The 115,343-nt window shown below is 46.2% G+C and carries 107 protein-coding genes and 4 tRNA genes; 51 read left to right on the top strand and 60 right to left on the bottom strand.

What is annotated here, in order from left to right; all coding sequences use genetic code 11:
• Positions 1-35 precede the first annotated feature (35 nt).
• Together NH568_RS05150 and NH568_RS05145 are read left to right on the top strand one after the other, a co-directional pair.
• A complete protein-coding gene (locus NH568_RS05150; RefSeq protein WP_253045123.1) occupies positions 36-347 on the top strand; it encodes a hypothetical protein in 312 nt (103 codons plus the stop codon).
• The gene (locus NH568_RS05145) at positions 308-1,957 is read left to right on the top strand and encodes a PepSY-associated TM helix domain-containing protein (protein ID WP_253045120.1); all 1,650 of its coding nucleotides are present in this window, start codon (positions 308-310) and stop codon (positions 1,955-1,957) included. Before NH568_RS05150 ends, NH568_RS05145 begins: the two co-directional genes overlap by 40 nt.
• Positions 1,958-2,044: 87 nt before the next feature.
• On the opposite strand, the gene NH568_RS05140 is transcribed toward NH568_RS05145, so the two are convergent.
• Positions 2,045-2,566, bottom strand: coding sequence for a TetR/AcrR family transcriptional regulator (locus NH568_RS05140; protein WP_253045117.1), 522 nt, complete (start codon positions 2,564-2,566; stop codon positions 2,045-2,047).
• A 195-nt stretch (positions 2,567-2,761) separates the two neighbouring features.
• Here NH568_RS05140 and NH568_RS05135 point away from each other — a divergent pair, with 195 nt between their 5' ends.
• From NH568_RS05135 to NH568_RS05115, 5 genes are all read left to right on the top strand, one after another.
• Positions 2,762-2,971, top strand: coding sequence for a hypothetical protein (locus NH568_RS05135; protein WP_253045112.1), 210 nt, complete (start codon positions 2,762-2,764; stop codon positions 2,969-2,971).
• Between the two features lie 122 nt (positions 2,972-3,093).
• Positions 3,094-3,576: a 5-(carboxyamino)imidazole ribonucleotide mutase gene (gene purE, locus NH568_RS05130; protein WP_138545515.1), complete on the top strand. Its 483-nt coding sequence runs from the start codon at positions 3,094-3,096 to the stop codon at positions 3,574-3,576.
• 2 nt (positions 3,577-3,578) lie between these two features.
• Positions 3,579-4,727, top strand: a complete 1,149-nt coding sequence (locus NH568_RS05125; RefSeq protein ID WP_253045110.1) for a 5-(carboxyamino)imidazole ribonucleotide synthase — start codon at positions 3,579-3,581, stop codon at positions 4,725-4,727.
• A gap of 63 nt (positions 4,728-4,790) precedes the next feature.
• On the top strand, positions 4,791-5,732 hold the full coding sequence (locus NH568_RS05120; RefSeq protein WP_253045106.1) for a putative sulfate exporter family transporter: 942 nt from the start codon (positions 4,791-4,793) through the stop codon (positions 5,730-5,732).
• Positions 5,733-6,037: 305 nt separating this feature from the next.
• Positions 6,038-8,512: a prolyl oligopeptidase family serine peptidase gene (locus tag NH568_RS05115; RefSeq protein ID WP_253045103.1), complete on the top strand. Its 2,475-nt coding sequence runs from the start codon at positions 6,038-6,040 to the stop codon at positions 8,510-8,512.
• A gap of 42 nt (positions 8,513-8,554) precedes the next feature.
• Here the strand turns inward: NH568_RS05115 and rrtA are convergent, their stop codons facing one another.
• Positions 8,555-9,127, bottom strand: a complete 573-nt coding sequence (gene rrtA, locus NH568_RS05110) for a rhombosortase (protein WP_253045100.1) — start codon at positions 9,125-9,127, stop codon at positions 8,555-8,557.
• A gap of 82 nt (positions 9,128-9,209) precedes the next feature.
• Between rrtA and ggt the strand changes: the two genes are divergently transcribed.
• The 7 genes from ggt (at position 9,210) to NH568_RS05075 (ending at position 16,536) form a co-directional block, all read left to right on the top strand.
• Positions 9,210-10,973 carry a gamma-glutamyltransferase gene (gene ggt, locus NH568_RS05105; protein WP_253045098.1) on the top strand — a complete coding sequence of 588 codons (1,764 nt, stop codon included), beginning with the start codon at positions 9,210-9,212 and terminating at the stop codon, positions 10,971-10,973.
• A 173-nt stretch (positions 10,974-11,146) separates the two neighbouring features.
• The gene (locus NH568_RS05100) at positions 11,147-12,841 is read left to right on the top strand and encodes an NAD-dependent malic enzyme (RefSeq protein WP_253045095.1); all 1,695 of its coding nucleotides are present in this window, start codon (positions 11,147-11,149) and stop codon (positions 12,839-12,841) included.
• 317 nt (positions 12,842-13,158) lie between these two features.
• Positions 13,159-13,974, top strand: a complete 816-nt coding sequence (locus NH568_RS05095; RefSeq protein WP_253045093.1) for an ABC transporter substrate-binding protein — start codon at positions 13,159-13,161, stop codon at positions 13,972-13,974.
• A 91-nt stretch (positions 13,975-14,065) separates the two neighbouring features.
• Positions 14,066-14,764, top strand: a complete 699-nt coding sequence (locus NH568_RS05090) for an SIMPL domain-containing protein (protein WP_253045092.1) — start codon at positions 14,066-14,068, stop codon at positions 14,762-14,764.
• A 48-nt stretch (positions 14,765-14,812) separates the two neighbouring features.
• The gene (locus tag NH568_RS05085; RefSeq protein WP_253045091.1) at positions 14,813-15,187 is read left to right on the top strand and encodes an MAPEG family protein; all 375 of its coding nucleotides are present in this window, start codon (positions 14,813-14,815) and stop codon (positions 15,185-15,187) included.
• Positions 15,187-15,825 (top strand): sulfotransferase, encoded by a 639-nt coding sequence (locus tag NH568_RS05080; RefSeq protein ID WP_253045090.1) that lies wholly within the window; start codon positions 15,187-15,189, stop codon positions 15,823-15,825. Before NH568_RS05085 ends, NH568_RS05080 begins: the two co-directional genes overlap by 1 nt.
• A 138-nt stretch (positions 15,826-15,963) precedes the next feature.
• On the top strand, positions 15,964-16,536 hold the full coding sequence (locus NH568_RS05075) for a tRNA-(ms[2]io[6]A)-hydroxylase (protein WP_253045089.1): 573 nt from the start codon (positions 15,964-15,966) through the stop codon (positions 16,534-16,536).
• Between the two features lie 116 nt (positions 16,537-16,652).
• Here NH568_RS05075 and NH568_RS05070 read toward each other — a convergent pair whose 3' ends face one another.
• Both NH568_RS05070 and NH568_RS05065 read right to left on the bottom strand, forming a co-directional pair.
• Positions 16,653-17,435, bottom strand: a complete 783-nt coding sequence (locus NH568_RS05070; protein WP_253045088.1) for a PhzF family phenazine biosynthesis protein — start codon at positions 17,433-17,435, stop codon at positions 16,653-16,655.
• 106 nt (positions 17,436-17,541) lie between these two features.
• Entirely contained in the window at positions 17,542-18,447 is a 906-nt protein-coding gene (locus tag NH568_RS05065; RefSeq protein ID WP_253045087.1) for a transporter substrate-binding domain-containing protein, read from the bottom strand.
• 604 nt (positions 18,448-19,051) lie between these two features.
• Between NH568_RS05065 and NH568_RS05060 the strand changes: the two genes are divergently transcribed.
• From NH568_RS05060 to NH568_RS05040, 5 genes are read left to right on the top strand one after another with little or no spacing between them, the layout of a single operon-like run.
• Complete coding sequence (locus NH568_RS05060; RefSeq protein ID WP_046004429.1) at positions 19,052-19,435, top strand: response regulator; 384 nt, start codon at positions 19,052-19,054, stop codon at positions 19,433-19,435.
• Positions 19,432-20,343, top strand: a complete 912-nt coding sequence (locus NH568_RS05055; protein WP_253045086.1) for an AAA family ATPase — start codon at positions 19,432-19,434, stop codon at positions 20,341-20,343. The genes NH568_RS05060 and NH568_RS05055 overlap by 4 nt, the downstream gene beginning before the upstream one ends.
• Positions 20,344-20,381: 38 nt before the next feature.
• Positions 20,382-21,296: a DUF58 domain-containing protein gene (locus NH568_RS05050; RefSeq protein WP_253045085.1), complete on the top strand. Its 915-nt coding sequence runs from the start codon at positions 20,382-20,384 to the stop codon at positions 21,294-21,296.
• Positions 21,286-23,232, top strand: a complete 1,947-nt coding sequence (locus NH568_RS05045) for a transglutaminaseTgpA domain-containing protein (protein ID WP_253045084.1) — start codon at positions 21,286-21,288, stop codon at positions 23,230-23,232. The genes NH568_RS05050 and NH568_RS05045 overlap by 11 nt, the downstream gene beginning before the upstream one ends.
• Positions 23,233-23,236: 4 nt before the next feature.
• Entirely contained in the window at positions 23,237-24,574 is a 1,338-nt protein-coding gene (locus NH568_RS05040; RefSeq protein WP_253045083.1) for a Na+/H+ antiporter family protein, read from the top strand.
• Between the two features lie 393 nt (positions 24,575-24,967).
• On the opposite strand, the gene NH568_RS05035 is transcribed toward NH568_RS05040, so the two are convergent.
• From NH568_RS05035 to NH568_RS05015, 5 genes are all read right to left on the bottom strand, one after another.
• The gene (locus NH568_RS05035; RefSeq protein WP_253045082.1) at positions 24,968-25,879 is read right to left on the bottom strand and encodes a hypothetical protein; all 912 of its coding nucleotides are present in this window, start codon (positions 25,877-25,879) and stop codon (positions 24,968-24,970) included.
• Between the two features lie 8 nt (positions 25,880-25,887).
• Positions 25,888-26,400, bottom strand: a complete 513-nt coding sequence (locus NH568_RS05030; protein WP_253045081.1) for a GNAT family protein — start codon at positions 26,398-26,400, stop codon at positions 25,888-25,890.
• Positions 26,401-26,650: 250 nt separating this feature from the next.
• Positions 26,651-27,082 (bottom strand): acyl-CoA thioesterase, encoded by a 432-nt coding sequence (locus NH568_RS05025; RefSeq protein ID WP_049864149.1) that lies wholly within the window; start codon positions 27,080-27,082, stop codon positions 26,651-26,653.
• The gene (locus tag NH568_RS05020) at positions 27,079-27,888 is read right to left on the bottom strand and encodes a M23 family metallopeptidase (protein WP_253045756.1); all 810 of its coding nucleotides are present in this window, start codon (positions 27,886-27,888) and stop codon (positions 27,079-27,081) included. The genes NH568_RS05025 and NH568_RS05020 overlap by 4 nt, the downstream gene beginning before the upstream one ends.
• Before the next feature lie 31 nt (positions 27,889-27,919).
• Positions 27,920-28,774 (bottom strand): 6-carboxytetrahydropterin synthase, encoded by an 855-nt coding sequence (locus tag NH568_RS05015; protein WP_253045080.1) that lies wholly within the window; start codon positions 28,772-28,774, stop codon positions 27,920-27,922.
• Between the two features lie 340 nt (positions 28,775-29,114).
• Between NH568_RS05015 and fabA the strand changes: the two genes are divergently transcribed.
• Positions 29,115-29,630: a bifunctional 3-hydroxydecanoyl-ACP dehydratase/trans-2-decenoyl-ACP isomerase gene (gene fabA / locus NH568_RS05010; protein WP_010384707.1), complete on the top strand. Its 516-nt coding sequence runs from the start codon at positions 29,115-29,117 to the stop codon at positions 29,628-29,630.
• Positions 29,631-29,708: 78 nt separating this feature from the next.
• Here the strand turns inward: fabA and rmf are convergent, their stop codons facing one another.
• From rmf to lrp, 7 genes are all read right to left on the bottom strand, one after another.
• Positions 29,709-29,879: a ribosome modulation factor gene (gene rmf, locus NH568_RS05005; protein ID WP_010384607.1), complete on the bottom strand. Its 171-nt coding sequence runs from the start codon at positions 29,877-29,879 to the stop codon at positions 29,709-29,711.
• A 516-nt stretch (positions 29,880-30,395) separates the two neighbouring features.
• Positions 30,396-31,685, bottom strand: a complete 1,290-nt coding sequence (gene serS / locus NH568_RS05000; protein WP_253045079.1) for a serine--tRNA ligase — start codon at positions 31,683-31,685, stop codon at positions 30,396-30,398.
• A gap of 11 nt (positions 31,686-31,696) precedes the next feature.
• The gene (gene crcB, locus NH568_RS04995) at positions 31,697-32,083 is read right to left on the bottom strand and encodes a fluoride efflux transporter CrcB (RefSeq protein ID WP_253045076.1); all 387 of its coding nucleotides are present in this window, start codon (positions 32,081-32,083) and stop codon (positions 31,697-31,699) included.
• Positions 32,083-33,435 carry a replication-associated recombination protein A gene (locus NH568_RS04990; protein WP_253045073.1) on the bottom strand — a complete coding sequence of 451 codons (1,353 nt, stop codon included), beginning with the start codon at positions 33,433-33,435 and terminating at the stop codon, positions 32,083-32,085. Before NH568_RS04990 ends, crcB begins: the two co-directional genes overlap by 1 nt.
• Positions 33,428-34,081 (bottom strand): outer membrane lipoprotein chaperone LolA, encoded by a 654-nt coding sequence (gene lolA, locus NH568_RS04985; RefSeq protein WP_253045070.1) that lies wholly within the window; start codon positions 34,079-34,081, stop codon positions 33,428-33,430. Before lolA ends, NH568_RS04990 begins: the two co-directional genes overlap by 8 nt.
• On the bottom strand, positions 34,081-36,717 hold the full coding sequence (locus NH568_RS04980; protein WP_253045068.1) for a DNA translocase FtsK: 2,637 nt from the start codon (positions 36,715-36,717) through the stop codon (positions 34,081-34,083). Before NH568_RS04980 ends, lolA begins: the two co-directional genes overlap by 1 nt.
• 68 nt (positions 36,718-36,785) lie before the next feature.
• Positions 36,786-37,265 carry a leucine-responsive transcriptional regulator Lrp gene (gene lrp, locus NH568_RS04975; RefSeq protein WP_046004417.1) on the bottom strand — a complete coding sequence of 160 codons (480 nt, stop codon included), beginning with the start codon at positions 37,263-37,265 and terminating at the stop codon, positions 36,786-36,788.
• 139 nt (positions 37,266-37,404) lie between these two features.
• Here lrp and ald point away from each other — a divergent pair, with 139 nt between their 5' ends.
• From ald to NH568_RS04930, 9 genes are all read left to right on the top strand, one after another.
• A complete protein-coding gene (gene ald / locus NH568_RS04970; RefSeq protein ID WP_253045067.1) occupies positions 37,405-38,526 on the top strand; it encodes an alanine dehydrogenase in 1,122 nt (373 codons plus the stop codon).
• 136 nt (positions 38,527-38,662) lie between these two features.
• Positions 38,663-39,490, top strand: coding sequence for an HDOD domain-containing protein (locus NH568_RS04965; RefSeq protein WP_253045066.1), 828 nt, complete (start codon positions 38,663-38,665; stop codon positions 39,488-39,490).
• An 82-nt stretch (positions 39,491-39,572) separates the two neighbouring features.
• On the top strand, positions 39,573-41,447 hold the full coding sequence (locus NH568_RS04960) for a methyl-accepting chemotaxis protein (protein WP_253045065.1): 1,875 nt from the start codon (positions 39,573-39,575) through the stop codon (positions 41,445-41,447).
• Between the two features lie 84 nt (positions 41,448-41,531).
• Complete coding sequence (locus NH568_RS04955; RefSeq protein WP_253045064.1) at positions 41,532-42,125, top strand: PilZ domain-containing protein; 594 nt, start codon at positions 41,532-41,534, stop codon at positions 42,123-42,125.
• Positions 42,126-42,179: 54 nt separating this feature from the next.
• Positions 42,180-43,223 carry an agmatine deiminase family protein gene (locus tag NH568_RS04950; protein WP_253045063.1) on the top strand — a complete coding sequence of 348 codons (1,044 nt, stop codon included), beginning with the start codon at positions 42,180-42,182 and terminating at the stop codon, positions 43,221-43,223.
• Between the two features lie 6 nt (positions 43,224-43,229).
• Positions 43,230-44,120: a carbon-nitrogen hydrolase gene (locus NH568_RS04945; protein WP_253045062.1), complete on the top strand. Its 891-nt coding sequence runs from the start codon at positions 43,230-43,232 to the stop codon at positions 44,118-44,120.
• 129 nt (positions 44,121-44,249) lie between these two features.
• A complete protein-coding gene (gene mfd, locus NH568_RS04940; RefSeq protein WP_253045061.1) occupies positions 44,250-47,723 on the top strand; it encodes a transcription-repair coupling factor in 3,474 nt (1,157 codons plus the stop codon).
• Positions 47,720-48,565, top strand: a complete 846-nt coding sequence (locus NH568_RS04935) for a CsiV family protein (RefSeq protein WP_253045060.1) — start codon at positions 47,720-47,722, stop codon at positions 48,563-48,565. Before mfd ends, NH568_RS04935 begins: the two co-directional genes overlap by 4 nt.
• An 11-nt stretch (positions 48,566-48,576) precedes the next feature.
• Complete coding sequence (locus NH568_RS04930; RefSeq protein ID WP_253045059.1) at positions 48,577-48,825, top strand: DUF3862 domain-containing protein; 249 nt, start codon at positions 48,577-48,579, stop codon at positions 48,823-48,825.
• A gap of 63 nt (positions 48,826-48,888) precedes the next feature.
• Here NH568_RS04930 and NH568_RS04925 read toward each other — a convergent pair whose 3' ends face one another.
• Complete coding sequence (locus tag NH568_RS04925; protein WP_253045058.1) at positions 48,889-49,392, bottom strand: GNAT family N-acetyltransferase; 504 nt, start codon at positions 49,390-49,392, stop codon at positions 48,889-48,891.
• Positions 49,393-49,492: 100 nt separating this feature from the next.
• On the opposite strand from NH568_RS04925, the gene NH568_RS04920 reads away from it, so the two are divergent.
• Positions 49,493-49,696 (top strand): hypothetical protein, encoded by a 204-nt coding sequence (locus NH568_RS04920; RefSeq protein WP_046004397.1) that lies wholly within the window; start codon positions 49,493-49,495, stop codon positions 49,694-49,696.
• A gap of 56 nt (positions 49,697-49,752) precedes the next feature.
• On the opposite strand, the gene NH568_RS04915 is transcribed toward NH568_RS04920, so the two are convergent.
• From NH568_RS04915 to bioB, 11 genes are all read right to left on the bottom strand, one after another.
• Positions 49,753-50,154, bottom strand: a complete 402-nt coding sequence (locus tag NH568_RS04915; protein ID WP_253045057.1) for a DUF3574 domain-containing protein — start codon at positions 50,152-50,154, stop codon at positions 49,753-49,755.
• A gap of 80 nt (positions 50,155-50,234) precedes the next feature.
• The gene (locus tag NH568_RS04910) at positions 50,235-51,569 is read right to left on the bottom strand and encodes a hypothetical protein (protein ID WP_253045056.1); all 1,335 of its coding nucleotides are present in this window, start codon (positions 51,567-51,569) and stop codon (positions 50,235-50,237) included.
• Between the two features lie 121 nt (positions 51,570-51,690).
• Positions 51,691-52,038 carry a 2OG-Fe(II) oxygenase gene (locus NH568_RS04905; protein ID WP_253045055.1) on the bottom strand — a complete coding sequence of 116 codons (348 nt, stop codon included), beginning with the start codon at positions 52,036-52,038 and terminating at the stop codon, positions 51,691-51,693.
• Between the two features lie 52 nt (positions 52,039-52,090).
• Positions 52,091-54,079, bottom strand: coding sequence for a methyl-accepting chemotaxis protein (locus NH568_RS04900; protein ID WP_253045054.1), 1,989 nt, complete (start codon positions 54,077-54,079; stop codon positions 52,091-52,093).
• Positions 54,080-54,253: 174 nt separating this feature from the next.
• Positions 54,254-54,472 carry a hypothetical protein gene (locus NH568_RS04895; protein ID WP_253045053.1) on the bottom strand — a complete coding sequence of 73 codons (219 nt, stop codon included), beginning with the start codon at positions 54,470-54,472 and terminating at the stop codon, positions 54,254-54,256.
• A gap of 70 nt (positions 54,473-54,542) precedes the next feature.
• The gene (locus NH568_RS04890) at positions 54,543-54,788 is read right to left on the bottom strand and encodes a Rho-binding antiterminator (protein ID WP_253045052.1); all 246 of its coding nucleotides are present in this window, start codon (positions 54,786-54,788) and stop codon (positions 54,543-54,545) included.
• On the bottom strand, positions 54,772-55,218 hold the full coding sequence (locus tag NH568_RS04885) for a hypothetical protein (RefSeq protein ID WP_253045051.1): 447 nt from the start codon (positions 55,216-55,218) through the stop codon (positions 54,772-54,774). The genes NH568_RS04890 and NH568_RS04885 overlap by 17 nt, the downstream gene beginning before the upstream one ends.
• 5 nt (positions 55,219-55,223) lie before the next feature.
• Positions 55,224-55,919 (bottom strand): dethiobiotin synthase, encoded by a 696-nt coding sequence (gene bioD, locus NH568_RS04880; RefSeq protein ID WP_253045050.1) that lies wholly within the window; start codon positions 55,917-55,919, stop codon positions 55,224-55,226.
• Positions 55,916-56,671, bottom strand: coding sequence for a methyltransferase domain-containing protein (locus NH568_RS04875; RefSeq protein WP_253045049.1), 756 nt, complete (start codon positions 56,669-56,671; stop codon positions 55,916-55,918). Before NH568_RS04875 ends, bioD begins: the two co-directional genes overlap by 4 nt.
• Positions 56,668-57,801 (bottom strand): 8-amino-7-oxononanoate synthase, encoded by a 1,134-nt coding sequence (locus NH568_RS04870; RefSeq protein ID WP_253045048.1) that lies wholly within the window; start codon positions 57,799-57,801, stop codon positions 56,668-56,670. Before NH568_RS04870 ends, NH568_RS04875 begins: the two co-directional genes overlap by 4 nt.
• On the bottom strand, positions 57,802-58,845 hold the full coding sequence (bioB, locus tag NH568_RS04865; RefSeq protein WP_046004389.1) for a biotin synthase BioB: 1,044 nt from the start codon (positions 58,843-58,845) through the stop codon (positions 57,802-57,804). It abuts the gene before it with no gap.
• A gap of 114 nt (positions 58,846-58,959) precedes the next feature.
• Here bioB and bioA point away from each other — a divergent pair, with 114 nt between their 5' ends.
• Together bioA and NH568_RS04855 are read left to right on the top strand one after the other, a co-directional pair.
• Positions 58,960-60,249 (top strand): adenosylmethionine--8-amino-7-oxononanoate transaminase, encoded by a 1,290-nt coding sequence (gene bioA / locus NH568_RS04860; RefSeq protein ID WP_253045047.1) that lies wholly within the window; start codon positions 58,960-58,962, stop codon positions 60,247-60,249.
• Between the two features lie 174 nt (positions 60,250-60,423).
• Positions 60,424-61,761 (top strand): lysine 2,3-aminomutase, encoded by a 1,338-nt coding sequence (locus NH568_RS04855; RefSeq protein WP_054015033.1) that lies wholly within the window; start codon positions 60,424-60,426, stop codon positions 61,759-61,761.
• Positions 61,762-61,991: 230 nt separating this feature from the next.
• On the opposite strand, the gene NH568_RS04850 is transcribed toward NH568_RS04855, so the two are convergent.
• Positions 61,992-62,426 carry an AAA family ATPase gene (locus NH568_RS04850; RefSeq protein ID WP_046004386.1) on the bottom strand — a complete coding sequence of 145 codons (435 nt, stop codon included), beginning with the start codon at positions 62,424-62,426 and terminating at the stop codon, positions 61,992-61,994.
• 363 nt (positions 62,427-62,789) lie between these two features.
• Between NH568_RS04850 and asnS the strand changes: the two genes are divergently transcribed.
• Positions 62,790-64,187 (top strand): asparagine--tRNA ligase, encoded by a 1,398-nt coding sequence (gene asnS, locus NH568_RS04845; RefSeq protein WP_253045044.1) that lies wholly within the window; start codon positions 62,790-62,792, stop codon positions 64,185-64,187.
• A gap of 56 nt (positions 64,188-64,243) precedes the next feature.
• On the opposite strand, the gene NH568_RS04840 is transcribed toward asnS, so the two are convergent.
• The 4 genes from NH568_RS04840 to NH568_RS04825 form a co-directional block, all read right to left on the bottom strand.
• Positions 64,244-65,461 (bottom strand): glycoside hydrolase family 18 protein, encoded by a 1,218-nt coding sequence (locus NH568_RS04840; RefSeq protein ID WP_253045040.1) that lies wholly within the window; start codon positions 65,459-65,461, stop codon positions 64,244-64,246.
• 140 nt (positions 65,462-65,601) lie between these two features.
• Positions 65,602-66,183, bottom strand: coding sequence for a cytochrome P460 family protein (locus NH568_RS04835; protein WP_253045036.1), 582 nt, complete (start codon positions 66,181-66,183; stop codon positions 65,602-65,604).
• Between the two features lie 10 nt (positions 66,184-66,193).
• Complete coding sequence (locus NH568_RS04830; RefSeq protein WP_253045032.1) at positions 66,194-66,799, bottom strand: hypothetical protein; 606 nt, start codon at positions 66,797-66,799, stop codon at positions 66,194-66,196.
• A 13-nt stretch (positions 66,800-66,812) separates the two neighbouring features.
• Positions 66,813-67,805, bottom strand: coding sequence for a cytochrome c peroxidase (locus NH568_RS04825; protein WP_253045029.1), 993 nt, complete (start codon positions 67,803-67,805; stop codon positions 66,813-66,815).
• Between the two features lie 169 nt (positions 67,806-67,974).
• Here NH568_RS04825 and NH568_RS04820 point away from each other — a divergent pair, with 169 nt between their 5' ends.
• Complete coding sequence (locus NH568_RS04820) at positions 67,975-70,395, top strand: methyl-accepting chemotaxis protein (RefSeq protein ID WP_253045027.1); 2,421 nt, start codon at positions 67,975-67,977, stop codon at positions 70,393-70,395.
• 116 nt (positions 70,396-70,511) lie between these two features.
• Here the strand turns inward: NH568_RS04820 and NH568_RS04815 are convergent, their stop codons facing one another.
• The 16 genes from NH568_RS04815 to gyrA form a co-directional block, all read right to left on the bottom strand.
• Positions 70,512-70,820 (bottom strand): hypothetical protein, encoded by a 309-nt coding sequence (locus NH568_RS04815; protein ID WP_253045025.1) that lies wholly within the window; start codon positions 70,818-70,820, stop codon positions 70,512-70,514.
• Positions 70,821-70,877: 57 nt separating this feature from the next.
• Entirely contained in the window at positions 70,878-71,495 is a 618-nt protein-coding gene (locus NH568_RS04810; protein ID WP_054015030.1) for an FKBP-type peptidyl-prolyl cis-trans isomerase, read from the bottom strand.
• A 156-nt stretch (positions 71,496-71,651) separates the two neighbouring features.
• A complete protein-coding gene (locus NH568_RS04805; protein WP_253045022.1) occupies positions 71,652-72,017 on the bottom strand; it encodes a hypothetical protein in 366 nt (121 codons plus the stop codon).
• Positions 72,018-72,068: 51 nt separating this feature from the next.
• Positions 72,069-72,159: transfer RNA gene (locus NH568_RS04800), tRNA-Ser, on the bottom strand.
• A gap of 121 nt (positions 72,160-72,280) precedes the next feature.
• A complete protein-coding gene (locus NH568_RS04795) occupies positions 72,281-72,652 on the bottom strand; it encodes a hypothetical protein (protein ID WP_253045019.1) in 372 nt (123 codons plus the stop codon).
• 176 nt (positions 72,653-72,828) lie between these two features.
• On the bottom strand, positions 72,829-73,266 hold the full coding sequence (locus NH568_RS04790; RefSeq protein ID WP_253045017.1) for a nucleoside deaminase: 438 nt from the start codon (positions 73,264-73,266) through the stop codon (positions 72,829-72,831).
• Positions 73,267-73,404: 138 nt separating this feature from the next.
• Positions 73,405-73,818, bottom strand: coding sequence for a hypothetical protein (locus tag NH568_RS04785; protein ID WP_253045015.1), 414 nt, complete (start codon positions 73,816-73,818; stop codon positions 73,405-73,407).
• A gap of 350 nt (positions 73,819-74,168) precedes the next feature.
• Positions 74,169-74,879, bottom strand: a complete 711-nt coding sequence (gene pyrF / locus NH568_RS04780; RefSeq protein ID WP_253045014.1) for an orotidine-5'-phosphate decarboxylase — start codon at positions 74,877-74,879, stop codon at positions 74,169-74,171.
• Positions 74,880-74,913: 34 nt separating this feature from the next.
• Positions 74,914-76,065 (bottom strand): lipopolysaccharide assembly protein LapB, encoded by a 1,152-nt coding sequence (lapB, locus tag NH568_RS04775; protein ID WP_253045013.1) that lies wholly within the window; start codon positions 76,063-76,065, stop codon positions 74,914-74,916.
• Positions 76,062-76,325 (bottom strand): lipopolysaccharide assembly protein LapA domain-containing protein, encoded by a 264-nt coding sequence (locus NH568_RS04770; RefSeq protein WP_253045012.1) that lies wholly within the window; start codon positions 76,323-76,325, stop codon positions 76,062-76,064. The genes lapB and NH568_RS04770 overlap by 4 nt, the downstream gene beginning before the upstream one ends.
• Positions 76,326-76,340: 15 nt before the next feature.
• Positions 76,341-76,631 (bottom strand): integration host factor subunit beta, encoded by a 291-nt coding sequence (ihfB, locus tag NH568_RS04765; RefSeq protein WP_046004371.1) that lies wholly within the window; start codon positions 76,629-76,631, stop codon positions 76,341-76,343.
• A gap of 58 nt (positions 76,632-76,689) precedes the next feature.
• Positions 76,690-78,357 carry a 30S ribosomal protein S1 gene (rpsA, locus tag NH568_RS04760; protein ID WP_010384522.1) on the bottom strand — a complete coding sequence of 556 codons (1,668 nt, stop codon included), beginning with the start codon at positions 78,355-78,357 and terminating at the stop codon, positions 76,690-76,692.
• Between the two features lie 96 nt (positions 78,358-78,453).
• Entirely contained in the window at positions 78,454-79,161 is a 708-nt protein-coding gene (gene cmk, locus NH568_RS04755; RefSeq protein ID WP_253045011.1) for a (d)CMP kinase, read from the bottom strand.
• A gap of 219 nt (positions 79,162-79,380) precedes the next feature.
• Positions 79,381-80,658 (bottom strand): 3-phosphoshikimate 1-carboxyvinyltransferase, encoded by a 1,278-nt coding sequence (gene aroA, locus NH568_RS04750; RefSeq protein WP_253045010.1) that lies wholly within the window; start codon positions 80,656-80,658, stop codon positions 79,381-79,383.
• Positions 80,658-81,740, bottom strand: coding sequence for a 3-phosphoserine/phosphohydroxythreonine transaminase (gene serC, locus NH568_RS04745; protein ID WP_253045009.1), 1,083 nt, complete (start codon positions 81,738-81,740; stop codon positions 80,658-80,660). The genes aroA and serC overlap by 1 nt, the downstream gene beginning before the upstream one ends.
• A gap of 146 nt (positions 81,741-81,886) precedes the next feature.
• Complete coding sequence (gene gyrA / locus NH568_RS04740) at positions 81,887-84,550, bottom strand: DNA topoisomerase (ATP-hydrolyzing) subunit A (RefSeq protein ID WP_253045008.1); 2,664 nt, start codon at positions 84,548-84,550, stop codon at positions 81,887-81,889.
• A 182-nt stretch (positions 84,551-84,732) separates the two neighbouring features.
• On the opposite strand from gyrA, the gene ubiG reads away from it, so the two are divergent.
• The 5 genes from ubiG (at position 84,733) to yfaE (ending at position 90,193) form a co-directional block, all read left to right on the top strand.
• A complete protein-coding gene (gene ubiG / locus NH568_RS04735) occupies positions 84,733-85,443 on the top strand; it encodes a bifunctional 2-polyprenyl-6-hydroxyphenol methylase/3-demethylubiquinol 3-O-methyltransferase UbiG (RefSeq protein WP_054015018.1) in 711 nt (236 codons plus the stop codon).
• The gene (locus NH568_RS04730) at positions 85,440-86,087 is read left to right on the top strand and encodes an HAD-IA family hydrolase (RefSeq protein WP_253045004.1); all 648 of its coding nucleotides are present in this window, start codon (positions 85,440-85,442) and stop codon (positions 86,085-86,087) included. Before ubiG ends, NH568_RS04730 begins: the two co-directional genes overlap by 4 nt.
• A 366-nt stretch (positions 86,088-86,453) precedes the next feature.
• Positions 86,454-88,739: a class 1a ribonucleoside-diphosphate reductase subunit alpha gene (nrdA, locus tag NH568_RS04725; RefSeq protein WP_253045000.1), complete on the top strand. Its 2,286-nt coding sequence runs from the start codon at positions 86,454-86,456 to the stop codon at positions 88,737-88,739.
• Positions 88,740-88,790: 51 nt separating this feature from the next.
• Positions 88,791-89,921, top strand: coding sequence for a class Ia ribonucleoside-diphosphate reductase subunit beta (gene nrdB / locus NH568_RS04720; RefSeq protein WP_125717593.1), 1,131 nt, complete (start codon positions 88,791-88,793; stop codon positions 89,919-89,921).
• The gene (gene yfaE, locus NH568_RS04715) at positions 89,921-90,193 is read left to right on the top strand and encodes a class I ribonucleotide reductase maintenance protein YfaE (protein WP_138552579.1); all 273 of its coding nucleotides are present in this window, start codon (positions 89,921-89,923) and stop codon (positions 90,191-90,193) included. The genes nrdB and yfaE overlap by 1 nt, the downstream gene beginning before the upstream one ends.
• On the opposite strand, the gene NH568_RS04710 is transcribed toward yfaE, so the two are convergent.
• Positions 90,185-90,709, bottom strand: coding sequence for a YaeQ family protein (locus NH568_RS04710; RefSeq protein ID WP_253044998.1), 525 nt, complete (start codon positions 90,707-90,709; stop codon positions 90,185-90,187). The genes yfaE and NH568_RS04710 overlap by 9 nt on opposite strands.
• A 141-nt stretch (positions 90,710-90,850) precedes the next feature.
• Between NH568_RS04710 and NH568_RS04705 the strand changes: the two genes are divergently transcribed.
• Positions 90,851-93,382, top strand: coding sequence for a TonB-dependent receptor (locus tag NH568_RS04705; protein WP_253044996.1), 2,532 nt, complete (start codon positions 90,851-90,853; stop codon positions 93,380-93,382).
• A 240-nt stretch (positions 93,383-93,622) separates the two neighbouring features.
• Here NH568_RS04705 and NH568_RS04700 read toward each other — a convergent pair whose 3' ends face one another.
• The 3 genes from NH568_RS04700 to NH568_RS04690 all read right to left on the bottom strand — a co-directional run bounded on the left by NH568_RS04700 (position 93,623) and on the right by NH568_RS04690 (position 97,057).
• Complete coding sequence (locus tag NH568_RS04700; RefSeq protein ID WP_253044992.1) at positions 93,623-94,171, bottom strand: NAD(P)H nitroreductase; 549 nt, start codon at positions 94,169-94,171, stop codon at positions 93,623-93,625.
• An 82-nt stretch (positions 94,172-94,253) separates the two neighbouring features.
• Positions 94,254-94,955 (bottom strand): DoxX family protein, encoded by a 702-nt coding sequence (locus NH568_RS04695; RefSeq protein ID WP_253044988.1) that lies wholly within the window; start codon positions 94,953-94,955, stop codon positions 94,254-94,256.
• A gap of 140 nt (positions 94,956-95,095) precedes the next feature.
• The gene (locus NH568_RS04690; RefSeq protein WP_253044984.1) at positions 95,096-97,057 is read right to left on the bottom strand and encodes an NADPH-dependent 2,4-dienoyl-CoA reductase; all 1,962 of its coding nucleotides are present in this window, start codon (positions 97,055-97,057) and stop codon (positions 95,096-95,098) included.
• A 241-nt stretch (positions 97,058-97,298) separates the two neighbouring features.
• On the opposite strand from NH568_RS04690, the gene sppA reads away from it, so the two are divergent.
• Entirely contained in the window at positions 97,299-99,170 is a 1,872-nt protein-coding gene (sppA, locus tag NH568_RS04685) for a signal peptide peptidase SppA (protein WP_253045754.1), read from the top strand.
• A gap of 89 nt (positions 99,171-99,259) precedes the next feature.
• On the top strand, positions 99,260-100,270 hold the full coding sequence (ansA, locus tag NH568_RS04680) for an asparaginase (protein WP_253044982.1): 1,011 nt from the start codon (positions 99,260-99,262) through the stop codon (positions 100,268-100,270).
• 70 nt (positions 100,271-100,340) lie between these two features.
• Here the strand turns inward: ansA and gndA are convergent, their stop codons facing one another.
• A complete protein-coding gene (gene gndA / locus NH568_RS04675) occupies positions 100,341-101,714 on the bottom strand; it encodes an NADP-dependent phosphogluconate dehydrogenase (RefSeq protein ID WP_253044980.1) in 1,374 nt (457 codons plus the stop codon).
• A 321-nt stretch (positions 101,715-102,035) separates the two neighbouring features.
• Between gndA and pyk the strand changes: the two genes are divergently transcribed.
• On the top strand, positions 102,036-103,469 hold the full coding sequence (pyk, locus tag NH568_RS04670; RefSeq protein WP_253044976.1) for a pyruvate kinase: 1,434 nt from the start codon (positions 102,036-102,038) through the stop codon (positions 103,467-103,469).
• A 76-nt stretch (positions 103,470-103,545) separates the two neighbouring features.
• Here the strand turns inward: pyk and NH568_RS04665 are convergent, their stop codons facing one another.
• From NH568_RS04665 to NH568_RS04650, 4 genes are all read right to left on the bottom strand, one after another.
• Complete coding sequence (locus tag NH568_RS04665) at positions 103,546-104,370, bottom strand: LytTR family DNA-binding domain-containing protein (protein ID WP_253044974.1); 825 nt, start codon at positions 104,368-104,370, stop codon at positions 103,546-103,548.
• 4 nt (positions 104,371-104,374) lie between these two features.
• On the bottom strand, positions 104,375-105,445 hold the full coding sequence (locus NH568_RS04660) for a histidine kinase (protein WP_253044971.1): 1,071 nt from the start codon (positions 105,443-105,445) through the stop codon (positions 104,375-104,377).
• A 162-nt stretch (positions 105,446-105,607) separates the two neighbouring features.
• The gene (locus NH568_RS04655; RefSeq protein WP_253044967.1) at positions 105,608-106,849 is read right to left on the bottom strand and encodes an amidohydrolase family protein; all 1,242 of its coding nucleotides are present in this window, start codon (positions 106,847-106,849) and stop codon (positions 105,608-105,610) included.
• Positions 106,850-106,859: 10 nt separating this feature from the next.
• Positions 106,860-108,242 carry an amidohydrolase gene (locus NH568_RS04650; protein WP_253045752.1) on the bottom strand — a complete coding sequence of 461 codons (1,383 nt, stop codon included), beginning with the start codon at positions 108,240-108,242 and terminating at the stop codon, positions 106,860-106,862.
• A 641-nt stretch (positions 108,243-108,883) separates the two neighbouring features.
• Between NH568_RS04650 and NH568_RS04645 the strand changes: the two genes are divergently transcribed.
• Entirely contained in the window at positions 108,884-109,243 is a 360-nt protein-coding gene (locus tag NH568_RS04645) for a DUF3718 domain-containing protein (RefSeq protein WP_253044964.1), read from the top strand.
• Between the two features lie 104 nt (positions 109,244-109,347).
• Here NH568_RS04645 and NH568_RS04640 read toward each other — a convergent pair whose 3' ends face one another.
• Complete coding sequence (locus NH568_RS04640) at positions 109,348-110,040, bottom strand: DUF445 domain-containing protein (protein WP_253044961.1); 693 nt, start codon at positions 110,038-110,040, stop codon at positions 109,348-109,350.
• Positions 110,041-110,174: 134 nt separating this feature from the next.
• Here NH568_RS04640 and NH568_RS04635 point away from each other — a divergent pair, with 134 nt between their 5' ends.
• Together NH568_RS04635 and NH568_RS04630 are read left to right on the top strand one after the other, a co-directional pair.
• The gene (locus tag NH568_RS04635) at positions 110,175-111,029 is read left to right on the top strand and encodes a fructosamine kinase family protein (RefSeq protein WP_253044958.1); all 855 of its coding nucleotides are present in this window, start codon (positions 110,175-110,177) and stop codon (positions 111,027-111,029) included.
• A 79-nt stretch (positions 111,030-111,108) separates the two neighbouring features.
• Positions 111,109-111,312: a CPXCG motif-containing cysteine-rich protein gene (locus NH568_RS04630; RefSeq protein ID WP_046004345.1), complete on the top strand. Its 204-nt coding sequence runs from the start codon at positions 111,109-111,111 to the stop codon at positions 111,310-111,312.
• A 199-nt stretch (positions 111,313-111,511) separates the two neighbouring features.
• Here NH568_RS04630 and NH568_RS04625 read toward each other — a convergent pair whose 3' ends face one another.
• Positions 111,512-112,153, bottom strand: a complete 642-nt coding sequence (locus NH568_RS04625; RefSeq protein WP_253045750.1) for a riboflavin synthase subunit alpha — start codon at positions 112,151-112,153, stop codon at positions 111,512-111,514.
• Positions 112,154-112,291: 138 nt separating this feature from the next.
• Between NH568_RS04625 and NH568_RS04620 the strand changes: the two genes are divergently transcribed.
• The 5 genes from NH568_RS04620 (at position 112,292) to NH568_RS04600 (ending at position 115,028) form a co-directional block, all read left to right on the top strand.
• Entirely contained in the window at positions 112,292-113,647 is a 1,356-nt protein-coding gene (locus NH568_RS04620) for an MATE family efflux transporter (RefSeq protein WP_253044956.1), read from the top strand.
• Complete coding sequence (locus tag NH568_RS04615; protein ID WP_253044954.1) at positions 113,622-114,605, top strand: DUF3080 family protein; 984 nt, start codon at positions 113,622-113,624, stop codon at positions 114,603-114,605. Before NH568_RS04620 ends, NH568_RS04615 begins: the two co-directional genes overlap by 26 nt.
• Before the next feature lie 126 nt (positions 114,606-114,731).
• Positions 114,732-114,808, top strand: a tRNA-Val gene (locus tag NH568_RS04610).
• A gap of 33 nt (positions 114,809-114,841) precedes the next feature.
• Positions 114,842-114,918, top strand: a tRNA-Val gene (locus tag NH568_RS04605).
• Positions 114,919-114,951: 33 nt separating this feature from the next.
• Positions 114,952-115,028, top strand: a tRNA-Val gene (locus NH568_RS04600).
• Positions 115,029-115,343 lie beyond the last annotated feature (315 nt).

Genomic DNA, 115,343 nt, shown 5'->3' with positions numbered 1-115,343 from the left:
GTTGCACTATTCACGAGTCACAACAAGGGAAAGCTATGAAGAGTAGCACACACATTCAGCCACATTGGGTGAGCAAGTCTCTGGCTGGCGTTATAGCCGGGGGACTGCTGAGTTTTGCGTTTGTTGGCCTGATAGTATGGTTTGGTCCGGATGGCCTCAAGGGGACGCTCACAAGCTCTGAGCTATTATGGAAAACTCAGTTCAACATGTGGATCATTGCGCCTATCTGGCTACTGATACTTAGCATGACTTTTTTGTTTAAAACGGGAAAGCAAGCCTGGCGTTATTTGTTATTGGCCAGTGCGGTATGTTTCGCGATGCAAACGATTTTAAGGAGTGCGTTATGAAAGTGAGAGCGGACATTCTGCGCACCTATCAAACACTACATACCTGGACTGGCATAACAACCAGCTTGCTGTTGTTTATCGGTTTCTTTGCCGGTGCATTGGTGATGTTTGCCCCGGAGATCGACCGGTGGGCGACTTCTCCAGAAAAACATATGCCTGCAATAGCTGCCGAGCGCTATGATGAATTGCTGCAAAAAGTGCTACAGGTGTATCCAAAAGCCGCTGACAGCGTAACCCTGCATTTTGATAAATCGTTATCGCCTGTAAGTTGGTACGAGCAGGGAAATGGGAGAGGGCTTGCCCTGGATGAGGTTAAGTGGCACGGTACATTGAATAGTGACGGTGAGTTGGTTACCCAACTGGTGCCTGTAAATACGCTTTCGGCTATGCTGGATATGTTGCATCGCACCGCGGGCATTATTGGAGAAATTGATCATCATCAGGCTGGGATTTTTGTACTCGGTATTGCTGCATTTGCATATTTTATCGCGTTAGTTTCTGGTGTGATATTTCTGCTCCCAACCCTGGTTAAGCGTTTTCAAGCGCTGCGTCGGGACGGAGAAAGAAAGCGTTTTTGGCTGGATGGTCATAATTTGCTTGGTATTGCGAGTTTACCGTTTCACATTGTGATTGCTGTTACCGTGACCGTTTTTGCGTATCATGACGTGTTTTATGGCGGCTTGTCGAAACTTTATGGTGATAAGCCTTTGTTCCCAGGAACTGAACCTTCAAAAATTGAGCGGAAGTTAGCGGATTTGCCAGGAGTTTCTGAATTAGTTGCGAAAGTAGAAGCGCATGCGCCCGGTTACACCGTTTCGTATATCAGGTATGGAAACCTGACTAAACCAGCCGCATCAGCCAGCGTAGGTGTAGTGAATGAAAACCAGCTGATGCGAGGCGCGCTAAATGACTACGTATTTATAAACCCTTATACGTTCGAAATTGCCTCTTCCAGCGCGGCACATCCGGAGCAAAATGTATGGGCAAAAATCGTATCTACTTTTTTTAGTCTGCATTTTGGTAGTTATGGTGGGGATCTCGGTCGCTGGGCTTACTTTTTAATGGGGCTGGCCGGCGCTGGTTTATTTTATTCTGGGAATATTTTGTGGCTTGAGAAAAGGCGTAAGAAAGGAATTCAGCAGAGTCGGAGTTATAAAGTGATGGGGGCGCTTACAGTCGGTGTCAGCCTTGGAGCACTAACGGGCATTGCCGCTGTATTTGCCTGTAATAAATGGCTGACTTTGACGTCCGTGAACATAAATCAGGCTTATCTGTTCCTCTATTATGCGAGCTTTTTTAGTGTCGTGCTATCTGCATTTGCTTACGGCCCGGCACGAACGGCAATTTACGGACTTAAACTCCTGTCGTTGTTGTGTGTATTCGTGCCTGTAACGTCATTCATAGCAACAGTTATTCCGGACACAGCACTTTGGGAACCTAATAGCCTTGAAGCGCTTATGGTGGAGGTGATCTTGGCGTTGTTTGGCGTATTCTTTTGGTTACTGTCTAAACAGGTTACGCGGCGAGCCTTACTAAATGAACCTGGTAGTATCTGGTATTTAAAAGACTCTACGATAACCTCAGAAATGTCGATTAGGCATTCAGTTTAATGTAGAAAGATAAGGCCAGCATTTAAAAGGCAGAGTTCTTAACTCTGTCTTTTAAAGACTCAGTTAAGAACACATCGTACCTATGTTTTAATACAATAATGTCAGCTTATTAGTAAGAACTCGCAGCATCGATTCTTCGCAAGAAGAGGGATCTGATAACCCCTGTATTAGGGTCATGAAATAACAATCCATCATCACTGTTGCTTTCGTTTCATTGTATTCCTGTTCGGCAAAAAGCAGCTGTTTGAATGCATCAAGTTGTGTAGCAAAGTGGGGCTGATGCCAAAGCAAATCTCCCAGCAAAGCCTTGCTAAATTCTCTGTGTTGCAAATAAAAAGCAAATAAATGACTGGCGTAGTGTCTGAGCTTAAGCCTTGCGGAATGATGCTGATCTGTATGTTGAGCCAAAGTTATCACGCTGTCGATTTGCTGGTGCATGGCCGTTTTTAAAATGTCTATTTTGTTAGGGAAGTGACTAAATACAGTTCCCGTAGCAACACCTGCGGCAGTCGCTATCTGTCGGGTTGAGGTATCTTTGTAGCCTTGTGCAATAAACAGCTGCCAACTTTCGTCTAGTATCAACTGCCTTGTTTTTTCTCTTTTTTTCATCAGTGCTAAGCTAAAAACTTTTCGTCACTATACCACAAAATCAGGGCGCCTTCACACACTGCATATCGCGTCGATTCTAAGTTGCGTTGAACACAAAAAGATTGTCAGCGCCCATTGTAATCAGAATAATCATTGACAATTGAGCATGCTCAAATAAAAATATGAGCGCGCTCAATTATTGATTAAGGAGGTTTTATGTTGCAGCGGTTGATAGGTTATCTCTTATTTATTCCATTCATTGTGTTCTACAGCTATATCTTGGGCCCAGCACTCAAAGTGGCACTCGTTCCCGGCGGGTTGGCTATACTCTTTTTTATTTTAGGACCCGAGGCTTTTTTTTATCACTGGCGTAACGCCAAAAGTAGTACTGAAGCGGCAAAAGAGGAAAGCTTCCAGCCAGACTGAAAACGCAGTTGCATGGAAATGTCGATTCGCTTTGAAGCGCCACTTGGGTATAATATGCCTGAAGTTGGCGCACACCCCAAAAATATGCGCCTAAATCGTTCAATTTTAACTGAGGAATAATTATGACGGTTGGCATCATCATGGGCTCTAAGTCCGATTGGCCTACAATGCAACATGCAGCGGAAATGTTGGATAAATTCGGTATTGATTACGAGACCAAAGTTGTTTCGGCACACCGTACTCCTCATTTGTTGGCAGAATATGCTTCCTCAGCGGCAGAACGTGGCATTAAGGTCATTATTGCCGGTGCTGGCGGTGCAGCCCATTTGCCAGGTATGGCCGCAGCATTTACCAGTCTGCCGGTATTAGGTGTGCCTGTTAAATCCAAAACTCTCAATGGCGTAGATTCTTTATTGTCTATCTGTCAGATGCCTAAAGGGGTTGCCGTAGGTACTCTTGCTATTGGTGATGCAGGGGCGGCCAATGCTGGTTTGCTTGCTGCACAAATTCTCGGCTGTCAGCAGCCAGAAATCTTCGAGAAAGTAGAAGCGTTCCGTAAGGCACAAACCGACACCGTTCTGGCAAACCCTAACCCAGCAGAGTAGTAATGAAAGTATTAGTATTAGGCGCAGGCCAGTTAGCTCGTATGATGAGCTTGTCTGCGACGCACTTAGATATTCAGGTTTCAGCCTACGACGTGGCGACCCAGCAAGTCATAAATCCAGTAACATTCGAAGCACATAGTGCCACTCTGGAGCAAGCCATTGCAGATGTAGACGCTATTACTGCAGAGTTTGAACATATCCCTGCAGATATACTGTCAGTATGCCAAAAAACAGGTAGGTTTTACCCCGGTGCTGAAGCCATACTGACAGGCGGAGATCGTGCCAAAGAAAAGGCACTATTGGAAAAAGCGAAAGTGGCCTGTGCTCCCTATGCATTGATCACTGAAAAAGCCCATTTCCTGGCGTCTATCGAAAAACTAGGCAAACCACTTGTCGTTAAAACCTGTCAGGCAGGATATGACGGTAAGGGTCAATGGCGTGTCAAGCACGATGACGAAGTAGAAGCGATTTGGCAAGAAATGTCTGAGTTTCTTGATGCAGGAACTGACACCGCACCACATGCGATTATTGCCGAGAAAATGATCCCATTTGACCGCGAAGTATCGATAATTGGTGTCAGGGACCACAATGGTCAATGCCGTATTTACCCTTTGACAGAGAATCAGCATACCAACGGCGTACTGACGTTATCTGTTGCAGGCAAAGAAAAATCTGCAATCCAGTCACAGGCAGAAAGCGCTTTTTCGGCCATAGCCGATGAGCTCAATTATGTTGGCGTGTTGGCGATAGAGTTTTTTGATGTCAACGGCACTTTGCTGGTTAACGAAATTGCGCCGCGTGTGCACAATTCTGGCCACTGGACTCAGCAAGGCAGCCACGTCAGTCAGTTTGAAAACCATATGCGCGCAGTGACCGGCTTACCCACGGGTGATACTAGCTTGCTAAGACCAACTGCCATGATTAACGTGCTAGGTCAGGATGGTATACCGACAGAAGTGTTAAGCGTAACTGGCGTTACCAGTCACTGGTATGGTAAAACCGCAAAGCCTGGCAGAAAGATGGGACACATTAACGTCTCTGCCAATAGTCTGCACGAATTGGGCGAGCGGCTGGCAGAGCTTGCTGAGTTACTCCCCGAAGCTGATTATCCCGGCATTGCTCAGACAAGTCATGCCCTGATCCTCAATTAGGGCTATCATCACGCCGGGTTTACCCGGCGTTTTTTTGCCTGATGACTGCAGGGGAGCAATAACATGTTATTAGAACGACCTGGTTTACACCGAACCTTATTTCTGTTTGCTTTCTTGTTTGCGTTATCCCCTTTTGCAAGTGCCTCTTTAGCACTGTTCATTGGCCTTGGGTTTGCGCTGTTACTGGGCAACCCTTGTCCTGATTTATCCAACTCTGGCTCAAAATGGTTATTAAAGTTGGCTGTTATTGGTTTGGGGTTTAACGTTAATATTGAGGAGGTGTTGAGTGTAGGTCGCAGTTCTGTGGTATTAACTATTATCAGTATTACAGCGACGATTGGCTTGGGTGAAATACTGAGCCAGGTATTCCGGCTAAACCGTAATACGGGTACACTCATCTCATTTGGCACGGCTATCTGTGGTGGTAGCGCTATTGCCGCTATGGCGCCTGTGATCAAAGCAAAACAAGAAGAAATCGCCATTTCGTTAAGTGTAATTTTCGCCCTAAACGCACTTGGTTTACTTATCTTCCCCTGGCTTGGGCACTACTTTTCTCTGACAGAAAGTCAATTCGCATTATGGAGTGCGCTGGCGATTCATGATACCAGCAGTGTAGTGGCTGCCGCCGCAGTTTACGGCCCGGTTGCACTCACAATGGCTACAACGATTAAGCTGACCCGGGCAATGTGGATTGTTCCTTATGCTGCCATTGCCGGCGTATTTTGGCGTTCTTCCGAAAAGGCCAGTATCCCTTTATTCATTGTTGGGTTTATTGCGGCGGCTATGATAAATACCTGGTTACCTGACTACCAGCCTGTGTGGACTGTACTTTACAGCGGCGCAAAGTCAGTTTTGGTAGCGAGCTTGTTTTTAATAGGCAGTGGTGTCTCAATGACAATGTTACGCCAAAGTGGCTGGCGACCCTTTGCGATGGCTTCTTTATTGTGGTTTATCGTCAGCGGTGTGATGCTACTACTGATCCTGGATGGTTTGATCTCGTTATAAGGTAAGTAAGCCTAACGGGCTCTCTATATAGAGATCAATGCATTACAAAAAAAATAAAAAAAATGAATTTTTTTGGAACTTATTGCGCAAGCGTCGGGTCTACTTTTATGAGGCGTGGATAGGCCTCATTTCATACTCGTTGTCCATCAACGACTATGTGAGCGCAGAGAGTATTTGGCCAGTATCTTTACTGGCCTTTTTTTTGCAATAATCGTTCTATTAGGTCGTTTATCTTAAATTGTTCGAATTATCCGTATTCTTCTGCTTAAATTAGCCCACAATAACAACCTTAGACAATTCATATAATGAAACAATCTCTTACTTCTCTTGCCGTGGCATCGGCGCTGTTCCTCGCCGGATGTCAGGTCACCCAATCAAGTCAAAACAAATCGACCTCATACGAAACCCAACCCGCAAAGGTGATTACGACCAAAGCGGTAACAGGGTCTGAATCGATTACGCTAGAGCAGGCTATGGCGCATCCTGACTGGCTAGGTCGAAAACCTGAGAAAGAGTTTTGGAGTGCTGATAGTCAATCCGTTTTGTTTCAACAAAAACAAGCGGATAGTGAGCTAAGAGATACTTTCAAATATGGTCAGCACGGGCTTAGACAAATCGCGTTATCTGACAAGCATCAAATTGGTGCTGTAAACGCGGTATATTCACAAGATGGCAAACGACAAGCCTATACCTTTGCGGGCAATGTGTTTGTCAAAGACGTCGCTTCCAATTCGGTTCATCAGTTAACACGCTCCAGTCAAACGGCAAAGCAATTGCAATTTCTGACATCCGGCAATCTAGCCTACTTAGCGGGTAATACCTTTTATGAAATTGATTTGGAGTCAGGACTCACGACCGAGTTGGCTAAGCTGGTGCTTAGCGACGCTCCTGAAGGCGTTGCTGAGCCAAAAACTTATATCGCTCAGGAACAGCACAAATTAATTAACTATGTGGCCTTGCAACATAAAAATGCAAAAGACGCACAGAGCCGCCAAGAAGCGCTAGTCGGGCAAAACGCAACCCTCGACAACAACCAGTTTTACCTGGGTAAAGGCCAGCGTATTGTTGAAGCCAGTTTATCTCCGGCAGGGGATAAATTGCTCGTCGCACTTACCGAAGACGTTCCTGAGCGTAGTGAACAGGACATCATGCCTAACTATGTGTCACAGGATGGTAATATTGACCCGGTTAAAGCACGCAGCCGCGTAGCGGATAACAAACCTGTCAAGCACAGCCTTGTTTATATAGATCTCAATAGCAAGCAGCAAAGCATGCTGCCTTATGACACATTGCCAGGTTTCGATGAAGATGTATTGGCACAAGTCAGGAAAGAGAATGCGCTGGCACTTGGTCAAACGTATACCAGCAAGAAATCCCCTCGTCATATTACGCTGATGCTTGACTGGGCGTGGGATCAGTCGGCAATTCAATGGAATACACAAGGCTCTGAGGTAGCTGTCATGCTAGAGTCATGGGACAATAAAGACCGCTGGATTGCGACTGTTAACTTTAATAGCAACAAACTGGTTTCTCAGCATCGTTTGCACGATGAAGCCTGGGTAAACTACACGCACAATGATTTTGGCTGGCTTAATAATCAAGATACTCTGTATTACCTGTCTGAGGAGTCAGGCTACAGTCATTTGTATACCAAAGCGCTGAACGGCGAGGCGAAGCAACTGACTTCAGGAAAATATGAGGTATCAGAGCTTACGCCTACAAAAGATAACAAGTCCATCTACTTTAAGGCAAACATCAAGCACCCTGGTATCTATGAAATTTACCGAGTTGCGATGCAATCAGGTGAAGTTGAAACGCTGACAAACCTTGATGGTATGACAGATTATGTGTTGAGCCCTGATGAAAGCAAACTGCTACTGACGCATTCAAAAATTGTCATGCCGCCTGAATTATTTATCGCTGATGCTAAACCAGGCAGCACGCCAAAACAAATCACCCATACTGTGTCTCAGGAATTTCTGAATAAAAAACTGATAGCACCAAAAGTGGTGGCTGTTCCATCGAGCAATACCGAGCAACCGATTTATGCCAAGGTATACTATCCAGCTGACTATCAGGAAGGGGAGCAGGGAAAAACACGCAAAGCCGTGATCTTTAACCATGGCGCCGGCTACCTACAAAATTCACATATGGGCTGGTCTGTGTATTTTCGTGAATTTATGTTCCACTCTTTGCTTGCCAGCGAAGGCTACGTCGTGATGGATATGGACTACCGAGCCTCAAAAGGGTACGGTCGAGACTGGCGTACAGCTATTTACCGCCATATGGGTAAACCAGAGATAGAAGATTTGGCTGATGGCGTTAACTGGATGGTCGAAAACGTCAACGTAGACAAAAACTCTGTTGGTACCTATGGTGGCTCTTATGGTGGGTTTATGACTTTCATGGCCTTATTTACTCAGCCAGAGCTCTTCCAGGCGGGTGCTGCGCTTAGACCTGTTACTGACTGGGCCTATTATAACGACCCCTATACCTCGAATATTCTGAACCGTCCAGCGGATGATCCCATTGCGTATCGTCGTAGCTCACCAATTTACTTTGCAGAGGGATTAAATAAACCTATGTTGATCAATGCTCCTATGATTGATGACAATGTCTTTTTCCAGGACGTTGTGCGTCTGGTACAGAGATTGATTGAACTTGAGAAAGAGAACTTCGAAACGGCCATTTATCCTGTCGAGCCACACGGGTTCGTTCAGCCTTCCAGCTGGTTAGATGAATACCGTCGTATCTACAAATTGTTTAAGGAAAACCTGTAAATAAAGTACAGCGCAGATCAGAAGATCTGCGCTGTTAACAGTTCACTTTTTCTGCCACAACAGAGGTATCGCCAGTACCAGCCCACCGAGGGCACCAATTAAATGTGACTCAATGGCAACACGAGACGAAATAAGTTGACCCACATCTTCACTGGGGCCAGCGTATTGCTCCCACACCAGCTTGCCAGCAATACCGAGAAATAACAGGGTACCGGTTCTTTCTCCCACTTTTATATCCTTTACAGCTCCCCAGACTATAACGCCGTGTAGCAGGCCACTTAGTCCCGTGTAAATACGAATATCCGGGCAAAATATCCAGATCCCGACTCCGGTCCATAATCCAAGTATCAGTAGGTGAAGTGCATAAACTTTAGGAGTGCGGTACTCTGCATGGAGCACCCAGATAAACACAATGCCAACTATGTTAAGTAACCAATGCATCCAGTTGGTATGAACATACTGACTGGTCCAGATCCGCCATAGCTCGCCCTGGTCAATCAGATCTCGGTTAAAAACCAGTATTTCCCTGACTGATGGGATCATCAGTAAAGTACACAAGAACATTAAAACGAGCGGGGGAAGAAGGTAACGAGGCGCTAAAGGGAGATCAAACATAATATTTCTTAGAATTTTTTTGCATATTGTGCCTGTTTACTTTTATGATGCCAATCATCTATCAGAAGAATTTCCAGACTCTATGAAATATCGCCTATCACTTGCCGCACTGGCGCTTGGCGCCGCCATACCAATCACTTCTTTAGCCCTAGACAATAACACCAGAGAAGTCAGAGAGCCCGAAGCTGCAACCGGATTACAGTTAAAGAAAGAGAAGACGGCCAAAAAGTATATGGTCGTTGCAGCCAATGCGCATGCGAGCAAAGCCGGCCAGCTTATGTTACAACAGGGTGGCAGTGCCATTGATGCCGCCATTGCAGCGCAACTGGTGCTAACGCTTGTTGAACCCCAATCCTCGGGGATCGGGGGAGGTGCCTTTATTCTTCACTACGACAAAGAAAATGAATATCTGACTACGTTCGATGGTCGAGAAACAGCACCTAAAGCAGCAACCCCCTCATTGTTCTTGGATAAGGAAGGTAAACCCGTACGTTGGATAGAAGCGGTAGTTGGAGGACGCTCTGTAGGCACACCCGGTGTGTTACACGCAATGAAGCAAGCGCATGATAAGTATGGAAAATTGAAGTGGCGCCATCTGTTTAAGCCTGCAATAGAGCTTGCTGAAAAGGGCTTTTTGGTTTCTCCACGACTCCATATGTTGTTAGAAAAAGAGCTCAACCCGGGGTTGACCAAATTATCTCCAGCCAAAGAATATTTCTATCCCCAAGGCAAAGCGCTGGAAGCGGGTACTTTGTTAAAGAACCCAGAGCTTGCAAGACTATACCGAGAAATTGCAGAGTTTGGTTTGAAAGGGTTTTACGAGGGTAAAAATGCCGATGATATAGTGCGCGCTGTCCAAAAATCAGCGATTGCGCCAGGCGTACTGTCATTATCTGACCTTAAAAATTACCACAGTAAAGAACGTGCCCCCATTTGTACCACCTACCACAGTTACAGGGTGTGCTCAATGGCCCCACCAAGCAGTGGCGGGATTGCCGTTTTGCAGATCCTGAAACTGCTTGAGAGTAAGAAGCTTAGTCAATATAAACCAAATGACCCCGAAGCCCTTCATTTGTTTACTCAGGCCTCTCGATTGGCTTTTGCTGATCGTAACTATTATATTGCCGATCCTGACTTTGTAGAAGTACCAACACAGGGGTTGCTGAACCCCGCTTACCTGAAGCAAAGAGCGGCGCTTATCACAGATAAAGACAATAAAGATGTTCCAATTGGTGATCCTAGTATGGGCAAGCTGGCTTACGCACAGGACAACAGTTACGAGTTACCATCAACCACACACTTGTCGATAGTGGATGCACAGGGCAATGCGGTTTCTATGACGTCTTCTATTGAAATGGCCTTTGGCTCAACCGTCATGGTCAACGGGTACCTGTTAAACAATCAACTTACGGACTTCGCGTTGTCTCCAAAAATTGGAGATCTTTGGGTCGCAAACAGAGTAGAAGCCAATAAGCGTCCACGTAGCTCGATGTCGCCTGTCATGGTATTCAACAAAGATGGGTCATTAAAACTTGTAGTTGGTTCACCAGGTGGCAGTCGCATCATCAATTATGTGGCACAAACAGTGATTGGCGTACTGGATTGGGGCATGTCACCGCAGCAAGCGATTGACCTGCCAAGGGTGACAAACCGCAACCAATACACCACACTTGAAAAAGGTACCGAGGTGGCCAAGTTAAAGCCACTTTTGGAAGCAAAGGGACATACTGTCAGAGTCCGAGACCTTAATTCTGGCATTCACGCCATCGCAGTGACAGAGGATCTGTTATTAGGGGGGGCTGATCCACGTAGGGAAGGCGCGGCAATGGGAGAATCCAGCGAGTAAGTTTGGCGCTTAAGATTGATTTATCGTATAATGTACGGCTCTGTTTACGCATTGACCATGTCTGAACAGAGCCGTTTTTTATTGGTCTGACATGCTTAAAATTCATTGAATTTTAATGCATTTGCGCAATAATAATTCCTTGTACTTAATTTAACGAGTCACAGCTTGTAAATATGACTAAACAATCCGATCCCAATTATCTCTACATTCCATACTCTGGCCCAACGCTTTTAGAAACTCCGCTATTAAATAAGGGCAGTGCATTTAGTCAGCGCGAACGAGAAAACTTTAACCTGACAGGCCTCGTTCCTCCACGTTTTGAAACAATAGAAGAGCAGGTCGAACGCTGTTATCAGCAGTTCTCAAGTTTCAGCGACAACCTTAACAAGCATATTTATTTACGTGCCATACAGGATAACAACGAAACCCTGTATTATCGACTTGTACGTGATCACCTGGAAGAAATGATGCCTATCATTTACACGCCAACGGTAGGTGATGCATGCGAAAAATTTTCCGACATTTACCGCAGCTCACGTGGTCTATTCATCTCTTATGAAGAACGCCACCAAATTGACGATATTCTGCGCAACGCGACCAAAAATAAGGTTAAGGTTATCGTGGTGACAGACGGTGAGCGTATTCTGGGTCTGGGTGACCAGGGGATCGGTGGAATGGGTATCCCAATTGGTAAGCTAGCATTATACACAGTATGTGGCGGGATCAGCCCAGCATACACGCTACCTGTAATGCTCGATGTAGGCACGAACAACGATAAATTACTGAATGACCCCATGTATATGGGCGCACGCCATAAGCGTATCTCTCAGGACGAATACGACGAGTTCTTGGATCTATTTATCAAAGCCGTTAAGCGTCGCTGGCCAAACGTTTTACTCCAGTTTGAAGACTTTGCTCAACCCAATGCAATGCCTTTGTTGGGTCGCTATCGTGATGAAATTTGCTGTTTCAACGACGATATACAAGGTACAGCCTCCGTTACCGTTGGCTCTTTGTTGGCGGCATGCCGCGTAAAAGGTACAAACCTATCTGAGCAAAAGGTTGTCTTTGTTGGAGCAGGTTCTGCCGGGTGCGGCATTGCAGAGCAAATCATTGCACAAATGGTATCCGAGGGGATTTCTGACGAACAAGCTCGTAGCCAGATATTCATGGTCGATCGTTATGGCCTTCTGACTGAGGGTATGGAAGGATTACGCGATTTCCAGGCGGCATTGGTTCAATCGAAATCGGCGCTTGAAACCTGGAACTTCAGTGGTGAATTTGCTTCTTTACTTGATGTGATGCATTGCGCTCAACCAGATATCCTGATTGGCGTATCCGGTCAGCCTGGCTTATTCACTGAGCAGGTTATTAAAGCGATGCATGCCGGTTGTGAACGTCCAATTATCTTCCCACTGAGCAACCCATCGCGTCAGGTTGAAGCACATCCAAAAGATGTGATTGAGTGGACAGAAGGTCAGGCAATCGTCGCAACAGGTAGTCCGTTTGAACCTGTCGAGTTTAATGGCCAAACCTTTACGATTCCGCAATGTAACAACAGCTACATTTTCCCGGGCATTGGACTGGGTGTATTGGCTGCTAAGGCCTCACGCATCACAGAGTCTATGCTGATGATTGCCAGTGAAACGCTTGCAGAGTCTTCACCCTGGGCTAATACAGGTAAAGGCAGTCTGCTTCCTTCGTTGGTTGAAATTGAACCTTTGAGCAAACGGATCGCATTTGCTGTGGCCAAGAAAGCGATGGAAGAGGGCGTTGCGCTGGAAATGCCGGAAGACCTGATCTGGGCAGCCATTGAGAAAAATTATTGGTTACCAGAGTACCGCAACTACAAACGTTGTAGTGTGTGATTAAATTGAGGCGCGACGATCTGATTCGCGCCTTTTTTCTATGACTCAGCCCCAATAGTGATTGTGAACAGGTTCTCCATCGGTGATGAATGTCACTTGCAAAATCGTTCTTCGTGCCTGTGCAGTCAGCAACAAAGATAAAACCATCATGGCACATTCTTTCTTTTTGAGCCACACTAGTATCAGCGCTGCTCGTTCAGCGTTGGGTTTTGCATGGAGCACTGATAGAAAGTCTGTGCAGATCCGGCTTCCTTTTGCTTGTAATCAGGAACCCAGCAAAACCGGCTTTGCTTAGATGTTCAAATTAGGTGAACTGAATGCGCTGTACTATCGTAGCTGTTTTGTTGCTCGCTTCTTTTTTTGTAAGAAGTGAACCTATCTACGTAGATATTATTTCAGACTACTCTCCAGGTTCAAATAAAGCCCCCACCGATCTAGCGACCCAGCTACTCCTTAAATTAGAGCACACTCTTCAGGGAAAGTTAGTTCTTGCCTTTATGCCTGCCAGTCGCAAAAGAGAGTGGCGAGAACTCGTTCGTAATCCAAGAGCGTGCTTGTACAATAAGGTTAAGACGCCCGAGCGAGAAGCTATGGCTTTATTTACGCCTTATCCCTTGATGTCATTTCCTGCCAATCGTTTAATACTCAAAGATCAACCTAATATTCCCGATACCATTTCTCTGGGCACCGTTGTCAGAATGGGCCTGAATATTGGAGTATCGGAGGGCCGTTCTTATGGCCTGGAAATTGACAATTTTATCGCAGCAAACCAATCTGCTTTTTGGGTAGCACAAGGTAATCAAAGTGCTTATCGGCTCAGGACGATGCTGAGCCAGGGCAAGCTGGACGGGATAATTGAGTACAGCTCGGTTTTTATTACTGAACATCCTTCAGCACAGGCACTCAACAGTTATAGTTTCCATGCTATTGAAGAGGCTGGGTTGACTATTTTTGGCTACATAACGTGTGCGAAATCAAACGAAGGAAAGAGAGCAATCGAGCTATTACAGTCAGCACTTGAAAGGCCTGATTTACAGCAAGCGATACTCACCGCCCACACAGGGTTGTTCTTTGAGCAAGAGGAACCCTTTATTCTTCGCTCTTTACACAAAGCGTATAACATTCAGCATTGATTAACAAACTTGTGCTTTAATTGGCGCACCTGTTGTGGTTTTATAATTTCAACACCACGTTATCCCATTTGATTAAAGTAAGGAGGCGTTCATGCGCTCACTTTTAGCCGCCGCAATTTTTGCGATCAGTACCAGCGCACAAGCAGGTAGTTTGCCCGAAGGTCCACACCTGTATGTCAAAGGAATGTCTTCTTTGGAAGTACAGCCTGACGCAGCCATTATTCGTGTCGCGATAACTGAAAAGCACAAGTCATTACCAGATGCAAAAGCTAATGTTGATCAAATCATGGCCAAAGCGATTCAGATAGCCAGAGATTTCGATATAAAAACCAATGATATCCATGCGGATCAGCTTAATGTGCATCGCCAGACCCGTTACAATCGTGCCAACAACGAAGAAGAGTTCGACGGCTTCAGAGTCAGCCGTAGTCTTACCGTCAAACTAAAAGACCTTGCAGAATACCCAAATCTGCTACAGGCCTTTGTAGACAGTGGCATTAATCAATTTAATAACACTGAATTTGTCGTTGAAGACAAAGCCGAGTACATGAAAAAGCTTAAAAAATCAGCCATTGAGGAAGCTAAGGCGGCTGCCAGAGAGCTTGCTGATGACTTTGACGTTGAGCTTGGTCGATTATATTCCGTGTCGTTTTCACCCATGAACGTGCCTGTTCAGCCTTATGCTCGCGGCAAGATGATGGCGGCAGAGTCCATGGATGTCAGTCAGGCTTATAACACTGGAGACACAACACTCACTGCTGAAGTGTATGCGGTATATTTTATCGAGTAAACTCTCTATACTGGACCTACTTATAATACTTACAAGTAGGTCTGCGTCATGATAACAGGATTTTTTGCTGCCATATTTACTCTTTTTTATATCAAACTCAGTTTTGATATCATAGGTTTACGTCACAAACATAAAGTTGCGCTTGGTGATGGTGGAAACCCCGCCTTAGAAAGAGCGATCCGCGCCCATGGCAACTTCATGGAATACACGCCATTACTGTTAATCCTTCTATTTGCTTTGGAATTTCAAGGCGGACAGGCAATTTGGTTATATATCACGGGCAGCACCTACCTGACAGGTCGGATTTTGCACTCATTTGCGCTGAACAAGGCCAATTTAAAGCTACGCGTTTTGGGTATGGCATTTAGCTTTTTATCACTGCTGGCACTGTCGATTATTAATATTTATTGTTATTTTGTTTAATGGAAAAGATTTTTATTACCGGATTACCAAGAACCGGTACTACCAGTGTATGTGCTGCTTTTTTAGAACTAGGTTTTAAAACGGCACATACAGCTTATACCCGAGAAACATTTTTACAAGCTCAGGTCATCGCTGATACCCCTGTTTTCAATGACTACGAAACTCTGTCAGAGTTGTACCCAAACAGCCGCTTTGTCTATCTGGACAGAGCCATGTCAAGCTGGGTTCCCTCAATACGGTGCTTACTAACCCGCATGTTGCCAAGGCTGGAAACTCAACAGGGTGGATTCAATGACACATTAAAACGTTGTTACTTTGATACCTTTGAACACTTAAGCGCAGATAATATCGCAAGCGATCAATACCTGATAGATATCTACCTAAAGCATCGCAATGATTGCCTTAGCTTTTTAGAACGCAAGCAGCACACATACCTGATGTTAGACGTAGCGAAACCCGGTAGCTTGCAAACACTGACTGGTTTTCTTGGTATTCAAACTGATTTGGTGAGTTCCATGCCAAACCTTAATCAGGGAGGAAAAGTGACAGCGTGGAAGCAAATTGATCATCCACTGAAAGTAGAATCTACCAGATACGGAAAAGCAGACAAAGACAGCCTTCTTTATAGCTCATCTTAGTTCTGTATGAATAAAATGTCCGATACTAACCATGCTGGCACTAAGTAAACACAAGAATAGGGTTTACACAGCAATTTTGGATATTAGCATCGTACTTAGGTAAAATACTCAGCAAAATGACAACAGAATAAATTACCGATGTTTGAGCTAAAATTTCACACCCCCTTCGAATGGACACATAAAGTCATGGCAGAGTTTGATACCTTTTTGCAGGATCATGCTGCCGCAGAGAAAAAAGCCTCCGGCATGGCTATGTCAATGTTGAGCCACTACCCAGATCGAATCAAACTCGTTAAAGCGATGGCAGATCTCGCTATTGAAGAGATGATCCACTTCAAGCAAGTGCTTAAATTACTGACTGATCGCCAGGTGACTTTGGGCAATGACAAAGCCGATCCCTATATTAAAAAAATGCGTGCGCTATTTCGTCAGGGCTCAGATGAATTTTTAATTGATCGCTTGTTGGTAGCAGCTGTGATTGAAGCGCGAGGCCATGAGCGCTTTTCGTTGGTTGCGGAAGCCTTACCAAAAGGCAAAGAAAAAGACTTTTACGTGACTATTGCCAGGTCGGAAGAAAAACACAAAAACCTGTTTGTCGAGCTGGGCTACGAGTACTTTGACAAAGCTGTTATCGACGCACGCTTGGAAGAAATACTGATTGCAGAAGCCGAGATCTGCGAAGGTATCCCATTTACCGCCGCATTGCATTAATTGTATAAAACAAGGCAAAAAAACCTCAGGCTTTCATTATGTTAAATTAAATGCAAAGTTTAAAAGGGAGGGATAGACCTCCCTTTTTTGTTTACATGAATCGCTGTTATTAATCGTTAGATAAAAATCTGACCCCGTAAATAATCTACAGCATTACCTTCGAGTATGACTCTGCCTTCGACAAGTGTACACCGTATTGTCCCTGTTCGTTCAGATAGCTGCTGTGCTATGACTTCGTTCTTGTCTAATCGCTCACACCAATAAGGCGCCAGCTGGCAATGAGCCGATCCCGTTACGGGGTCTTCATTTACACGCAGTTTAGGGTAAAAACAGCGACTGACAAAATCAACGGAGTCTCCGGGCGCAGTAACAACAACGCCTCGTAGATCAAGCTGGGCTAGCTTCTCGAATTCAGGCACAATCGCGTTCACTTCGGACTCATTGCTAAGCACAACGATGTAATCGAAGCCAGCTAATACACATTCAAAGCTGGAAATCCCTAAACCGATCAGCAGATTTTCAGGGGTTACAGCAGGCTGCGGGAGTGTAGCGGGGAAGTCCATACTGTATCCCTGTGACCCCTTTTTTACCGAGAGTAAGCCGCTTCGCGTTTGGAATTGAATTGTCTGACCATCAAAATTCAAATTTGTGAATAAAACGTGTGCCGCAGCCAGAGTAGCATGGCCGCATAAGTCTACTTCTCCTTTTGGCGTAAACCAGCGAAGCTGAAAAGTATTTTCTGCAGGCACGAAAAACGCGGTTTCCGATAAATTATTTTCTTCCGCTATTTTTTGTAGTAAGTCGTCTGACAGCCAACTTTGCAGAGGACACACGGCGGCTGGATTACCTTCAAACACAGCAGATGCAAATGCATCAACCTGATAAATATCTAATTTCACATGATACTCCCTGTATTGATCATTTGGCTTCAACATAACACGGGAGTTTGAAATCGGCCAGAGAGCAGCAGGGGGCTTACAATTTTCTGTAAAAGTTAGATAGTCACTACTGCTTGCAACTATTGGCTGTGTTGTACTTTATCTCGTCCAGGATACCGTGTTTTTTGAATTCAGCTATAGCCTGATTCAGTTCAAACAACAGAGTTTTGCCATATTTATTATGCTTTGAGACGGCGAAGAACAGACCATTCATTTGTAAAATAGGTTCTACCATCACCAAGTTGGTGGCCATCGTCGCCAATTCAGTCTCATTATGCTGTGCAAAAGAATCTATCTCCATCTTGATAACTTCAGGATCGCCAACGATTAGGTTGACACGACCAGCCATAAGTAACCTGATATTGTGCGCATCATCAACGGCTTCCATGACATTAAATTTGCCGGCGTCCATGAGTCGGTCAAACTCGGGTGTATTCTGATAGCCACGGACAACGCCAATACGTTCATCAGCAAGTGCAGCCAGGCTGGTAAAGTGATCTGTGTTATAATCCTTGCGTTTGTATAGTGCGATCGGACCCCAGCCAAATGCCTCGGTGAGAGTGAGATGATCCAATCGACGTGTGCCAGGAAATGTATCCGAAGGCGACTCAGGTTCAATGAAATACTCTGGCACCAGCAAATCTACTTTTCCATTTTCGGCATACGCGACGGCACGTGCCCACGGATAAAAAGTCACTGTTGCACCATAGCCCTGGCTATGCAGTAAAGCGATTGTGGCCTGCATAACCCAACCTTGTTTGCATAAGCTCAAACCAATATAGGGTTGCCATTCTAAAGTGGTAACCTGAATTTGTTTGTTAGCTTGAATATTATAGCGGAAAGTGTGGTCATTGACTTTTTTACCAGACACGGTATGAGTGCCTTTATAATCACGATATGTAACACTGACTTCTTGTGTATTAGCCAGGCTCTTTAGTGGATAGAGCAATATAAAACAAAGATATAAGGACAAAGCATACGCCATTGCTAACAGACTCTCAGATTTCTTAGCATAAGCTTAGTCATTAACTTTAAACTTGTCACAGATAACATATTTAACATAACGTAAATTATAGGATGTTATGTTTAGAAGGATCTAAGGTGATACTGAATGTGCCTTTTGAGCTCTTAATGTCCTATACTAGACGGTATCGGACATTTCACTCTTGGATTTACATAGGTATATAACGTTCTAACTCACACCTTCCTTGGCTGCAAAAATACGCATAGCCCTTAGGGTGTTGAACCAGGAATAATCTTATCTGGCTTGGAAAATACCTTTTCGAGATTGGATTTTGCCGAGCCGCATACTATTGTCAGCATTTAACCAGGCAACTTAAAAAAGTTGAGCCCCTATAACGTCCTATGTCCGTTTTCATCAGTGAGTAAATGAGTAAACCACCCATTTTCCCGGATTCACCTTATTTCCTGTCATATTTTTCAGTATGGATACGTTGATTAATGTGCTAGCCAACTTATCGTTAAGATGAATTTACAGTTAATTGATAAATTGCCATTGAGCTCACTTTACGCTTGTCTTAGTATTAGCCTTGTCGTTCAAAAGAAGTAAATACAATATGGAACTTGTCAGACCCCTAGAGCCAATTTTGATCATTGATGACGTCGAAGATGTACGTAGTTACCTGATAGACATTCTTGAAAACCTGGGTTTTGAAGAAGTCTATGAATCTGAAGACTTCAAATCTGCAATGCCCTTGATGGCCGAAAAATCTCCCAATGTAATTTTCCTGGATATCGAGTTACCCGATACCGATGGCACGCAAATTCTGGAATATATCAATGACAATTACCCCAATGTCCATGTCATTATGTGTTCTGGACATAATAGCCTAGAAAACGTACAAAACACCTGGGAGTTGGGCGCAAAAGGCTTTATTGCGAAACCTTTTAACGCTAAAAAAGTCGATTCAGTTATGAAAAGACTCGAAATGATTGCATGAATAAAACCACCGAAGAAATAATCAGTCAGCTCTCGGAGTTGATACTGGGAAAAGAAGAGCAGATCAGGCTCGCTGTTGTTTGCCTGCTTTGTAAAGGTCACCTGTTAATTGAGGACTTGCCCGGCATGGGCAAAACCACCCTCTCCCACGGTCTTGCGAACGTACTTGGATTGAGTTACCAACGAGTTCAGTTCACCAGTGATCTGTTGCCGGCCGATATTACCGGTTCCAGTGTGTTTAATACCTCACAACAAAGCTTTGACTTTCACCCTGGGCCTATATTTAGTCAGGTATTGCTCGCCGATGAAATAAATCGAGCCAGTCCAAAAACACAAAGCGCGTTACTCGAAGCCATGGAAGAGCGCCAGGTCACGGTTGATGGTAAGACACATCCTTTGCCGGACCCGTTTTTTGTCATTGCCACACAAAACCCGTTGCATCAATCGGGGACTCATCCACTCCCGGAGTCGCAGCTCGACCGATTTTTTTTGCGGATCAGCTTAGGTTATCCGGATGAGCAAGCCGAAAAAAGCCTTATTTTGGGTAACAACCTGCAAAGGCAGGCTTTGAGCGAGATACCATGCGTGTTAGACATGAGTGCGCTTGCCGCACTTCAGCAAGCTGTACTTTCCATCAACCTGTCAGACTCCGTTGTGCAATACATTATCAACCTGGTAAATTTCACGCGCTTTAGCGGGCAGTTTAGTGATCCCCTATCACCACGTGCCAGTATCGCTTTAGGGCTGGCAACTCGTGCTTATGCACTAACTCTGGGGCGAGATTATGCATTACCTGATGATGTGCAAGCCGTATTTGGAGCCGTTGCCGGTCATCGTCTTAATATCGCTACACATGAGTTGGACGATGTGATCATGAGCGTCTTTGATAACGTCGCGGTTGTATTGTAACAATGCGCAGTGACTGGCTGCAGTCCTGGCTGGCTGACATGATTAAGCGCAAACACAGCGCTGCGCAAATCACACTCTCTCATCATAACATTTATATTGTTCCGTCAAGGCAAGGCGCGTTCTTTCTATGTATGGTGATCCTTAATTTTATCTTGGGCAGCAATTACCAGAATAATCTGATACTCGGCGTCGCATACATTATGCTTCTGATCCTGGTACTTGCACTGATATATGGGTACCTAAATTTACATGGCCTGACGATACAGGTGCTGGATATTAAGAACAATTTTGCTTCAAAGCCTGTTGAAGTACTCATCAAACTTTCTGCACCCCATGATTGTTTTTCCCTGGATATCGCAAGTCAGGAGTATGACTTCAGCGCCAGCAACAACAACTATCAGCAAGGGGCAACAGTCGCCTCACTTTTTTTACATCCAGAGCAAAGGGGCCGATATCAGCTTGGCAGAATTAAATTATCCAGTCGCTATCCGTTCGGTTTGGTGAGGGTCTGGACCTATCTGAATGTAGACAGAACATTTTGTATCTACCCTGCTCCACTCACCTGCCAGCTGACATTCAGTACCCAGGAAGCGACTGAATCTCAAGGGCAATACTTACACCAGAGTACACAAAGCCATGAAAACTTTGACGGCCTGGAGCGCTTTAGACCGGGTATAAGCAAAAGCAGAATATCCTGGCGACACTTTGCTAAAAACCAGCAACTGCTGGTCAAACAGTACAGCGGCGACAGTTATTATTCCCAGCACACCTTTGATTATGCTGCACACGATGGCAACAAAGAAATCCGGTTATCGAAGCTGTGTTACCAGATCCTTGAAGCAGACAAGCAAGGGGATGTGTTTGCGTTACGTCTGAGTAATGCGGTTCAGCTCGGCGTCGATCGTGGCGACAAACATCGGGAAATGTGTTTGGAGGCACTAAGTGACTTCTGACAAACTTCTGGGTGCACAAACCTTAATGACAACAGTAATGTATGGGCTAGTCAGCCTCTTACTGTTTAACAGTTTTGGGGTTGTATTTACCAGTGCCATGCTGCTTATCGTGCTGTTTAAGGTAGCAATCTATCGGGACCTGGTTAAAGGGCCCTCTGAAACAATGATCAACCTCCTGGCTTTTACTATCATACTGGTCGTATTTGTAGCGATAGGTTTTTCAAATCTGGTCGAAATGTTCGTATCCTTGCTACTAGGCGCGTGCGCACTGAAGACTATCCAGGCAAAGAGCAAAAAACAGGCAATGTCTGTACAGTTGCTCAACTTTTTTGTTTATCCTTGCTTTTTTATCTTTTCTCAGAATGTTTTGTCATTGTTGTTCGTACTTGCGCTTCTGGTGGTGAACCTGGCTCAAATGCTTTGGATAGAGCATGATATTGAGCTTCGCAGCGCCTCAAAACAAGCGACTAAACACCTGTTACTTGCCCTCCCTTTGGCTGCCATCATGGTTGTTTTACTCCCGAAAGTTTCACCATTCTGGCAACTTCCCGGTGCAAAAAAAACACAAACTGGTTTGTCTGAGGATATAGATCCTTTTCAGATCTCTGAACTGTCTCGCTCAGACGAGCTGGTGTTCAGGGCCATCCTGCCTAATAATACACAGATGCAGCCGCCGTTTTACTGGCGCACTTTAGTACATGATAAATTCGACGGCACACGATGGCGGGTATCGCCGCACCATGATGTGCCGCTGCAAGCGCCCTACAGAGCAGTCGGTGAAAGCTATACCGTGATCGCCAGACCATCGGGTAAAACCTGGCTATATAGCCTGGGCCAGGCCAAATCAGCAACGCGAGGGGTTAATACCAACCACTTTGGTACTTTGTTTATGCAAAAGCACCTCAGTAGCAGCATTGAATATCAGGTTATGCCTATCCACATAACAAGTTCGGGGCTAGTCAACTGGCAATATCGAGTCAATACCGCCTTGCCAGACGAATTAAACCCGCTTGCTACAGAGCTATCTCAGCAGTGGGATAATCGCGCCGACAACACCGCAGAGTTTATTGCACAAATGAAGCAGTACTTTGTTCAGAACAGTTTTCGTTATTCTCTTAAGCCTCCGGCAATTAATGCTACAGATAGCATTGACGTGTTTTTAACCCAGACTCGGGAAGGGTTTTGTGGCCACTACGCCGCAACGGCCGCCTTTTTGTTGCGTGCAGCGGGAATTCCTGCACGCCTGGTGTCAGGGTATTTAGGTGGTGAATATAACGAAGAGCGTGGCTACTATAGCGTTTATCAGTACGACGCCCATGCCTGGGTTGAATATTATGTGCCGCAGCAAGGCTGGTATCGCCTCGACCCGACTGCCTGGGTAGCACCAGACAGGCTAACTGGCTCTTTGTCTGAATTGACAGCACTTGAAGAGGAGTTTAAGGACAACCTGGGGCTTAGCTTGATGTCTTATTCCAATTTGGCTCTGGTAAATTGGCTCAGACTTCAGATTGAGCAACTCGATTACCAATGGACTCGCTGGGTGCTAAATTTTGATCACCAGAAGCAATCACGACTGCTGAGAGACTTATTCGGGCAATACCATAAAATATTACCGGGACTGAGTGTGTTCTTACTATTGATCACAATATTTGTTGTACGTTTTTGGTACCTGCAACGACAACAAATTGTAAAATTACCTGAGGCTGTCAGGCTGCATCACGCAGTGTGTCGTCTTGGAGGAGATGGGCTGCACAAAGTCACACCCGCACAAGCTGTGTCTGCATTGCAATCTCAATATCCCGCTTTATCGCAGGAGCTGGAAGAGTTTAACCAATACTTTATAAAATCGAGATTTTCCCGAGCGCCGTTAACCAGGGCGGAAGCTGCAAGGATGAAGGCGCTGGGTCGTTTAATAATAAAAAAGGCGAAAAAATAACATTATGAATGCTGTCATTATTGGTGTTTTGCTGATGCTCGGCCTGACACTATTTAGAGTAAACGTGATTGTTGCAATGACGATCAGTGCTATGGTTGCCGGGCTAAGTGCCGGCCTTGGGCTATCCGATACACTCAATGCCTTTAATTCCGGCCTCTCCGGTGGCGCAGAAATTGCGCTGAGCTATGCCATGTTAGGTGCGTTTGCTGTTGCCATTTCTAAATCTGGGTTAACCCAGATCCTGGCCGACAAGCTGCTGTCACTGGTCCACGGCAATCAGCAAAGTTCCAGTCAGTTGTTAAGTATGCTGATTATGGTTATTATTCTGGGCTGCTCTGTTGCATCACAAAACCTTATTCCGGTTCATATCGCTTTCATACCAATTCTTATACCGCCACTGTTAGTGATATTTAATCAACTGAATATCGACCGCCGGGCCATTGCCTGTATCCTGACTTTTGGTCTGGCAACATCCTATATGGTATTGCCTTACGGATTTGGCGGTATCTACCTTTACTCAATCCTGCATAAAAACCTGGTTGATAACGGCCTTGAAATAGTCAATACACAAGTCCCTTATGCCATGGTGATACCGGCATTAGGGATGCTTATTGGTCTGATCGTTGCAGTGTTCATCAGTTACCGTAAAAAACGTCAATATACACATGATGAAGTTAAGCCAGACATGTCCCAGTCCGGTATCACGACCCATGATGCTCAGGAAAAACGCAAGGTTATCATTGCCGGCACACTGGCGATTATCTGTTCTTTACTAGCACAGAACGTTAGTGGCTCGATGATTTTGGGCGGCCTCGTTGGCGTTATGATGTTCAGCCTGTTCGGTATTGTTAAGTGGGATCAGAGTTCGGATGTATTTAGTAAAGGCGTGGCTATGATGGCGATGATTGGCTTTATTATGATCTCTGCACAAGGTTTTGCGTCTGTAATGAAAGAAACAGGTCATGTTGCCAGCCTGGTAAGTGCATGTGCTGATTTTGTTGGCGAGAATAAACCATTGGCCGCTGCCATGATTTTACTGGTGGGTTTACTCATTACTATGGGCATTGGTAGCTCCTTCTCAACGGTACCAATCATCGCCACTTTGTTTGTGCCTCTGTCAATGGAAGTGGGCTTTTCTGCTATGGCAACAGTTGCCCTTGTAGGAACAGCAGGAGCGTTGGGAGACGCAGGTTCACCGGCATCTGATTCAACCTTAGGACCAACATCCGGGTTAAACGCCGATGGTCGGCACGACCATATCTGGGATTCAGTAGTCCCAACTTTTATTCACTTTAACATCCCTTTGCTCATCTTTGGCTGGATTGCGGCAATGGTGCTATAAAAAAGAAAAAGTCGACCCAAGGGTCGGCTTTTGCTCATACATCAAAGCAGCCTAAATTAAAACTTCACGTACGCTCTGTTGATATAACACTTGTCGGTGGCGGTATCAAAGTTAACTGTTAAGCTCTTGCCCGATGCTGCTGCCAACAAGGCCAGAGAGTATATTTTATTCGCACCTTCCTGAGTCATACCATTTTTGTCTACCTCAACATAATGATATTTATTGGAAATATTTGCTGTCTGAGAGCAATCTGCTGCATTAGTTTCAAAAGCAATAATAAAACCACCTTTAGAGAGTGGGTACACTGTGTCAATTTTTGAGTCATGCCATTTCGCACTGGTATTAGCTGCAAAACTGGAAGCTGCAAGCGCGCAGCTCAAAGAAAGTAATGGGTTAACTTTTTTCGATGTTACTAAAGAGCACATCAAACCAACGAATATCCTCAGGACCGAGCTGTGCTTGATTGTACAGTAACGGATCGTGATACACATCTTTGTAGACATGATACATAGCAATTTCCGTTAGTACTTGCCATTTATCGCCGTGAAGCTCCTTTATTTCAGTGGTGCTAAAATTAAAATCAAGCAACGGGTCGTGCTGGCTCTGTGTAGTGCGTAACGCCAGATCAAGTTGTTGTAATATAGGGTTGATAACTTTAACCGTGTTAGCGTCGCCGAATTCTCTCAGAACGTTTTCTTCAGCTTGCCTGATGGCCTCAACTTCTTTACGATCAGTCAGCTTTTGTGCAGCTGGCCTAAGTGTGAATTTAGAAACTATACCTGCAACACCCGGGAGTAACGCTTTGGCAGCGATCCCCGCGCCTAGTAATGGGTTCGATAGAGCAGCCACACCACCAATCAAAAGCATGCCATAGGTGAGTTTGCGGTCTAATGCATCAATCTGATCTGCCAGAGAGTGAAGTGAATTCGGGTCCTCACTGGTTCGTTCGATAGCAAGCTGAGCAGCACAGTTCACCATATATTTTCGCAGCATGGCTTCAGAGTGAATGGTTGGAAAGTGAAAAACACGCCTTTTTGGCAGGTCATTAACTTCTGGCACCCCTTCGGGCAGGTTTCTCAGAGTATGCAGAGCAAAACCATGTTCACTAAGGGCAAAGGGTACAACAAAATAGTGCTTCTCATCATACCTTATAGCGCTGTTACTTGAGGTCCTCTCCACTGACATAAAAATAGGCAGCCCATTCACCTTTTCTTTTACAAACTGAAAGCCTGACGCAAGGTCTGCCGACACCTTTTCTGGCATGTCAGACAGCATTGCTTTGCCTTTGTTAAGTAACTCTTTCATATAACCCTTTATGACAACTCAGCGGTATATACACACATAGTTTTTGATAGTTTATCTTGCATTGCGATGGAATAGTTTCGTGTCAGTTTAGCCCCTACCCGCTGAGCGATTTTGATACTGGCGACATTGAAATCCAGACAATGAAACTCAATACACCGTATTTCTAACTCCTCTTTTAGGCTGGGTATCATGACACGGAGAATTTGGTCTATTATTGCATTACCTCGTGCCTTTTCACACAGCCAGTACCCTATCTCGCAGGTATTTGGGGCTTCTACCGACTTAACCGCGATAATGCCGATGAACTGATGATGATACATGATCGAAAAATAGCGACTACCGGACATTTCCAGACGCTCTGTGATGTATTTTTTGGCGCTGTCCAGATCTGTAACAGTCTGTGCCCAAGGTAAATAAATCTCCAGGCTCTGTCTGCTTATATCCACGGCTTCCAGTAGCACATTCGCTTGTTTTATGTTTAGAGGAGTTAGATGTAAATGCGGTAAAATGTAGTAATCCATTATTCCCTTCCAGGTAAAACTCTATCCTGCTTGTCGAGCCTCTTGCTCAGCTAACGATACCCGACAAATTGCCATATTGATATTACGCAAACTAGTTTGCGTTTAAAATCCAGTTTGTCGATTAATCGGGATTATTTTTAGCTATTGCTACGTTTATTAATGATAGATTTATGTATGATGTGTTCCTTACCAGTTAAAGAAGTCTAAAAGACTTCTTTATTGAATTGATGCTGATTACATACTTTTTTTATTAGCTAAAGCCATTCAACATTTGATCGCAAACTACTGGCGTTGGTCTGTGGTTGTCATCAACGGCTACAAATGTAAAGCTGCCAGAGATAGCCAGATGCTTGTCGTCTTTATGCATAGTTTCAAGATATATGTGAACTTCTACTTTCAAGCTGGTATTACCAACATGGGCGACTTTTGCCACAAGTTCAGCGAATGTGCCAGCGGGAATGGCTTCTTTAAAATCCACCCGGTCGGATGAAATGGTCACCAAGGGCTTACGGCAAAAACGTGTTGCAGCAATAAAGGCCACCTCATCCATCCAGGCTAATGCGTCACCACCAAACAAAGTATTGTGGTGGTTAGTACGACCAGGAAATACCGTCTTAGTTACAGAGGTTTGCGAGTCTTTAATTCGTTGAGCTATTACTGCGTCTTTATCTGTTTGTGTCATTCTTTACTGCTTTTCGTTGCTAGTTTATCAATCATTAGAAGTTCAGGATCTAAGCGCTCATTAAACCAATTAAAACGCCAGTCCAAATGTGGTCCGGTTACCCTTCCGGTTGCACCTATATCGGCAATGTGGTCGCCAAGTTCTACCAGCTGCCCTTCTTCTACATGTAACTTGTTCAGATGAATATAGGTAGAGGTAATACCGTATCCGTGATCCAGTATCAGGGTACCGCCACTGTAATAGAGATCTGGATTAGCAAAAACAACTTTGCCTGATACAGGCGCCAATACCGGCGTACCGGTTTTATTGGCAATATCCAATCCAAAATGAGGTCTTCTTGGCTTGCCGTTAAAATAGCGCTGGCTACCATAAACGCCCGATATTCTGCCCTTAGCAGGTCGGTATACAGGGTCATCAAAGTACGGTAGTGTACTGGGTTTACTTCTGGCAGCGCTTACCTGTGCGCCCTCTTTGCGGATCCGTGCCAGCACTTCTTTTGGTGGCGACACATACTTTTTCTCTACGCCTGTGATGCGGTCAATATCGTACTCTCTGGACGTGATCAGTAATGACTTAGTGTGTGTTTTGCCTTCTTTATCAACCCAGCTTAGGGTGTGCTCCACGTCTGCGTCCCGGCCGAACCCAAATACAAACTTTCCGTCAGGGGAGATAGCCAAGTTTTTGTCGTTAAGCCGCGCTGATTGCACACCATCCAACTTACCAATCACCATGCCACCCTGGGTCAAAGAGCCTTTAAGCTCAATGGCATTGCTCGAGCCCATGCCAACAAACAAACCAGCCAACATGATGCCTACTTTTTTTGCTGCACTCAGCCAATCAGGCATAAGCAATTGCTCCTTTTCCCACTCCTTCAAATGCCTTCACTTTCACTTTACGATCCGGATATTGTGCTTTGATCTCAACCGCAAGGTACTCAGCGATACACTCAACAGTACTATCACAGGGGATCAAGTCACAACGAGCATTACTGATAGCCAGTTCGAAATAGCCCTGAGAAGCTGTATAGGCAAAGGCATAGTCATTATCGTTTGCTTTGATATATTGCAACGCACCTGCATCGATCAAGTCCTCTTCGCTACCCAGGTAGATGTCGCACCAGCGCTCTGCCCATTCTTTTTGTAAACGAGGCATGCTGATATCGTCTAAATAAATGCCAAGGTCCGAACGGTGCCCATGGATAATGCGCTGGCAATTTCCGTCATGTTTCTTCAGGCCATGACTGTAATGATAGTAAAAGCTGCGACTGGGCTCCGGGCGAAGCTCAATCTCAACGTCCTTCACGTTATCAGGCATATTTGGCAAAATTTGCTGCTTTAAAAATGCAATCACATTTTCCTCGTTGATAACATCTCCTTCGACGATGCAAACCGCTTCTTCAGGTGCACTCATTGCAAGGTGATGACCACCAAACTTGCCATCAAAACATACCCGGCCATCTTGCTGTGAAAAGTTGCATTGCAACTGACTAGGAATAGCCAGTTTATGATCAATTGTGTCATCGATAATGGCTTTGATCTGTTTCTTTACTTTGGCAAAGTCCAGTACCATAGATTCTTCATTCAACTGGCCATGTAATGTCATATCAACAATCCAGCTCTCACCTACTGCGCCACGTTTACCACACAAGTAAGAAAAATCAATTACCGTCAAGGCATCTATAAAAAGGATCATAAACTTCCGTTACTATTAAAAACGACTGGGGCAATTATAGAGATTTTTAAAGTAAAAATCGCCTTGAAAGGTCGATAAATAAAGAATTTATCGATTCTGAAAGATACTTTGAATAATTTTCATTCGCCCTGGAGCATCCTATTGCGGTTGCTGTCATGATTCCTCAGAACAGCGTTTCACTTAACGCCCCTGAGAAACGCTCAAATATGATTGGACTGCATATAAAGATGTACTAATTCGTTAAAACGCTCACGAAGCAGGCAATTTTTAACTGTTCAGAGTTGTTTGGCGTACAAGTGTAAGCTAAAGTAGCGGCAATTTAAGACTAAGATTGAAGATTATGGAACCAAAAAATAGCTATACAAAAGAAGAACTGATCCTCTGCGCTGAAGGAAAAATGTTTGGCGAGAACAACTGTCGCCTGCCAATCGATAACATGCTCATGATGGATCGAATCATCGAGATTAATGAAGATGGTGGTGAATTCGGTAAGGGTCAAATCGTTGCTGAGCTAGATATTAACCCTGATCTGTGGTTTTTCGACTGTCACTTCCGTGGTGACCCGGTCATGCCAGGCTGTCTGGGCCTGGATGCAATGTGGCAAATCGTCGGTTTTTTCCTGGGTTGGTCAGGCGGCCCGGGTCTTGGTCGAGCACTCGGTGTGGGTGAAGTTAAATTTACAGGCCAGATCCTGCCAACTGCTAAAAAAGTAACTTACCGTGTAGACATGAAACGTGTGATTAAGCGCAAGCTGTTTATGGGTCTGGCGGATGGCACAGTAGAAGTTGATGGTCGTGTGATTTACGAAGCAAAAGACTTAAAAGTTGGCTTATTCCAGGACACTAGCGCCTTCTAAGTACCTAAGCGCCTATAAAAACAAAGCCCCTTAATAGGGGCTTTCGACATTGCTTAGTCATTAGATATTTATAGGAATTTAGGTTTTGTACATGTTGCGGTTATCTATGGCCTCTCGCCATCCCCCCAACCATTCTGATCTGTGCTCTACTTGCTGATATGGACATAAATCTTTGGACCGGCCCGCTAAACCTGCTTTGAATCCCTGGGCATGTGCTCTTTCTAAACGGTCTCTTTTCTGTCTCTTCATAGGTAAATTCCTCACCTTCATATTTTTCAAGTTGCTTTCGTCGTTACGACATCCACATTTAATAAATAGTTAATAAATTCGTAAATATCAATCCGTACGAAACACGACAATGTCCTCTGTACAATTTGATTCAGTGCTTCGCCGCAGGCTGCCTGGCAGCCGATAGCTCGAATTTCACTTAACTACTAACATTTTTACTATTGCATATGGTTAAACAACGGCCGACTGCGAATGCACTTTTTTGCCAGACACACGTCGAATAATTCAGGATTGGCCAAACCTTCAAAAACAATAAATCATATATCGTTTTGACATGCAACAGGCTGACGATGAGTGAGGATAATGAAATTGGAAGAAAAGAGATATAAATACAACAAACTCTACTTCTTTAGCTATTTTATCTTTTTTACTCTTTTTTTAGACTTATTTATTAATATTTAAGCGTAAAAAAACATTCATTAATTTGTAATAAAAAAGGCCACAGGAATGCGGCCCTAGATCAATGCGTTAAGCACTTTACTGAATTTTCTCAAGACCCCCCATGTATGGTCTTAACACGTCTGGCACCACAATAGAACCATCTGCTTGTTGATAGTTTTCTAATATTGCGACCAAAGTACGGCCAATTGCCAATCCAGATCCGTTCAGTGTATGTAGTAATTCTGGCTTCTTCTCACCTGCACGACGAAAACGTGCCTGCATACGACGAGCCTGGAAATCCTGCATATTTGAACAAGAAGAGATTTCCCGATAAGTGTTTTGTGCAGGAAGCCAAACTTCTAGATCATAAGTTTTAGCGGCACCAAAACCCATATCACCTGTACACAGGACAACTTTACGATAAGGTAGTTCCAGCGCCTGCAAAATGCCCTCAGCGTGGCCAGTCAGCTCTTCCAGCGCAGCCATTGAGTCTTCTGGCTTCACCAGCTGAACTAATTCTACTTTGTCAAACTGATGCTGACGGATAAGACCACGGGTATCACGGCCATAGCTGCCTGCTTCACTTCTGAAACAAGGCGTGTAAGCAGTCATGCGAACAGGCAACTCTTTTTCATCGAAGATTTCATCACGTGCGCAGTTGGTAAGCGGAACTTCTGCGGTCGGGATCAAGCTGTACCCATCTTGATCTTCGCTCAGCGCCTCTGTATGAAACAAGTCTTCTGCAAACTTAGGCAACTGTCCAGTACCGTAGAGGCTTGCTTTGTTAACCAGATAAGGCACACACATCTCAGTGTAACCATTTTTATCTGTGTGCGTATCCAGCATAAATTGTGATAACGCGCGGTTCAGACGAGCAATGCCGCCACGCATCACGGTAAAGCGTGAGCCACTTAACTTAACACCGGTTTCGAAATCCAAGCCCTTGCCCAGCGCTTCACCCAGGTCAACGTGGTCTTTTACTTCAAAGTCGAATGTTTTAGGCTCGCCCCATTTACTGATTTCAACATTTTCGCTTTCATCAGCACCCACAGGCACATCTTCGGCCGGCAAATTAGGTAAAGTTGCTGCAATATCTTGCAACTGAGCCAGCACTTCATCCTGCTCAGTTTTTGCCGCGCTGAGCTGATCGCCCAGATCTGCAACAGCATCAAGTAGCGGCTGAACGTCTTCCCCTTTTGCTTTGGCCTGGCCTATCGCCTTGGAACGGCTGTTACGCTCACTTTGCAGTTCCTGAGTTTTGGTCTGCAGTGTTTTTCGTTTTTCTTCCAGCGCGTTAATAGCTGCCACATCAAGTTCAAAGCCACGTTTTTTCAAACGCTCTGCAGCTTCATCAATGTCCTGGCGTAAATACTTTGCATCTAACATAGTTTGTTCTTTTAACCTTTTTGCATGACTAAGCACAGGCCTATCCAGGCCATGAAAATACACATCACGACATTCAACACTATATTCAGTACCATTTTCGCAATCTGGCCTTGCTGAAGTAACAGCAAAGAATCCATAGAAAAGGTAGAGAATGTCGTTAAAGCACCCAAGAAGCCAATGCCGACCAGACTTTTAGCCGGTGATACTTCAATGATCTGCTTATCAATTAGTCCGTAGAGAATGCCCATCAACAGTGAACCCAGAATATTAACGGTCAACGTGCCAAAAGGGAATCCCTTACCTAAGAGTTTTAAGGTGATATCACTAATAAAAAAGCGCAGACAGGCGCCAAAGGCACCGCCCGAGGCAATCATCAGGTAAGTTTTAAGTAAATCCATCAGAGGTTATCTTCATCTTTATAGCGCTGCTGTGGACTTTGCTGGTTTTGGGCACGCAAAAAACGGAGTTTTTCCGAAATTTGTTTCTCAAGCCCTCTGTCACTTGGGTCATAGTATCGACGTTGCTGAATCTCCCTGGGGAAATAGCATTCACCCGCAGCAAATGCACCGGGTTCGTTGTGCGCATAGCGATACTCTTCTCCATAGCCAAGCTCCTTCATAAGCTTGGTGGGTGCATTACGTAAATGCTCAGGTACAGGGTAATCCGGGTCACTCGCTGCATCTTGTTGCGCCTGATTAAATGCCATATAAACTGCATTGCTTTTTGCAGCACTGGCCAGATAAATCGTTGCCTGCGCAATGGCTCGCTCGCCTTCGCTGGGCCCCACTCTGTGATAAATATCCCAGGCGTTGAGCGCCACCTGCATGGCACGAGGGTCGGCATTGCCAATATCTTCAGTGGCAATAGCCAGCAATCTCCTTGCAACGTACAAAGGATCTCCTCCTCCAGCCAGAATCCGACAATACCAATAAAGCGCAGCATCCGGATCACTACCGCGCACTGATTTATGAAACGCAGAGATCAAGTCATAATAGATGTCGCCGCCCTTGTCGTATTTTGCCAGGTGCGAGGGCAAAACCTGCCTTAGCACAGCTTCATCAATCACTATTTGCCTCTCACCATTGGCACCCAGATCAGTGGCCTGTTCGAGCAGGTTTAATGCTTTTCTGGCGTCACCGTCTGCGGCGTGTGACAATGCGTCTATCACCGTATCCTCCAGGGTGATTTGCTGGCGGCTGAGCTCTTTATCCTGAGACAGTGCTTGGCGTAATACCACGCCAAGCTCATCCAGGCTCAATGGTTTAAGGGTATAAACTCTAGCCCGTGATAAAATCGCATTATTCAGTGCGAATGATGGATTCTCTGTGGTCGCACCGATAAAGATAAAGGTACCGTCTTCAATGTGCGGCAAGAATGCATCTTGTTGCGACTTGTTGAAGCGATGCACCTCGTCGACAAAGAGTATCGTGCGCATCCCGCCCTGAGCCAGGCGGTTTTTAGCTTCAAGGACTTGCTCACGAATTTCTTTCACGCCGGCAGTCACCGCAGATAACTTACATAGTTGTGCCTTGGCGTGGTGGGCGATGATTTCAGCGAGCGTGGTTTTGCCCACACCGGGTGGTCCCCATAAGATCAGGCTGTGACACCGCCCCTGAGAAATCGCTCTGCGCAGCGGGCTGTCAGGCGCAAGAATGTGGCTTTGACCAATATAACCATTCAGGTCCGTTGGGCGCATTCGCGCCGCCAAAGGCCGCACGTCTGGCGCAAAATCAAATCCCAGATTAGTCACTTTGAGTCTGGTCGTCGACGACCACCCCTTCTGGGATCACAAACTTAAACTGCCCGGCATCTATTGGTACATTAATTTGCGCACCACTGAACTTAAAGCTAGAGATCTGGCCAGATGAATCTGTCACGTTAAGTTGGCCTATCTTAAGACTGTTGTCTGCAAACAAAACATCCAGACGCTCCACCTGGGCACCCGTTTGAACGGGCTCGATGCGATACCCGCCTGAAATCTCCGACACACTGTATTTTTGCCACTGTTTAGGGTCTTGTGTTGTTAGCAACACAAAAGGCGTGGTATCAATCAGGCCAAGCGTATTGAGTATGGTGGCCTGCTCTGCAAAGCTGTCGAAATAGACTGTTCTTAACCCATCAGAGACCAGCAGCGTTTCATCAGGTTCATCCTGCTGCCAACGTATTTTTGCTGGATATTGCAAGGCGATTTCACCTTTACCTGACTGGATCAGGTGACCATCCTGATCGATAACGCTTTGCTCAAACTTGGCCCGGAAGCTCTCAAGTGCCTTTAGCTTTTGTTTTAACGACTGCGCCGCAACGCTGACGGTCTGGGCGTCGCTCGTTTGTGCTGCACTTGCAACAGGGATGACCCCAATAACACTCAGGGCCAGAATAAGTGGTTTTAACTTCATTAATTCGCTCCACCTTTAGGTACCAGAACTTCTCTGGCACCATTGTGTCCTGGCGCACTAACGACGCCGGACATTTCCATTTGTTCGACCAGACGAGCTGCACGGTTGTAGCCTACACGTAACTTACGTTGAACACTCGAGACTGATACCTTGCCTGTTTCAATCACAAATCCCACCGCTTCGTCGTATAGCGGATCCGATTCTTCATCTTCACCTTCGCTTGTCTCGCCTGGCAGTAAAATATCTTCTGTGGCCTCACCACACAAGATGTCTTCGATATAGTTAGGTTTACCACGTGCTTTCCAGTCGCTCACAACCGCATGCACTTCATGGTCGTCTACAAACGCGCCATGTACGCGGATTGGTACACTGGTACCAGGTGGCAGATACAACATATCACCCATACCCAGCAGGTTTTCGGCGCCTTGCTGATCCAAAATTGTACGTGAGTCTATTTTACTCGATACCTGGAATGCCATCCGTGTTGGGATATTGGCTTTGATCAAACCCGTGATCACATCGACAGAAGGTCGCTGGGTTGCCAGTACCAGATGGATACCCGCTGCACGAGCTTTTTGAGCGATCCGGGCTATTAACTCTTCCACCTTTTTGCCCACAATCATCATCATGTCAGCAAATTCGTCAATCACCACCACAATACTCGGCAGCTTATCGAGTTCCTGAGGCTCATCCGCCATGCCATCGGTATCTTTAAACAGCGGATCCATAATGGGGTGCCCGGCGTCTTTGGCATCCAATATTTTTTGGTTATAGCCTTTGAGATTACGCACTCCCAGTGCCGACATCAGCTTATAACGACGTTCCATTTCACCCACACACCAGCGCAACGCATTGGCAGCTTCTTTCATGTCGGTGACTACCTCACATAACAGGTGGGGAATGCCTTCATACACCGACAATTCGAGCATTTTCGGGTCAATCATAATCATGCGCACATCTTCTGGTGGCGATTTGTATAGCAAGCTTAATATCATGACATTAACGCCCACTGACTTACCTGAACCGGTTGTACCTGCCACCAGCAAGTGCGGCATTTTGGCCAAGTCGGCCACCACAGGCTGACCTGCAATGTCTTTACCCAGTACCATAGTCAGTGGCGAGGGATTTTGCTCAAATTTAGGCGCGTTTATAACCTCAGAAAGACGCACTATTTCACGGTTTTTATTAGGTAGCTCCAAGCCCACATAAGTCTTACCCGGGATCACTTCGACGACTCGAACGCTAACCGCAGACAACGAACGTGCCAAATCTTTTGCCAGACCCGTAATTTTCGCTACTTTTATCCCGGGTGCCAGATCCAGCTCAAAACGAGTAACAACAGGGCCAGGATAAACCCCCATGACCTTGGCCTGAATATTGAAATCCAGTAACTTTGCTTCTACAAGACGAGATACGGCTTCCAATTCCTCTTCGGATATCGGGTTCTTCGCCTTATCGGGTCTGTCCAGCAGGTCAAGCGAGGGCAACGGATCTTTCGGCGGCTCAGCTTCCAATAAAGCCTCAAACTGCTCTTTAGCGCTTGGTGGCGGCTGATAACCAGAAGTCGGTTTTTCCTTGGGCTTCAATGGTCTGGCTGGCGAAACGACCTTGGTCTCTACAGGCGCAGGCGTGTCGTCTAGCGCATTAAGTGCAGCGACCGTATCAAATGCTTCGTCGTCAACTGCTGAAAAATTAATTTCCTGCTCAAGAATATCATCGAGTTCATCAAATACACTTGGTGCTACAGCGATGTCGTCACCAGAGCGTTTATCTGTTTCCGGCACCCTGTCCGGAACTGGCTCTGTGACTGGCTCGGCTTTGGGGCCAAACAATCTGTCTTTAAGCTTCTTCGGTTTAGTTTCTTCTGATTCTGGCTGCTCTGCTTCGGTTGACGTATCCAACTCATTTTCTGCAGATACATCAACATTGAGTTCACTATCAGGCCCGGACTCTCTATCCATGTTGTTTATCAGGGCAGGTTCAGGCCTCGGCGCCTCACTATCTAAATTTACATTGTCTGGTGTAGGTGTTGTAACAGGCATGTGTTCTGCACGATGTTTAATCTTTGCAAAACACCACTTACAAAAAGCCACTACCTTTTCGCCAATGTAGTCAACGCACTCAACCCAGGAGACACCCGTGAGTAAGGTTAAACCGGCAAAGAAAAAACACAGTAATAAGATGGTGGTACCGGTAAAGTTGAACGCAGGCATCATGGCACTGGCGACCACGTCCCCCACTACCCCACCGGAAGAAAAATTATAAATATCATCAAAGTTAATACTGCAGATAGCGCTGGCAGAGGTGATAAACAAGGTACCGCCAATGAGCCTTAACCCCAACGTGGTGTAATCGAGCTGCAGTAATTTGTGTGGTTTTTTAAACAACAAGTAGCCGAATAGCTGAATAAAAGCCGGCACCAGAAAGGCCAACCAACCAAAACTGAGCAGCAGAATATCGGCAACCCAGGCACCGGCAGCGCCAGTGATGTTATTGACCTTGATAAATTCGCCCGTTTGAGTCCAGGCGGGATCGGCCGGATCAAAGCTGAAGAGTGCGCACAGCGTAAAAATTGCCGCCGCCGTACTGATGATCAGGCCAGTCTCCAGCAGGCGCTGAATACCATTTAAGCGCATTGTGTAATACCTAAATACTGTTTAGTTAATTCTAACATGACTTTTTGCACACCTTAGCAAGAATTTCCTTAGGGTGCACAAGGTTTTATCACTTCGCCTTGCTCCCCTTTTACTTCTTCCATAACAACATAGGTACGGCTTTCGCTGATACTAGGCAGTTTCAATAGTATCTCACCCAGCACGCCACGATACTCAGACATATCCGTTACCCGGGTTTTTAACAGATAGTCGAAGTTACCGGATACCAGGTGACATTCAATAATCTCGTCATGCTGCTTTACCGCCTGATTGAACCGGTCGAATACGTCAGGCGAATTTTTATTGACTGTGACTTCGACAAAGACCAACAAACCCTGACCTAGTTTGACCGGGTCCACAACCGCCTTATAACCTTTTATATAACCTTCACGCTCAAGCTTTTTGACCCGCTCCAGGCAAGGTGTTGCACTTAGCCCAATCCTTCTGGCCAATTCTACATTAGAAATTCGTCCGTCTTTTTGCAGTTCAACTAAAATCTTTCTATCGGTTCTATCTAACTGAGTATGCATGATCAGTTTTTTATCCTGAATATTTACTTAATGCAGTGTTAATGACTATCAAGTATACCAAAAAAGGTAGGACATACTAGCAAACCATATCTATAATGGTCGAAAATTTTTACCCCGTTCTTAATTGAGGCGAATTGTTATGATTATTGGTGTACCTAAAGAAATAAAAAACCACGAGTACCGTGTTGGTATGGTTCCAGCAAGTGTTCGTGAACTGATTAATCACGGCCACCAGGTAATAGTAGAAACAAATGCTGGTATCGGTATCGGTTTCACTGACGAAGACTACATTCAGGTAGGCGCTAAGATCCGTGATACGGCAGCGCAGGTATTTGAAGAAGCAGACATGATCGTGAAAGTAAAAGAGCCTCAGGCTGTTGAGCGCGCGATGCTTCGTGAAGATCAAATCCTGTTCACTTACCTGCACCTGGCACCTGATCTGCCTCAGACAGAAGACCTGGTTAAGAGCGGCGCAATCTGTATTGCATACGAAACAGTGACTGACGCACGTGGCGGCTTGCCTCTGCTTGCACCTATGTCAGAAGTAGCTGGCCGTATGTCTATTCAGGCTGGTGCTCAGGCGCTTGAAAAGTCTCGCGAAGGTCGTGGCATGCTGCTAGGCGGCGTACCAGGCGTAGAGCCTGCTAAAGTGGTTGTTATCGGTGGTGGTATGGTTGGCCGTAACGCAGCTCAAATGGCGGTTGGTCTGGGTGCTGACGTTACTATTCTTGACCGTAACATCGACGTACTTCGCAGCCTGAACGCTCAGTTCGGCAGCCAGGCAAAAGTGATCTACTCAACTGCTGATGCACTTGAGAAGCACGTACTGGAAGCAGACCTGGTTATCGGTGGTGTACTTATCCCGGGTGCCGCTGCACCTAAGCTGGTTACTGCGGATCACATCAAAGCAATGAAGCCAGGTGCTGCCATTGTTGACGTTGCTATCGACCAGGGTGGTTGTATTGCTACTTCTAAAGCAACTACGCACGCAGAGCCTACTTACATTGTTGACGACGTTGTTCACTACTGTGTTGCTAACATGCCAGGTGCTGTGCCACGTACTTCTACATTCGCACTGAACAATGCGACTCTGCCTTACATCATCAAGCTTGCAAACCTGGGTTATAAAGAAGCCTTGCTTGCTGATCAGCATTTCCTGAATGGTCTGAATGTAATGAAAGGTCAGATCACGTGTAAAGAAGTGGCTGAGGGTTTCAACATGGAATATGTTGACGCACGTTCGGCGCTAGCTAACGTATAATCGATACGCATAGCGTTTCAAAAGCCTCGCCGAAGCGGGGCTTTTTGCTTTTAGCCCCCTCGCGAAACAGAGAGTTGCCTGCACCACAGATTATTGACTATCTTTTTATAATAGTCAGTCGTACAGGTAGTGTTGCATGGCCATTTCCCTTACACAGCAAGAAAAACTCATTTTAAAAACGGTCAGTATTCCTCCGCGCCCTCAGGCACTGTTGCAGTTTTCAGAAGAAGCTAAACTTCCCGAGCCCAACATCACCAAAATTTCTGAAATTTTACAAGGCGATGTGGCGATCAGTGCGGCCATTTTGCAAGTAGTGAACTCTGCTGCCTTTCGGCGCTCACGCGAAATCGACTCCATCGAACAGGCCGTTATGATGCTGGGTCTGAAACGGCTTGTTCCCCTGGTTAAAGCCGTCGCTTTAAAATCATCCGTAGACTTGCCACCAGCGCTCAGTGATTTCTGGGAAACCCAGTCAGAAATAGGACAGCATGCTTCATTAATCTGCAACCGACTAAACCGCGCTGCACTGGCCAATCATGCCTACATGCTCGGTTTGTTTCACGGTGTTGGCATTCCGATTTTATGTCAGCACTTTGATGACTATCAGAGTGTATTAGACAAAGCGCAAACCGATGGCTGGACCGAAGCAAGTCAGTTTGAATTCGAACAATATCATACCAGCCATGGTACCATAGGTGCGTTACTGGCGCAGCAATGGCGACTGCCAAAGATAGTCATTAATGTGATTTATTATCAACACGATGTCGATGGCATTCTCACTTCGGGAGAGCTGGATAGTCTTGGCAACGACTTGCTGTCTATTTTAAAGGTTGCGCGTCACAAAACGTATTTGTCTACCAACCCCGTAAGCGAACAAAACCCTGAGTGGCAAGTGATCAAAGATGATGTGATGGATTATCTGGAAATATCCGATGAAGAGCTGGATGAACTCTGGGGTGAATAAACTCACAAGGTGATTTAAATACCTAAATAATTGAAAGTTTCCGTCAATGATTTACCTTTATAGAGGGAAGCAGTTAGGAGATATGCCTGTGAAGTTCAAATTTAAGGTAATTGCCGTTTCAGCCTCAGTGCTCTTTCTGGCCTTGTTACTACTATCACTCAAACAGTATTTTTTGCTGAAAGATAATTTACAACAACAAGTCAATGATAGTGTGGGAGAAATCATTCAGGGGATCAGCAATACGGTGACCTCGCAAATGCAGGGTGCCATTGATTTGGCAGTTCTGACCACCGGCCTGGTAGAGCAAAGCGACACGCTGCAAGATGCTCTGCCACTGATTTCACAGCCAAAGCTGAAAGAGACCTTTTTACTGATAGGCTATGGCGAAGACGCAACCGGCAACTATGTAGCCAGTGATCCGGGTTGGGATCCAGGCCCTACCTGGGATCCGCGGGTACGACCCTGGTTCGCCGGCGCAAAACAAGCAAACCAGCTGATAGTCACAGCCCCATACGCCGATTCGGTCACCAAAGAAATTGTGGTGTCCGTGGGTACGCCTGTGAAAAAAGGGGGCCGTTTCCATGGCGCTATCTTTTTTGACGTCAGTCTGGCCAAGCTCGGTAACATGATCAATTCTTTCGCATTATTCGACTCAGGCTTTGCCTTTATGGTCAGTAAAGATGGCACTATTATCTCTCACCCCAATACAGAGCTTAATGGCCAACAAGCTAGCGAGTTTTTGGGCCGTACTCAGGTATCACAAATAGTGCAGGAAGTTGAAATGAACAACCGCACCTATCTGGTCACCTTTAAAGATGTGGAAGGGCTGGACTGGTACGTTGGTGTGGCACTTGAGAAAGACAAAGTATTTAGTGCAGTTGATACCATGGCACAAGACGCCACTTTATTCTCAATTATCGCCGTAATAGCCGCTGTAGTCGTACTTTCTTTGGTCATAAACTTGCTACTAAAACCGCTTGAAGACATCAATGTCGCCATGGCGAATATTGCGCAAGGTCACGCAGACCTGACTGTGCGTTTAGAGGCTTCTAATGAGCCTGAATTCGCCTCACTGGCAGAGAATTTCAATCGCTTTACCTCTCGTCTGCAAAATCTGATTGCGGATATACAACAACTTGGTCACGAAGTACTAGAAGATGCCCGCCAGACTTCAACAGGTGCAAACCAGGCAACCATGGCTATCGAAGAGCAGCTTAATGCACTTAATACCCTGGCCACCGCAACAGGTAATATGTCAAGTACGGAACAGCAAGTAGCGGATACCGCTCAACAGGCTGCAGATGCCATACAGAACACCGACAACCTTGCCAGTAACGGCGAAACCATAGTTGCTGAGTCCACTGATGCAATCACCGAGCTGTCGGTGCAAATTAAACGTGCGGTTGACGTTGTGGCAGAGCTGGAAGTCTCTTCGTCTGGCATAGAGCAGATCTTATCCGTCATCAATGGCATTGCTGAACAAACCAACCTGCTGGCACTCAACGCTGCCATTGAGGCAGCGCGTGCTGGCGAGTCGGGTCGTGGCTTTGCTGTTGTGGCAGATGAGGTCAGAACCCTGGCACAGCGTACTCAGGAAGCCACCACAGAAATAAAAGCCATGATTGACCAATTGCAAAGCGGCGCACAAAGCGCAGTTGGAGTGATGAACCAGAGTCAGACCATAGTAGAGAAGTCGGTCAGCAAAGCCAACGATACCCGAGACGCGCTGGAGTCTATCCGTCAGTCTATCGCCAGTATTGTGGATTTAAACGTCAGTATTGCGGATATGATCAGTGAACAAAAACATGTGGTAGAGGAAGTGAATAATAACGCCTCGCAAATTCGCAACTTGTCAGACACTGTCTTTGACGAAGCCAAAGCCGTTGATCACACCATGCAGTCTCAGGTAGAGAAAATTGCCAAGCAGGAAAATATGTTAGAACAATTCAGGGTCTAATTCTGAAACAGCATAATACTAGCGAGTACGGTTAAAACTCGCTAGTATATGGATATAAAGACAGTATCAATATCATTTCGGCATATGCATAGTGACCTAAAAGAGACTTTCGAGCAATATTTTCAGATTGCCGAATCAAACCAAATCAATTTGTACCCGGTAGATGCCAACATGGTACCAAAGAGCCAGGCACAGCTTGAAGCTGCCATTCCTCCTTTGTTCAGGCTGGCAAATGAAATCAATGAGCTAGATTTAAATGCGCTAAGGCCATTGCGTAACCTTGGCGATGTGGCCAGTGATCTCGCCGCCTATCTACAGGCCCAGTCACGAAAAATCGATTTGATCATGAGCCATATCCTGGCCACGGAACAACCTGAAGATGAATTGCTGAGATGCGATAGTTACGGCGGCGGTGGTATTACTGCAACGCTTGAACAGGACTATGATGTTGGCCAGGACTTCAGGACCAAGGTATTCCTGCAACACGAAGCCAGCGCTATCTTTTGTTATGCGCAGGTCATAGACAAAGAAGCTGTGGACTCGGGCTTTCGCTATACCCTGGCTTTTACCCAGATCCGCGATAATGATCAAGAGCTACTGGTCCGTGCCAGTTTACATGCTCAAACCCGGCAGCTAAAAAAACGTCAGTCGCCTGACGAAAACGAACAAAATAGCTGACAGCCAAGCTGTCAGTGCTAAACTAGTCGTCTACTATTTTTGATTGATAACACCATGAGTTTTACACTTTTACCCGAGTGGGCTCCGCAAGATGCGGTGATGCTCACCTGGCCACATCAGGATACCGACTGGGCAGATATTTTACCCCAGGTTGAACCCGTTTATATCGCTTTGTGTCAGCAGATCTCTCAAGTTGAGAAAGTGGTTATTGTGGCACACAGTACTGAGCTAAAAGCACACATTAACCGTAAACTTATCGCCGCAGACGTCGATATAACGCAAATTGTGTTTGTTGATGCGCCCTGCAACGATACCTGGGCCCGCGATCATGGTCCGCTTACTGCGCGTGACGCATCGGGTCAGTTGTCTGTAAAAGACTTCACCTTCAATGGCTGGGGCAATAAGTTTGCCGCCGAGCTCGATAATCAGATTAACGCGCAACTTCAGGCTCAAATCATCGACCCTGCAAATCACTATGAGCGCATCGAGCTGGTACTAGAAGGCGGTGGTATTGAAATTGACGAAGCAGGTACTCTGTTAACCACCACAGAGTGTTTGCTCAATCCAAACCGTAATCCGCATCTGAGCAGAACCGAGCTAGAGCAGGAGTTAAGTAAAACACTGGGCGCAAGACAGTTTCTATGGGTCGACCACGGTTATTTGGCAGGTGATGATACAGACAGCCATATAGATACACTAGTGCGCTTTGCACCCAATGATACTCTGGTGTATGTTCGTTGTGATGACCCGCAAGACGAGCATTTTGCTGCTCTGAGCGCCATGGAATCGCAGCTTAAGTCGTTCCGCACACCACAAGGGAAACCTTATAATCTGGTTGCCCTGCCCTGGCCCAAAGCGGTCTTTAACGATGAAGGCGACCGAATACCTGCCACCTATGCAAATTATCTGATCATCAATGACACCGTTTTAATGCCGCTATACGGTGATAACAACGACGCGCAAGCGCTGACCCAATTACAAAGCGCTCACCCTGAGCGCACCGTGATTGGCATTGACTGTCTACCTATTATTCATCAGTTTGGCAGCCTGCACTGCATTACAATGCAGCTACCCGCCGGATTTTTAAAACAGGACTAAATTTTAATGAGCAACAACACGTTAAAAGTCGCACTGGTTCAGCACAGCAATAGTGATGATTTACAAAACAACCTGGATAAATCCATTGCCGGGATCCGCGATGCGGCGGCCCAGGGGGCTAAACTCGTGGTATTGCAGGAGCTGCATCGCAGCTTGTATTTTTGCCAGACCGAAGACACCGATTTGTTTGATCTGGCAGAAACCATTCCAGGCCCAAGCACAGCGCTATTTTGCCAGCTTGCCAAAGAGCTGAACCTGGTGATCGTAGCGTCGCTTTTTGAAAAGCGCGCAACCGGCTTGTATCACAATACCGCAGTAGTGTTTGAAGCCGACGGCAGCATTGCAGGTAAATATCGTAAAATGCACATTCCTGACGATCCGGGTTTTTATGAAAAGTTCTACTTTACACCAGGCGATATGGGCTTTACCCCAATTCAAACGTCAGTCGGTAAGCTGGGTGTACTGGTATGCTGGGATCAATGGTTCCCCGAAGGCGCACGCTTAATGGCGATGGCCGGTGCTGACATGTTGATCTACCCCACCGCCATTGGCTGGGATCCGCGCGATGATAAAGACGAGCAAATTCGTCAACGCGATGCCTGGATGATCGCTCAGCGCGCCCACGCCGTATCTAACGGCCTGCCAGTGTTGAGTGTCAACCGTGTCGGTCATGAAACCGACCCCAGCGCCCAAAGCGAAGGGATCGAGTTCTGGGGTAACTCCTTTGTCGCCGGACCTCAGGGTGAACTGCTGGCACACGCCAGTGAGACTGAAGAGCAACTATTAGTCGTTGAGCTGGACCAGAGTCGTAGTGAATCGGTACGACGCATCTGGCCTTACCTGAGAGATCGTCGCATCGACCATTATCAGGATCTTTGCAAAATCTACCGGGATTAATGCATCCTTCTTACGGCCTGAGCACATTATCAGGCCGTTGTTTTATCATCGCGAAAGCGAATCGATCAAAACTACGTGTAATTAGAACTACGTGCAATAAAAACAACATGCAGTAACAGGAGTATATGAATGGCAACAGCGCAGTGGAACCAACTTCCCTGGGTCAAATCACAAAAGGATAAAATCCATTGGGGCCAGCTGGTCGGTAGCAGTATGTCCATTGCCATCAGTGAAGGCGTCAGACAACATGATGCATTAGTCGTGGTCGTAACCCCTGACACACCAAGCGCGCTGCGACTTGAAACTGAGCTGGGTTACTTGCTGGGCGAAGACAAAGTCCATGTGTTTCCGGACTGGGAAACCTTACCTTACGATCACTTTTCGCCGCACCAGGACATAATCTCACAGCGTCTTGCCAGCCTGAACTCTTTACGCCATCAACATCAGGGCGTATTACTGCTGCCCGTGTCGACCTTAATGTTGCGCACCGCACCGCCAGAGTTTATTTACGGCAACGCCCTGCAATTTAAAGTCGGTGACTCGCTGGATGCACAAAAGCTGAAAGAAACATTGGCACAGGCCGGTTATCGAAATGTGCAACAGGTGATGGAGCATGGTGAATTTGCCGTGCGCGGTTCTATCATAGATTTGTTCCCCATGGGCAGTACCACGCCATTCAGGCTCGACTTTTTCGATGATGAGCTCGACAGTATTCGGCTGTTTGATATCGAAACCCAGCGCTCCAGCGAGCAAATCAAGTCAATCGACCTGTTACCTGCCCATGAATTCCCTACCAATGACGAAGACATAGAGCGTTTTCGGATTGCGTATCGTGAAACCTTTGGTGCGAGCAGCGAACAGGACTCCATTTACATGCAGGTTACCCGGGGCAACTGGCCGGCGGGTATCGAATACTATTTGCCGTTGTTTTATGAGCAAGTTGCCACGATTTTTGACTATCTGCCGGAACAAGCGGTGTTTATGCATCTGGGCGACATTGAGCAAGCCGCCTCAGAGTTCTGGCTGGATGTTAACAAACGCTATGAGAGCCGCCGGGTTGACCCACTACGCCCTCTGCTGGAGCCGGTGCGCCTGTATCAAAATGTCGAAACCCTGTTTGAAGGCTTTGCACGTTACCCCAGAATTCGCCTGAGTGAAGCGAGCTTAGGCACTAAGGCGGGCCATACTAACCTCGGTGCCAGTTTAGTGACCGATGTCCGTGTCGACCATAAACAGAGCGACCCATACAAGCCTCTGCTTGATTACATTACCACTCAGAAGAAGAACAAAGGCCGTGTGCTGTTCAGTGTTGAGTCGGATGGTCGTCGTGAATCCCTGATGACCTTGCTCAAGCCAAGTGGCCTGAAACTCAAAGAGTTCGACAGCTTTAGCGACTTTGTTGGTGCACGTAACGATGTGGGCCTGATCGTCAGTCCGCTGGAGCGTTCGGTGCTGCTTGATGGCACTAAAGCTCTGAGCATACTGACGGAACAAGAGCTGCTGGGTATTAAGGTGTCGCAGCGCCGCCGTCGCAAGCATAAATACGATCAGGGTCAGGATGCACTTATTCGCAACCTGGCCGAACTTAAAGAAGGCCAGCCAATTGTGCACCTGGATCATGGTGTTGGGCGTTACCTTGGCCTGCAAACCATTGACGCAGCGGGAGTGGCCACTGAATTTGTGACCATCGTCTATGCCAATGACGCTAAGTTATATGTGCCTGTATCGGCGCTGCACATGCTGAGCCGGTACTCCGGCGGTGAAGAAGCTTCAGCCCCGCTGCATAAGCTCGGCTCTGATGTATGGGAAAAAGCCAAGCGCCGCGCGGCCGAAAAGGTCCGTGACGTTGCTGCTGAGCTTTTGGACATTTACGCAAAGCGCCAGAGTAAGCCTGGACACTTATTCAAACTCGACGGCCAGGCTTATCGCGAATTCAGCGACACCTTCCCGTTTGAAGAAACCGACGACCAACGCAACGCCATTGATGCCGTACTGGGTGATATGCAAACCCCGCTGGCAATGGACCGGCTGGTATGTGGTGACGTTGGCTTTGGTAAAACCGAAGTGGCAATGCGCGCCGCATTTGTGGCCATTAACGACAACAAACAAGTGGCCGTGCTGGTACCCACCACCTTGCTGGCACAACAGCACTACGAGAACTTCCGTGACCGCTTTGCGTCTTTACCTATTGAGGTGGGCGTATTGTCTCGCTTTAACAGCACCAAAGAACAAAAAGACACTCTTGATAAGCTCGAAAATGGCCAACTCGATATTGTGATAGGTACGCACAAGCTGCTGCAACAGAGCATCAAGTATAAAGACTTAGGCCTGCTGATTGTCGACGAAGAGCACCGCTTTGGAGTAAGGCAAAAAGAGAAAATCAAACAGCTGCGTGCGGATGTAGATATACTCACGCTCACCGCAACGCCTATTCCCAGAACCCTGAATATGGCCATGAGTGGCATGCGCGACTTGTCTATCATTGCCACGCCACCAGCAAAACGCCTGGCAGTTAAAACCTTTGTGCAGGAGCGCAATGATGAGGTTATTCGCGAAGCGATTCTGCGGGAAATTAAACGCGGTGGTCAGGTGTACTTCCTGCACAACAATGTAGAGACCATAGATAAAACCGCGGCTGACGTTGCCGCATTGGTGCCCGAAGCCAGCATTGCCATTGCTCACGGCCAGATGCGTGAAAAAGAGCTTGAGCAACTGATGAGTGACTTTTATCACCAGAAACACAATGTGCTGGTGTGTACCACCATCATCGAAACCGGGATTGATATCCCGTCAGCCAACACCATCATCATGGACCGCGCAGACAAGCTGGGCCTGGCGCAGATGCACCAGTTACGTGGCCGGGTTGGTCGTAGCCACCATCAGGCCTATGCTTACCTGCTAACCCGTAACAGCCAGACGCTCACCAAAGATGCGGTGAAACGCCTGCAGGCCATTGAGTCGCTCGAAGATCTTGGCGCCGGCTTTGCTCTGGCCACCCATGACTTAGAGATCCGGGGCGCGGGTGAACTACTGGGTGATGAGCAAAGTGGTCAGATCCAGACGGTGGGCTTTACTCTGTATATGGAAATGCTGGAACAGGCCGTTCAGGCACTCAAAGAGGGCAAAGAGCCGACGCTTGAAAACCTGTTACAACAGCAAAGCGATGTGGACCTGAAGATCCCCGCCCTGCTGCCTGATGACTATATCCATGACGTCAATATGCGCCTGAGCATGTACAAGCGCATTGCCAGCGCCAATGATGAAGAGGCACTGGACGAGCTAAAGGTTGAGCTGATTGACCGCTTTGGCCTGTTGCCGGATGCCGCTAAAAACCTCTTTAGTATCCAACTTTTGAAATCAAAAGCGGCTAAACTGGGGATCACCAAAGTAGAAGCCAACCAAAAAGGCGGCTACTTTGAATTCAGTGCCAGTACCACGGTTAACCCGACATTCATCATTGCTCTGATACAAAGCAACCCTGCTGTGTACCGCATGGAAGGTGCCAGTAAGTTACGCTTTAATATCGAAGAGAAAAATGGTCAGGAACGCTTAAAACTGGTAAATGCAATGATAGACGACTTTCAGAAAAAGGCGGTGGCATGATAAGGACAGCCCTTTCACTGACGATACTAAGCACAGCGCTGCTGGCCTCAGCGCCGGCCAGTGCAAAACGCTGGTATGAAGTTGAGCTGATCGCCTTTGCCCAGCAAAAAAACGATCAGCTCAATGAGGACTTTACGATTGAAAACCCTGAGCTGGATTTAAACCGGACTCTGGACTTGCTGACAAAGGGCTATAACGGCGCAGGCCAGCAAGCTTGTCTGAATGGTGACAGCCGTTTTGACCCTCGCACGGTAACCAGTCGCTTTGTTCAGCAGGATACCTCCTGGCACTGCGCCGACGGCATAAATTATATGGAAAAATATCAGCAGCTGCCGTTGACGCCCTATGCCGAGCCACAGGAACATAAACAAAGCATCTACTTGTTAAGCGAAGAGCAACTTAAATTCGACAGCGTGCTCAATCAGCTAAAAAAGAAAGGACTTGAACCCATTCTGCACACCGGCTGGCGCTTTCCCGACCAAAGTAAAAAGCGCGCGCCGAACATACTCGTTTATGGCGGACAAAAGTTCGAGCAGCCCGCCAGCTATGTGGCTCGCTTAGATACGCCCGATAATGGCTTTATCAGCCTGCTGGGTGAGCCCAAAGAGCGTGCACTAAGAGAGCAAGACCCTGCGCTATGGCAACTACAGGGCTGGATGAAAATCCATATACGGCATTACTTATACGTCACCAGTAACTTTGACTATCATTATAAAAGTGATGAAGGCGACTTAGAAAGCGCCAGAATGTCTCAGTTTACCCGGGTATACAGCGGTGACATCCATTATTTAGATCATCCCAAAATGGGGATTATCTTCCAAATCAGAAAATACAGACACTGACGGAAACTACTATGAAAAAAATTTTAACTCTGACTCTGTTCCTCGGCCTGGCCGCCTGCTCTAAAGTAAGCATGGAAAACTACGACAAAATCGAAGTGGGTATGGATAAAACTGAACTAGAACAACTCTTGGGCTCAGCAGATCAGTGCGAAGAAAAAACCCTGCACACTAACTGCACCTGGGGCAACAACAGCAAACATATTAAAGTAACGCTGGTGTCGGATAAGGTTACCCTGTATAGCAAAAAAGGCCTGGAATAGACACTACGGGCTTGTTAGTACGCATTTGAGATACCCGGCTGAATAGCCGGGTATTTTTTATGACTACACAGGCAATTGGCTCGTGTGCAGCTCAAAAACGCATAGTCGCCCGCGATTAATTTGCTTAAATCCACACCCCTGCAATAAACGCTGACAGCCTGTATTTTCCTGTGAAACTTTACCAATAACCCAGGAAATCTCGCGATCAGGCACCAATTGTTCCAACGCATGCAAAGCGGCGCTGAGTGCCTCAGAGGCCAGACCCTGACGCCAAAATCGGGGAGCAAGCTCAATGCCCAGGTGAATGTGCTTTGTGTCTATGTCGTAATCGTACAACCCGAGCGTACCTATGAGTTCTTCTTCGTATTGTATCACAAAGCGCCCGCCTCGCCCTTCGTAGAATTCCTCAAGATCGGCTTGCAACATCGCCCTGACTTCTGGCTGGGTTAGCTTATCGCCATAATCATTGTACTGGCTTACCAAGGGGTCGTTTAGCAGTGCCACCAGCGCCGGTACATCACGATAGTTCACCAGCCTTAGCAGCAATCTGGGGGTTTTAATTTGCATCGGGTTCCATCATCCAAAAGCTTTTAATAAAGCCCTCTCTTTTTCGCTAAATTAGTATAAACTATCGGGCCTTAAGTAACAGCCGTCAGGAGTCGTTAAGATGAGCGAAGAGTATATTGTCATTCCCCCCACCACCAAAGTATGGTGCCCGGAAAAAGGCGAAGGCTGGACACTGACCGGGATCACCGGTATTGAAGAAAACACCTCGGTGATGTTCAGCGGCGTGCGCTACACTATCCCGGCAAAAACCATTGTCGAAGAACTGCTGCCAAATTATCAGGCGCGTGAAAAAGAACAAGCCTGATCCTGCACTTCTCCACGGTAATGAGCCCAAGTAACTACTAATACCGGGCTCATTCCCTACTCTTTAGTTGTACTCTTGTAGTCTGGCCCGATAAAATCCCACTCAGCAACCGGTACTTTTACCAGCATTACCGAGTCCTGGCCAAAACGACGGGCATATAAGGACGCCAGCATCTTGGCCTTTTCAACCCCCTGATCGTCTACAATCACAGTCACCACTTTAGAGCGCTCTGGTTTACCTTTGTAGTAACCAACCGAATCAACAACATTAAAACCATCAAACGTCTTCACGATTTCATCGTTTTGAAACGCTTGCCATTGCTCTAGTGATACCCCACCGCCACCTGGCAATGACAGACCAAAGAACAGCCTGAGCCGATAGACTTCATCTGCATAGGAAGGGAATGTGCCAAAAAGAATGACGGTTAAGATAAAAAAGGAACAGAGAAGTTTTGTCATTATCCACGCCATCAATTGTAGATTCTTATTCGGTAAATATATGAGATAAGTTTTCCAAAACCCTGGTTTAAGAATAATATTTACCACGCAAGAGGCTTATCTTCATTTTTCCAAAACAACCAGCGTCTAAACTCAGTGTGACCGCCGGTTCCTATTTCATATTCTTTTCGCTTGCCCGTATCCAACTCAATAATAGAGATATACCCGGCACAGGTAGAACAGACTAGCTTAGATTCGTCTGATGATATATCAATGTCACCAATATTAGCACCGATGTAATGCTGCCAATGTAGTTCACCGTTTTCACTAAACGCCCTCAAGTAGCCATAAGCATCGCCAATTATAAATTCATTGTGCCTGTGAACACCTGCGTATACTCTTGCTCCATCTTGGAGAATAGGCGTGTCTTCATTATCTTCGTATGGTTCAGTTTTAAAATCGGGCAAATGGCTAGTTGAGAAACCAATCGAAATGCCATTGTAGAAGTGACAAGAGTTCAACGCGATCATGTCAGAGTGCTTACTAAAAATTGCATAATGCGCGTATTCACTGAGATTTCCAATATCACCAATGAGGTTGTAATTTGCATCAAAAATTCTATGCGTACTGTATTGCTCACCTATCGCAATAAACCTCCCATCTGGAGAAATAGCTCCATGCGCCATGCTCAAGTCCACGGTCAACTCACGATCTGGTAGCTCTGTTTGCATCCATTCAAAATGACGGACTAAGTCTTCTTTTGTTGGTAACAAACGAATATTCTCATTATGACTTAAAACAAAAATTCCTTGCGAGCTTACAAATAACACCTTATTACCGTCTGGAAACGGAATCAACTGTGAAGGCCTTGGTGGCGTTTCAAACGCTTTAACATCAAACTGTGGTGGTACACTTTCAAGACCCGTTGGGTAGGAGAAAAATGACACTTCCCGTCCCAGCCAACCTTCGGTCACCGAAACACCATTATCCTTGCAGTAGGCGAAAAGCTTTTTATTCGGACTCCTACCGAAATAGCGGATACCGTCTATGGGTTTAACGGACAAGTCATCGATTTCTACCACATACCCTTCTTCATAAAAGGCACCAATTCTGGCGACAACCCGTTCGTCATCGAGGATGGCAACAACAGGAATACTTTGCCCATTTGATTCCAGCTCGGGGATCATTGGGCTATGAGCCAAAGGCCAATTTTCTCTTAGCTTAGTTATATCACCGTTTGTATTTGCTTCCCTTATTTCTTTCAGCAAATAGGAAACTAACTTTTCCCGTCCGTTGTCCTCAGGTACTGAACCTGCCTCTTCCCAGCCATGCTTCAACCCTTTTTCCACATACAGATTTACCTTTTTAGCAAAATCCAGTGTTTTTACTTTCCACTCTTTTTGGGCACTTTTCTTAGTTCTAAATATATTTATCATTTCGAGTCAATTTCGATTTTGTACCTAGTTCTTATTATCACAACATGAATTACTTTGATGGTGAAGTAATTTCAATCGAGCTTGTCCAGCTTAGAGTTATAACCAATAAACTATTGCCATATCAATGTGCTCTCACCCAACCAACACTTAACACACAGCGGCTGCCTTGCGTAACTTTAGTCACGGCATGGGCTTCTATGTCGGGTCTGAACAGTTTAACCCTTGTCCAGTTTACAAGGGTATTTAGGCAGATAAACTCTCCACCTTGTTTAGCGTGTTTAAGGATAATATTGAGCCGGTAATGTTTGCCAGAGTTGACCTGATCCACATGCTGTTTGATTTCACTGCCCGCCGGGAAATGGATCAGGTAGCAGTCGAATTTAATGGGCCAGATTGCGCCGCATAACAGCATTTTATCGTAGCCCGGGTCTTGCCTTCCCGCTTCCCAGCGCCATAACTTATTCAACATACCTGCACTCTCTAAACGCCTGCGTAGAGATAGTCTTGTTGAAACTGCGCCTTTAGTCGATTTTAAAATTGTCCATCGTGCGTTGCAGTGTATCACTGTTTAGTTTCATGTCATCAAAGAGTTTTTTCAGTGCCTGAGAGGTTTTAAGTTCTTCATTTGCCGCATCTAATACCGCGGTGGTATTACTGGAGATATCCTGTGCAACCACAGACTGCTGCTGCGCCGCCGTGGCCACTGAGGTAGTCAGTTGCTCTACGTGATTACTGTGATCGCTCACCTGCATAGAAACCTGGCGAGTTTGTTCTACCTCACTCATAATACTACTCGCCAGGCCGGTGTTTTCCTTAATGGCATTGACCACATTGCGACTGATGTCATTCAGATTGCTGAGTAATGTAGAGATCTGCTCCGACGACCCCTTACTGTTGTTTGCGAGCCCTCTGACTTCATCGGCAACGACCGCAAAACCCCGGCCATGTTCCCCCGCTCTGGCCGCTTCAATGGCAGCATTCAGGGCAAGCAAGTTGGTTTGATCAGCTACGCTGCGAATAGAGTCCAGTATGGTGTTAATCTCTTCCACCTGCTGCTCCATATTAAGTGCCATTTCGTTTACCTGCTCCATGTTTTGAGATAGAACATTCATGGCATCCAGATTGCGCTGATTGTCTTCCAGCAACTTTTTTGATTCGTCATTAAGCTGATCACTGGCTGTCAGCGTATCTGAGGCCGCTTTGGCGATGTCTTCGCTGGTTGCCGCCATTTGTTCAATGGCCGCAGCGATATTGGTGGCGAGACTCTGGGTGCGCTGCGCATCTTCAGTCACATGACCGGCGGCTTTTTCCATTTGATTACCAAGCTTAGTCCCTACATTAATTGACTTGGATAACCCCACCAGCAGATCCTTAAAAGCAAACACCGTATTGTGAATGGACTCTGAGATTTTACCCAGCTCATCACTGGTTTTTAGCCTCACATCTAAGGTCAGGTCACCATTATTCGCAACTTTAGTCAAAATACCGGTTAACTCATTCAGCTCACTGCGCAACGAAGTAAACAAATGCGTGTTGATCACTATTATGATGAGCATAAAGATCAGAAATAATACAAACAGCCAGACCATTTGATTGACCAGATCCGCTTTATACGCCTCGCTGATTTCTTGTGTATGTGCCCACTGGCTGTCGAGTAACGCTTTTACATCCTGAATTTGCCCTGTTGCCTGGGCAAACCACTGGCTGCTATCGGGCAATCGCGAAAAATCGACGTTATCGGCCGTCGAAACCGTCGTGATAACGCTATCCAGTGTTTGTGCACGGCTGTCAGACATGATCCGTTTATACGTATTCAGCACGTCGCCAGACAGCGCAGTCTCAAGCTGCTCTTTCAGAAGTGATAGCTGTAGCTGGTAATAAGCGAGATCCCGTGCCACAGCTTCATTGACTGATTTTCTTGCCAGCACGCCATTCACTTTCCCCCGCAACTGACCTTTTCTTTCCTTACTTTGTGCCATTAAGAAAGCAATGGATAAATTCGACGCCAACTCGCGGTTAGTTACATAGGCCTGCATACGCATCGCAGTACTTAACGCAAGCTGATTTACATGGCTGTAATAATTGAACGCATTCTTTCCTTGTTGCTGATCAACCTCGCGACGCAACGCATCTTTTTCCCGTAACAAAGAAAACAAGTTCGGTAGCCATTTTTGTACTTTATCGTCTTCTTTAAACGCCCCGTTGTATAACCCCGCCAGCGCATTAACCGCAGCATCGGCTTTCAATCTTTGTGCAGCAACCGCTTGTCGGGTTTGGGCACTTGGATTACCCAAAAAACCAGCCGTTAAACCCCGCTCCACAGCGTGGTGATGTGCCACTTTTTCCATCGCATCCAGCAAGCCTATGTAGGCAATGTCATTTTTGGTGGCTTCAATATCCTGCCAATATTGGTAAACCACTTTGCTAAGCAGGATTAAAATGAAAATAAGTAAGGCGGTAGAGCTGATAATGGATAATTGAATAATGGAAAAGCGCTTAAGCAGATTCATGATTTCTCCGGTGATCACTTAATGACGCCAATCTGGTACACCATGACTGGCCATCCTTATTGATACTAAAGATAGTCAAAAATCTGCAAAATCAACAATAACTGTACTGCGACCTTCGTTGGGTGGCCTTAGCGTGGCGGACTAGGAGTGGCAGGCTTTTGTCTGAGTGTTCTCCTAATCAACCTGTGTCACTCTGGGGTAACGTTCACAAGACAGTTCATGATAAATATCATCCAGATACTTCGCCAGCTCACCCTCATCCAGCTCAGGCGGGATCACCACATCGTACACGCGTGCTCGGATCCCTGTATCTGAGTCAATAAACAACTGCCATTGTGCTCCAATACGGCTCACAGACATGCGCTTGCCAAATACGTTGAACCTGAGTGTCATGCATGCTCCTTAAAACAAAGTAGGTACGCTCAGACGCAGTTTTCATTAATTTAAGGAGAAAGTCGATGGGTTAATTAAATTGTTTTTCATAAAAATGAGGGTTGGCCACGGTGACTGTCAGCTTATTAATGTGAGTGAGCAGAACTTGCCTGGTTGTGCCTGAAACAGTCAGTTGAATACATTCTTCGTTGTTCACATCACGACAGAGGTCTGAAGCAACGCCCGAAACTTGCTCACCATTTCGCAGCCCAAGCGTCACCGGGTAGCGAAACAAACAGACAATTTCAAAGTAGTCATAATCACTGCAACTGACCATACGCTGACTCTCCTGTTCCAAGTGTGCCCATGACTATCTGATGCACTGAGTGCTGTCTGAACAAGTTTGACGCCGTAATGACATCTTCAACTGACGCGTCTGGCGATATGTACAACCAAACACTTTCCGTAGGGTTCTCGATGCGCAACTTATCTACTAGCTTACCGAGCTCGCGGATCTCAATCAGAGGGTAACTAACCTTCTCATACATAAAGTATAGATGGCCACTCGCCAGCAATTTTACTTTAATCGCTCTGTCGTGGGCACAACCATAGTCGCAATGGTTGATTGGTTTTCCTTTGATAACAGCAAGAGCCTGAGTTGACGGCTGTCGCGGAGTAACGAACAGCAATAGCAGGAATGCCAAACTCAGGCCCGCATAGCTCAGTACAGACAATACTGAGTTATCACTACGGTGCTGACGACGCACTCGGGTCACGCTTTGGCGCTGTGCTGAAGACCCAGTAAATCAAGCAATGCACTGTGGATCTGTAGTTTGGGTGTGCCTTCGCTGTATGGTGCGACAGCAAGCAATGGTGCTTTTAACCGCTGTTTTAAGGTCTCCAGATTAGCGTCGTATTCCTGCATCTCGGGGTCTACCTGATTGGCCACCCAACCAACACAGTTTAGCCCTGCGGCGGCTATTGCCTGCTCGGTCAAAAATGCATGGTTCAGACAGCCAAGCTTCATACCCACCACCAGGATCACGGGCAATTCTTCTTGCTTAATCCAGTCATACAAAAACTGAGTATCGTTGAGCGGCAACGCCCAGCCACCGGCGCCTTCCACCAGCGTATACTCAGCACCTAAGCTGCTTAGTTCCTGATAACTTTCACTTAAGGCTTCACAGCTAATAGTCACACCAGCGCGCTGGGCAGCAATATGCGGTGCAATGGGCGGCTCAAAGCAAAACGGATTGATCTGCTCGTATTTACCATGCACAGACGCCGCTTCCATCAGGCTTAGTGCATCTTCATTAACCAACTGGCCAAAGGCTTCCTCGGCACCTGCCGCCAGGGGTTTAAAGCCCACCGCTTTTTTCCCCCGCTGGGCCAGTAGTTTTAGCAGCAAAGAAGACACATGGGTTTTGCCCACTTCGGTGTCTGTGCCGGTGATAAAAAATGCACTCATAATTTAGTTAGCTCCATAAACGCAACCTGATAACTTAACTGGGCACGGCCATTGGTAAGTGGATATCCTGCCAGTAATTTACGATATTGTGTCTTGCCCAGCAAGCCACGGCGCTGGCCTTCATGTTGCAACTGGTTAGCACCAATGGCTTTCACAGATTTAAAAGCTGCCTGTGCAGTTGCAAAGGTTTCTTTAAGGCACATCAGCTGGGCATCATCTAGTGCAAACCCAGCTTCTTCGCTATAGGTAAGCAAACTGTCGAAGGGTGTAAACCGATTAACATGACAGTGCGCATCTACATTCTGCCAGGCCTGCTGTATTTCGCACAGCGAGCCATCGGCAACAACACTCAGATAGGCTTTACCGCCGGGTTTTAATATTCGATTCAGCGCCTTAAACAAAGCCGGATGATCCTGGCTCCATTGCATAGCAAAGTTGCTGAAGATGGCATCTACACAGTTATCTACCAGCGGTAAATTGTCCATATCCGCGCAGACTTTTAAAGCATCCTGAGGCCCCTGCTCTAACATACCGGCACTCAGGTCCAATGCCACCAGCTGAGCGCAGCGTGCACTTAGCGCGTCATAGTGCTGCATAGGACCGGCGCCCAGGTCTAACAAGGTTGTACTGGGTTGGGTAATTTTCCTGAGCAGGATCTCCGCCGCTTGTTGCTGGACATTGGCATGCTGTACATAAACCTGAGACGCGCGAGAAAAACGTGAAGCGACCTGCGCTTTAACTGACGCACTCATATCGCCTCCTTAAGTGCATTAAGTAACGCATCTATATCTTGTGTTGTATGCGCCGCAGTCAGCGTCACTCGCAACCGGGCTGCATTTTGTGGCACCGTGGGTGGGCGAATGGCAGTAAGCCAAATACCCCGCTCTTTGAGCTGCTGTTGCGCCGCCAGAGCATTGTCTGCTGAGCCCAGCACAATAGGCTGAATGGCTGTGTCTGAGGGCATCACTGCAATGCCTAATTGCGCAGCGGATTGTGTAAAATAGGCAATGTTATTTTTTAATGCCGTTCTTTGTGACACTGCACCGCGTAACTGAGCAAACTGGCTGCTTGCTATACCGGTCAGCATGGGCGACATCGCAGTGGAATAAATGTATTCGCGGCTAAACTGTAATAAATACTGCTGAACCCTTTCACTGCATAACACCGCAGCCCCCTGACAGGCCATGGCTTTGCCAAAAGTGATCACCAAAAGTTCTGGTTTTACGCCACGTTCAATACTGCCCAGACCGTTGTCGCCTACTACGCCCAGTGCGTGGGCGTCATCGACCATCAACCAGGCGTTATGGGTTTTTGCAAGCTGCGCAATATCAGCTAAAGGGGCGCAATCCCCATCCATCGAGAACACACCTTCCGTCACAATCAGTTTGTGTTTTGCTTTGGATTTTTCGAGCCGGGCACGCAGATGCCCCACATCATTGTGGTTGAATCGGGTCAGCCTAGCCTGACTATGCAGCGCACCGTCGAGCAGGCTTGCGTGGTTGAATTTATCCTGAAACAGCTCTGACTCGCGCCCAACAGCCGGGTCGTTAAATAGTGCCTGAAGTACACTGGTATTGGCTGCAAAGCCGCTTGCAAAAAGTAATGCGCTTTCGTAACCAAAAGCTTCGCACAACTGTGATTCAAATGCCTCATGTACAGACTGAAACCCGGTCACCAGCGCTGAGCTGCGACTGCCTGGTTGGCCTGTCAGGTTCAGTGTTTGGTCGGCCAGTGCCAGATAATCGTTACTGGCAAAGTTGAGGTAACGCTTACCATCAACTTCAATTTCACGGGCAGAGACCTTGTCAATGCACTGACGATGGCGCAGCAAAGAGGCAGCAGCTCTGCTACTCAGAGCCGCATCGATGAACTCAAAGGCCATTTAGTTGGCTTCGTAGAACAGTTCAGAAGTGGCTTTGTCTGCAATGGCAGAATTCAGAGACGCTTCATAGGCTTCGTCTGAGTAATCCTGACGCTTCTCCGGCTGCATACCGAGTTTTCTTAGCAGGTTCATGTCTGCGTCGGCTTCCGGGTTTTCTGTGGTTAATAGCTTGTCACCGTAGAAAATCGAGTTTGCACCGGCAAAGAAGCACATCGACTGCATCTGCTCGTTCATGGCAGTACGGCCCGCAGACAAGCGCACATAGCTGTACGGCATCATAATACGTGCGACAGCAATGGTGCGAATAAACTCAAAGTGGTCCAGATCTTCTACGTCCTCAAGTGGTGTGCCCGCTACTTTCACCAGCATGTTAATTGGCACACTCTCAGGTTGTTTTGGCAAGTTAGCCAGCTGCATCAGCAGACCATAACGGTCAGAAGCTTGCTCACCCATACCAACAATACCACCGGAACAGACTTTCATACCCGCATCACGTACATGATCAAGTGTATCCAGACGATCCTGATAAGTCCGCGTGGTAATGATCTGCTCGTAGTACTCAGGCGATGTATCCAGGTTGTGGTTGTAGTAATCTAAGCCCGCTTCTCTGAGTGCATGGGCTTTATCATTATCAAGCTTGCCCAGTGTCATACAAGTCTCCAGGCCCAGCTCTCTGACTTCGCGCACCATTTTCTCGATATAAGGCATGTCGCGATCTTTCGGATCAGACCAGGCTGCACCCATACAAAAACGCGTTGCGCCTTTTTCTTTGGCCACTTTAGCCTGGGCTACCACTTTTTCTACTTCCATCAGACGTTCACGCTCCAGGTCGGTTTTGTAATGGCCCGACTGAGGGCAGTATTTACAATCTTCCGGACACGCACCGGTTTTTATCGATAAGAGTGTAGAGATCTGTACTTCATTGGGATTAAAGTTTTTTCTGTGAATGCTCGCAGCATGAAACAACAGATCATTGAATGGCATTTCAAATAGTGCTTTAACTTCTTTATGCGTCCAATCGTGACGTACTGTGCCCAATTCCATAATTATTCTCTTCTTTTGACTGACATTTTTTAGTCAGTTGTTATGACGGTGATTGGCTTAGTCTACTTCTTGCTTTACCATTGTCAACACGGACCACTTAAGCAAGGTTTACAAGTGAGCAATAATAACACTATTGATTTAGCCTTTGATAAAGCGCATATCTGGCACCCCTACACCTCCATGCTGGATCCTCTGCCCGTTTACCCGGCAAGCCATACCCAGGGCAACCGTATCCACCTGGAAACAGGCGAAGAATTAATTGATGGTATGGCATCCTGGTGGAGCGCGATTCATGGCTATAACCACCCCGACATTGTAACTGCAATTACTCAGCAAGCAGGCAAGATGAGCCATGTTATGTTTGGCGGGCTGACCCATGCCCCGGCGGTTGAGTTGTGTAAAAAGTTGGTTGCCATGACCCCGGCTCCCCTCAATAAAGTGTTTCTGGCAGACAGCGGTTCGGTTAGCGTTGAAGTGGCGATTAAAATGGCTCTGCAGTACTGGCTAAGCCGGGGCCATACACGCAAAACTAAACTGATGACGGCGCAAAAAGGCTATCATGGCGACACCTTTGCCGCCATGAGTGTGTGCGACCCGGTGAATTCTATGCACAGCATGTATCAGGGCTTTTTGCCGGAGCATATTTTTGTGCCAGCACCCTCCAGGCGCTTCCATGAACAGGCATGTGAAGAAGAGCTAGCGCAACTTGAAGCGTCATTTGCAGCCCATTCTCAGGAGGTTGCCGCGTTTATCATTGAGCCTATTGTACAAAACGCCGGCGGGATGAACTTCTATCACCCTGATTACCTGAAAAAGCTCCGCACACTGTGCGACCAATATGATGTTTTGCTGATCCTCGACGAGATAGCGACCGGCTTTGGCCGTACCGGAAAATTATTTGCCTGCGAGCACGCCGGCATTAGCCCGGATATTCTGTGCCTGGGTAAAGCCCTGACCGGTGGCACCATGACACTGTCGGCAACGCTCACCACAGATGAGATAGCCATTGGGATCAGTCAGGGCGAAGCCAAAGTGCTGATGCATGGGCCTACCTTTATGGGTAATCCGCTGGCCTGTGCTGCTGCGAATGCAAGCCTGACCCTGTTGCAAACGAATGCCTGGCAAGAGCAGGTCCAACGGCTGGCAAATAGTTTAACGTTGCTCGAGCGTTGCAGAGCACTGGACGCGGTGCAAGATGTCAGAGTGCTGGGCGCAATCGGGGTGGTTGAAGTAAACCGCACCATAGATGTGGCAAAAATACAGCGCTTTTTTATTGAAAAAGGCTTGTGGATCCGCCCGTTTGGCAGGCTGATCTATCTGATGCCCCCTTATGTCACACCGGATGAAGATATCGCGCAACTGGCTGATGGGATTTATGACGCCATCGCACAGAACGCGTACTAGCTTTCCTCAGCACAGCTAAAAAGTGTGATAATAAAAGCAAAATTGGCACTTTTTTTGCCAATTTTGCAATTATTTAAGATATTTCATCGTTTGTACCTGAAATCATTTCATGGCTTTGTTAGACTAGGCGACTTTGATTGTAAATTTCGAAATAGAGTTGAGAATCGAGTAACTATGCAACAAACCGTCAAATTGCAGCCAGCTGAAGCTTATCAGCCACCGCGCTTTACTGTTTATCAACACCGTCAGATTGATAAAATTGAGCAACTTGAAAAACTGCCTGAGCACCTGCGCTTCCAGATGAAGGTGGTTGCAAACGTTTTCCCTTTCCGCGTGAACAACTATGTTATTGATGAACTGATTGACTGGGACAAAGTACCTAACGATCCCGTTTTTCAGCTTACTTTCCCTCAGCGCGGCATGCTGGACGACGAGTCGTACGAAGAAATGGCCGCACTGCTTAAACGTGAGCACACGCCTGAAGAAGTTTTTGAGCTATCAACCAAGTTAAGACAAAAGCTTAATCCGCATCCAGCCGGTCAGATGGACAAAAACGTCCCCACCTTTGACGGTGAGCGCGTTGAGGGCATTCAGCACAAATACAAGGAAACCGTGCTGTTCTTCCCGGCACAGGGCCAGTACTGTCACTCTTACTGTACTTTCTGTTTCCGCTGGGCACAGTTCGTTGGTAAAGCAACCCGCTTCAACAACAACGACGAAGATCTGCTACACAGTTATCTGGAAGAGCACACAGAAGTGACCGATCTGCTTATGACAGGCGGTGACCCTATGGTTATGCGTACTGTTAAGCTACGTAAATACCTGGAAGCGCTGAAAGAGCCGCGCTTTGATCATATTCGTACTATTCGTATTGGTACTAAATCTCTGACTTTCTGGCCATTCCGTTATGTGACCGATCCGGATGCGCAAGACTTGTTAGCCCTGCTTAAAGAGCTGGTCGACGCCGGTAAGCATGTGTCTATTATGGCGCACGTTAATCACAAGCAAGAGCTACGCACTGACATTGCCAAAGAAGCGATTAAATTGCTACGCAAGACTGGTGTACAGATCCGTACTCAGGCGCCTTTGCTTAACCACCTCAACACCGACCCTAAGATGTGGTCTGAGATGTGGAAAGAACAGACACAAATGGGCATGATCCCTTATTATATGTTCATTGAGCGTGATACTGGTGCAAAGCGTTACTTTGAATTGCCACTTTACAAGACCTGGGAAATCTTCCGCGATGCCTATAAAGATGTATCGGGTGTGAGCCGCACAGTGCGTGGACCTTCCATGAGTGCCGGACCAGGTAAGGTTGAAGTCTCAGGTGTGACAGAAATCAACGGCGAAAAAGTGTTTGTATTACGGTTTATTCAGGCCCGTAATCCGGATTGGGTGCAAAGACCTTTCTTTGCCAAATACGATGAAGAAGCAACCTGGCTGGATGGCCTTAAGCCAGCATTTGGCGAGGAAAAATTCTTCTGGCAGGACGAATACGAAGCCATGTAAGGGTTCAAGCTCTAAAAAAGCCGACAACATTGTCGGCTTTTTCTTTTCAGATAGTCGCTATTTGTAATACCAATTTGCTTTATTAAGTGTTCTATCTTGAGGCAAGAAAATAGGGTCGATAACAAGGCAAAAATTTTGGCATTTAGTTGTTCTAAATAAAAAATTTTTAACACCGTTAGCGCCATATTTGCTCCTTCAAATTGAACAGGTATTAAGTGAAATTGGTATAGCTACCACTCAAACATATAGGCCATTTTACTGATGGTTCTCAGTGCCACACCATGCGTGTTACGTTTGGCATATAAGTGCTGCATTGATTTATCTTTCACTTCGCCGACTATCACTTCTTTGACCTGATATCCCATCGCCTGTGCTGCACTGGTGTAAGCAACAAACTCCCAGCGTTTGATATTGGTGTTATCAGCTATCACCAGCGGGATCCCCTCAGCCAGCGCATTGATAAAGCGTGCCAGGTTCAGATTATGGTATTCCGGCAGTCTGAACTTTTCAAAATGATATTCGCCCTGCTCATTATGAAAGTAATCATCGGTAGAGCAAATGATGAATTGCGTTTCGTCGCCTGCGACCAACTCGTCTGCCAGTGCGTAAGCGTAATGTGTTTTCCCAGAGCCAGGTAATCCCCGTAATATAAATGCCTGTTTCATCTATTGAACGACTTATATCCAGTTTTTCTTAGTAGTAGGCGGATATAATGCCATAAATTTTGCATTTAAGTAATTCATCAGGCAAAAGGCACGCAGTTTTTACTCGGTAACCAGCAAACTACTACCAACTTCTCATAATATACAGCTCTGATATGAGCAAATATTAATCGTTATCTTGCCTGCGCGTCCCGAAGAGGATAAAAAAGCCTTAAGAAATTAGCTCAGACCCGCATTTGGTGGTTTTTTTATATGTCCATCGCAGGTAAGATACGACATAGCTGACTGCGCAAAAAGCGTGGTCATGGCAGTGAGTTAAACAACACACGCAACAGACTAATTATAAATAATCATTTTGGAGTAAAGATGAGCCACACAGCGATAACGGAGCTACTAGCAGGCACCGTTGCGGTAGACAGCCAAGTTACTGTAAAAGGCTGGATCCGTACACGACGCGATTCAAAAGCGGGTATTTCATTCCTAGCCGTCCATGACGGTTCTTGTTTCGATCCTATTCAAGCCGTAGTCCCTAATTCGCTTAATAATTATGAAGAAGTGACTCGTCTTACCGCTGGCTGCTCTGTGGCCGTAACAGGTATTCTGGTGGCCTCTGAAGGTCAGGGCCAGGCATTCGAAATTCAGGCAAACAAAGTAGAAGTACTGGGCTGGGTTGAGAATCCGGATACCTACCCGATGGCAGCAAAGCGTCACAGCATCGAATATCTGCGTGAGCATGCACACCTGCGTCCACGCACCAACGTTATTGGCGCGGTTACTCGCGTTCGTAACTGTTTGTCGCAAGCAATCCACCGTTTCTTCCACGAAAGGGGCTACATGTGGATCAGCACCCCTATCATCACAGCGAGTGACTGTGAAGGTGCGGGCGAAATGTTCCGTGTTTCTACACTGGATATGCAAAACCTGCCGCGCACAGACAAGGGCGACATTGATTACAGCGAAGACTTTTTTGGTAAAGAAGCTTTCCTGACCGTATCTGGTCAGCTGAACGGCGAAACGTATGCCAGCGCCATGTCAAAAATCTATACGTTTGGCCCAACATTCCGCGCAGAGAACTCGAATACCTCGCGTCACCTGGCGGAATTCTGGATGGTTGAGCCGGAAGTCGCCTTTGCCGATCTGGACGACATTGCGACCCTTGCCGAAGACATGCTGAAATATGCCTTTAAAGCTGTATTAGAAGAGCGCCGTGACGACATGGAGTTCTTCGCACAACGCATCGAAAAACAGGCAATCACGCGTCTTGAGTCCTTTATCGACAAAGACTTCGCACAGGTTGATTACACCGATGCGATCGAGATCCTGAAAAACTGTGGTAAGAAGTTTGAATTCCCGGTTGACTGGGGCGTAGATCTGCAATCAGAACACGAGCGTTACCTGGCAGAAGAGCACTTTAATGCGCCGGTAGTTATCAAAAACTACCCGCGTGACATCAAAGCTTTCTACATGCGCCAGAACGAAGACGGCAAAACCGTTGCCGCAATGGACGTTGTTGCACCGGGCATCGGTGAGATCATCGGTGGCTCTCAGCGTGAAGAGCGTCTGGATGTACTTGACCAGCGCCTGGAAGAAATGGGTTTGGATAAAGAAGACTACAGCTGGTACCGCGACCTGCGTAAATACGGCACAGTGCCGCACTCAGGCTTCGGTCTGGGCTTTGAGCGCCTCGTTGCTTATGTAACCGGTATGGGCAACGTCCGTGACGTTATCGCCTTCCCGCGTACCAAAGGTAGCGCAACTTACTAATCTTATTTAGTTTTAAAAAGCCCCGCTTGGGGCTTTTTTTATGCCTGTGAACTTACTTATTGGTCTGCGACATAGTTCTGGCACGCCCCCAATTCGGTGTACCTGTGCGCATGCCCTTCAGTCATAGGTGCAACACCATGCAAAGGACCACCGTTAACCCGCCAGTTTTTTCCTGCAAAGCTCACGACATCCCCTGTGTGATACACACTCGGGTAAGCTTGCCAGGACTCGGCACAAGGCTGGCATTTAGGTAGAACTTCCCCAATGGCATCCAGCAACTTATTCTCACCGCGCGCGTCCTGATGCAGCTCCCAGATAAAAATGCCCGGATAGCCATTGTCGGCAACAAACTGTGACTTGGTCCTTACCAGCTCCGGCGTCTCCCAAAAATGCAGATAGTTATCCAGCTCATAGAAACCAGCATTGTAATCTACGCCGAGTCCGTCAACGAAGGTTTCGACAGTGTCTCGTGCCGTATAAGTCATCACAGGGCCACTCACCCCGTCCGGGAATGACTTATTGTAAAAAGGAATACCTAAGCTGGTTTTGCTCACGTCATACTTAGTGATCATGCTCTGGCTCCATTGGGCAGGATTAACCAAGCCATCGTGAATATAAGACCAGGCAGCATGATGGTTTTTCGGTGAGCCACCCCAGCCGCCGGTATAGTCATAGGCCATGAAGCGTATGTAATCGGCATACTCGTCTAAGTCCGGATGGAAGTTAATCCCCGACCAACCACCGGCCTGAACATCAACACTCACCTCCAGGTCTGCAGGTAAAGCTACTCTCAAATCTTTTACCAGCTCCAGCAGATAACCACTTTCCACTGGGTTTGGCTGGTTGTATGTACTCCAGTCTTCCCAGTCGACATCAATACCGTCTAATTTGTGTAGCTCAGCATAAGCAACCAGGTTTTTTACCAGGTTGGTCCGGGCCTGCTCATCCATAGACAAAAAGTCGACGCCGGCACCGCCCACTGAGATCATGACGCCTGTGTTATTAGCATGGGCATGTGCCACAATGTCATCGATATAGCGATCAGCTTCAAGTGTATTCAGCGTGCCATCGGCATTGGGATAGGCAAATGCCACTATGATATGGGTGAGTTTATCAGTGGCCAGATCCTGAACATCCAGCTGACCGCCCGCCGGGTAATCCCAGGTAGAGTAAAAGCCTTCCACCCTTGGACAGAAAGCATCTTGTGCCCAGGCCGCCTGCATTGACAGACCAGATATAGCCACCGCTAAAGTTAGACAGGTTTTCTTAAACATAACGCGCTCCATGTTGTATAAATATTAAACACAACAAATATCACGTTAACAAAAAATTTAAAATTGAAGATTTATAATAGTGTCGCATACCGCCTGTTATGCACACTCTTTTTTATGCCCCAAATATGGGAGTCGAATATTTATTTACTTTTTGAATAGAAATTAGCAAAAATGTAATCGCGCTCTTTGATACTTTCGTGGCAGCTGGCACAGACTTTTTGGATTGCACCGTCTGAGCCCTTACCCGCCAGTAGCACTTTCCCTTGCTTATCAAACTGCACATATTCCCAATCACCATGTGTGGGTGAATAACCTGGCTGACGTTTAATCATCATAGTGATCGTCAGAGCTTCATGGGGCGACCCCGACTGAGAAGAGAAATTCTCTTTTAAAACAATCGTGCCCGGTGAATAGGACTTAAAGTTAGGCACCGGCTCTTCTTCGTCTTCATCCTCATCGTAATCCTGATAGAGCCGCAAATATTCCAGATAATTGCTTTCATACACTCTGACATCTTTATTCAGAAACACGACGATAAATTGTTGCCAATGTAAGCCTGAGTGTTCAAACCCCGTTACGCGTGTCCAGTTTGTACGGTAATCGATCAGTTCAGCCTGATACTGTGGCGGTATTTTAAAGGGGTAAACCCCAAATGGGTCTGCAATAACCTGGCCTGATGCAGCAATAAGACCAGCCGCCAGCGATAGCAAAACGCGTTTCATACGCTGCGCCTTATTTTAAAGTTAAGCTTAAGTTGGCTCTGAGTTTTCCCTTGTACATCACCTCTATCGACTTTGCTTCTCCAGGAGAAAGCGTAACCTCGACCGGCTCATATTTAGGAATTTGTAACACAAACGTGCTGGCAGATCCGGCATCTAAGTCGATTTTATAAGTTTTTTGTTTTTTCGTGAAAGGCAGTACCTGATAGGTGTCAGAATTCACGTTGGCAATGTAACTGCGCATTTTTGGGTGGATTTTGCACCCAATACGAGTCAGTGTATTTTCCGACCAATCAGCAGACACTTTGGTTGTCTGACCCTGATTCATCAAACCCACATCAAATTTCACACCTGAATTGGGATCATTGGCAAAAATATTATGCTGAAATTCATCTGAGTTTTTAAAGGTGATCTCACCATTTTTACCCACCACAACCACTTTCTTGTCGAACACCTTATTCGCCTGGTCTAGTTCAGCAGCCTTAGGTCCTGCCCCATTTTTTGCATACAAGATACCTGCAAAAGGCGGCTTCTTAACGAAAGTAAGTTCTCCGGTTAGGGTGGCAGCCTGTGCATTAAAAACCATGCACAGGCCCAGCGCTAGCATACGTTTAATCATGGTGTTTTTTCCTTTATTGAGGAATGATTGGTCGTTGGATCACAACGGGATCAGTCAACGCGGCCATAAAGGCAACCAAATCCGCCTTTTCCTGAGTAGACAGGTTGAGTGGCACAATGAGCGGGCTTACATTTTTTGTGCCCACAGCCCCTTTATCATAGTGTTCCACGACCTCTTCGAGCGTACCCAATGAACCATCGTGCATATAAGGTGCGCTCATAATGATATTTCTTAAACCCGGGGTTTTAAAAGCCCCTTTGAATTGCGCACTTTTATCCAGTTCGAAACGCCCGATGTCTTTGTTATCTATCCCGATATTATGAAAGCTATCGTCTGTAAAATTTTCACCATCATGGCATTTGGTACACCGTCCCTTGCCGACAAAGACACTTAAGCCCCTGATTGCTGAGGGCGACATAGCAAATTTATTGCCCGCCAGATATTGGTCAAAGGGCGAGTTATCACTGATGATGGTTCTTTCAAAGGCGGCGATGGCCCGGCCGACATTTTCAAAAGAAATCTCGCCATAAATTTGCGCAAACTCATCCCGATAAAACTTAACCTCTTTCAAACGCTTGACCACATCTTTAGGGGTCATTTGCATTTCCATATCGGATACCAGTGGCCCCAAAGCTTGTTCTTCCAAAGAAGCGGCTCTGCCGTCCCAGAAGAAAGTGACAGACCAGGCCAGGTTATACAAGTGTGGCGCATTTCTACCCAGGATATCTCCCCCACTGCCAATGCCTTTGGCCAGACCGTCACTGAACCCCAGTTCAGGGTTATGACACGTCGCACACGACTGATTATGGTGCTTCGAAAGTCGAGTGTCATAGAATAGCGTTTTGCCCAACAGGATCTCTCTTTCGCTGGGTTCCTCGTCATCGGGGTACTCAATGTCATCTTTATCAGGGGTACCTAACCCCCCTATGTTCACGCCAGCGCTAGCCCCTACTTTCACACTGCCTATGCAAAATGCCGCAATCAAAAACAGTCTCAACGTACTCATTTCCCCCCCTTCGACAATAAAGTTAAGGTTAATTTTTGAACTACAGCAAGGATTGACTATATTTTTCGATAATGCAAAAAAATAAACCCTATAACGCAACACCTGTTATATGAAAATTGTCTTATCTGCCAAAGCAGTTTCTTCATACTAGTTTATTAAGTGAGAACAGATGGATATATCACGCATCGTGCCAAATATCGCGATACAAATGTTAATTGCTTTTGGTATCATCACGTCGCTCGGTATCTTCAGTAATCTTTTTGTCTACCTGAATACAGGGTCTATCGGACAGAGCTTTACGCAATTTTCATCAGTGTCATTACCACTGGTAAAAGCGAATTCAGATTTAAGAATGGCGATACTAGAAACCCAGATTTCTTTGAAAGAACAAATCATCACTGGAAACAGTCCTGAAGAAAGACGCAACTCCATCGCAGCCAGACAAGCAGCCTGGAACAATATCAACAAGCACTTTGCGCAATTACAAGCACTGGCGCAGCAAACAGGCTTTGAAAATCGCATTTTAAGTACTATTGAACAAAACCTGCGCCAACTGAATACCGAGCAACAAGTTGTCTCCGATATTAGTAATACTGTAGACAACGAGCCAGCAGTTAAAATTTTGGTCACCCAGGCTATTCCGCTGGCCGAGTCTATGGTGGGGCTGTTGTCAGAGCTCATAGAGTCCGAGCTTGAAGAAGATCCCGACGAAGAGCGTATGGAGCTGTTCAAGCTCCTGGTTGACTCGAAAATGAGTTTTGCAACCGCGATCTCCGAGTTACGCGCCTTCTTGTTGACAAGGGAGCAAAAAAATATAGACGGTTTCGATCAAGCCTGGTTTGCAAACAGCGATGCGTTTGTCGCCATTTTGGACGATTACGAGGAGTTGTTCAGTGAAGCTCAACTGATGAAATGGAGCGCTTATAGTGAAGAGCGGGAAAAAATTGCGCCACTGACGATTTTAGCCTTTGAGAAACAAGCAAGCCCGGATGCGAATTTCGCCACTAAGCATTTACGCGAAGTGATTTCTCCGTTGACTAAGCAAATCTTTGCGCAACTCAATGAGCTGAACTCACATGTTGCTCAGGTATCTGCAAGTGGGATTACCACCGTTGAAACCGCACTCAGCGATATGTTTATCGTCATTACAATCGCTTCCTTGATCACAGTGATTATTGCCAGTTCAATCAGTTTTCTGTTCAGTAACAAACTCAAACAACGGATCCAGCTGCTACTGGAGCGCGCGCAAAACATTTCCGTCGGGAACTTTCAGACCAAAGAAAGCTACTTCTCAATGCATCATAAGGATGAATTAAATCAACTTTCGGAAAGCTTTAATCATATGACACTGTCGCTGTCTTCGACTATTTCAACCGTCCGGCGGCAGTCAAGACAGGTTGGACATTCAGCACACCAAGTTGCAGCAATTGCGACCGAAATAAGCTCCGTCGCGAAAAGCGAAAATGACGGTTACAACCAGGTGATGCAGGTTATTGACTGTTTTATGGAGTTGTTGCACGAATCAAGTAACGCCATAGAGCAAAGCAAAGGCGTCCTGGACCAGGCCAGGCAGGAAGCCGACTCAGGGATCGCTGCTGTAAACAGTAATTTAGAAGAAATGAACAGAACAGTCGAAGTGGTTGAAGTGGCCTCCAAAGAAGTCGGAGAGTTACAGTCTGCCAGCGAACAAATAGAAACGGTAACAGATGCAATTTCAACAGTCGCAGACCAGACTGCGCTGATCGCACTGAACGCCGCGATTGAAGCAGCCAGAGCTGGAGAACAAGGCAGAGGTTTTGCGGTTGTCGCCGATGAGGTCAGAAGTCTGGCAAAGCGCACAGCCGCCTCCACGGACGAAATCAGACAGGTCATTACACAACTGCTGACTAAAGTGTCGGATGTCATCAATTTAATGACTAATATCATAGAGCAGGTCAATATCAGTAAAGCGCGCTCTGACGAAAGTGGCCAGGCACTGAAAGCGATGACCCTGACGATTGACAGGATAGTCTCCGCCAATGAGCAAATTGCAGATCGGTCAAACCGTCAAAGTGATCAGATGATTGAAATGCAGCTAAAACTGCAGCATTTGTTTGCGTCGCTCCAGCAAAATGCAGAAAAAGCCCAAATGGTCTCTATGATTGGCGGGGATTTATATCAAACGTCAGAGTTGGTCAATAACTTAATGGACAGCTTCTTCTTCGATGAAGACAAAGACTCCTATATTCAGCAACAACACGAGAAAAGGCGCTCTGACAGAGTTGAAGCTAAAATAAAACTAAACATTGAAACAGATGATCAAATCTATTCAACGATTACTCGGGAACTAAGCTGTGTTGGTTGTGGTGTTATTTTGAGTCAGCAGTTGAACCAGGCGCTGGATATTAACAGCACCGTGACCCTGATCCTGTACGAGCCAAAGAAAAATTACTCCGAATACATGCAGCAACAGCCACTAAAAATACCCGCTAAAGTGATCAGAAAAGAAGACCGTTCAGATGAGCATGCCTACTACGGCTTAGAGTTCGATGCAAAAGATGCTAACCAGGTTAAAGTATTGGAACAACTGTACGCATTTTTTGATGAGTAACGAAGAGTAAAAAGTCATAGCTCAGGCAATTTGTTGAATGAGCTTAACGCAGTATCTCACAAGCTCATGTATTAAGTGTAGATACTGCTCAAAAAGCGTAAAAGAAGCAATATGCTTTAATCATATATCTTCATGTTTACTAACTTATAAGCATTTCTGTAAGGGTAACTTGTTTGACAGTCACCAGCGCCATTGGCCCAGACCTTCTTTCCGGACAATTGCGCTGCCAGTAGCATAGAAAAGAGCGCCTTTTCATACTCTGAACTTAGCGGCAGATAGTAACGTGAACCACAACTAGAATTCGGTTTGCTAAATTCAACTAAAATGATGTTATTAGCGCCTGACAGAGTAACGGTACCAGACGTTTCCTTAGAAGCGAGTACAAGGTTAGGTAAGAGCAAAAGTAGTAGTAATAGTTTTTTCATGGTTATCTCCTTTAAACATAAAAGAGGCTGCTAAAATAAGCAGCCTTAGTACTGAAATTAAAGAACTTCCAGTAATTCAACATCAAAGATCAGAGTTGAGAATGGTGCAATTGATGCACCTGCACCACGCTCGCCATAAGCAAGGTCATGTGGTACGTATAGACGCCACTTAGAACCAACAGGCATTAGCTGTAGTGCTTCAGTCCAGCCTTTGATTACGCCATTTACTGGGAACTCAGCAGGCTGACCACGCTCGTAAGAGCTGTCGAATACGTTACCGTTGATAAGAGTACCGTGGTAATGCACGCGAACAGTTGAATCAGCTGCCGGCTTGTCGCCTTCACCTGTTTCGATTACTTCGTACTGCAGACCAGACTCAGTTACTGTGATTTCAGCGCGCTTGGCATTTTCTTCCAGGAATGCAGTGCCTTCAGCAGCCAGTACTTTGGCTTCTTCTTCACGACGCTGTTGAATTTCTGCATTGATTTTTTCAAATGCAGCCTGGATCTCAGGGATCTCGACACGGAATGCTTCACCGGCGTAGGCATCTTTCATACCTTCGAATACCGAGTTCAGGTTCAAACCTTCAAATGGGTTAGACTTAAGTTGCTCGCCCATTTGCAAACCAATACCATAACTTGCCTTTTCAGCATCTGTGTTGAATAAATCTGACATATTAGATCCACTTATTTATCAGTTTAAAAGAAGCGGCAGTGTATCACAGCGTATAGATGACTAACAGGGAGGTAGATAACTTTATAGAAACAGCGCAGGAAAGCGCTGCAAGCAGCCTGGCTGGCTGCCTGCAAAAATAAGAAGATTCTGCCTTAGTTACGTTTTACTTTGGCTTTTGAGTTTGAACTCTCTGACCATGAAAGTGGCAAACGGTAAACTAAGTGTCAAACCTATGATCAATTCGTTGCTGTAACCCACCAATCGCTCGGTGAAATAACAACCAAAGCCAACTACGCCGAAAACCGAAATAACCACACCAGCAATCATAGGGAATAATTTTTCATACTTGGTGATGATGTGACCCACCAACAGGTTGAAGGCAAATGTATACAACAAAGTTATCCAGATACTGGGATACTCCTGACCATCAATTGCCAATACCAACGCAGCCTGCAGGCCACTTAAATAGAAGAAACTGAAAATCACCCATAACGAACTATGAATAACAACTTGCTTAGTCATCACTGCCTCCTAACGAAAAAAACCGCCGTATAGGCGGTTTTGGGAATGAGGTGGCGGAGAGATAGGGATTTGAACCCTAGATACGCTATTAACGTATGCCGGTTTTCAAGACCGGTGCTTTCAACCACTCAGCCATCTCTCCGTTGTTGGCGCGCATTCTATTGTGCTGCGGCGTAAATGTAAAGTCTTAATTCAATATTTTGCAAAAGCAATGATTAGGTGGTTACCTTTTATGCACTTTACCCACTTTTCGGTGTTGCCGGTTAATAATACTGCTTTGGTCTTCTCGCAAACAGCGCACCGATTACGCTCACCCCAACGCATATGAGTATCACAAACGCCATATCGACGATGCCCTGTGTTGGGTCAATTACCGGAAACAAATGTTCAATGAAAATAGGAATGACGGACATGACAGTCACACAACTGAGTACCTTAAATGCACGACTAAAGTCAAAGCGTCGACTATAGCTCATCCAACTTGTTAATATGAGCAGGAAGCAAGCTGGTGACAATAATGCTAACCACACCTCACTGATGTGCGGCAGTAAGATACCAGTAGAAACACACCCTAAAATACCCCAGACAATCCAAGTCCACCAATTCTCCCGTTCTTTTAAAAAAAGATTGCCCATTACTATTCTTCTTATAATTGTGTTCTGAGACTGCTACGCTTTAGCCTAACAAACATTCAGGTCACAAAACAACCGCAAGAAGAAGAATTAGTGGACTAAGTTCCTTTTTTAATGACGCACATCATAGTCTCAAAGATCTGCCAGCTGCCTGGATAAGCTAGTCACTTTCGATAAGGTCATTCACCTATGTCTTCATTCCATAGATCCGGGCGGGCTTTGATAAACTCGTCCATCATAGTAATGCACTCAGGATCCTGACGGACATCCAGCTCTACACCATTTTCACGTAGTAACGCTTCGTTGCCCATAAAGTTTTTGTTTTCTCCTATCACTACTTTCGGTATACCGTAAAGCATGACAGTTCCTGAGCACATTGGGCAAGGCGACAAAGTGGTATATAAAGTACACTCTTTATATACCGCTGCGCTCAAGCGGCCGGCATTTTCCAATGCATCCATTTCGCCATGTAGCACCGTACTCCCCTTCTGGACTCTCTGATTATGCCCACGCCCAATTATCTGACCTTTATGGACCAGAACAGAACCAATCGGGATCCCCCCTTCATCCAGGCCCTTTTTCGCTTCTTCAATCGCCGCCGCCAAAAACTTATCCATCGCTGCACTCCTGATGTTTATACTAATTCGAATATGAAGACGGATCGTCCTCAACTTCACCCAAGCTAGCATGTAATTGAGGACAAAATAAGAATAGCCTAATTGGATGTTGCGGTGTTATAAAAGCAGATTAACGCTTTAACGCTGCGCCTGATACCTGTATTGCTGATTGAGCTGTTGAGCACGGACATCGTCAACTACACCTTGCTTGTTCAATACCGCAATGATTGAGCCAGGCTTTCTGGCCAAATTAACTGCAATCCTGTCGATCTCCACATTCCCTTTATATTGTTCAAGCACCTGCGCGATATCTTTTTCTGACCAGGGTAAACCGTAATTTTTCGGTAGCCCTTTCTCAAGGTTTTCCTGCTGCTTTTGAGCCAAGGTTCTCTTTACTTTTCTGGCCTTTGGCTGCCACTGTAAAGACTGGAAAAGCGCCCTAATCACGTCCGGATGGTTATAAGGCGACTGTGCAGGCAGGATCTCTCCTGTGATGGGATCAATGCCATTAGCCAGGCCATGCACTATGCTGGCCACTTGTTGCTGGTCCATATCAGCTCCTTGATAGTGATAACATTATATAAACTTCCTGTAACAATATTAGTGTAGCAGGCTAATAGATATTGGGTCGTTTTTTCTAATCTTAATTGAGTAACCAACTTAATATGGGCACGCGGTGATAGCGATTTACCTATTCAGCGTACGCTTTAAAGGCGATAAAATATGGTAAATAACATCGCTCACGCGTCATGCTACCGCACAGGCATCGACATATAGATTGAACAGGTATCAAGTGAAATTGGTGTAATAGGAAGTGCGATAGTCGCCCTAGTCCATTGAGTTAGCGCAACAAGACCAGCTACCTGAAGTTAGCTGGTCTGAAAGTGGTATTCAGTTTGGGTTTAAAGACCCTTAATTGACTCGTTGATGGCGCTCAGGGCCTGAACCGGATCGGTAGCCTGAGTGATAGGTCTGCCAACCACAAGATAATCACTGCCCGATTTTATTGCCAGCTCTGGTGTCATGATACGTTTCTGATCTCCGGCATCACTCCCTGCAGGGCGGATCCCAGGTGTGACCAGACAAAAATCATTACCTAACTCAGCTTTAAGGGATTGCGCTTCCTGAGCTGAGCACACAACACCATCGAGCCCTGATTCTTTTGCCAGTTTTGCTAAGTAAAGCACCTGCTCTTGAGGCGTTTTGTCTACGCCCAGTTTGCTGAGCTGTGCCTGGTCCATGCTGGTCAGCACTGTTACTGCAATCAGCAAGGGGGCTTTGTCTCCATAAGCATCGAGTGCTTGTTTGGCTTTGCTCATCATCTCGGTGCCACCACTGGCATGCACGTTGACCATCCAAACACCCAGCTCGGCTGCAGCAGTTACAGCTTTAGCGACAGTATTTGGGATATCATGGAACTTCAAATCCAGAAATACATCAAACCCTTTATCAATCAGCTTTGAAACAAACTGAGGACCGAAGTAGGTGAACATTTCTTTTCCAACTTTTAGTCGACATTCACTCGGAGAAAGCTGAGATACAAACGCCAACGCAGCAGCTTCATTGTCGTAATCCAGTGCAATAAGCACCTTTTTCATTTCAGTGTTTGACATAGTTGACCTATTTCACCTTTTAACATGTCGATTTTTAATACCCGTCCACGCCCTGACTTGGCAGTATTGACTCCCAAGACTTACAGGAAGGACATAACCAATAGAGTGTGTGGCTGGTGAAACCACAATTGCGACACTGGTAGTCTGGTTTTGTAGCCACATAGGCAGACACCAGGTTGTCTACTTCATTTAATACAGATTGAAACTTATCTTGTCTTCGCGCGAGTAATTTAAGCAAAAAACTGAAACCACGAATTGATGGTTCACGCTTTAATGTGTCTGTGAGATATTCAACCGCCTGCTCTGTGCGGCCTGCTTCCATGAGGCCTTCGCAGTGCTTTATTTTTACCAGCACGCCGCTGGCATTGAGCAAATCATTCACCAACGTATAAAACTCATGCTCAATATTAAGGCGTTGGTAGCAAGTTTGCAGGTCTTGCAATACAAGCGGAATAGCACAGGGAAATTGCGATACCAACTTGCGCCAGTAATAAATGGCTTTAACATTATCCTCTTTGCCCAAAGCATCGTGGCCTAGTTCAAAAAGCGGTCTGATTGTGGTCTTTGGCAATTTGAGCGCTCGCTCAAAATACTCTGTTTCACACTGCTGCTGACCTTGGCTATCAAGCGCAGCTTCGCAATAAAAATTGGCAATTGCGGCACAATAAACTTGTTCTGTAAACAGGTCTGAATGGCTTTCATACATATTGACACCCTTTTGCCATTCGCGCGTTTGCGAGTAAAGCTGAATAATGGGCGTCAATGCTTCTTCATAATCCGCTTTAACCAACTCGACTAAATGCTCTTCAGCACTGTCTAATAAACCGGCCATGATGTAGTCTTCAGCAAGGGCGAGTTTGCAAGATTGGATAATCTGTTTGTCCAAACTGGGCTGCTTAAGTAAAAGCTCATGAATACGGATGGCTCGATCGAGCTCACCCCTTTTGCGGAATAAAGTGGCAAGTATGAGGTAGTGCTCCACTGAGTCAGCACTGACCTCTAATAATTTTATCAGGTGTTCAAGACCCTGATCTTCTTCTCTATCTAAAAGAAATTTTAATCCTTTGCTGTACTCCGAAGTAATTTTTCGGTTTTGTTCATGAGCTTGATTCTTAGCGCTGTTTTTCCCCATAACGTAGCCATAAGCAGCTGCTACCGGAAGCAATAGGAAAAGTAACTCTATCATTTATTACTTTGCGCTTGCGTCGAATGATTGACTCTCTGCTGTTGGCGAATTTGCCTTTTTAACTGCGTTATTTTGCCAACGCCCAGCAACAGCCCTAATACCAAACCGAATACCACACAAAGGCTCATTAAACTAGCCAACGGTACTTCTGAACTGGCGATGATATAATCCACTCTGACCAAAGCTGGGTTTTGTGTCCCCAGTACAAAAGCGATTATCACCAGTACCAAAAATAATCCTTTTCTTACAACCTGGATCAAGCGTTACCTCTTTATTCAGCTTTCAAGACTGGCGTTTACGCGGTCGCGAAGTTCTTTACCAGGTTTAAAGTGAGGTACGTACTTTCCATCCAGCTCTACGGTTTCACCAGTTTTGGGGTTGCGGCCCGTACGAGGTGAACGATAGTGGAGTGAAAAGCTACCAAAGCCGCGGATTTCGATGCGATCCGAGCTTGAAAGCGAACCTGCCATCTGCTCTAAAATCTCTTTTACCGCATTTTCAACGTCTTTGACTGGAACGTGAATATGTTGCTCAGCAAGTTTTTCGATTAGTTCTGACTTTGTCATAGCGTTTCCTTTAGATAAAAAAGAAGGGCAAAAGTGCCCTTCTATTCAAGACTGGATATTAGTCTTTTTGAGCGTTTTTGAAAGCTGCAGCCATTGCATTTTCGAATGCTGGCTCTTCTTTCTTCAGCTTCTCAAGCGCTTCTTTCTCTTCAGCTTCGAAGATAGCTTTAACAGATAGGCTGATAGTACGGTTCTTACGATCAACACCTACGAATTTAGCTTCAATTTCGTCGCCTGCAGAAACAACGCTAGTTGCGTCTTCGATGCGCTCTTGTGCGATGTCAGCAACACGGATGTAGCCTTCAACGCCTTCGATAAGCTCAACAGTTGCGCCTTTCGCGTCAACGTCTGTCACTTTACCTTTAACAATAGCACCTTTTTTGTTTGCGTCTAGGTAGTTATTGAAAGGATCAGCTTCGATTTGCTTAACGCCTAGTGAGATACGCTCACGCTCTGGGTCAACCTGAAGAACGATTGCAGAGATCTCGTCGCCTTTCTTGTATTCACGTACAGCTTCTTCGCCAGGCGTGTTCCAAGAAATGTCAGACAGGTGTACAAGACCGTCGATACCACCGTCAAGACCGATGAAGATACCGAAGTCAGTGATAGACTTGATCTTACCAGTAACTTGATCGCCTTTGTTCTGTAGACGAGCAAATTCCTGCCAAGGGTTAGCTTTACACTGCTTAAGACCTAGAGAAATACGACGACGCTCTTCGTCGATTTCAAGAACCATCACTTCAACTGTGTCACCTAGTGATACAACTTTTGAAGGGTGGATGTTCTTGTTAGTCCAGTCCATTTCAGATACGTGTACCAGACCTTCAACGCCTTCTTCGATTTCAACGAAACAACCGTAGTCAGTCAGGTTAGTAACACGACCAGTTAGCTTAGCGCCTTCTGGGTAACGACCAGCGATAGCTGCCCATGGATCTTCGCCAAGTTGCTTAAGACCTAGAGAAACACGCGTTTTCTCTTTGTCGAACTTAAGTACTTTAACAGCGATCTCGTCACCAACATTTACGATTTCACTTGGGTGCTTAACGCGCTTCCAAGCCATGTCAGTGATGTGAAGTAGGCCGTCAACACCGCCCAGATCTACGAACGCACCGTAGTCTGTCAGGTTCTTAACGATACCTTTAACTTCTTGACCTTCAACAAGGTTAGCCAGCAGCTCTTCACGCTCTTGTGAGTTTTCAGACTCAATAACAGCACGACGAGAAACAACTACGTTGTTACGCTTCTGGTCAAGCTTGATTACTTTGAACTCAAGCTCTTTACCTTCAAGGTGTGTTGTGTCACGTACTGGACGAACGTCAACAAGTGAACCAGGTAGGAATGCACGGATTGAATCAACTTCAACTGTGAAACCACCTTTAACTTTACCGTTGATGATACCAACAACAGTTTCTTGTTCTTCACAAGCTTTCTCAAGGCGGATCCAAGCTTCGTGACGCTTCGCTTTCTCACGAGAAAGGATAGTTTCACCGAAACCATCTTCGATTGCGTCTAGTGCAACATCTACTTCGTCGCCAACAGCAACTTCTAGTTCACCAGCAGCATTTTTGAATTGCTCTGCAGGGATTGCACTTTCAGACTTAAGGCCAGCATCAACAAGAACAATGTTGTTCTCGATTGAAATAACTGTACCTTTAACGATAGAGCCTTGCTCTGCTTCAAAACCCTTTAGGCTTTCTTCAAATAACTGCGCAAAATTTTCTGACATACTAAATACGTCTCATAAATAAACATTCCAATTAGCAACCATGCTGCATGGGGTGGTTAATATAACGTCGGCTTCCTGCCAACGCGGTAAAAAAATCTAAAACGATGCGGGCAATTTACCAGCGGCAATCGCCTCTTGAACCAAAGTGGTGACTTTCGCAAACACTTGTTCTGCATCTAATTCAGTTGTATCAACCACGATAGCGTCATCCGCAGGCACCAAAGGCGCGACTTTGCGGTTCATATCACGGTCATCACGAGCTTCAATCTCGCTTAAAAGACCATCTAGTGTAACATCCAGGCCTTTATCCTTCAACTCCAGATAACGACGCTTTGCACGCTCTTGTGCACTGGCTGTTAAATAAATTTTCAATTCAGCTTTTGGGAAAACGATAGTGCCCATATCTCTGCCATCGGCAATCAGACCTCTTTCACTGCGAAAGGCTCTTTGGCGACGCAGTAGCGCTTCACGAACCCGGGGTAATGCGGCTATTTTTGACGCCGCTGCGCCTACTTCCTCATTACGAATGGTATGTGTTACGTCCTCACCTTCAAGTATCACTTTAATTTTTTTCGTAACGCCATCGATTGGAAACTGAACATCCAGATTCGCGGCCAGAGGCACTAAAGCCTCTTCGTTATCGAGTGCAATATGATGATGAATAGCGGCCAAAGATAAAACGCGATAAATAGCGCCACTATCCAACACGTCCCAATCGAGCTTTTCAGCAAGCAAACGGCAAACCGTTCCTTTACCTGAGCCGCTTGGACCGTCTACGGTGATTACTGGCATTACAGCCTGCATTTAAACCTCCCGAAATGCACACCAAAAATTAACGGCAGTATTATACGCAAGTTTGCTGAATAGATCCTTATTGACATGTAACTTTTTGTTTGATTTTAAATTTACAGTACAAAGAATAATGGGTGGGATGGTACGACAGGCAACCTGTTCATAAGCAACAAGTTGCCTGAGAGCGGCTATATTTCAGTTCTCTAACTCGACTAGACAGCCGATTCGATGTTACTGACTAACCGAAGACAAAACGTCAAAGTAAGTTGGGAAGGTTTTCGCTGTACAGCCAGGGTCGTTAATGATGACATCCACCCCACCTACGGCCAACATAGAGAAGCACATGGCAATACGGTGGTCATTATAGGTATCGATCTCTGCCAGGTGAAAAGCCTCTGGCGGTGTGATTTCGATGAAATCGTGCCCTTCAATCACCTCAGCACCAACCTTTTTAAGCTCCGTTGCCATCGCGTACAAACGATCTGTTTCTTTGACACGCCAGTTATAGATGTTGCGAATTGCTGTTTTGCCTTTTGCAAACAAAGCGACGGTCGCCAATGTCATTGCAGCATCAGGGATCGCGTTGGCGTCAATATCAACCCCGTTGAGCTCACCTTTACGTACCACCAACTTTTCGTCATGCCAGTCAATCACCGCACCTACTTGCTCCATCACAGAAGCAAAGCCGATATCTCCCTGGACACTCTTACGTCCCACACCATTGATTTCGATTTCACCGCCGGCAATGGCAGCTGCGGCAATAAAGTAAGATGCCGACGATGCGTCACCTTCAACCATGATACTACCTGGAGAAACATAACCCTGCTGGCCTTTAACATGAAATATCTGATAGTTGTCATGCTCAACCGTAACGCCAAACTGCGCCATCACACCCAGCGTTATGTCTATGTAGGGTTTTGAAACCAGCTCACCTTTGATACGGATGGTGGTGTCCTTGACAAACAGTGGTGCAGCCATAAGCAGAGCCGTCAGAAACTGACTTGAAATGCTACCGTCAATTTCAACGTCTCCCCCCTCAATGGCATCCCCGTTGACCTGTAGCGGAGGGTAGTCTTTATTTTTCAAATATTTTATGTCAGCGCCTAAGGTATGTAATGCATCAACAAGATGACCAATAGGACGCTCTTCCATTCGAGGTTCACCGATCAGGGTAAACTGGCCCTGAGATGCCGCCAACACGGCAGTCAGAGGCCTGAATGCGGTTCCCGCGTTACCCAAAAATAACGCTTCAGACGGGGTTTTGAAACGTCCGCCCTGGCCATAAACTCGCGCAGACGTGCTATCCGCGTTTAACTCAACGTTTACGCCCATCTCTGCAAGCGCTAACAGCATATGGCGAATATCATCACTGTCGAGCAGGTTGTTTACTTGGGTGACACCATCACACAAGGCTGCCAATAATAAAACCCGATTTGACAGGCTCTTAGAGCCAGGCAAAGTAACCCTGCCGCTCACCTTGTTAATCGCGTTTAGTCTGAGTTGCTCCATCAGCTGTTCTCCCGGGCGAATTTTTCCATAAATGCGATCAACGCCTTGATCCCTTCAACGGGCATTGCATTGTAGATACTGGCTCGCATCCCGCCCACAAAACGGTGGCCTTCCAATGCAATCAGGCCGTTTTCCTGCGCCTGTGACAGAAATTTTTCATTCAACGATTCATCGTGCAACCAGAATGGTACATTCATCAGAGAGCGGCAGTGTTTAGCAACCTTGTTCAGGTAGAAAGAAGAGCTGTCGATGTAATCGTACAGAAGCGCAGCCTTTTCTTTATTGTGTGCTTCCATCGCCTTAACGCCACCGATGGACTCAAGGTATTTGAATACCTCGGCGGCCAGATACCAGGCAAACGTCGGTGGCGTGTTGTACATGCTTTGCTGTTGTGCTTCGATTGCGTAATCTAAAATAGCAGGTCTCGGTAAACCTGTGCGCTCAAGCAGCGTTTTGCGCACAATTGCAATACTGAGCCCTGATGGGCCAATGTTTTTCTGTGCACCAGCATAAATCAAATCAAAGTCGTCCACGTTCATTTCACGCGACAGAATATTTGAAGACATATCTGCAACAATCGGCGCGGTTGGATGCTTTGGTACATCAAATAGCTCTATGCCATCAATGGTTTCGTTAGGACAATAGTGAATATATGCCGCATTTTCAGGCAAATCCCACTGTGACACAGGCAGCACATCAAAAACCCCCTCCTGATCACGGCGAATATCAATCGCCTCAACCTGCGTGAATTTCTGACCTTCTTTTGTCGCACCACAGGACCAGATACCATTTTCAATGTAAACACCGGGCGCATCGTCCTGGTGCAAGTTAAGAGGCACTGCCGCAAAGTGGCCGCGACCACCACCGTGCATAAATAGCACCTCAAATTCATCTGAAATATTCATCAGGCGGCGCAAACTTGCTTCACATTCACGGGCCAGCTCCAGAAATGGCGCTGAACGGTGACTGATCTCCATGACAGAGACGCCAAGGTTCTGCCAGTTAATAAATTCTTGTTGGGCTTTTTTCATAACAGCAGGAGGTAACATCGCCGGACCTGCACAAAAGTTATAAACGCTCATAATTTCCTCATTCCAGTTTTTATACTGCACCAGGCAGTGTACTTAATTATTTTTGTGAACGCACAGAACGTGATGTTGTGCGCTCACATTATGTCTGTCGAAATAATAAAAAAGCGGCCTAAGCCGCTTTTTTATCTTCACCCAGATTACTCTGGTGCCTGCTCTTCAGTGTCAGGCGTTTCAACAAGCTCGGCTTCCCCTTCCAGGGTATCGTCGATTTCAATCTCTTCGATACGTTGTAAACCAACTACCTGCTCGTCGTCAACCGTTCTTATCAGGATAACACCCTGAGTATTACGTCCAACGGTAGATACCTCGTTGACTCGGGTACGTACCAGGGTACCACGGTTAGAGATCAGCATAATTTCGTCATTGTCCTGAACTTGTACGGCCCCAACCACACGACCGTTACGCTCAGTCACCTTAATTGACACAACCCCCTGGGTTGCACGGCTCTTCGCTGGATATTCCTCAAGTGGCGTACGCTTACCATAACCGTTTTCAGTCACGGTCAGAATGGCGCCGTCATTCTTAGGTACAATTAACGAAACAACTTTCACGTCATCAGGCATCTTAATACCGCGTACACCTGTAGCAGTACGACCCATAGGACGCAGTGCCATCATTTCTTCACCTGTTTCAGGGTCAATCTTCACTTCACCGGTTTCTGAGTCGCGCAGCTTCTCGTTGAAGCGAACGACTTTACCATGGTCAGTGAATAGCATGATGTCGTTTGTGCCATCAGTGATATCTGCACCTATCAGGTTATCACCGTCATTCAGGTTGATAGCGATAATCCCGCTTGCACGTTGGCGGCTGTATGCTGTCAGTGGAGTCTTCTTCACGACACCATTGGCCGTCGCCATCAGTACAAATTTATCGTCTTCATACTGTTTAACCGGCAGAATCGTGGTGATACGCTCATCGGCTTCCAGCGGCAGTAAATTAACGATTGGCTTACCACGTGCAGCACGTGATGCCAGTGGCAACTGGTACACTTTAAGCCAATACAGGCGCCCTGAGGTGGAGAAGCACAAAATAGTATCGTGGGTATTGGCAACTAGCAGACGTTCAATGAAGTCTTCATCCTTCATCTTAGTTGCAGCTTTACCTTTACCACCACGACGCTGCGCTTCGTAATCAGATAGCGGCTGATATTTCACATAGCCTTCGTGAGACAGAGTTACAACCACATCTTCTTCGTTGATCAGATCTTCCAGGCTAATATCGTGCGCTGCCGCAGAAATTTCAGTACGGCGATCATCGCCATAGTTTTCTTTAATCTCTGCCAGCTCATCACGGATCACTTCCATCAGACGATCTGGTGATGACAAAATCAGTAATAGCTCTGCAATTAAATCCAGTAACTCCTGGTATTCGCCCAAGATCTTTTCATGCTCAAGGCCTGTTAGCTTGTGTAAGCGTAAATCAAGGATAGCCTGAGCTTGTTGCTCTGACAGGTAGTACTGACCATCACGGATCCCAAGCTCAGCGTCAAGCCAGTCTGGACGTGCCACGTTTTCTTCGCCAGCACGCTCCAGCATAGAGCGTACAGAACCCAGCTCCCATGGACGAGCAGTTAGTGCAGCTTTTGCCTCTGCCGGGGTCGGTGACTTACGGATAAGCTCAATAATAGGATCGATGTTCGCCAACGCAATCGCCAAACCTTCTAGCGTGTGTGCGCGATCACGTGCTTTACGCAAGTCATATACGGTACGACGCGTAACCACTTCACGGCGGTGAACAATAAAGGCTTCAAGCATTTCTTTAAGGTTAAAACACTTCGGCTGATTGTTATCCAGCGCAACCATGTTGATACCAAACACAGTTTGTAGCTGAGTTTGGGCATACAGGTTGTTCAGTACAACTTCGCCTACTTCACCACGTTTGATCTCAATAACGATACGCATACCGTCTTTGTCAGATTCGTCACGCAGTGCGCTGATCCCTTCTACCTTTTTGTCTTTAACCAGCTCGGCGATTTTCTCTATCAAACGCGCTTTGTTAACCTGATATGGGATCTCATTGACAATGATGGTTTCTTTGCCGGTTTTCTCGTCGGTTTCGATCTCTGCGCGGGCACGAATATAGACTTTACCACGGCCGGTTTTATAAGCCTGCTCGATGCCTTTCTTGCCATTAATGATAGCTGCGGTCGGAAAATCCGGACCCGGGATATAATCAATCAACTCATCAATAGTGATGTCCGGGTTTTGGATCACAGCCAGACAGCCGTTGATCACTTCTGTCAGGTTATGAGGCGGAATGTTTGTTGCCATACCAACCGCGATACCAGACGAACCATTCACCAGCAGGTTGGGTACTTTTGTTGGCAGTACATCAGGAATTTGCTCAGTGCCATCATAGTTAGGCACATAGTCTACGGTTTCTTTGTCCAGATCAGCCAATAGCTCATGAGACATTTTAGCCATACGCACTTCGGTATAACGCATCGCAGCTGCCGAGTCACCATCAACAGAACCGAAGTTACCCTGACCATCCACCAGCATGTAGCGCAGTGAGAAAGGCTGTGCCATACGAACTATGGTATCGTAAACCGCACTATCACCGTGCGGGTGGTATTTACCGATCACGTCGCCCACAACACGGGCTGATTTCTTATAAGGTTTGTTCCAGTCGTTACGCAATTCGTTCATTGCGAATAACACGCGACGGTGTACAGGCTTCAGGCCATCGCGGACATCCGGCAACGCACGTCCAACGATAACGCTCATCGCGTAATCAAGGTAGGAATTTTTCAATTCGTCTTCGATATTGACCGGGAGGATTTCATTGGCAAGATCAGTCATTTAATACCACTTTCCTTCAGAGTCTTTCCCTTTTGTGTCACACTATGGACATCAAAAGGCTCAATTATTATTAGTTCGACTGGGGATACTATCATAGTTTCTGCCCTAATGCAGTGGCTAAATCACTCGGAAATTTAATCCAATACCGATAGAATGCCCTCAGTTCAACGAGGAAGTTTTTTATGACCGAACATCAAAATGTAGATTTAAGTGAAATTGCGAAATTTGAAGAGATAGCAGAACGCTGGTGGGATCGCGAAGGCGAATTTAAGCCGCTGCACGATATCAATCCGCTGCGATTAGATTTTATCAATGACCGCTGTGGCGGGTTATTTGAGAAAAATGTGCTGGATGTCGGCTGCGGTGGCGGCATTCTGACCGAAAGCATGGCAAAGCTTGGCGCTAAAGCACACGGTATTGATTTGGGCCAGGAACCGTTGAACGTTGCTAAATTACACGCACTCGAAGCGGGAGTTAGCATAGACTACCGTAAAGTGTCTGCCGAAGAATTTGCTGCACACCACCCCGAGCAGTTTGACGTAGTCACCTGTATGGAGATGTTAGAACACGTACCTGATCCTGCATCTATCGTTGCAGCGGTTGCAAAAGCAGCCAAACCCGGGGCTGATGTGTTTTTTTCAACATTGAATAAAACCCACAAGGCGTTCTTACTTGCTGTCGTTGCTGCGGAACGTGTATTAAAAATGGTTCCTCCAGGCACACATGACCATAATAAATTCATTCGCCCTTCAACTTTGATTGGCTGGGCTGAAGCTGAAGGCCTGAAAGTACGTCGCGCTGCCGGGATTAACTACAACCCGTTTGGCAAAACCTTTACACTGACCAATGATGTCAGTGTCAATTACCTACTACATTTTGAGAAGCTAGCATGACACAGGCCGTAATATTTGACCTCGATGGGACATTGCTCGATACCAGTGATGACTTAGGCGGTGCACTGAACCACGTTTTGAAAAAACATGGTATGGCGCAAGTCGATCGCGCTGTTTATAGCCCGGCTATCTCCAATGGTGTAAAAGCATTATTGGAAGTTGGCTTTGGTGATAAACTCAGTGAATTCGACTTCGAAACGCTCAAGCAGGAAGTGCTCGACTACTATGCACAGAATCTGGCAGTTCACTCACACTGTTTTACAGGAGTTGAGTCTTTACTGGAGGCTCTTGCGCAGAAAGGGATCAAAACGGGCATCATGACCAACAAGCCAACCTTTCTGACCCTGCCCTTGCTGGCACAAATCGCCGTACTCAGAGAGATTGAGGTCGTTGTCTGTGGCGATACCTTAACCGTTGCCAAACCCCATCCTGAGCCGCTGCTGCTTGTGGCAGAAAAACTGGGAGTTAACCCTGAGCAATGTATATATGTAGGAGACGCTGCTCGAGATATTGCTGCGGCCAAAGCCGCAGGTATGAGGTCAGCGGCAGCCTTATGGGGTTTCATTCCATCCCTGGAAGAGGCACACAGCTGGTCTGCGGATCTGGATCTTACTAACCCAGAATCGATCTTTTCTCATATTTAGTGTCATTGATAATAAAACACCACTATATATTGTGTTTTATACTATATTGAGAACAAAGTTGCGCAGAAAAAAAACAGTCGTGCAATTTGCGAAAATTTCTTAAAAAAAGCGAAAAATCGACTGGTGTGAGTTGATTTTTTTTTGCTTACAGCGTCGTTGGATAGCAGAAGGTTAGTATTTGCTAACATAAAAATATTATCCCTATGTTATCCACAATCCATAGAAAGTTGTTCTATTGCAAAATGACGCTAACCCCACTATCTTGTGATCCTCTTTCTAGCGGACACCATATATAGTGGTGAAATGCTAAGCAATTATGAATATGCGATGAAAATTACCGCATTCCGGGGGAATACAGGCGTAGCTATGAACCAACAATTATCTGTCAGTAAACGAAACGGCCGTAAAGAGCCGCTTGATTTAGATAAAATTCATCGAGTGATAAACTGGGCGGCAGAAGGCCTGAATAATGTGTCGGTTTCTCAGGTCGAGCTTAAGTCTCACATTCAGTTTTATGATGGTATTCGTACAGAAGACATTCATGAGACAATCATTAAAGCAGCTGCCGATCTAATCTCAAAAGACACACCAGACTACCAATACCTTGCGGCGCGTCTGGCTGTATTCCATTTGCGCAAGAAGGCCTATGGCCAGTTCGAACCACCTCATCTTTACGACCACGTGACTAAACTGGTTGAAGACAAGCGCTATGATGCAGGTCTTTTAACCGACTATACCCGTGAAGAATATGAGCAGCTAAACGACTTCCTCGCTCATGACCGTGATATGTCGTTCAGTTATGCTGCGGTAAAACAGCTCGAAGGTAAGTACCTGGTTCAGAACCGTGTAACGGGTGAAATCTATGAAAGTGCTCAGTTCCTGTATATCCTGGTTGCTGCCAGCCTGTTTTCAGATTATCCAAAAGAAACACGCCTTGATTACATCAAGCGTTTTTACGATGCGGTTTCACAGTTCAAGATTTCGTTGCCGACACCTATTATGTCGGGCGTACGTACGCCAACGCGCCAGTTCAGCTCGTGTGTGTTAATTGAAACAGCGGACAGCCTGGATTCGATTAACGCCACCTCATCTGCCATCGTAAAATACGTCAGTCAGCGCGCTGGGATTGGGGTCAATGCAGGTCGGATCCGTGCTCTGGGCAGCCCTATCCGTAACGGCGAGGCTTTCCACACCGGCTGTATTCCATTCTACAAACACTTCCAGACAGCGGTTAAAAGCTGCTCTCAAGGTGGTGTGCGTGGCGGTGCAGCAACACTGTTCTACCCGCTTTGGCATCTGGAAGTTGAAAACCTGCTGGTTCTGAAGAACAACCGTGGTGTTGAGGAAAACCGTGTAAGACACCTGGACTACGGTGTTCAATTCAACAAAACCATGTACACGCGTCTGATCAAAGATGACTACATCACGCTATTCAGTCCGTCAGACGTACCGGGATTGTACGATGCCTTCTTTGAGGATCAGGACAAATTTGAGCGCTTATATGTACAATATGAGCAAGACGAGTCTATCCGTAAGAAGCGCATAAAGGCACTTGAGCTGTTCTCTATGTTTGCGCAGGAACGTGCAAGCACGGGCCGTATCTATCTGCAAAACGTCGATCACTGCAACACCCATAGCCCGTTTGATGCCAAAGTTGCGCCTATCCGCCAGTCTAACCTGTGCCTGGAAATTGCACTGCCAACTAAGCCACTCAGTCATGTTAATGATGAAGAAGGCGAAATCGCCCTGTGTACGCTGTCGGCCTTTAACCTGGGTGCTATCAGCAGCCTGGATGAGCTTGAAGAGTTAGCAGAATTAGCCGTTCGCGCTTTGGACAACTTGCTTGACTTCCAGGACTACCCTGTTCCGGCTGCAAGAAATGCAACTATGGGTCGTCGTACACTGGGTATTGGTGTTATCAACTATGCCTACTACCTGGCTAAGAATGGCGTAAAATATTCAAATGGCAGTGCTAACGGCCTGACCCACAGAACGTTTGAAGCGATTCAGTACTACCTGATGAAAGCGTCCAACAAGCTGGCTCAGGAACGCGGCGCATGTCCTAAGTTCAATGAGACAACGTACGCAAAAGGTATTATGCCAATTGATACCTACAAGAAAGATGTCGACAACATCTGTAACGAGCCACTACACCTTGACTGGGACGCACTGCGTCAGGACATTATGCAGTACGGCATGCGTAACTCTACCCTGTCTGCACTGATGCCATCAGAGACCTCCTCACAGATCTCAAACGCAACCAATGGTATCGAGCCACCACGCGGTCATATTAGCGTTAAGGCCAGTAAAGATGGTATCCTAAAGCAAGTTGTGCCTGAGTACGAAAGACTGAAGGACAACTACGAGCTGCTATGGGATATCCCGTCAAACGATGGTTACCTTGGTCTGGTAGGTATTATGCAAAAGTTTGTTGATCAAACTATCTCAGCAAACACGAACTACGACCCGACTAAGTTTGAGGGTGGTAAAGTACCTATGAAGCTGTTGCTTAAAGATTTGCTTACTGCATACAAACTGGGTGTGAAAACCCTGTATTACCACAACACCCGTGACGGTGCATCGGATGCTCAGGACGAAATGAAACCTGAGGTTGAAGACGATGATTGTGCAGGCGGCGCTTGTAAAATCTAATCATGGTTAGCGGGTATTTTACCCGCTCTTTTTTGGTGTCGAGAATTATCTATGTCGTATTCTACGTTTAACAGAACCCACAACGATCAATTACAGGAACCGATGTTTTTCGGTCAGTCTGTTAATGTCTCCCGTTATGATCAGCAGAAGTACCCTATCTTCGAAAAGCTGATTGAAAAGCAGCTGTCTTTTTTCTGGCGACCAGAAGAGGTCGATGTGAGCAAAGACAGGTTAGATTTTCAGGCATTACCAGAGCACGAAAAGCACATTTTCCTGAGTAACCTGAAGTATCAAACTCTGTTAGACAGTGTTCAGGGGCGTTCTCCAAACGTGGCTTTGTTGCCTATTGTATCAATCCCTGAGCTGGAAACCTGGATTGAAACCTGGGCGTTCAGTGAAACTATTCACAGCCGCTCATACACACACATTATTCGTAATGTGACTAAATCACCGGAGCTTATTTTCGACGACATCGTTGAAAACGATAAGATCAGTGAGCGTGCAGAGGCCGTGACTAAGCACTATGATGAACTAATAGAAAAAGTGTCACTTTATAACCTGTACGGCGAAGGCAAACACGAAATCAACGGTGAGACAGTGCATATTAACCTGTTCGAGCTGAAGAAAATGCTGTATCTGTGCATCATGTCGGTGAACATTCTGGAAGCTATTCGGTTTTATGTAAGCTTTGCCTGTTCGTTTGCATTTGCTGAGCGTGAGCTGATGGAAGGTAATGCAAAAATCATTAAGCTTATCGCCCGCGACGAAGCGCTCCACCTGTCTGGTACTCAGCACATTCTGAATATCATGCAAGATGGCAAAGACGACCCGGAAATGGCCATTGTTGCTGCACAATGTCAGGAACAAGCCATTCAGATGTTCGTAGAAGCCGCGGAGCAGGAAAAAGAATGGGCTGAATACCTGTTTAAAGATGGCTCTATGATTGGTCTGAATAAAGACATTCTGTGTCAGTATGTTGAGTACATCACCAATGTCCGCATGACTGCGGTTGGATTACCAGCACAGTTTGAAAGCAATAGTAACCCAATCCCCTGGATCAATGCCTGGTTAGTCTCTGACAACGTTCAGGTTGCCCCTCAGGAAGCTGAGATTAGTTCTTACCTGGTTGGTCAGATTGACTCTGAAGTCGATGCCTCTGACTTTGGTGACTTTGATCTGTAATGGCAGACAGGCCAGTCAAAAAAATCTTTCTTGACCCAGAAAAAGAGCCGCTGTTACACGCGGCTCACTCCCCTTCATTACTCGCAACACTTGAAGCAAATCAGGTTGAAGTAGCCTATCAATGTAGAGAGGGGTTCTGCGGCGCCTGTCGCGCCAAGTTATGTCGGGGTAAGATTGCCTATAATCAGGAACCTTTGGCGTTTGTACGTGACGGAGAAATTTTGCTATGTTGCAGCAAACCCGTGACCGATGTGATCATTAAGCTAGTGTAGTTTAATGATCTCACTTTGATAGTAATCCGCTTTATCACTTACACTGATCACGCCGTTATCAATGATCACATCCCAGTGCAGGCTGCGAGAAAGTGCAGCAGCGAGTTGGCTCACAAAATCCGCCGATAATGAAAAAATACGAATGTCCTGCATCGCTATCAGATGGGAAGAAAGCTCCTTGTACCAGGCGTCTGCGCCGGCTACCAGACAAACCACTTTATTTGCATGCTTACGATACTTCTGCAGCTCACCCAGGCTGAGCTCACCAATATATAGCGCAACCTCAATTTGGCCTTGGGCATTTTCAAGCCAGACATCGGGCTGATTTTTCTCTCTCACTCCCAGCCAGTGCACGTTGTCTAAGTAAGACAAGCCACAGAAACCTATTAGCTTCAACACAAAGTGCTCCAGTGTTTCGGCTTTTTGCAACGCTGCGGTGAACACTTCCTGATGATGTGCATGATGAAACAAGTCTGCTATGTTCATCCGTACTTTAAAAACAAAGAGATCTGTCATAATTCATCCATCCAAACCTATCACTGTAACTATATGAAGCCGTCAAAATAATGCAACCTTGCGGATATAGTATAACATCATTGATACCGCATTGGTGCGGTGTTATATTATTGCAAGTATAATCAATCCAGAAAGAGCACTATGTTTAAACAATCTTTGATCACTTTTGCCATAACCAGCGCAATTTTTTCTTCTCAGGCCTCAGCCGCACAACTGAAAGGTAAAGTACTGGATACCAACAACCAACCAGTTCCTAATGCCACCGTACACTTACACGGTAAGTCACAGTCAGTAAAAACTGATATTAACGGTCAGTTTAGCATTAATGTCGATCAGGATTCACAGCTTCATGTAAGCAAAAATAACTTCGTTAACGAGCGTATCGATGTTTCTCCAGACTCGCCTTATGTCACAGTCAAGCTGACTCCAAGCTCTGTAGAGAGTGTTGTTGTTTATGCGTCTGCACTACACAAAAATAACATCGAAATGGCTTCCCCTGTTACCGTGCTTAGTGGTGACGAGCTGAAAAACACCGCACAACCAACACTGGGTGAAACCCTTAAGCAACTGCCAGGCATTAATGCCAGCTATTTCGGGCCAGTCTCTTCCAGCCCGATCATTCGTGGCCTAGACGGTCCACGCGTTAAAATCACTCAGAATGGCCTGGACAGCAGTGACGCATCTCGTGTTGGTCCTGACCATGCGAATACCAACGATTCGTTGTCTGCACAGCAAATTGAAGTACTACGCGGTCCTGCTACTTTACTGTATGGCTCAGGCGCCATTGGTGGTGTGGTTAATGTAGTAGATAACCGTATCCCAACTGATGTCATTGAGGGTGTTCAGGGCGCTGCTGAGTTCAGCCATGACACCAACTCAAACACCAATACGGTTGCCGCCTTATTTGAAGCGGGCAACAACGGCTTTAACTTCCACTTTGATGGCGTAACGCGTAAAGGTGGTGACTATGACACACCGCGTTTTGCTCTGCCGGGTGAAGAGCATGACGATCATGACCACGATGAAGAGCATCATGACGAACATGAGGAACACGGTCACGACGAGCATGCAGAAGAAGAGCATGGCGAGGAAGCACACGGCGAAGCTGAGTACGCAGAGCGTGTTGCCAATACCTTCATCGACTCTGAACAGTTTAATATTGGTACCAGCTTCGTTGGCGATCACTTAACGGTTGGCTTATCTTACGGCCGCATTGAAACGGACTATGGGATCCCTGCTCACTCTCATGAACATCACGACCACGGCGACGAGCACGATCATGATGAACATGATCACGATGAGCGCAGTGAAGACGAACACGATGATGCACATGGTAATGAAGAAGAGTCGGTCTTTGCTCGCGTAAAGCAGGACAGATGGCAGGCCCTGTTTAACTATGCACTACACAATAACTGGATTGAGTCTATTCAGGTACGTGCTGGATTTACAGACTATGAGCACTCAGAGATTGAGCACGGCGCGGTTGGCACTAAGTTCAGCAACGAAACGACTGAATTGAGAACTAATATCGAGCACAGACTTGGGCAGTGGCACGGTATTGTGGGTTATCATTTCTCTGACAGCGATTATGCTGCTGAGGGCGCAGAAGCGTTCACTCCTGCTACCAACACCAAAACTCATGCCCTTTATATCCTGGAAGAACGTCGTTTTGGTGATGTGACATTAGAGCTGGGTGCACGCGTTGAGGACTTTGCATTATCGAGTAGCTTTACCTCAGGCCACGATGAGCACGACGAACATGATCATGACGAGCACGATGAGCACGAGCATGAAGGTCATGAAGATGAACACGTGGCTGAGATCATCGACTATACACTGGATACCACCAACTTCAGTGCATCGATTGGTGCCGTATATGATTTTGCAGAAGGTCAAAATGTTGCTGTCAACCTGTCACGTTCTGAGCGTGCACCTTTGACTGCTGAACTCTTGTCAAACGGCCTGCACATTGCAACCTCTACCTACGAGCTCGGCCTTGGCTATCACATCGAAGGTGACGAAGTTCATTTCGAGCCGGAAAATATAGAGCAGGAAAGATCCACTAACCTGGACATTAGTATCAGACGCTTCATCGGTGACTTCGGTTACACAGTAAACTTTTTCTACAATGATGTTTCTAACTACTATTACCAGCGCAACACAGGTTATATGTACACAGGTGAGCATGGTATAGAACTGGCTGATCACCATCACGATGGTGCATTACCTGTGTATCAGTTTGAAAGTGCCGATGCTGAACTATACGGGTTTGAGTTTGATGCCCACTATCAGATTGATGAGCGTAACCGTATTAAGATCTATGGTGACCACCTGAGAGCTGAGCTTGACTCTGGTGAGTATCTGCCACGTATTCCAGCTAATAAGCTTGGCACGAGCTACCGCTTTGAACTGGAAGATTTCTCAGCTGAGCTGAGCGCAACGCATTACATGACACAAGATAAACTAGCGCAGTCAGAAACTAAGACGGACAGCTATACTTTGCTTAATGCCAGCTTTAGTTATGATTTCAGCTTGTCGGGTGTAGACTTGGTTGGTTATGTGAATGTCGACAACATCACAGATGAACTTGGCTTTGTACACAGCTCGTTTATCAAAGAACAAGCACCGCTGCCAGGACGTAACTTCAAGTTAGGGATCCGTGGCTATTTCTAAGTTTGTAGGCTCTGTTTATCTTATACGCTAATAGCCAAAGACAAACAGTTCCTATCTGAGCCCAATGCCGCCACCTGGCGGCATTTTCTTTGCCAGACAATCGCCCTTCTTCTAAGCGCTTTTTTCTCATCAAGGCAACCAGTGAGCCTCTAAGCCCACTGAGACAAGAAGATATGATTATCTGATGAAATCACCCCATTCTGACACTGTGTCGCGTCGTTATATCCAGAGGCGACTTAACTACAACTGAGTGAAAAAGTCTTCCGGCTGATGCCTGACAGGCTTAGTACATTGCACTGTCGGCGTGCCAAGATAAAGATAACCAACAATTTCATCCTGTTCGTTCAGGCCAAGCTGGCGCTTAACGGATGCACTCTGAGCAAAATAACCTGTTCTCCAGACACCAGACAGACCCTGAGCAAATGCGGCCTGTTGCATCGCAAACACGCTACAGGCTGCGCTTTCAATTTGCTCTATTCTGGGCACTTTAGGGTGCTCCGTAAAGGGAGAAACGGCAATGATCAGCATAGGTGCACGCTCAGGCAGTGATTTGGCACGGTCTACGATACGCTGTTCTTGTTGTTCCTCGACTGCGGCCTGGTGGAATATCTCGCCCAATTTCTCCCTCCCCAGCTCCTCGACCAAAATAAAGCGCCAGGGCTTTAACCCACCGTGATCAGGCACCTTGAGGGCAGCTTTTTTTATCACTTCAAGCTGGTCGGCATTCGGCCCCGGAAAAGACAGGTTGCTGTCGGATTGTCGCGTCAGTAAAAGTTCTATGGCATCCATTTGTAATTCCTAAAATTTTTGTTCACTCATTATTCTAACGCGACAAGGCCCTAAAAGTTTAGTAGCAGTTGCTAAAAACCATTCACGGCAAGTAATCCTTGGTGGGCTCCAGATACTTACGGAACCAATAGTCGAGACTGAAATAGCGCCCGCCGCCTGTGAAAATCAGGCTTATTAGCATAGCAAAATAAATCGCGGCGAACTCAATGCCATTATTCAGGATAACCGGATTTCCGTATTCATAAAGGTACTCTGGTAAACCGTTGGCTTCAACAATTTCTTTGATGCGGGACAGCCGCTCGGCTACCTCGTTACTGGATTCCAGACTCTGCTTAGCGACATCGCTTCCCAGCCAGGCAAATACTTGTGCGGCGCTGGTATCCGGGTTACTGGGTGCGACCGAAAACCACCCATTGTGCCAGTGGACCTGAGTCGCAGCTACAAACATAGTCACGGCAAGTGGTACCGACACCAGCCGTGTAGCCAGACCGATCAATAACAGCCAGCCACCAAGAAACTCCGTCCAACCCGCCAGAAATGCCAACAAATCCGGCGCAGGCAGGCCAAGCCCCCACTGCGCGTTACCAAACCAGGCAACGACATTTTCATCGGCCAGTAAGCGCTGCCACCAGGCAAGGTCCGCTTTGGCAAGGTTGAGTTTATTGAATCCGGCAATGATCATTACAGGAGCCAGAATAAATCTGAGCATCAGAGGCGCCAGGCCATCCAGTAAAGACGTTTTGTCCAGAAGAGAACGATAAAGGAGGTAGAATGATTTAAGCATATATAAAGTCTGTTTTAACTGATGTTATGAGTGTAGACCTTATATCACCTTTTTTTATTGCAAATAGTATGGTTTTAAATGGCACAAAACACGGGCGCCATACATAAAGCCTACCCGTGTTTTGCTGTTCATCGTCAGGTTTATATCTTTCTCGCAACCTGCAACGCTTCATAGATAGCTCTCTTGGCATCAATAGCCGCCGCCAGCTTAGCGCCGCCAATGACATGCTGGTTGGCTGGCATGGCGTCTTTGTCAAATAAAGCATCGTTCGATGTCTGACCAATACAAGCCACGACTGTATCCACGTCCAGGACGCGCTCTTTCCCTCCTTGCTTAACAAGCAGGCCTTTGTTATCAAATGAAATATACTCACATTCGGCAATCTGTTCGACGTTATGGTGCTTCGCTACCGCTCGGTGGATCCACCCTGTCGTTTTGCCTAAGTTGTTACCAAAGCGTCCTTCGCTACGTTTAAGCATATAGAGCTTTTTACCCGTCCCGCTGTCTGACGGCTGACATTCAATTCCCCACTGCGCTTTAAATTCATCTATGCTCTGATCTGCCTGTTCAGCCAGAAATGCAACCATATCAAAACCAATTCCTCCGGCGCCAAGAATCGCGATTTTATCACCCAGCTCAACTTCCTTGCGGATCACCTCATCGTAAGCAAAAACACGCTTACCATCGCTACAGGTAATTCTGGATTGTCGAGGACTGACCCCGGTTGCAAACACAATGTCATCGTATGACTGAGCCATAGATGACTCATATTCACAACCAAGCTTGAGCTCAATACCCAGGCGTTCGACTTCCTTCAGGAAGTAGTTCAGAGTGTATTTAAAGTCTTCTTTACCGGGGATCCGCATGGCCAGATTAAACTGACCCCCAGCATGTTCATTCTTGTCAATCAGGGTCACCTTATGGCCCTTTTTGGCAAGATAACAACTGGCGGACAAACCCGCCGGGCCGGCACCGACAACTAGCACCTGTTTAGGGCTGCTTGTACGTTCCAGAGGATAATCAAGCTCGAAACCTGCCTGCGGATTAACAAGACAAGTCGCCCGCTTGCCTTTAAATACATGGTCCAGACAGCCCTGATTACAACCAATACAAATATTGATTTGTTCAGCCTTATTCTGCGCATACTTGTTAAAAAACTCGGGATCTGCAAGTAAAGGGCGCGCCATGGAAATCAGGTCCGCTTCTCCCTGATTGAGAATATCATTGGCAAGTTCAGGGGTATTGATCCGGTTGACCGCTACAACTGGAATATCCACAACATCTTTAAGACGTTTTGAGGCTTCGCGAAAAGCCCCTGCTGGCACCATACTGGCAATCGTCGGAACACGCGCTTCGTGCCAGCCAATCCCTGTATTGAGAATATCTACACCGGCCTCTTCCAGCGCTTTGGCCTGAGCCGTAACCTCTTGTGCTGTCGAACCATTAGGGATTAGGTCCATTACCGATAAACGGAATACAATTATGAACTTGGGCGAAACCTTTTCACGTACTGCACGGACAATCTCAACGGCCAACCGCATTCGGTTTTCTAGGGTGCCACCGTATAAATCTTGTCGCTTATTGGTGTGTTCGGCCATGAACTCGTTGATCAGATAACCTTCAGAGCCCATGATTTCAACACCATCATACCCTGCTTTCTCCGCCATTTTGGCAGATTTAGCAAAATCTTTTACTGTGTTGCGGATCATGCTCAGCGACATAGATTTTGGTGTATAGGGGTTAATGGGTGCTTTGATCTCGCTGGGTGCAACATTAAAAGGGTGGTAAGCGTAGCGCCCGGCATGTAATAGTTGAAGACAAATCTTGCCACCGTGTTCATGCACGGCGTCCGTATACGCTCGGTGCTTGATTATGTCATAGCGACTATTAAACGAGGAAGAAATCGGGGTGAGTTTGCCACGCAAATTCGGGCTATAACCTCCGGTGATGATCAAGCCAACACCGCCTTTCGCGCGCTCCTCATAAAAGGCTTTAAGTCGTTTCCTGTTATGCCATCCCTCTTCCAGGCCCGTGTGCATAGAGCCCATGACCAAGCGATTTCGCAAATCTGTGTTCTTCAATTGTAGTTTTTGTTCTAACATTGCGTGCCCCAATGTAACTGGTCTTACCTGTGAACATTAACGATTTTATATTTTTTCGCAAGCAAAAACCGCGACTAATTTCTTTGAAATAGCATACAGAAGGTAAAAACTGGCTGTTTTTCAGCCTATCATCTGCAAAATAATACTTAGTTACGTTTTTGTTCTAACGGCTTAAGAGCAACTAAGTTATGATTAATATTGAGTACATTCCACTTAGACATTCAGAGGTACGGCTTTGAAATTGATCGGTAAATTTTTTCTCGGTATCTGGCACGCGCTGAACTTTTCTCGCCGCCTGGTACTCAATTTTTTGTTTTTTTTCCTCATCATCGCAGCGGTCATAGCTGCCTTTCCTGCGGAAAAAGAGCCACAGATTGCTCAAAGCAGTGTTTTGCGTCTAAACCTATCAGGAAAATTGGTTGAGCAGCTCACATATGTGGATCCTGTAGACGCAGCAATGGGGGATATTTTTGGCAAACAAGATATGCCAAAAGAAATGTTGGTTGATGACGTTGTTGATACAATTAATATTGCCGCCAATGATGCCCGTATTAAGGCACTCTATTTAGATTTACGTCACATGCATTATGCGCACCTCGACAAGTTACGCGATATCGCAAGTGCCATAGAGGTGTTTAAAGCCGCAGATAAAAAAGTGTTCGCGCATAGCCCCTACTTTAGTCAGTCTCAGTATTATCTGGCTGCGCATGCTGATGAAATCTCCATCCACCCTTACGGTGGTATTAATATTAGCGGCTATGGCTCCTATCCAATGTACTTTAGGGATGCTCTTGAAAAGCTCAAAGTCACTCAGCATATCTTCCGCGTTGGTACCTATAAATCAGCAGTAGAACCTTTTATCCGAAATGATATGTCCGAGGCAGCCAAAGAAGCTAATCAAATGTGGCTAAATGCTCTGTGGGGCCAGTACAAGCAAGATGTCGCGAGTAAGCGCGGATTTGATACTGCAAACTTTGACGAAACCCTAACGCAATTTGTAGATAAAATGACTTCTGTGACCGGAGACTCTGCACAATTTGCTGTTAAATATGGCTGGGTTGATAAGCTTGAAACCGATCAGGAGTTCAACCAGAAGCTCATTGACCTGGTTGGGACTCAGGACAATGGTAAGCGGTTCAAACAAGTCGCATTTGAAGACTATTATACTGCCGTGTCATCTAATGGCTTTGGCGTGAACCCCTTTACAGATAAAGTGGCCGTGGTCGTTGCCAAAGGCAACATTGTTGATGGTAAACGCAAGGCAGGCATGATTGGAGGAGACTCCACAGCGGCACTACTGCGCAAAGCGCGACTGGACGAGCGGGTTAAGGCCGTGGTGTTAAGAATCGATTCTGGCGGCGGCAGCATGTTCGCATCTGAAATCATTCGTAATGAAGTACTGGCCATTAAAGCCGCAGGCAAACCTGTCATTGCCTCTATGGGATCAGTCGCAGCGTCCGGTGGATATTGGATTGCCGCATCAGCCAATGAAATCTGGGCGTCGCCCAGTACGATTACCGGTTCTATCGGTGTATTCGGCACCATTCTAACTTTTGAGAACTCTCTAAAAGAACTTGGCATCTATTCAGATGGTGTTGCCACCACGGAACTAAAATCCTCCTCCCTGGCTCGAGGCCTGGACCCTAAATTTGCACATGTATTACAAATGGGCGTTGAAGACGCGTACAACAAATTCATCTCTGTCATTGCAGACTCACGAAACCTGGCCGTCTCTGACGTTGATAATGTTGCACAGGGCAGAGTGTGGCTCGCCACACAGGCACATGAGTTTGGGTTAATTGATAAACTCGGTACCAAGCAACAGGCAATAGAGGCCGCAGCCCAAATGGCGAACCTTGAACATTATGATGTATACACTGTTGAGCAAACTTTGTCTGAGAAAGAAAAGCTGCTTCAGGATATTTTCGGCTCTGCGGCAGTCCAATCTCTGCTGGCGTCCTCGGATGAGCAAGCAACCCAGATAAGCGCTCTAGCCCACCTGGGTTTAAATCAGGTTTTAGACCAGATTCAGCATAGTGCTACCGTAATTGCGCAGTTTAATGATCCTAACAACATCTACACCCTATGTACGACTTGCGTTGTCGCCGAGTAGAGAATGTCTCTTTGATTTGACTGCATTGTGATGCTGCAGTTGATATAATTAGCCCGGACTGAATTCCGGGCTTTTTTTTAGGTAGCAGAATGAAAAGAAAAAAAATCTATATCGCTTACACAGGCGGTACAATTGGTATGAAGCAATCCAGCCGGGGTTATGTCCCTGTTGCCGGCTATTTGACAGAAACGGTCAAAAGTAATGCAGAGTTCACCCGAGAAGAGATGCCCCTGTTCGACATTCATGAATACTGCCCGCTTATCGATTCGTCGGATATGTCCCCACTGCACTGGCAACTGATAGCAGATGATATTAAAAGCAAGTATGAAGAGTATGACGGGTTTGTGGTGCTCCACGGCACAGACACCATGGCTTATACAGCTTCAGCATTATCATTTATGTTTGAGAATCTGACTAAGCCTGTAATCATCACGGGATCTCAAATCCCTTTGTCTCAGCTTCGCTCTGACGGCCAGGTTAATTTACTTAACGCTATGTACCTTGCTGCTAACTATCCTATTGCTGAGGTGAGCCTGTTTTTCAATAATAAATTGTTTCGTGGTAACCGAGCCATCAAAGCGCATGCTGACGGGTTTGACGCTTTCGCATCACCGAATATGGCGCCGCTCGCACAAGCAGGTATTAATATTCAGTTGATCGAAGGTGAGTTAAGTCCTTATGTCGATCAAGCCTTGCAGGTTACGTCTGTTACGTCACAACCTATTGGCGTGCTGCACCTTTACCCCGGGATTAGCAGCACTATGGTAACTAATGTCCTGCAAAGTGACATTAAGGCACTTATTCTGCTCAGCTTTGGCGTCGGGAATGCCCCACAGCAAGAAGATATCCTCAGTGCGCTCAAAGCAGCTTCAGACAGAGGCGTTGTCATTGTGAATTTAACCCAGTGCATTCAGGGACAGGTCAATATGGGTGGCTACGCAACTGGCAATGCACTGCTTAACTGTGGCGTGATTAGTGGCTACGATATGACACTCGAAGCCTGTTTGACAAAATTACACTACCTATTCAGTCAGGGTCTCGAATTAGAGACGGTTCGCCATCTCATGCAAGATAACCTGCGTGGCGAGTTGACCCGCTAAGCAACTTCCTGAATATACAAAAAAGCCCGGAAGTTGTATTAACTACCGGGCTTTTTTAGAGCTTCAAAGGTTATCTCACTTTAGCATCTATCTCAGTCAGATCAGTCAAATGGCATGACTCTCCACTGTGTGTTTTAATACCATGCTCACCAAAGTAGTCGCGTTGCGCTTGTACTAAGTGGCCATTACTAGGTGTGCTCAGTGTTGCAACGTAGGTTTGCGTTGAAGTGAGCACAGGGAATGCAAGGCCGCTTTGGATAGCTTGCCCTGCCACTTTACGCAGGGCATTTGCAGGCCCTTCCAGGGTATCAATGAATTCAACCCCTTTGGCGATATCATCCAGGTAATCTGCTCGTATGATACAACCCGCGCGCCATGTTTGAAGCGTCTTATCTAAATCTACTTTCCACTGGTGAGACCTGGATGCACCTTTGATAAGCGCAAGGCCCTGACGATAGCAAAGCAGGCTGGCAAAATAGAATGCTTCTCTTAGCTCGCTAAGGTCCAGCTCAACGCTGTTCGTATCACGATTAGCATAAGTCATTTCCTTCGCAGCTGGTGTATCTATGGTGTTAGTCAAATGCCTTGCCTGTACCGCTGCAACCAAAGAGGGCACCGCAATACCTAGCTCCAGCGCATTTTGTGCTGTCCAAAGCCCAGTGCCCTTCGCACCGACTTTATTATCAATCAGATCAACCACAGGTTCATTTTGGTCATTTTCCAGGCTAAGAATATGGCTGGAAATAGCCAGCAGATAACTGTTGAGCTCGCCTTCAGACCACTCTTTAAATACCGCTGCAACTTGTGCTGGCGTTCGGCCTGTGCCAATTCGTAACAACTGGTACATCTCGGCAATCAATTGCATCAGCGCATACTCAATGCCGTTGTGAACCATTTTTACAAAATGACCGCTAGCAGACTGACCAACACGCGCAAAACAAGATTCGCCGTTATGTGTGGCGGCCACTTTCTCAAACCAAGGGATCAAACGCTCCCAACCGCCTTCAGAACCACTGGCCATCATAGCCGGGCCATGTCGGGCCCCTTCTGCACCACCGGAAATACCCATAGTGGCAAACTCAAATTTATTTTGGTACTTCAGTTTACGCGCAATGCCATCTTTGTAGTTACTGTTACCACAATCGACAATGATATCGCCTTTTTCTACACCCGCTTCGATTAAATCCTGACACACCTTATCCACCAGCTCACCAGCCGGAACTAACAGCAAAACTGATCTTGGTGTGTCCAATCGTTTTACCATGTCAGCAAGATCGGAAACTATGTGAAGGCGCTCAGCAATACCCAATGACTGTGCGCAACTCAACAACTCGGCACCTGCATCCGGGTTTTTATCATAGGCGACTAATGTCATGCCCTGTTCTACTAAATTTAGCGCGAGGTTTTTCCCCATCACACCCAAACCAACTAATGCAACTTGCATTAAGTTTCCTCCTCGGTAACAAATTCTATACTATATCGGTAACACACCTTAATTATACCCCAGCTGAGTGGGATATACAGTAGTGCACAACTTACCTAACCGATCCCACACATCTGTTTGTTAATTAAACAAAACCAGATAAGTGTGGCTAGTCATTGACGAAAAGTCATGATTGACGCCACCTGACACCGGTGTCATAATCAGTTCATATAGATCATATAATTTAATTTGCATGTTAAAAAGGGTTATAGGATATTTCTTTCTTAAAACCCAGCAAGTTAACCAGATCAAGTCACCGAGACAAGCCAACAGGAGAACCTGATGCTTAGACGCACAAAAATCGTAGCAACACTTGGGCCAGCTACAGACAGAGATAACAACTTAGAAAAAATCATTCGCGCAGGCGCAAACGTTGTCCGCTTAAACTTTTCCCACGGAGTCGCACAAGATCACAAAGATCGCGCTCAAGCTGTCAGAGACATTGCAAAAAAACTCAATAAACACATATCAATTCTCGCAGATTTGCAAGGGCCAAAAATTCGGGTATCAACGTTCAAAGACGGCAAAGTAGAACTGGCTGTAGGCGCTAAATTTACACTGGACGCAGAGCTAGAAAAAGGCGAAGGGACCATCGAATCTGTAGGTATCGATTATAAAGAGCTTCCAAATGATGTGAAGTCAGGCGATTTATTGCTGTTAAACGACGGACTTATTCAATTAACTGTCGACTCAGTAGCGGGCAATAAAGTAAATTGTACTGTTGCCGTTGGTGGTACGCTTTCGAACAACAAAGGCATTAATCGCCTCGGTGGAGGGCTAACAGCGCCTGCATTTACTGAAAAAGACAAACAGGATTTGTTGACCGCCACAGAAATAGGCGTCGATTACATAGCGGTCTCTTTCCCTCGTAGTGGTGAAGACATGCGCTATGTACGCGGGCTTGCAGAGAAAGCGGGATCAGATGCACAGTTACTCGCCAAAATTGAACGTGCTGAAGCAGTAGAGTCTATTGAAGCCATTGACGACATTGTATTGGCTTCTGATGCCGTTATGGTTGCCCGTGGTGACCTGGGTGTTGAGATTGGTGATGCTGCACTGGTCGGTAAACAAAAACAAATCATTAGTCGTGCACGCTCTTTGAATAGAACAGTCATCACCGCGACACAAATGATGGAGTCTATGATAGACAATCCGATGCCGACCCGCGCAGAGGTTATGGACGTGGCGAATGCCGTGCTCGATGGCACTGATGCTGTAATGTTGTCAGCTGAGACGGCTGCAGGCGATTATCCGGAAGAAACCGTTGCTACAATGGCACGCGTTTGTCTCGGTGCGGAATCTCAACCACAAACCCATATTTCAAAGCACCGCTTAGACAGCATGTTTACCGACACTTCGGAAACTCTGGCTCTCTCGGCAATGTACGCTGCTAACCATCTGACTTCAGTGAAGGCCATCGTAGCACTAACTGAGTCGGGTAACACGGCAAAACTAATGTCGAGAATTAGTTCTGGCTTGCCAATCTACTCATTATCACGACATGCCAGAACACTTGGCCAGACAGCACTTTACCGAGGCGTTTACCCGGTTTATTTTGACTCTACTCAATGCAATGAAGAATCAACCGTTCGCGATGCGCTAAATACACTGGTAGAAACAGGTGCGCTGGAACAAGGCGATACGGTGATCCTGACTCACGGTGACGTTATGGAAACTATTGGCGCAACCAATACAATGAAAATTGTCACCGTTTAAGTAGTCGTATGTCCGGGTGGCATGTCTGCCCGGATATATTCTCACTTACTCAATAAGAGAGCTGTTTACAAGTGTATTAGCTTGCTAAAGCAGCTTTTACTTTGTCTCTGTAACTGCGGCTTACTTTCAGTTCCTGACCATTCTCCAAGACCAACAAATACTCTCCGCTACTTTGCGTAACCAATTTACTAATTTGCTTAGTATTGACGATGGCAGAACGATGAACACGTACAAACAGCTTAGGATCTAATTCCTGTTCAAGCTCTTTCATCGTTTTGCGCAGAATGTGTGTCTGGCCATCGGAGCAATGCAAACACATGTAATCTCCGGCAGCATCAATCCACTGGATAGATGCGGCAGATACACGAATGATCTCTCCCTGCTCTTTTACTGCAATTGACTCAGGATACTTTTTGTCCTCAATCGTGTCGCCTGTCGCCAGTTTACGCAGGATTTCTTCGCAATTATTACCAGTAATCCCGGCAACGAAGCTGGCGAGCTTTTTCTTGTGAGCATTATCTTGTTGTGTTTTCAAATAGCTATGCACTTTTTCAACCGCCTGTTTTAGTCTGTTGTCGTCTACGGGCTTTAGGATGTAATCTAAAGCATGAATTTCAAAGGCTTTTACTGCATAATGATCAAAAGCAGTGACAAACACGATGGCAGGCAGTGGCTTCACACTCTCACTCAGTGCCCTGGCTACTTCAAAACCATTCATGGTTGGCATTTGAATATCGAGAAATACGAGATCTATCTGCTGACTTGAGCATAACTCGAGCGCCTGCTCTCCAGAGCTACACAACTCGATAACCTCTATATCTTCTATCTGTTTTAAGCGCACCGCCAGGCCTTTTCTGGCTAGGGACTCATCATCTACAATTAGCGTTCTGATTTTGCTCATTACTTTACTTCTCAGCCTTTTCAAAAGGAACTCGTATATTCACCTTCAGCCCTGAAGGTGTATTGTGCGCAAGCACAAATGAATAGTTGTTTTCGTACAGGGTTTTCAGTCGATCCTGGGTATTCGCGATGCCAACACCTTGTACATTGCTTAGCTGGCCATTTTCGATTGTAGCACCAGGCCCGTTATCCCCTACTTCTAACAATAGCTCATTGGCAAAGACCTGAGCCCGTATCTCAATTTTGCCACCGTTAGCCATATGCGCAATAGCATATTTAATCGAGTTTTCAATTAAGGGCTGTAAGATCAAACTGGGTACCAAGGCCTGTTTTGCATCCTCAGTAATGTCAAACTCAACTTCCAGGCGTTCATCAAAGCGCACCTTTTCAATGTTCAGGTAAAGCTTTAGCGCATGTAGTTCCTGCTCAAGTGGGACCTTTTTGATTGGATCGGTATTTAGTGTATACCGTAAGAAATCACTCAACCTGGACACCATTTGATTGGCATCTTTGTTTTCTTCCACCAATATCAAAGTCGAAATTGCGTTTAATGTGTTAAAGAGGAAATGGGGATTAAGTTGATAACGGAGCATTTTCAGCTGCGCTTCATGTGCCATCGTATTTGCTTTGAGTGCTTTCTGCCGTTCGCTCTGGAGCAACTGATAGTATTTAATACCGAAATAGAGGCCACTCCAGCAAAGAATGATATAAACTGAATCCAGTCCTTGCTGCAGATAATAGTACCACTCTTCAGGGCGATAGCCGTGTCGGTATATTTCCCACATATTGAACTTTTGGACTACAGACCACAGTGTGCCTGTAAAATAAGAAGCGCTAAAAACGACAAAGATCAGCAGTAAAGGCTTAGCATTCCATACTTTGCGATACAGATAGCGCAATGGCACCGTCATCAAACAACCGGCGTAAGCATTTAGCACGATCACAAATACGTAAATATCGCGCATTTCGAATACTTTTGAACCGATGTAGTTTACTAATGCATAGCCTATCCAGCCTGCAATTTGTAAAACCCAGAAAAATCGCTGTCGATTATCGACTAGAGCTTGCCACTTCAAACGCTATAACCTCTTAAGACTTAGCCAAATTATATCCTATGGCGGCCTTGTTCAACAGCGCCAGCGGTCTTGCTTTTCTAACGATTAAACGCAAATTACTCAGCGAAATTAAGTTGCTAAAATAGTAAAAAAGGCCCTGACGGGCCTTTTTTCATTTAACGTTTACTTAGTATACGCTCTTGGCATATCTGAGTCGGTAGTATAACGCTCTCTGAGCTTATCGTGACGAGACTCAGTACTGACCTCTTCTCCATTAATCCAGAGTTTGTCTAAGGTTGTACTGAACTCAAATGGATCGGCACTCCATAATACTAAATCAGCACGCTGACCAGAGGCAATTTTACCGCCATCCAGACCAAACGTATCCGCTATATTACTGGTTACCGCTTTCAATGCACCTTCATGAGTCATACCGTGGGCAACCGCGATACCTGCATCGAACCGCAACTGATACAAGTTGTGTGCCCCTTCGAAGGCAAATCCTGACAACAAGACTTTTACACCTGCGCGCTCTAACTTACCCGCATTAGTAAGGTCAGCATGCAAAGAGCTGAAGCTAGTCGGTAAGTTTGAAACAGCACTGATCACCACCGGCACGTTGGCTTTGGCGATTTCATCTTTGACCAATACTGCATCGTTAACGCCCCATAATACCAGCTTCAGATCGAACTGTTCCTTAACCTTGAGTACTTCAAGGATATCTGACGCTCTCTCTACTTCGGCAACAACAGGAATTTCGCCTTTAAGTACTGCGGTGAGCACCTGCTCTTCGCGACTTGGCTTTTTAGCGTCTTTCTTGTCGTCCTTTTTGCCTTTGGCTAACTTTTCCTGCTGCGCTTCCAGCTTTTCAGTCAGAGTCTTGTACTTCATTGCACGAGAACCGCTGCCGCTGGCATCCATATCGATGACTAATGCAGTATTGGTTTTAAGTACACTGTTGAATTCACCGGAAAGGTCAACAACAAACGCAAGTCCCTCAAAAATACTTTTGCCGCCATGTGGGATCACAACATTCTGCGTAATACCGCCTTTGCGACCATAAGGAATGAGTGACGACCTGGGGTTGAATGCAGGGCTGGCATCAAAATCGATCCCAGCTTTATCATCGCCGCCATCTCTTGAGCCGGCAACAGCACTTACTTCCACCAATCCCAGTTGATTCATTGAGCCTATGAAACCAGGTGTCAAGACTCTGCCCTGGGCATCGATTGTCTTATCGGCTGACACATTACCCGGATTGACTGCCGTGATAGTGCCATTCTCAATAACAACCGTTGCCCCTTCAAGCACACCGGCCTCAGTCATCGTATGGACTGTTGCATTGGTGATAGCCGTCGTTTGAGCGAACACAGCTGAAGAAGCCAACAGTGCGCCAGTCAATAAAGAAACATTAAATTTTTTCATCATTTACTCCTTAGCGCTGACCCAGCATAAAATCACTTACAGCCTGATATTTTTCATCATGGCGGTCATATACTTTGGCACCGTCGATATAAACAGTTTCAGCTTTAGAGTAAACACTGAACGGGTTTCTATCCCAGATCACGATGTCTGCATGCTTGCCTTGTTTGACTGACCCTGTTACCTCTTCAATGCCAAGTGATTTAGCGGCATTGTATGTAATCCACTTGATCGCATCTTGTTCTTTCAAAGAGAAACCAGCCTGATTTGCCGTATTCATGATCTTGGCCGCCTCATGGTTCAGACGTTGAATAGTCGTGTCTGAATCTGAGTGAACAACCGCACAGGAGTTCTTAACTGCATCCACGATTGCAACATTTTCCGGTACCATGTCATAGGCTTCCATTTTAAAGCCCCACCAATCTGGCCACAATGCCGCACAGTTTCCGTTCTCAGCCAGAAGATCAGCGACTTTATAAGCCTCGATACCATGATGGAAAGTCCCCGAGTGATAACCAAACTCTTTAGACAAGTCGATCATCATTGCCATTTCTTCCGCTTTGTAGCAGTGGTTGTGGATCAGGATTTCACCGTCCAGTACGCCACGAAGCGTATCAAGACGAATGTCACGCTTCGGCGCATCGGGATTCAGGCCAGCGGCATAGGCTGCTTCATATTGCTCCCATGCCTGCTTGTATTCACTCGCTTCAGCCCAGGCTGCTCGGTAACCGGCCATATTACCCATACGAGTATAAGGTGCAACGCCCTTGCCTCCGTATACGCGTTTCGGGTTCTCACCACAGGCCATTTTCAGGCCATAGGGTGCATCTGGAAATTTCATACCCTGCATTGTTGGCGATGGCACATTTTTCAATGTCACACTACGGCCACCAAACAGATTCGCAGAACCAGGTAGGATCTGCAAAGTTGTAATTCCCCCTTCACGGGCACGATTAAAACCAGGATCTTGTGGCCAAACTGAATGTTCTACCCAAACCTGAGCGGTATTTGGTTTTGTGATTTCATTACCGTCCGCGTGTGATTCAACGGAAGGGCTAGGATAAGCACCCAAATGCGAGTGCACGTCAATGATCCCAGGTGTAACCCACTTACCCTGAGCGTCAATGGTCACATCTGCCTGAGCAGATAAATCCTGGCCTACCTGACTGATTTTGCCACCTTTAAGTAAAACATCAGTTTCTTCGAGACGTTCACCCGTACCGGTCAAAACCGTTGCATTGGTGATAAGTGTAGAGCCCTTGCTCAGCGGCTGGTAGGTACTTGGGTATGGATTTTTTTCAATGGTGACTTTTTCTTTTTGAGGGCCTTTGTCTTGGCACCCCAGAAGAATTGTACTTAATGCAAGTACAATCGCCGTTGGCTTGAATTTTTGCATCATTTTTCTCTTATTGTTCTGCGTGATTGATCACCCCGCAGGCTATTGGCTAACAATTGACGTAAAATTGCAACTTAGTTTCGACAGTTCACAATATAGCTCGGCCACCTGCACATTTCGAGTTTTCTCTCTGTAATATAGGTTTGTCTGAATCTTAGGCATAATCGTTCAAATAGGTTATCCACCACTTGCTTAGCTTATGCGCTTGCTGCGGACCCAGTCTTGTGTCGATTGATAACACAAGTTACACATCACATTACGCCCCTTCGTTGTGTTAACACCAATCGTGGCATTTGGATGTATTGACTGTGCTGCGAATGCGTGAAGGTCAGATTATCCGGCCTTGCAGACACACTCTGAGAGGCATAGACATAGTTTTGACACAGGTATTAACCTAAGTTCAATCAAACGAAAGCAACACTATAATGAAACAAAGAGAAATAGTTAACCGAAAAAAAATTGCCCGGGAAATGCTCAGGGAGCACTTACATCATAAATAACTATACCATTAAAATCATATTGTTACTTAGAGTTTTTTAGCGCAGACATAGTTACTTACATTCGGATATTGTCCCGTTACAGCATTTTGCATTGTTCGCATCAATACTTGTTGTGAGGTTTACATAAATCTGGAGAACATCATGAAATTTGCCAAAGCCCTAATCCTGTCACCCCTACTTCTTGCAACAAGTTTATCGGCCAATGCTGGAGGAGTTGAGTTTGTCGGCACTGACAACAGTGTTGCCACTCAACTGTGTATTGCTGTCGGAGCAAACCACCGCCTCACATTACGCAAGGAATTAGAGGCGCACCATATAAGTCGTCAGATTGTGACAGACAAACTGACCTGTAACGATTTGAGTGTCTCTCAGTTTACTAAAAAATTTGGCCTACACAGGTCTGCGCAGCTGCTGAATATCGACTCAAACACAGATACCTCTATCCGTGATATCGCGATGGCTGAACAGCAAAAAACCGTTGCCGTGTATGGGTCTAAGTGAGTGTTATTCACTATTGGCGCATTGCGAATTCAGGTTGGAAGATGTCTCAATGCGCTGCTATTTAACTACTTAGTCATCAGGATTTGCTTTTCAGCCTTGTCACTTCAGATAATCGATGCTATCAGACCGAACAGGCCTCCAAATACACCACCCCAAACCACAAGCCAACCCAAGTGGGTATGGATCATATCCTGAACGATACTTTTTACCATAGCAGGTGTCAGTTCAGCCAGGCGCTCTTCTACTGCATGTTCAATGGCCACTTTTATTGCGTCGACCGACTGCCCGCTGGTCAGCACCCCTGATAATTGCTGTTGAAATTCCGGTCCTTCACTGATCTCGAATAGTGCTTCTTTCATTTTATCGGTAAAGCTGTCTTTCATCGGCTCAATGGCTTCTTTTCCGCCGACCATCGCAAGCATAGCGCCAAACTGTGACGCCTCGATAACCTGCACCAACTTATTGAATGCAGGAGACAAGTCCGTTTGTGTGATCACAGGCTTCAGATCAAGCTGAATTTCGTTCTTCTTTGCAAAACTTCGAAGCTTGTCATCATTGAAGAATTCTTCGAGTATGAGTTTACGGATCGCGGTTTTGAATTCTCTGAATTTGATCGTGATGACCCCTGAGCCATACAGACCAGGTACCTTTTCAAATAACATATGGATTGCAAGCCAATTTGTCACGGCTCCAGACAGTGCAAATAGCCCCATAGTTAACAGAATATCGACTTTCATTAACCAGCCAATGAGTACAACTGCGGCAGCCAGGATATTTGTCGCTAGACTTTTACTCATTATTGCCTCTTGTGATCTGAGTTTTTGTTCGGCCGCATATTGTAGTGAATTTAAATCTGTCTACAAGTATTTGTGTTATAGCAAAAATCGACCATAGTTTAGGGTATGTGTGGTACTTAACCTGTGAAGGTACTATGTGGAATCTCGTAAATCAGTATATCAGTGAAGCAATTCATGAACATTTCGAGTTTACCCGTAAAACGCAATTGCCCTGCAATGCGCACGCTCGTTTGTTTAAAATAGAGAATGATCATCACTGCTACCTAGTCAAAGTGGACCACATCCAGGCCCTTGAACGTTTTGAGTGCGAAGCCAAGAACCATGACACTCTGATCCGGGACAGCGATTTTTTGATAGCAGATACAATTGCAATTGGCTCAAGTATTGAGTTTTGTTTTTTAGTACTTGAGTGGCTAGAAACGTCCGGAGAAATTGAAGACTGGTTTACCTGTGGCTCGACTTTGGCGAAATTACATGTACGCCATGAACAACAAATGTATGGGTTAGAAGAAGACAACTACTTTTTTGACTTGGCGCAACCAAATCAATGGCACAAAAAGTGGGAAGTGTTCTTTGCTGAGGAGCGGATAGCCTGGCAGTTACAATTATTGGCAGAGAAAGGCATCAAGCTTGTAGACATAGACAAGTTTGTTGAAGAAATTAAACCTATGCTCCCTCACCAGGTCGCCCCTTCTTTGTTACACGGCCACTTTTGGCGGGGTAATATTGCTTTTGCTCAGGGGAAACCCTGCCTGTTTTGTCCTTCCTGTTACTACGGGGACAGAGAAGTTGATCTTGCCTCGAGTGAACTATTCGCGCCTTTACCTCCAGCGTTCTATGAAGGATACGACAGTATTTACCCGCGTCTGGATGGATACGAAGATCGTCGCCGTGTCTATCAACTTTATCCACTTTTGTGCCATGCCAATATGTTTGCAGGGGACTATCTCAAACAAGCAGCCAGCCACATTGAAACTCTATACAAATAAGTGCAACTTTACTGTAATAATCCACAATGCTGCTATAGTTATTAATGCGAAAAATGGAAAATCTCGTTGGAGTAAACTCATGAAGCAGCTGTATGACCAACGTATTAGTTGCCCGCATTGCGGCCATCATATCTTTGTCAGTCTCGACGCCAGCGAGGGCGATCAGGACTATTACGAAGATTGCGCGGCTTGCTGCAACCCAATTCATTTGAATATGCACATTGACTACGCGATTAACAAACTTGAACTGAGGGTAGACTCAGACGACGAGCAAGTATTTTAACAGGCACTCGTTGTGCCTGTTTTTTATCAATCGATGTGAATGCATCACTCGCTCGTAAGGTAAAGGTGACTTATATCTGAGTTAAAAGTTCTTACTGAGCACCTGTACTTCAGATATCAAATCACACATTTCCATCTCTGACGAAACGCAAAAGCGACATGATCGTCGACGATTTGCTCTTCGATAAGACGGGTTGATTTTACAACGAGAAGCTTCCTCTATTTTTACGTAAATAGTGCTCTACGGTATTGACGGTGGTGTAAGTTTGCTGATCGACTTCTATGTTAAGTGTATCACCGACTTGGGCAGCGCCTATATTGGTCAGTGCCAGAGTTTCTGGAATAAGGTGAAGCCAAAAGCCCTCTTCTTCTAGTTTGCCGACTGTTAAACTCGCACCGTTCACGCAAATAAACCCCTTGTAGAGAATATACTTTTTCCACTGTTCGGGGATGGTAAGCTTGATCCGGCAGTTGTCTGCATCCTGAATGATTTGCTCAATAGCAGCCTGGCAATGAACATGCCCAGACACAATGTGCCCACCCAACTCGGTGCCAAAGGTTACAGAACGTTCAAAATTAACCCGGGCCCCTTGTTGCAAACCACTGAGGTTGGTCAGCTTGAGCGTTTCATCAATCACATCAAAAGATACCTGACCAACGACATCAGCGCCTCTCACTTCAAAGTCAGTCACAGTCAGGCAACAGCCATTAATCGCAATGCTCGCACCATGAGTTAATTTTTCGAGGGATCGGCTATCAACTGATAGCACTAATTTCATAATCCCTTCACGTAAAACGGCACTGACCACCGTCGCTTGAGTCTGTACAATTCCGGTAAACATAACGCTCAGATTTTCGAGAATAATGGCGCGCAGTGTATCGTAAACAGTCATCAGATTAAACTGCCCTTTCATCGGATAAAAGTGGTAAGTTTTTAAGAAGTTATTTAAGATTAACGTTTTAGGAAATCCAGACTCAGTATGAAATTCGCTTTATGGGAAGCTAAGCGCTTGGTACGCCTTGCCACTCCCGTCTTTTTTGCTCAGATAACCTTAGTACTTATGTCCGTGGTCGACACTATGATGGCAGGACAAGTCAGTGCCGAGGACCTCGCAGCGCTGTCAATTGCAACCGGTACCTGGAATCCGATGATTTTTTCTTTACAGGGGATCTTGCTCGCCATCACCAGCATGGTTGCCTACTGTGACGGTGCCAAACAGCGAAAGGGTATCAAGAACTACTTTCAGCAAGGTATCTATCTGGCATTGATTTTGTCTTCACTGGGGTTTATCGCCAGCGCATTTACACCACTGATATTTGCTCAAATTGGTGCAGCCGACGCTATAACGAGCTTAGCGCAGCAATATATCGACTTTGTAAAATGGGGACTTCCGGCTTTCTTATTGTTTTCTGTCTATCGCAACGTTACTGAAGGTGTTGGCAATACCAAAGCTGCTCTGTACATCAGCTTATTAGGACTGTTAGTCAACGTCTTTGCCAACTATGTGTTTATATACGGCAAGCTGGGGATGCCTGCGCTTGGCAGTGCGGGCTGTGGCCTGGCAACAACCTTGGTGTTTTGGGTGATGGCAACAGCTCAATTGGTATATAGCTTTAACAATAAATACCTGGATGGAAAGTGGCTGATAAAAGCGTTTGCACGCCCAAACCTAACTACACTCGTCCAGATTGTAAAATTGGGCCTGCCTATCTGTCTGGCTACTTTCTTCGAAGTCACTTTATTTGCCTGTATTCCTTTGTTTATTGCTGATTTAGGAGCAATTGCAGTGTCTGGGCATCAAATTGCAGCCAGCGTCACTACCATTTTATTTATGCTACCGCTCAGCTTATCAATGGCAATTGCAATACGTATTGGCACGCTATCCGGAGAAGGCAATTATCCGCAGCTGGTGAATTCAGTCTATACCAGCTTTGTGTGTGCCATAGTCGTCTCTGTTATTGTCGCCACCTTTACTTTTGTGATCCGCAACGAAATTGCCTGGGTATATACTCAAAACGCCGAGGTTGCCGTATTGGCCTCTGGAATAATAGTACTGGCATGTATTTACCAGCTCCCGGATGCCTTGCAAGTTGCTGCAAACGGGGTATTGCGCGGGTTAAAGTACACCAGTCCTATCACTGTTGTCACTTTTGTCTCTTACTGGCTGATCGGGTTTAGCTTGGGGTTTGTATTAGCAAAGACGGACATGATTACATCAGCCATGGGAGCAAGAGGGTTCTGGGTGGGTATTATTGTAGGCCTGAGCTGTGCTGCTGTATTGCTTTTGTATTTTGTGAGGAAACGACTTGATGCGTTACGCCCTGACTCTGTTTAGTGTTGTTTTGGTTGCTTGTACGCCAGTCGCCACAGATATCAATCAGGAATATGCCAACAGGCTGGCACATGTGCTGGAGTTGGAGCCTTTGCATATCGAAAAGCCAGCCCCGCTGGAAGTGTATCGTGCCACAAGGCCTGAAGTCACTTTCAAACTGTCTGTTCTACAGCTTGCTAGCCTGGGACACTGTGCTCTGGCTCAGGACGTTGCGATGCACAATAACCAACTCGGCAAACTCGCCGTACCCAGTGAAGTCTTTAAATATCAGGTGCGCTTTATTCAACTGACAGACCAATGTGTTCAGGACAGCAGAACCAGCGATCCTGAAGTCAAACACACTTTAACTCAAGCTGCCGCACACAAGCGAACTGCCCTGCCTCAGTATTTCGCATTCATGCTTTCTGCAGAAGAAGAATTGACCCAATTTAGCAGACTAACATTTGCAGAAATCGATACGCGCGGCACAAACAGTGAAATCCGTGCGAATGAAGGTCTTGCAGCCCTGGCTGGTATCGCGAACAATCTGCGAGCTCCGGAAAACATTGACCCAGAGCGTATCACGCCTGCCCTCAGAAAACTGCATAACAACCCCTATGTTCAGACTTTGCTGACCAGTGCACGCAAGCAAATCAGCTGGAACCAAGCTTTAACGGAATGGTTGTCACAAGTAGAGCTGCAAGCAGCCGTATGCCCAGAAGGGAAAAACAAACGCAAAGCCGAGATTTTGCACAACGTTTTTAATAAGTTTTCTATTTCAACACTACAACCATATCAGGCTCAGCTCAGTAACCAGTTACATGAATTAAGCGACTCCGTGGCACAAATTTCAAAGGCCATACCTCACCCACTGTACCCGGACCATGCAGCAATGCTGGTGGATGAACTCAAAGCGTCAAGTAAACGTCATGCGCAGTGGTGGCAACGCTTCTACAAAGTGTGTAAAGTTGCACCGGTATGAACGAAAAAAGTGCAAACAAACATTAATTTAGCAAATTTACTTGATCCCACCGAACGCTCGCTATATATTAGCGGCCGTTGGCAAGTGACGTAGTGCAACAAAACAGTCATATCAGCTCAACATTGTACGACCGTAGCTCAGTTGGTTAGAGCACCACCTTGACATGGTGGGGGTCGGTGGTTCGAATCCACTCGGTCGTACCAACTTATTTGATAAGTCACAATGCACACCTCTGTACGACCGTAGCTCAGTTGGTTAGAGCACCACCTTGACATGGTGGGGGTCGGTGGTTCGAATCCACTCGGTCGTACCAACTTATTTGATAAGTCACAATACACACCTCTGTACGACCGTAGCTCAGTTGGTTAGAGCACCACCTTGACATGGTGGGGGTCGGTGGTTCGAATCCACTCGGTCGTACCAACTTATTTGATAAATCAAACCCCATCTCTAAGTACAATCGTAGCTAAGTTGGTTAGAGCACCACCACTTTCTATGGCCCGGTCCAGCAGTCGGTGGTTCGGATCCACTCGGTCGTACCAACTTATTTGATAAATCAAACCCCATCTCTAAGTACAATCGTAGCTAAGTTGGTTAGAGCACCACCACTCTCTATGGCCCGGTCCAGCAGTCGGTGGTTCGGATCCACTCGGTCGTACCAACTTATTTGATAAATCAAACCCCATCTCTAAGTACAATCGTAGCTAAGTTGGTTAGAGCACCACCACTCTCTATGGC

Origin of the sequence: Pseudoalteromonas sp. XMcav2-N, assembly GCF_024124545.1 — a bacterium.
In the GTDB taxonomy this organism is placed as follows: Bacteria; Pseudomonadota; Gammaproteobacteria; order Enterobacterales; family Alteromonadaceae; genus Pseudoalteromonas.
This window is presented reverse-complemented; position numbering and strand designations above follow the sequence as displayed.

Excerpts from the sequence above, each read along its gene's own strand:
- NH568_RS05150 (WP_253045123.1), top strand. The coding sequence starts at position 36 with ATGAAGAGTAGCACACACATTCAGCCACATTGGGTGAGCAAGTCTCTG.
- NH568_RS05145 (WP_253045120.1), top strand. The coding sequence starts at position 308 with ATGTTTCGCGATGCAAACGATTTTAAGGAGTGCGTTATGAAAGTGAGA.
- NH568_RS05140 (WP_253045117.1), bottom strand. The coding sequence starts at position 2,566 with ATGAAAAAAAGAGAAAAAACAAGGCAGTTGATACTAGACGAAAGTTGG.
- NH568_RS05135 (WP_253045112.1), top strand. The coding sequence starts at position 2,762 with ATGTTGCAGCGGTTGATAGGTTATCTCTTATTTATTCCATTCATTGTG.
- purE (WP_138545515.1), top strand. The coding sequence starts at position 3,094 with ATGACGGTTGGCATCATCATGGGCTCTAAGTCCGATTGGCCTACAATG.
- NH568_RS05125 (WP_253045110.1), top strand. The coding sequence starts at position 3,579 with ATGAAAGTATTAGTATTAGGCGCAGGCCAGTTAGCTCGTATGATGAGC.
- NH568_RS05120 (WP_253045106.1), top strand. The coding sequence starts at position 4,791 with ATGTTATTAGAACGACCTGGTTTACACCGAACCTTATTTCTGTTTGCT.
- NH568_RS05115 (WP_253045103.1), top strand. The coding sequence starts at position 6,038 with ATGAAACAATCTCTTACTTCTCTTGCCGTGGCATCGGCGCTGTTCCTC.
- rrtA (WP_253045100.1), bottom strand. The coding sequence starts at position 9,127 with ATGTTTGATCTCCCTTTAGCGCCTCGTTACCTTCTTCCCCCGCTCGTT.
- ggt (WP_253045098.1), top strand. The coding sequence starts at position 9,210 with ATGAAATATCGCCTATCACTTGCCGCACTGGCGCTTGGCGCCGCCATA.
- NH568_RS05100 (WP_253045095.1), top strand. The coding sequence starts at position 11,147 with ATGACTAAACAATCCGATCCCAATTATCTCTACATTCCATACTCTGGC.
- NH568_RS05095 (WP_253045093.1), top strand. The coding sequence starts at position 13,159 with ATGCGCTGTACTATCGTAGCTGTTTTGTTGCTCGCTTCTTTTTTTGTA.
- NH568_RS05090 (WP_253045092.1), top strand. The coding sequence starts at position 14,066 with ATGCGCTCACTTTTAGCCGCCGCAATTTTTGCGATCAGTACCAGCGCA.
- NH568_RS05085 (WP_253045091.1), top strand. The coding sequence starts at position 14,813 with ATGATAACAGGATTTTTTGCTGCCATATTTACTCTTTTTTATATCAAA.
- NH568_RS05080 (WP_253045090.1), top strand. The coding sequence starts at position 15,187 with ATGGAAAAGATTTTTATTACCGGATTACCAAGAACCGGTACTACCAGT.
- NH568_RS05075 (WP_253045089.1), top strand. The coding sequence starts at position 15,964 with ATGTTTGAGCTAAAATTTCACACCCCCTTCGAATGGACACATAAAGTC.
- NH568_RS05060 (WP_046004429.1), top strand. The coding sequence starts at position 19,052 with ATGGAACTTGTCAGACCCCTAGAGCCAATTTTGATCATTGATGACGTC.
- NH568_RS05055 (WP_253045086.1), top strand. The coding sequence starts at position 19,432 with ATGAATAAAACCACCGAAGAAATAATCAGTCAGCTCTCGGAGTTGATA.
- NH568_RS05050 (WP_253045085.1), top strand. The coding sequence starts at position 20,382 with ATGATTAAGCGCAAACACAGCGCTGCGCAAATCACACTCTCTCATCAT.
- NH568_RS05040 (WP_253045083.1), top strand. The coding sequence starts at position 23,237 with ATGAATGCTGTCATTATTGGTGTTTTGCTGATGCTCGGCCTGACACTA.
- NH568_RS05035 (WP_253045082.1), bottom strand. The coding sequence starts at position 25,879 with ATGAAAGAGTTACTTAACAAAGGCAAAGCAATGCTGTCTGACATGCCA.
- NH568_RS05030 (WP_253045081.1), bottom strand. The coding sequence starts at position 26,400 with ATGGATTACTACATTTTACCGCATTTACATCTAACTCCTCTAAACATA.
- NH568_RS05025 (WP_049864149.1), bottom strand. The coding sequence starts at position 27,082 with ATGACACAAACAGATAAAGACGCAGTAATAGCTCAACGAATTAAAGAC.
- NH568_RS05020 (WP_253045756.1), bottom strand. The coding sequence starts at position 27,888 with ATGTTGGCTGGTTTGTTTGTTGGCATGGGCTCGAGCAATGCCATTGAG.
- NH568_RS05015 (WP_253045080.1), bottom strand. The coding sequence starts at position 28,774 with ATGATCCTTTTTATAGATGCCTTGACGGTAATTGATTTTTCTTACTTG.
- fabA (WP_010384707.1), top strand. The coding sequence starts at position 29,115 with ATGGAACCAAAAAATAGCTATACAAAAGAAGAACTGATCCTCTGCGCT.
- rmf (WP_010384607.1), bottom strand. The coding sequence starts at position 29,879 with ATGAAGAGACAGAAAAGAGACCGTTTAGAAAGAGCACATGCCCAGGGA.
- serS (WP_253045079.1), bottom strand. The coding sequence starts at position 31,685 with ATGTTAGATGCAAAGTATTTACGCCAGGACATTGATGAAGCTGCAGAG.
- crcB (WP_253045076.1), bottom strand. The coding sequence starts at position 32,083 with ATGGATTTACTTAAAACTTACCTGATGATTGCCTCGGGCGGTGCCTTT.
- lolA (WP_253045070.1), bottom strand. The coding sequence starts at position 34,081 with ATGAAGTTAAAACCACTTATTCTGGCCCTGAGTGTTATTGGGGTCATC.
- NH568_RS04980 (WP_253045068.1), bottom strand. The coding sequence starts at position 36,717 with ATGCGCTTAAATGGTATTCAGCGCCTGCTGGAGACTGGCCTGATCATC.
- lrp (WP_046004417.1), bottom strand. The coding sequence starts at position 37,265 with ATGCATACTCAGTTAGATAGAACCGATAGAAAGATTTTAGTTGAACTG.
- ald (WP_253045067.1), top strand. The coding sequence starts at position 37,405 with ATGATTATTGGTGTACCTAAAGAAATAAAAAACCACGAGTACCGTGTT.
- NH568_RS04965 (WP_253045066.1), top strand. The coding sequence starts at position 38,663 with ATGGCCATTTCCCTTACACAGCAAGAAAAACTCATTTTAAAAACGGTC.
- NH568_RS04960 (WP_253045065.1), top strand. The coding sequence starts at position 39,573 with ATGCCTGTGAAGTTCAAATTTAAGGTAATTGCCGTTTCAGCCTCAGTG.
- NH568_RS04955 (WP_253045064.1), top strand. The coding sequence starts at position 41,532 with ATGCATAGTGACCTAAAAGAGACTTTCGAGCAATATTTTCAGATTGCC.
- NH568_RS04950 (WP_253045063.1), top strand. The coding sequence starts at position 42,180 with ATGAGTTTTACACTTTTACCCGAGTGGGCTCCGCAAGATGCGGTGATG.
- NH568_RS04945 (WP_253045062.1), top strand. The coding sequence starts at position 43,230 with ATGAGCAACAACACGTTAAAAGTCGCACTGGTTCAGCACAGCAATAGT.
- mfd (WP_253045061.1), top strand. The coding sequence starts at position 44,250 with ATGGCAACAGCGCAGTGGAACCAACTTCCCTGGGTCAAATCACAAAAG.
- NH568_RS04935 (WP_253045060.1), top strand. The coding sequence starts at position 47,720 with ATGATAAGGACAGCCCTTTCACTGACGATACTAAGCACAGCGCTGCTG.
- NH568_RS04930 (WP_253045059.1), top strand. The coding sequence starts at position 48,577 with ATGAAAAAAATTTTAACTCTGACTCTGTTCCTCGGCCTGGCCGCCTGC.
- NH568_RS04925 (WP_253045058.1), bottom strand. The coding sequence starts at position 49,392 with ATGCAAATTAAAACCCCCAGATTGCTGCTAAGGCTGGTGAACTATCGT.
- NH568_RS04920 (WP_046004397.1), top strand. The coding sequence starts at position 49,493 with ATGAGCGAAGAGTATATTGTCATTCCCCCCACCACCAAAGTATGGTGC.
- NH568_RS04915 (WP_253045057.1), bottom strand. The coding sequence starts at position 50,154 with ATGACAAAACTTCTCTGTTCCTTTTTTATCTTAACCGTCATTCTTTTT.
- NH568_RS04910 (WP_253045056.1), bottom strand. The coding sequence starts at position 51,569 with ATGATAAATATATTTAGAACTAAGAAAAGTGCCCAAAAAGAGTGGAAA.
- NH568_RS04905 (WP_253045055.1), bottom strand. The coding sequence starts at position 52,038 with ATGTTGAATAAGTTATGGCGCTGGGAAGCGGGAAGGCAAGACCCGGGC.
- NH568_RS04900 (WP_253045054.1), bottom strand. The coding sequence starts at position 54,079 with ATGAATCTGCTTAAGCGCTTTTCCATTATTCAATTATCCATTATCAGC.
- NH568_RS04895 (WP_253045053.1), bottom strand. The coding sequence starts at position 54,472 with ATGACACTCAGGTTCAACGTATTTGGCAAGCGCATGTCTGTGAGCCGT.
- NH568_RS04890 (WP_253045052.1), bottom strand. The coding sequence starts at position 54,788 with ATGGTCAGTTGCAGTGATTATGACTACTTTGAAATTGTCTGTTTGTTT.
- bioD (WP_253045050.1), bottom strand. The coding sequence starts at position 55,919 with ATGAGTGCATTTTTTATCACCGGCACAGACACCGAAGTGGGCAAAACC.
- NH568_RS04875 (WP_253045049.1), bottom strand. The coding sequence starts at position 56,671 with ATGAGTGCGTCAGTTAAAGCGCAGGTCGCTTCACGTTTTTCTCGCGCG.
- NH568_RS04870 (WP_253045048.1), bottom strand. The coding sequence starts at position 57,801 with ATGGCCTTTGAGTTCATCGATGCGGCTCTGAGTAGCAGAGCTGCTGCC.
- bioB (WP_046004389.1), bottom strand. The coding sequence starts at position 58,845 with ATGGAATTGGGCACAGTACGTCACGATTGGACGCATAAAGAAGTTAAA.
- NH568_RS04855 (WP_054015033.1), top strand. The coding sequence starts at position 60,424 with ATGCAACAAACCGTCAAATTGCAGCCAGCTGAAGCTTATCAGCCACCG.
- NH568_RS04850 (WP_046004386.1), bottom strand. The coding sequence starts at position 62,426 with ATGAAACAGGCATTTATATTACGGGGATTACCTGGCTCTGGGAAAACA.
- asnS (WP_253045044.1), top strand. The coding sequence starts at position 62,790 with ATGAGCCACACAGCGATAACGGAGCTACTAGCAGGCACCGTTGCGGTA.
- NH568_RS04840 (WP_253045040.1), bottom strand. The coding sequence starts at position 65,461 with ATGTTTAAGAAAACCTGTCTAACTTTAGCGGTGGCTATATCTGGTCTG.
- NH568_RS04835 (WP_253045036.1), bottom strand. The coding sequence starts at position 66,183 with ATGAAACGCGTTTTGCTATCGCTGGCGGCTGGTCTTATTGCTGCATCA.
- NH568_RS04830 (WP_253045032.1), bottom strand. The coding sequence starts at position 66,799 with ATGATTAAACGTATGCTAGCGCTGGGCCTGTGCATGGTTTTTAATGCA.
- NH568_RS04825 (WP_253045029.1), bottom strand. The coding sequence starts at position 67,805 with ATGAGTACGTTGAGACTGTTTTTGATTGCGGCATTTTGCATAGGCAGT.
- NH568_RS04820 (WP_253045027.1), top strand. The coding sequence starts at position 67,975 with ATGGATATATCACGCATCGTGCCAAATATCGCGATACAAATGTTAATT.
- NH568_RS04815 (WP_253045025.1), bottom strand. The coding sequence starts at position 70,820 with ATGAAAAAACTATTACTACTACTTTTGCTCTTACCTAACCTTGTACTC.
- NH568_RS04810 (WP_054015030.1), bottom strand. The coding sequence starts at position 71,495 with ATGTCAGATTTATTCAACACAGATGCTGAAAAGGCAAGTTATGGTATT.
- NH568_RS04805 (WP_253045022.1), bottom strand. The coding sequence starts at position 72,017 with ATGACTAAGCAAGTTGTTATTCATAGTTCGTTATGGGTGATTTTCAGT.
- NH568_RS04795 (WP_253045019.1), bottom strand. The coding sequence starts at position 72,652 with ATGGGCAATCTTTTTTTAAAAGAACGGGAGAATTGGTGGACTTGGATT.
- NH568_RS04790 (WP_253045017.1), bottom strand. The coding sequence starts at position 73,266 with ATGGATAAGTTTTTGGCGGCGGCGATTGAAGAAGCGAAAAAGGGCCTG.
- NH568_RS04785 (WP_253045015.1), bottom strand. The coding sequence starts at position 73,818 with ATGGACCAGCAACAAGTGGCCAGCATAGTGCATGGCCTGGCTAATGGC.
- pyrF (WP_253045014.1), bottom strand. The coding sequence starts at position 74,879 with ATGTCAAACACTGAAATGAAAAAGGTGCTTATTGCACTGGATTACGAC.
- lapB (WP_253045013.1), bottom strand. The coding sequence starts at position 76,065 with ATGATAGAGTTACTTTTCCTATTGCTTCCGGTAGCAGCTGCTTATGGC.
- ihfB (WP_046004371.1), bottom strand. The coding sequence starts at position 76,631 with ATGACAAAGTCAGAACTAATCGAAAAACTTGCTGAGCAACATATTCAC.
- rpsA (WP_010384522.1), bottom strand. The coding sequence starts at position 78,357 with ATGTCAGAAAATTTTGCGCAGTTATTTGAAGAAAGCCTAAAGGGTTTT.
- cmk (WP_253045011.1), bottom strand. The coding sequence starts at position 79,161 with ATGCAGGCTGTAATGCCAGTAATCACCGTAGACGGTCCAAGCGGCTCA.
- aroA (WP_253045010.1), bottom strand. The coding sequence starts at position 80,658 with ATGGAGCAACTCAGACTAAACGCGATTAACAAGGTGAGCGGCAGGGTT.
- serC (WP_253045009.1), bottom strand. The coding sequence starts at position 81,740 with ATGAGCGTTTATAACTTTTGTGCAGGTCCGGCGATGTTACCTCCTGCT.
- gyrA (WP_253045008.1), bottom strand. The coding sequence starts at position 84,550 with ATGACTGATCTTGCCAATGAAATCCTCCCGGTCAATATCGAAGACGAA.
- ubiG (WP_054015018.1), top strand. The coding sequence starts at position 84,733 with ATGACCGAACATCAAAATGTAGATTTAAGTGAAATTGCGAAATTTGAA.
- NH568_RS04730 (WP_253045004.1), top strand. The coding sequence starts at position 85,440 with ATGACACAGGCCGTAATATTTGACCTCGATGGGACATTGCTCGATACC.
- nrdA (WP_253045000.1), top strand. The coding sequence starts at position 86,454 with ATGAACCAACAATTATCTGTCAGTAAACGAAACGGCCGTAAAGAGCCG.
- nrdB (WP_125717593.1), top strand. The coding sequence starts at position 88,791 with ATGTCGTATTCTACGTTTAACAGAACCCACAACGATCAATTACAGGAA.
- yfaE (WP_138552579.1), top strand. The coding sequence starts at position 89,921 with ATGGCAGACAGGCCAGTCAAAAAAATCTTTCTTGACCCAGAAAAAGAG.
- NH568_RS04710 (WP_253044998.1), bottom strand. The coding sequence starts at position 90,709 with ATGACAGATCTCTTTGTTTTTAAAGTACGGATGAACATAGCAGACTTG.
- NH568_RS04705 (WP_253044996.1), top strand. The coding sequence starts at position 90,851 with ATGTTTAAACAATCTTTGATCACTTTTGCCATAACCAGCGCAATTTTT.
- NH568_RS04700 (WP_253044992.1), bottom strand. The coding sequence starts at position 94,171 with ATGGATGCCATAGAACTTTTACTGACGCGACAATCCGACAGCAACCTG.
- NH568_RS04695 (WP_253044988.1), bottom strand. The coding sequence starts at position 94,955 with ATGCTTAAATCATTCTACCTCCTTTATCGTTCTCTTCTGGACAAAACG.
- NH568_RS04690 (WP_253044984.1), bottom strand. The coding sequence starts at position 97,057 with ATGTTAGAACAAAAACTACAATTGAAGAACACAGATTTGCGAAATCGC.
- ansA (WP_253044982.1), top strand. The coding sequence starts at position 99,260 with ATGAAAAGAAAAAAAATCTATATCGCTTACACAGGCGGTACAATTGGT.
- gndA (WP_253044980.1), bottom strand. The coding sequence starts at position 101,714 with ATGCAAGTTGCATTAGTTGGTTTGGGTGTGATGGGGAAAAACCTCGCG.
- pyk (WP_253044976.1), top strand. The coding sequence starts at position 102,036 with ATGCTTAGACGCACAAAAATCGTAGCAACACTTGGGCCAGCTACAGAC.
- NH568_RS04665 (WP_253044974.1), bottom strand. The coding sequence starts at position 104,370 with ATGAGCAAAATCAGAACGCTAATTGTAGATGATGAGTCCCTAGCCAGA.
- NH568_RS04655 (WP_253044967.1), bottom strand. The coding sequence starts at position 106,849 with ATGAAAAAATTTAATGTTTCTTTATTGACTGGCGCACTGTTGGCTTCT.
- NH568_RS04650 (WP_253045752.1), bottom strand. The coding sequence starts at position 108,242 with ATGCAAAAATTCAAGCCAACGGCGATTGTACTTGCATTAAGTACAATT.
- NH568_RS04645 (WP_253044964.1), top strand. The coding sequence starts at position 108,884 with ATGAAATTTGCCAAAGCCCTAATCCTGTCACCCCTACTTCTTGCAACA.
- NH568_RS04640 (WP_253044961.1), bottom strand. The coding sequence starts at position 110,040 with ATGAGTAAAAGTCTAGCGACAAATATCCTGGCTGCCGCAGTTGTACTC.
- NH568_RS04635 (WP_253044958.1), top strand. The coding sequence starts at position 110,175 with ATGTGGAATCTCGTAAATCAGTATATCAGTGAAGCAATTCATGAACAT.
- NH568_RS04630 (WP_046004345.1), top strand. The coding sequence starts at position 111,109 with ATGAAGCAGCTGTATGACCAACGTATTAGTTGCCCGCATTGCGGCCAT.
- NH568_RS04625 (WP_253045750.1), bottom strand. The coding sequence starts at position 112,153 with ATGTTTACCGGAATTGTACAGACTCAAGCGACGGTGGTCAGTGCCGTT.
- NH568_RS04620 (WP_253044956.1), top strand. The coding sequence starts at position 112,292 with ATGAAATTCGCTTTATGGGAAGCTAAGCGCTTGGTACGCCTTGCCACT.
- NH568_RS04615 (WP_253044954.1), top strand. The coding sequence starts at position 113,622 with ATGCGTTACGCCCTGACTCTGTTTAGTGTTGTTTTGGTTGCTTGTACG.